Origin of the sequence: Mesobacillus thioparans, from assembly GCF_965138835.1 — a bacterium.
GTDB classification, from domain to species: Bacteria; Bacillota; Bacilli; order Bacillales; family Cytobacillaceae; genus Mesobacillus; species Mesobacillus thioparans.
In genome coordinates, this window is record NZ_CBCSFH010000010.1 from 56,357 (window position 1) to 166,473 (window position 110,117).

At 44.7% G+C, this 110,117-nt stretch carries 114 protein-coding genes, 1 tRNA gene, 2 pseudogenes and 1 riboswitch (1 of these 118 cut by a window edge); of the genes and pseudogenes, 23 read left to right on the top strand and 94 right to left on the bottom strand.

Annotated features, from left to right (window positions below; all coding sequences use genetic code 11):
- On the top strand, positions 1–525 hold the 3' portion of the coding sequence (namA, locus tag ACNAZ4_RS16180; RefSeq protein WP_415815952.1) for an NADPH dehydrogenase NamA. The gene continues 498 nt to the left of window position 1, outside the view; only the last 525 of its 1,023 coding nucleotides appear in the window; its start codon lies off the left edge, out of view; it ends in the stop codon at positions 523–525.
- Between the two features lie 321 nt (positions 526–846).
- Here the strand turns inward: namA and ACNAZ4_RS16185 are convergent, their stop codons facing one another.
- From ACNAZ4_RS16185 to rnz, 6 genes are all read right to left on the bottom strand, one after another.
- Positions 847–1,476 (bottom strand): class I SAM-dependent methyltransferase, encoded by a 630-nt coding sequence (locus tag ACNAZ4_RS16185; RefSeq protein WP_415815954.1) that lies wholly within the window; start codon positions 1,474–1,476, stop codon positions 847–849.
- A 25-nt stretch (positions 1,477–1,501) separates the two neighbouring features.
- Positions 1,502–3,637: a heavy metal translocating P-type ATPase gene (locus ACNAZ4_RS16190; protein WP_415815956.1), complete on the bottom strand. Its 2,136-nt coding sequence runs from the start codon at positions 3,635–3,637 to the stop codon at positions 1,502–1,504.
- Positions 3,630–3,998 (bottom strand): ArsR/SmtB family transcription factor, encoded by a 369-nt coding sequence (locus tag ACNAZ4_RS16195; protein ID WP_415815958.1) that lies wholly within the window; start codon positions 3,996–3,998, stop codon positions 3,630–3,632. Before ACNAZ4_RS16195 ends, ACNAZ4_RS16190 begins: the two co-directional genes overlap by 8 nt.
- A 102-nt stretch (positions 3,999–4,100) precedes the next feature.
- Entirely contained in the window at positions 4,101–4,385 is a 285-nt protein-coding gene (locus tag ACNAZ4_RS16200) for a hypothetical protein (protein WP_415815960.1), read from the bottom strand.
- 87 nt (positions 4,386–4,472) lie between these two features.
- Complete coding sequence (locus ACNAZ4_RS16205; RefSeq protein ID WP_415815962.1) at positions 4,473–5,021, bottom strand: histidine phosphatase family protein; 549 nt, start codon at positions 5,019–5,021, stop codon at positions 4,473–4,475.
- A gap of 17 nt (positions 5,022–5,038) precedes the next feature.
- Complete coding sequence (rnz, locus tag ACNAZ4_RS16210; RefSeq protein ID WP_415815964.1) at positions 5,039–5,968, bottom strand: ribonuclease Z; 930 nt, start codon at positions 5,966–5,968, stop codon at positions 5,039–5,041.
- A 363-nt stretch (positions 5,969–6,331) separates the two neighbouring features.
- On the opposite strand from rnz, the gene zwf reads away from it, so the two are divergent.
- On the top strand, positions 6,332–7,798 hold the full coding sequence (zwf, locus tag ACNAZ4_RS16215) for a glucose-6-phosphate dehydrogenase (protein WP_415816166.1): 1,467 nt from the start codon (positions 6,332–6,334) through the stop codon (positions 7,796–7,798).
- A 39-nt stretch (positions 7,799–7,837) separates the two neighbouring features.
- Here the strand turns inward: zwf and ACNAZ4_RS16220 are convergent, their stop codons facing one another.
- Positions 7,838–8,044 (bottom strand): zinc ribbon domain-containing protein, encoded by a 207-nt coding sequence (locus tag ACNAZ4_RS16220; protein ID WP_415815966.1) that lies wholly within the window; start codon positions 8,042–8,044, stop codon positions 7,838–7,840.
- A 175-nt stretch (positions 8,045–8,219) separates the two neighbouring features.
- Between ACNAZ4_RS16220 and ACNAZ4_RS16225 the strand changes: the two genes are divergently transcribed.
- A complete protein-coding gene (locus ACNAZ4_RS16225) occupies positions 8,220–8,912 on the top strand; it encodes a TMEM164-related integral membrane acyltransferase (RefSeq protein ID WP_415816168.1) in 693 nt (230 codons plus the stop codon).
- Between the two features lie 39 nt (positions 8,913–8,951).
- On the opposite strand, the gene ACNAZ4_RS16230 is transcribed toward ACNAZ4_RS16225, so the two are convergent.
- From ACNAZ4_RS16230 to ACNAZ4_RS16240, 3 genes are all read right to left on the bottom strand, one after another.
- Positions 8,952–9,695, bottom strand: a complete 744-nt coding sequence (locus ACNAZ4_RS16230; protein WP_415815968.1) for an alpha/beta hydrolase — start codon at positions 9,693–9,695, stop codon at positions 8,952–8,954.
- Positions 9,696–9,829: 134 nt separating this feature from the next.
- Positions 9,830–11,239, bottom strand: coding sequence for an NADP-dependent phosphogluconate dehydrogenase (gndA, locus tag ACNAZ4_RS16235; RefSeq protein WP_415816170.1), 1,410 nt, complete (start codon positions 11,237–11,239; stop codon positions 9,830–9,832).
- Between the two features lie 133 nt (positions 11,240–11,372).
- Positions 11,373–12,665 (bottom strand): DNA polymerase IV, encoded by a 1,293-nt coding sequence (locus tag ACNAZ4_RS16240; RefSeq protein ID WP_415815970.1) that lies wholly within the window; start codon positions 12,663–12,665, stop codon positions 11,373–11,375.
- A 181-nt stretch (positions 12,666–12,846) separates the two neighbouring features.
- Between ACNAZ4_RS16240 and ACNAZ4_RS16245 the strand changes: the two genes are divergently transcribed.
- On the top strand, positions 12,847–14,559 hold the full coding sequence (locus ACNAZ4_RS16245) for a methyl-accepting chemotaxis protein (RefSeq protein WP_415815972.1): 1,713 nt from the start codon (positions 12,847–12,849) through the stop codon (positions 14,557–14,559).
- Between the two features lie 47 nt (positions 14,560–14,606).
- Here ACNAZ4_RS16245 and ACNAZ4_RS16250 read toward each other — a convergent pair whose 3' ends face one another.
- The 4 genes from ACNAZ4_RS16250 to mce form a co-directional block, all read right to left on the bottom strand.
- A complete protein-coding gene (locus ACNAZ4_RS16250) occupies positions 14,607–15,089 on the bottom strand; it encodes a chemotaxis protein CheW (protein WP_415815974.1) in 483 nt (160 codons plus the stop codon).
- Between the two features lie 769 nt (positions 15,090–15,858).
- Positions 15,859–16,980 carry a tripeptidase T gene (locus ACNAZ4_RS16255; RefSeq protein WP_415815976.1) on the bottom strand — a complete coding sequence of 374 codons (1,122 nt, stop codon included), beginning with the start codon at positions 16,978–16,980 and terminating at the stop codon, positions 15,859–15,861.
- A gap of 74 nt (positions 16,981–17,054) precedes the next feature.
- On the bottom strand, positions 17,055–18,605 hold the full coding sequence (locus ACNAZ4_RS16260; RefSeq protein WP_415815978.1) for an acyl-CoA carboxylase subunit beta: 1,551 nt from the start codon (positions 18,603–18,605) through the stop codon (positions 17,055–17,057).
- A gap of 1 nt (position 18,606) precedes the next feature.
- Positions 18,607–19,020 (bottom strand): methylmalonyl-CoA epimerase, encoded by a 414-nt coding sequence (gene mce, locus ACNAZ4_RS16265; protein ID WP_415815980.1) that lies wholly within the window; start codon positions 19,018–19,020, stop codon positions 18,607–18,609.
- A gap of 252 nt (positions 19,021–19,272) precedes the next feature.
- On the opposite strand from mce, the gene prli42 reads away from it, so the two are divergent.
- Positions 19,273–19,368 carry a stressosome-associated protein Prli42 gene (gene prli42 / locus ACNAZ4_RS16270; protein WP_415815982.1) on the top strand — a complete coding sequence of 32 codons (96 nt, stop codon included), beginning with the start codon at positions 19,273–19,275 and terminating at the stop codon, positions 19,366–19,368.
- Positions 19,369–19,405: 37 nt separating this feature from the next.
- On the opposite strand, the gene ACNAZ4_RS16275 is transcribed toward prli42, so the two are convergent.
- The 17 genes from ACNAZ4_RS16275 to ACNAZ4_RS16355 all read right to left on the bottom strand — a co-directional run bounded on the left by ACNAZ4_RS16275 (position 19,406) and on the right by ACNAZ4_RS16355 (position 40,071).
- A complete protein-coding gene (locus ACNAZ4_RS16275) occupies positions 19,406–19,927 on the bottom strand; it encodes a L,D-transpeptidase (protein ID WP_415815984.1) in 522 nt (173 codons plus the stop codon).
- A gap of 24 nt (positions 19,928–19,951) precedes the next feature.
- Positions 19,952–20,941 (bottom strand): aromatic acid exporter family protein, encoded by a 990-nt coding sequence (locus ACNAZ4_RS16280; RefSeq protein WP_415815986.1) that lies wholly within the window; start codon positions 20,939–20,941, stop codon positions 19,952–19,954.
- A gap of 159 nt (positions 20,942–21,100) precedes the next feature.
- Positions 21,101–21,823: an amino acid ABC transporter ATP-binding protein gene (locus ACNAZ4_RS16285; RefSeq protein ID WP_415815988.1), complete on the bottom strand. Its 723-nt coding sequence runs from the start codon at positions 21,821–21,823 to the stop codon at positions 21,101–21,103.
- Positions 21,816–22,475, bottom strand: coding sequence for an amino acid ABC transporter permease (locus ACNAZ4_RS16290; protein ID WP_415815990.1), 660 nt, complete (start codon positions 22,473–22,475; stop codon positions 21,816–21,818). The genes ACNAZ4_RS16285 and ACNAZ4_RS16290 overlap by 8 nt, the downstream gene beginning before the upstream one ends.
- 83 nt (positions 22,476–22,558) lie before the next feature.
- The gene (locus ACNAZ4_RS16295) at positions 22,559–23,347 is read right to left on the bottom strand and encodes a transporter substrate-binding domain-containing protein (protein ID WP_415815992.1); all 789 of its coding nucleotides are present in this window, start codon (positions 23,345–23,347) and stop codon (positions 22,559–22,561) included.
- 216 nt (positions 23,348–23,563) lie between these two features.
- Positions 23,564–24,001 carry a BrxA/BrxB family bacilliredoxin gene (locus ACNAZ4_RS16300; protein WP_415815994.1) on the bottom strand — a complete coding sequence of 146 codons (438 nt, stop codon included), beginning with the start codon at positions 23,999–24,001 and terminating at the stop codon, positions 23,564–23,566.
- A 217-nt stretch (positions 24,002–24,218) separates the two neighbouring features.
- Positions 24,219–25,349: a methylmalonyl Co-A mutase-associated GTPase MeaB gene (meaB, locus tag ACNAZ4_RS16305; protein ID WP_415815996.1), complete on the bottom strand. Its 1,131-nt coding sequence runs from the start codon at positions 25,347–25,349 to the stop codon at positions 24,219–24,221.
- Entirely contained in the window at positions 25,349–27,529 is a 2,181-nt protein-coding gene (gene scpA, locus ACNAZ4_RS16310) for a methylmalonyl-CoA mutase (RefSeq protein WP_415815998.1), read from the bottom strand. The genes meaB and scpA overlap by 1 nt, the downstream gene beginning before the upstream one ends.
- A complete protein-coding gene (locus ACNAZ4_RS16315) occupies positions 27,516–29,471 on the bottom strand; it encodes a methylmalonyl-CoA mutase family protein (protein WP_415816000.1) in 1,956 nt (651 codons plus the stop codon). Before ACNAZ4_RS16315 ends, scpA begins: the two co-directional genes overlap by 14 nt.
- A 192-nt stretch (positions 29,472–29,663) precedes the next feature.
- A complete protein-coding gene (locus ACNAZ4_RS16320; RefSeq protein ID WP_415816002.1) occupies positions 29,664–30,974 on the bottom strand; it encodes a dihydrolipoamide acetyltransferase family protein in 1,311 nt (436 codons plus the stop codon).
- Positions 30,975–31,020: 46 nt separating this feature from the next.
- On the bottom strand, positions 31,021–32,004 hold the full coding sequence (locus ACNAZ4_RS16325; protein WP_415816004.1) for an alpha-ketoacid dehydrogenase subunit beta: 984 nt from the start codon (positions 32,002–32,004) through the stop codon (positions 31,021–31,023).
- Between the two features lie 12 nt (positions 32,005–32,016).
- Entirely contained in the window at positions 32,017–33,012 is a 996-nt protein-coding gene (locus ACNAZ4_RS16330; protein ID WP_415816006.1) for a thiamine pyrophosphate-dependent dehydrogenase E1 component subunit alpha, read from the bottom strand.
- 70 nt (positions 33,013–33,082) lie between these two features.
- Positions 33,083–34,504, bottom strand: coding sequence for a dihydrolipoyl dehydrogenase (lpdA, locus tag ACNAZ4_RS16335; RefSeq protein WP_415816008.1), 1,422 nt, complete (start codon positions 34,502–34,504; stop codon positions 33,083–33,085).
- A 44-nt stretch (positions 34,505–34,548) separates the two neighbouring features.
- Positions 34,549–35,637 (bottom strand): butyrate kinase, encoded by a 1,089-nt coding sequence (buk, locus tag ACNAZ4_RS16340; RefSeq protein ID WP_415816010.1) that lies wholly within the window; start codon positions 35,635–35,637, stop codon positions 34,549–34,551.
- A 204-nt stretch (positions 35,638–35,841) separates the two neighbouring features.
- Positions 35,842–36,936, bottom strand: coding sequence for a branched-chain amino acid dehydrogenase (gene bcd / locus ACNAZ4_RS16345; RefSeq protein ID WP_415816012.1), 1,095 nt, complete (start codon positions 36,934–36,936; stop codon positions 35,842–35,844).
- A 28-nt stretch (positions 36,937–36,964) separates the two neighbouring features.
- On the bottom strand, positions 36,965–37,870 hold the full coding sequence (gene yqiS, locus ACNAZ4_RS16350; RefSeq protein ID WP_415816014.1) for a phosphate butyryltransferase: 906 nt from the start codon (positions 37,868–37,870) through the stop codon (positions 36,965–36,967).
- Positions 37,871–38,004: 134 nt separating this feature from the next.
- Positions 38,005–40,071, bottom strand: coding sequence for a sigma 54-interacting transcriptional regulator (locus ACNAZ4_RS16355; RefSeq protein ID WP_415816016.1), 2,067 nt, complete (start codon positions 40,069–40,071; stop codon positions 38,005–38,007).
- Positions 40,072–40,284: 213 nt separating this feature from the next.
- Between ACNAZ4_RS16355 and ACNAZ4_RS16360 the strand changes: the two genes are divergently transcribed.
- Positions 40,285–40,548 (top strand): DUF2627 domain-containing protein, encoded by a 264-nt coding sequence (locus ACNAZ4_RS16360; RefSeq protein WP_415816018.1) that lies wholly within the window; start codon positions 40,285–40,287, stop codon positions 40,546–40,548.
- Between the two features lie 6 nt (positions 40,549–40,554).
- Here ACNAZ4_RS16360 and ACNAZ4_RS16365 read toward each other — a convergent pair whose 3' ends face one another.
- Positions 40,555–41,289, bottom strand: a complete 735-nt coding sequence (locus ACNAZ4_RS16365) for a glycerophosphodiester phosphodiesterase (RefSeq protein WP_415816020.1) — start codon at positions 41,287–41,289, stop codon at positions 40,555–40,557.
- Between the two features lie 39 nt (positions 41,290–41,328).
- On the opposite strand from ACNAZ4_RS16365, the gene ACNAZ4_RS16370 reads away from it, so the two are divergent.
- Positions 41,329–41,469 carry a YycC family protein gene (locus ACNAZ4_RS16370; protein WP_144476422.1) on the top strand — a complete coding sequence of 47 codons (141 nt, stop codon included), beginning with the start codon at positions 41,329–41,331 and terminating at the stop codon, positions 41,467–41,469.
- 201 nt (positions 41,470–41,670) lie between these two features.
- Here the strand turns inward: ACNAZ4_RS16370 and spo0A are convergent, their stop codons facing one another.
- The 14 genes from spo0A to accB all read right to left on the bottom strand — a co-directional run bounded on the left by spo0A (position 41,671) and on the right by accB (position 56,369).
- Complete coding sequence (gene spo0A / locus ACNAZ4_RS16375; protein WP_415816022.1) at positions 41,671–42,462, bottom strand: sporulation transcription factor Spo0A; 792 nt, start codon at positions 42,460–42,462, stop codon at positions 41,671–41,673.
- 263 nt (positions 42,463–42,725) lie between these two features.
- Positions 42,726–44,012: a SpoIVB peptidase gene (spoIVB, locus tag ACNAZ4_RS16380; RefSeq protein WP_415816024.1), complete on the bottom strand. Its 1,287-nt coding sequence runs from the start codon at positions 44,010–44,012 to the stop codon at positions 42,726–42,728.
- Positions 44,013–44,136: 124 nt separating this feature from the next.
- A complete protein-coding gene (gene recN / locus ACNAZ4_RS16385) occupies positions 44,137–45,828 on the bottom strand; it encodes a DNA repair protein RecN (RefSeq protein WP_415816026.1) in 1,692 nt (563 codons plus the stop codon).
- A 15-nt stretch (positions 45,829–45,843) separates the two neighbouring features.
- The gene (gene ahrC, locus ACNAZ4_RS16390; protein WP_415816028.1) at positions 45,844–46,293 is read right to left on the bottom strand and encodes a transcriptional regulator AhrC/ArgR; all 450 of its coding nucleotides are present in this window, start codon (positions 46,291–46,293) and stop codon (positions 45,844–45,846) included.
- A 163-nt stretch (positions 46,294–46,456) separates the two neighbouring features.
- Complete coding sequence (locus ACNAZ4_RS16395) at positions 46,457–47,305, bottom strand: TlyA family RNA methyltransferase (protein ID WP_415816030.1); 849 nt, start codon at positions 47,303–47,305, stop codon at positions 46,457–46,459.
- A 3-nt stretch (positions 47,306–47,308) separates the two neighbouring features.
- The gene (dxs, locus tag ACNAZ4_RS16400; protein WP_415816032.1) at positions 47,309–49,201 is read right to left on the bottom strand and encodes a 1-deoxy-D-xylulose-5-phosphate synthase; all 1,893 of its coding nucleotides are present in this window, start codon (positions 49,199–49,201) and stop codon (positions 47,309–47,311) included.
- Positions 49,202–49,528: 327 nt separating this feature from the next.
- The gene (locus tag ACNAZ4_RS16405; RefSeq protein ID WP_415816034.1) at positions 49,529–50,422 is read right to left on the bottom strand and encodes a polyprenyl synthetase family protein; all 894 of its coding nucleotides are present in this window, start codon (positions 50,420–50,422) and stop codon (positions 49,529–49,531) included.
- Between the two features lie 2 nt (positions 50,423–50,424).
- Positions 50,425–50,658: an exodeoxyribonuclease VII small subunit gene (locus ACNAZ4_RS16410; RefSeq protein WP_415816036.1), complete on the bottom strand. Its 234-nt coding sequence runs from the start codon at positions 50,656–50,658 to the stop codon at positions 50,425–50,427.
- Positions 50,651–52,006, bottom strand: coding sequence for an exodeoxyribonuclease VII large subunit (gene xseA / locus ACNAZ4_RS16415; RefSeq protein WP_415816038.1), 1,356 nt, complete (start codon positions 52,004–52,006; stop codon positions 50,651–50,653). The genes ACNAZ4_RS16410 and xseA overlap by 8 nt, the downstream gene beginning before the upstream one ends.
- Before the next feature lie 187 nt (positions 52,007–52,193).
- On the bottom strand, positions 52,194–53,066 hold the full coding sequence (gene folD / locus ACNAZ4_RS16420) for a bifunctional methylenetetrahydrofolate dehydrogenase/methenyltetrahydrofolate cyclohydrolase FolD (RefSeq protein ID WP_415816040.1): 873 nt from the start codon (positions 53,064–53,066) through the stop codon (positions 52,194–52,196).
- A 53-nt stretch (positions 53,067–53,119) separates the two neighbouring features.
- Complete coding sequence (nusB, locus tag ACNAZ4_RS16425; protein WP_415816042.1) at positions 53,120–53,512, bottom strand: transcription antitermination factor NusB; 393 nt, start codon at positions 53,510–53,512, stop codon at positions 53,120–53,122.
- Between the two features lie 556 nt (positions 53,513–54,068).
- Positions 54,069–54,479 carry an Asp23/Gls24 family envelope stress response protein gene (locus ACNAZ4_RS16430; protein WP_415816044.1) on the bottom strand — a complete coding sequence of 137 codons (411 nt, stop codon included), beginning with the start codon at positions 54,477–54,479 and terminating at the stop codon, positions 54,069–54,071.
- A gap of 15 nt (positions 54,480–54,494) precedes the next feature.
- The gene (gene accC, locus ACNAZ4_RS16435) at positions 54,495–55,850 is read right to left on the bottom strand and encodes an acetyl-CoA carboxylase biotin carboxylase subunit (protein ID WP_415816046.1); all 1,356 of its coding nucleotides are present in this window, start codon (positions 55,848–55,850) and stop codon (positions 54,495–54,497) included.
- A 12-nt stretch (positions 55,851–55,862) separates the two neighbouring features.
- Positions 55,863–56,369 (bottom strand): acetyl-CoA carboxylase biotin carboxyl carrier protein, encoded by a 507-nt coding sequence (gene accB / locus ACNAZ4_RS16440; RefSeq protein ID WP_415816048.1) that lies wholly within the window; start codon positions 56,367–56,369, stop codon positions 55,863–55,865.
- Positions 56,370–56,577: 208 nt separating this feature from the next.
- On the opposite strand from accB, the gene ACNAZ4_RS16445 reads away from it, so the two are divergent.
- Positions 56,578–58,059, top strand: a complete 1,482-nt coding sequence (locus tag ACNAZ4_RS16445; protein WP_415816050.1) for a methyl-accepting chemotaxis protein — start codon at positions 56,578–56,580, stop codon at positions 58,057–58,059.
- A gap of 37 nt (positions 58,060–58,096) precedes the next feature.
- On the opposite strand, the gene ACNAZ4_RS16450 is transcribed toward ACNAZ4_RS16445, so the two are convergent.
- From ACNAZ4_RS16450 to spoIIIAA, 8 genes are read right to left on the bottom strand one after another with little or no spacing between them, the layout of a single operon-like run.
- On the bottom strand, positions 58,097–58,642 hold the full coding sequence (locus tag ACNAZ4_RS16450; protein ID WP_415816052.1) for a SpoIIIAH-like family protein: 546 nt from the start codon (positions 58,640–58,642) through the stop codon (positions 58,097–58,099).
- A 3-nt stretch (positions 58,643–58,645) separates the two neighbouring features.
- Entirely contained in the window at positions 58,646–59,308 is a 663-nt protein-coding gene (gene spoIIIAG / locus ACNAZ4_RS16455; protein WP_415816054.1) for a stage III sporulation protein AG, read from the bottom strand.
- On the bottom strand, positions 59,298–59,927 hold the full coding sequence (gene spoIIIAF, locus ACNAZ4_RS16460) for a stage III sporulation protein AF (protein ID WP_415816056.1): 630 nt from the start codon (positions 59,925–59,927) through the stop codon (positions 59,298–59,300). The genes spoIIIAG and spoIIIAF overlap by 11 nt, the downstream gene beginning before the upstream one ends.
- Before the next feature lie 13 nt (positions 59,928–59,940).
- The gene (gene spoIIIAE / locus ACNAZ4_RS16465) at positions 59,941–61,140 is read right to left on the bottom strand and encodes a stage III sporulation protein AE (RefSeq protein ID WP_415816058.1); all 1,200 of its coding nucleotides are present in this window, start codon (positions 61,138–61,140) and stop codon (positions 59,941–59,943) included.
- A gap of 31 nt (positions 61,141–61,171) precedes the next feature.
- On the bottom strand, positions 61,172–61,561 hold the full coding sequence (spoIIIAD, locus tag ACNAZ4_RS16470; protein WP_186326758.1) for a stage III sporulation protein AD: 390 nt from the start codon (positions 61,559–61,561) through the stop codon (positions 61,172–61,174).
- A gap of 14 nt (positions 61,562–61,575) precedes the next feature.
- Positions 61,576–61,782, bottom strand: a complete 207-nt coding sequence (spoIIIAC, locus tag ACNAZ4_RS16475) for a stage III sporulation protein AC (protein WP_009794945.1) — start codon at positions 61,780–61,782, stop codon at positions 61,576–61,578.
- Between the two features lie 19 nt (positions 61,783–61,801).
- The gene (gene spoIIIAB, locus ACNAZ4_RS16480; RefSeq protein WP_415816060.1) at positions 61,802–62,317 is read right to left on the bottom strand and encodes a stage III sporulation protein SpoIIIAB; all 516 of its coding nucleotides are present in this window, start codon (positions 62,315–62,317) and stop codon (positions 61,802–61,804) included.
- Positions 62,318–63,241, bottom strand: coding sequence for a stage III sporulation protein AA (gene spoIIIAA, locus ACNAZ4_RS16485; RefSeq protein WP_415816172.1), 924 nt, complete (start codon positions 63,239–63,241; stop codon positions 62,318–62,320).
- Between the two features lie 157 nt (positions 63,242–63,398).
- Between spoIIIAA and ACNAZ4_RS16490 the strand changes: the two genes are divergently transcribed.
- From ACNAZ4_RS16490 to ACNAZ4_RS16500, 3 genes are all read left to right on the top strand, one after another.
- Positions 63,399–63,551: a hypothetical protein gene (locus ACNAZ4_RS16490; protein WP_415816062.1), complete on the top strand. Its 153-nt coding sequence runs from the start codon at positions 63,399–63,401 to the stop codon at positions 63,549–63,551.
- 90 nt (positions 63,552–63,641) lie between these two features.
- On the top strand, positions 63,642–64,307 hold the full coding sequence (locus ACNAZ4_RS16495) for an SIMPL domain-containing protein (protein WP_415816064.1): 666 nt from the start codon (positions 63,642–63,644) through the stop codon (positions 64,305–64,307).
- 155 nt (positions 64,308–64,462) lie between these two features.
- Complete coding sequence (locus ACNAZ4_RS16500) at positions 64,463–64,825, top strand: rhodanese-like domain-containing protein (protein WP_415816066.1); 363 nt, start codon at positions 64,463–64,465, stop codon at positions 64,823–64,825.
- 309 nt (positions 64,826–65,134) lie between these two features.
- On the opposite strand, the gene efp is transcribed toward ACNAZ4_RS16500, so the two are convergent.
- The 4 genes from efp to ACNAZ4_RS16520 form a co-directional block, all read right to left on the bottom strand.
- Positions 65,135–65,692 (bottom strand): elongation factor P, encoded by a 558-nt coding sequence (efp, locus tag ACNAZ4_RS16505; RefSeq protein ID WP_415816068.1) that lies wholly within the window; start codon positions 65,690–65,692, stop codon positions 65,135–65,137.
- Between the two features lie 21 nt (positions 65,693–65,713).
- Positions 65,714–66,775 carry a M24 family metallopeptidase gene (locus tag ACNAZ4_RS16510; RefSeq protein WP_415816070.1) on the bottom strand — a complete coding sequence of 354 codons (1,062 nt, stop codon included), beginning with the start codon at positions 66,773–66,775 and terminating at the stop codon, positions 65,714–65,716.
- A gap of 3 nt (positions 66,776–66,778) precedes the next feature.
- Positions 66,779–67,228, bottom strand: a complete 450-nt coding sequence (gene aroQ, locus ACNAZ4_RS16515) for a type II 3-dehydroquinate dehydratase (RefSeq protein ID WP_415816072.1) — start codon at positions 67,226–67,228, stop codon at positions 66,779–66,781.
- Between the two features lie 79 nt (positions 67,229–67,307).
- Positions 67,308–67,823 (bottom strand): YqhR family membrane protein, encoded by a 516-nt coding sequence (locus tag ACNAZ4_RS16520; RefSeq protein ID WP_415816074.1) that lies wholly within the window; start codon positions 67,821–67,823, stop codon positions 67,308–67,310.
- 310 nt (positions 67,824–68,133) lie between these two features.
- Between ACNAZ4_RS16520 and ACNAZ4_RS16525 the strand changes: the two genes are divergently transcribed.
- The gene (locus ACNAZ4_RS16525) at positions 68,134–68,499 is read left to right on the top strand and encodes an SA1362 family protein (RefSeq protein WP_415816076.1); all 366 of its coding nucleotides are present in this window, start codon (positions 68,134–68,136) and stop codon (positions 68,497–68,499) included.
- Positions 68,500–68,527: 28 nt separating this feature from the next.
- Here the strand turns inward: ACNAZ4_RS16525 and ACNAZ4_RS16530 are convergent, their stop codons facing one another.
- From ACNAZ4_RS16530 to ACNAZ4_RS16555, 6 genes and pseudogenes are all read right to left on the bottom strand, one after another.
- A complete protein-coding gene (locus ACNAZ4_RS16530; RefSeq protein WP_415816078.1) occupies positions 68,528–69,412 on the bottom strand; it encodes a patatin-like phospholipase family protein in 885 nt (294 codons plus the stop codon).
- 157 nt (positions 69,413–69,569) lie between these two features.
- Positions 69,570–70,595 (bottom strand): spore photoproduct lyase, encoded by a 1,026-nt coding sequence (gene splB / locus ACNAZ4_RS16535; protein ID WP_415816174.1) that lies wholly within the window; start codon positions 70,593–70,595, stop codon positions 69,570–69,572.
- Between the two features lie 120 nt (positions 70,596–70,715).
- Positions 70,716–71,726, bottom strand: coding sequence for a DUF1646 family protein (locus tag ACNAZ4_RS16540; protein ID WP_415816080.1), 1,011 nt, complete (start codon positions 71,724–71,726; stop codon positions 70,716–70,718).
- 154 nt (positions 71,727–71,880) lie between these two features.
- Positions 71,881–72,999, bottom strand: a pseudogene (locus tag ACNAZ4_RS16545) (vitamin B12-dependent ribonucleotide reductase); the annotation flags it as partial.
- Positions 73,000–73,250: 251 nt separating this feature from the next.
- Positions 73,251–74,690, bottom strand: a pseudogene (locus ACNAZ4_RS16550) (vitamin B12-dependent ribonucleotide reductase); the annotation flags it as partial.
- Between the two features lie 356 nt (positions 74,691–75,046).
- A complete protein-coding gene (locus ACNAZ4_RS16555) occupies positions 75,047–75,883 on the bottom strand; it encodes a lipoate--protein ligase family protein (protein ID WP_415816082.1) in 837 nt (278 codons plus the stop codon).
- A gap of 232 nt (positions 75,884–76,115) precedes the next feature.
- Between ACNAZ4_RS16555 and ACNAZ4_RS16560 the strand changes: the two genes are divergently transcribed.
- The gene (locus tag ACNAZ4_RS16560; protein WP_215038121.1) at positions 76,116–76,436 is read left to right on the top strand and encodes a rhodanese-like domain-containing protein; all 321 of its coding nucleotides are present in this window, start codon (positions 76,116–76,118) and stop codon (positions 76,434–76,436) included.
- Positions 76,437–77,063: 627 nt separating this feature from the next.
- Here the strand turns inward: ACNAZ4_RS16560 and gcvPB are convergent.
- From gcvPB to gcvT, 3 genes are read right to left on the bottom strand one after another with little or no spacing between them, the layout of a single operon-like run.
- Positions 77,064–78,527, bottom strand: coding sequence for an aminomethyl-transferring glycine dehydrogenase subunit GcvPB (gene gcvPB / locus ACNAZ4_RS16565; protein ID WP_415816084.1), 1,464 nt, complete (start codon positions 78,525–78,527; stop codon positions 77,064–77,066).
- Positions 78,520–79,866 (bottom strand): aminomethyl-transferring glycine dehydrogenase subunit GcvPA, encoded by a 1,347-nt coding sequence (gene gcvPA, locus ACNAZ4_RS16570; protein WP_415816086.1) that lies wholly within the window; start codon positions 79,864–79,866, stop codon positions 78,520–78,522. Before gcvPA ends, gcvPB begins: the two co-directional genes overlap by 8 nt.
- 22 nt (positions 79,867–79,888) lie before the next feature.
- A complete protein-coding gene (gcvT, locus tag ACNAZ4_RS16575) occupies positions 79,889–80,995 on the bottom strand; it encodes a glycine cleavage system aminomethyltransferase GcvT (RefSeq protein WP_415816088.1) in 1,107 nt (368 codons plus the stop codon).
- Positions 80,996–81,196: 201 nt separating this feature from the next.
- A riboswitch (glycine riboswitch) is annotated at positions 81,197–81,284 on the bottom strand.
- Between the two features lie 172 nt (positions 81,285–81,456).
- Here gcvT and ACNAZ4_RS16580 point away from each other — a divergent pair.
- Both ACNAZ4_RS16580 and ACNAZ4_RS16585 read left to right on the top strand, forming a co-directional pair.
- Positions 81,457–83,145 (top strand): DEAD/DEAH box helicase, encoded by a 1,689-nt coding sequence (locus ACNAZ4_RS16580; protein ID WP_415816090.1) that lies wholly within the window; start codon positions 81,457–81,459, stop codon positions 83,143–83,145.
- Positions 83,123–83,914, top strand: coding sequence for a YqhG family protein (locus tag ACNAZ4_RS16585; RefSeq protein WP_415816092.1), 792 nt, complete (start codon positions 83,123–83,125; stop codon positions 83,912–83,914). The genes ACNAZ4_RS16580 and ACNAZ4_RS16585 overlap by 23 nt, the downstream gene beginning before the upstream one ends.
- Positions 83,915–83,989: 75 nt before the next feature.
- Here ACNAZ4_RS16585 and ACNAZ4_RS16590 read toward each other — a convergent pair whose 3' ends face one another.
- Genes ACNAZ4_RS16590 through comGA form a run of 9 tightly spaced genes read right to left on the bottom strand, consistent with a single transcriptional unit; the run spans position 83,990 to position 88,702 of the window.
- Positions 83,990–84,175, bottom strand: coding sequence for a YqzE family protein (locus tag ACNAZ4_RS16590; protein ID WP_415816094.1), 186 nt, complete (start codon positions 84,173–84,175; stop codon positions 83,990–83,992).
- Between the two features lie 41 nt (positions 84,176–84,216).
- Entirely contained in the window at positions 84,217–84,717 is a 501-nt protein-coding gene (locus ACNAZ4_RS16595; RefSeq protein ID WP_415816096.1) for a shikimate kinase, read from the bottom strand.
- 16 nt (positions 84,718–84,733) lie between these two features.
- On the bottom strand, positions 84,734–85,057 hold the full coding sequence (comGG, locus tag ACNAZ4_RS16600; RefSeq protein WP_415816176.1) for a competence type IV pilus minor pilin ComGG: 324 nt from the start codon (positions 85,055–85,057) through the stop codon (positions 84,734–84,736).
- Positions 85,058–85,104: 47 nt separating this feature from the next.
- Positions 85,105–85,578 carry a competence type IV pilus minor pilin ComGF gene (gene comGF / locus ACNAZ4_RS16605; RefSeq protein WP_415816178.1) on the bottom strand — a complete coding sequence of 158 codons (474 nt, stop codon included), beginning with the start codon at positions 85,576–85,578 and terminating at the stop codon, positions 85,105–85,107.
- The gene (locus tag ACNAZ4_RS16610) at positions 85,532–85,801 is read right to left on the bottom strand and encodes a hypothetical protein (RefSeq protein WP_415816098.1); all 270 of its coding nucleotides are present in this window, start codon (positions 85,799–85,801) and stop codon (positions 85,532–85,534) included. Before ACNAZ4_RS16610 ends, comGF begins: the two co-directional genes overlap by 47 nt.
- Before the next feature lie 46 nt (positions 85,802–85,847).
- Positions 85,848–86,300, bottom strand: coding sequence for a competence type IV pilus minor pilin ComGD (gene comGD, locus ACNAZ4_RS16615; protein WP_415816100.1), 453 nt, complete (start codon positions 86,298–86,300; stop codon positions 85,848–85,850).
- Complete coding sequence (comGC, locus tag ACNAZ4_RS16620) at positions 86,297–86,602, bottom strand: competence type IV pilus major pilin ComGC (RefSeq protein WP_415816102.1); 306 nt, start codon at positions 86,600–86,602, stop codon at positions 86,297–86,299. Before comGC ends, comGD begins: the two co-directional genes overlap by 4 nt.
- Positions 86,603–86,634: 32 nt before the next feature.
- Positions 86,635–87,666, bottom strand: a complete 1,032-nt coding sequence (comGB, locus tag ACNAZ4_RS16625; protein WP_415816104.1) for a competence type IV pilus assembly protein ComGB — start codon at positions 87,664–87,666, stop codon at positions 86,635–86,637.
- Positions 87,653–88,702, bottom strand: coding sequence for a competence type IV pilus ATPase ComGA (gene comGA, locus ACNAZ4_RS16630; RefSeq protein ID WP_415816106.1), 1,050 nt, complete (start codon positions 88,700–88,702; stop codon positions 87,653–87,655). The genes comGB and comGA overlap by 14 nt, the downstream gene beginning before the upstream one ends.
- Positions 88,703–88,862: 160 nt before the next feature.
- Between comGA and ACNAZ4_RS16635 the strand changes: the two genes are divergently transcribed.
- Positions 88,863–88,934: transfer RNA gene (locus ACNAZ4_RS16635), tRNA-Gln, on the top strand.
- Positions 88,935–89,126: 192 nt separating this feature from the next.
- Here ACNAZ4_RS16635 and ACNAZ4_RS16640 read toward each other — a convergent pair.
- Positions 89,127–89,480, bottom strand: coding sequence for a Spx/MgsR family RNA polymerase-binding regulatory protein (locus ACNAZ4_RS16640; protein WP_415816108.1), 354 nt, complete (start codon positions 89,478–89,480; stop codon positions 89,127–89,129).
- 193 nt (positions 89,481–89,673) lie between these two features.
- Here ACNAZ4_RS16640 and ACNAZ4_RS16645 point away from each other — a divergent pair, with 193 nt between their 5' ends.
- Positions 89,674–90,375, top strand: a complete 702-nt coding sequence (locus tag ACNAZ4_RS16645; RefSeq protein ID WP_415816110.1) for a helix-turn-helix transcriptional regulator — start codon at positions 89,674–89,676, stop codon at positions 90,373–90,375.
- Between the two features lie 79 nt (positions 90,376–90,454).
- Positions 90,455–90,700: a DUF2626 domain-containing protein gene (locus ACNAZ4_RS16650; protein ID WP_079509735.1), complete on the top strand. Its 246-nt coding sequence runs from the start codon at positions 90,455–90,457 to the stop codon at positions 90,698–90,700.
- Positions 90,701–90,756: 56 nt separating this feature from the next.
- Here the strand turns inward: ACNAZ4_RS16650 and ACNAZ4_RS16655 are convergent, their stop codons facing one another.
- Complete coding sequence (locus ACNAZ4_RS16655; RefSeq protein WP_415816112.1) at positions 90,757–91,848, bottom strand: class I SAM-dependent methyltransferase; 1,092 nt, start codon at positions 91,846–91,848, stop codon at positions 90,757–90,759.
- Between the two features lie 167 nt (positions 91,849–92,015).
- A complete protein-coding gene (locus ACNAZ4_RS16660; RefSeq protein WP_415816114.1) occupies positions 92,016–92,651 on the bottom strand; it encodes an MBL fold metallo-hydrolase in 636 nt (211 codons plus the stop codon).
- 141 nt (positions 92,652–92,792) lie between these two features.
- Between ACNAZ4_RS16660 and ACNAZ4_RS16665 the strand changes: the two genes are divergently transcribed.
- Positions 92,793–93,272, top strand: a complete 480-nt coding sequence (locus ACNAZ4_RS16665) for a hypothetical protein (protein ID WP_415816116.1) — start codon at positions 92,793–92,795, stop codon at positions 93,270–93,272.
- 115 nt (positions 93,273–93,387) lie between these two features.
- Positions 93,388–93,561 carry a DUF2759 domain-containing protein gene (locus ACNAZ4_RS16670; protein WP_415816118.1) on the top strand — a complete coding sequence of 58 codons (174 nt, stop codon included), beginning with the start codon at positions 93,388–93,390 and terminating at the stop codon, positions 93,559–93,561.
- A 59-nt stretch (positions 93,562–93,620) separates the two neighbouring features.
- Here ACNAZ4_RS16670 and ACNAZ4_RS16675 read toward each other — a convergent pair whose 3' ends face one another.
- The 6 genes from ACNAZ4_RS16675 to ACNAZ4_RS16700 all read right to left on the bottom strand — a co-directional run bounded on the left by ACNAZ4_RS16675 (position 93,621) and on the right by ACNAZ4_RS16700 (position 100,392).
- A complete protein-coding gene (locus ACNAZ4_RS16675) occupies positions 93,621–93,935 on the bottom strand; it encodes an MTH1187 family thiamine-binding protein (protein ID WP_415816120.1) in 315 nt (104 codons plus the stop codon).
- 84 nt (positions 93,936–94,019) lie between these two features.
- Positions 94,020–95,180, bottom strand: a complete 1,161-nt coding sequence (locus ACNAZ4_RS16680; RefSeq protein WP_415816122.1) for a YqgU-like beta propeller domain-containing protein — start codon at positions 95,178–95,180, stop codon at positions 94,020–94,022.
- A 226-nt stretch (positions 95,181–95,406) separates the two neighbouring features.
- A complete protein-coding gene (locus ACNAZ4_RS16685) occupies positions 95,407–97,296 on the bottom strand; it encodes an LTA synthase family protein (protein WP_415816124.1) in 1,890 nt (629 codons plus the stop codon).
- 270 nt (positions 97,297–97,566) lie between these two features.
- Positions 97,567–98,544, bottom strand: a complete 978-nt coding sequence (locus ACNAZ4_RS16690; RefSeq protein WP_415816126.1) for an ROK family glucokinase — start codon at positions 98,542–98,544, stop codon at positions 97,567–97,569.
- Between the two features lie 6 nt (positions 98,545–98,550).
- Positions 98,551–98,766, bottom strand: a complete 216-nt coding sequence (locus ACNAZ4_RS16695) for a YqgQ family protein (protein ID WP_415816128.1) — start codon at positions 98,764–98,766, stop codon at positions 98,551–98,553.
- 165 nt (positions 98,767–98,931) lie between these two features.
- Positions 98,932–100,392, bottom strand: a complete 1,461-nt coding sequence (locus tag ACNAZ4_RS16700) for a spore germination protein (protein ID WP_415816130.1) — start codon at positions 100,390–100,392, stop codon at positions 98,932–98,934.
- A gap of 166 nt (positions 100,393–100,558) precedes the next feature.
- On the opposite strand from ACNAZ4_RS16700, the gene ACNAZ4_RS16705 reads away from it, so the two are divergent.
- A complete protein-coding gene (locus ACNAZ4_RS16705; RefSeq protein WP_415816132.1) occupies positions 100,559–101,440 on the top strand; it encodes a hypothetical protein in 882 nt (293 codons plus the stop codon).
- Here ACNAZ4_RS16705 and ACNAZ4_RS16710 read toward each other — a convergent pair.
- From ACNAZ4_RS16710 to ACNAZ4_RS16750, 9 genes are all read right to left on the bottom strand, one after another.
- On the bottom strand, positions 101,412–102,950 hold the full coding sequence (locus ACNAZ4_RS16710) for a rhomboid family intramembrane serine protease (RefSeq protein ID WP_415816134.1): 1,539 nt from the start codon (positions 102,948–102,950) through the stop codon (positions 101,412–101,414). The genes ACNAZ4_RS16705 and ACNAZ4_RS16710 overlap by 29 nt on opposite strands.
- A gap of 150 nt (positions 102,951–103,100) precedes the next feature.
- Entirely contained in the window at positions 103,101–103,298 is a 198-nt protein-coding gene (locus tag ACNAZ4_RS16715) for a hypothetical protein (RefSeq protein ID WP_415816136.1), read from the bottom strand.
- A gap of 149 nt (positions 103,299–103,447) precedes the next feature.
- The gene (locus ACNAZ4_RS16720; RefSeq protein ID WP_415816138.1) at positions 103,448–104,398 is read right to left on the bottom strand and encodes an L-lactate dehydrogenase; all 951 of its coding nucleotides are present in this window, start codon (positions 104,396–104,398) and stop codon (positions 103,448–103,450) included.
- A 160-nt stretch (positions 104,399–104,558) separates the two neighbouring features.
- Positions 104,559–105,347, bottom strand: coding sequence for a DUF92 domain-containing protein (locus ACNAZ4_RS16725; RefSeq protein WP_415816140.1), 789 nt, complete (start codon positions 105,345–105,347; stop codon positions 104,559–104,561).
- Positions 105,337–105,906, bottom strand: coding sequence for a 5-formyltetrahydrofolate cyclo-ligase (locus ACNAZ4_RS16730; RefSeq protein WP_415816142.1), 570 nt, complete (start codon positions 105,904–105,906; stop codon positions 105,337–105,339). Before ACNAZ4_RS16730 ends, ACNAZ4_RS16725 begins: the two co-directional genes overlap by 11 nt.
- A 249-nt stretch (positions 105,907–106,155) precedes the next feature.
- Complete coding sequence (rpmG, locus tag ACNAZ4_RS16735) at positions 106,156–106,305, bottom strand: 50S ribosomal protein L33 (protein ID WP_192470885.1); 150 nt, start codon at positions 106,303–106,305, stop codon at positions 106,156–106,158.
- 57 nt (positions 106,306–106,362) lie between these two features.
- Positions 106,363–106,995 carry a hypothetical protein gene (locus ACNAZ4_RS16740; RefSeq protein WP_415816144.1) on the bottom strand — a complete coding sequence of 211 codons (633 nt, stop codon included), beginning with the start codon at positions 106,993–106,995 and terminating at the stop codon, positions 106,363–106,365.
- Positions 106,967–108,202 (bottom strand): glycosyltransferase family 4 protein, encoded by a 1,236-nt coding sequence (locus tag ACNAZ4_RS16745; protein ID WP_415816146.1) that lies wholly within the window; start codon positions 108,200–108,202, stop codon positions 106,967–106,969. The genes ACNAZ4_RS16740 and ACNAZ4_RS16745 overlap by 29 nt, the downstream gene beginning before the upstream one ends.
- Entirely contained in the window at positions 108,199–108,642 is a 444-nt protein-coding gene (locus ACNAZ4_RS16750; protein ID WP_415816148.1) for a DUF4912 domain-containing protein, read from the bottom strand. Before ACNAZ4_RS16750 ends, ACNAZ4_RS16745 begins: the two co-directional genes overlap by 4 nt.
- Before the next feature lie 329 nt (positions 108,643–108,971).
- Here ACNAZ4_RS16750 and ACNAZ4_RS16755 point away from each other — a divergent pair, with 329 nt between their 5' ends.
- On the top strand, positions 108,972–109,346 hold the full coding sequence (locus tag ACNAZ4_RS16755; protein ID WP_415816150.1) for a hypothetical protein: 375 nt from the start codon (positions 108,972–108,974) through the stop codon (positions 109,344–109,346).
- Positions 109,343–109,840, top strand: a complete 498-nt coding sequence (locus ACNAZ4_RS16760; protein WP_415816152.1) for a hypothetical protein — start codon at positions 109,343–109,345, stop codon at positions 109,838–109,840. The genes ACNAZ4_RS16755 and ACNAZ4_RS16760 overlap by 4 nt, the downstream gene beginning before the upstream one ends.
- Positions 109,841–110,117: the final 277 nt, after the last annotated feature.

The window sequence follows — 110,117 nt, forward strand, 5'->3', positions numbered from 1 at the left end:
CATGGCTATTTGATCAACCAGTTCCTCTCCCCGCTTACAAACAAACGGGATGACGAATACGGCGGCACTGCCGAGAACCGCTTCCGCTTCCTCAAGGAAATCCTAGAAGAAGTAAAAACTGTTTGGGACGGCCCGCTGTTTGTCCGTGTTTCTGCATGTGACTATCATGAAGAAGGCCTGACTGCCGATGATTATGTATCAATCGGTGCATCACTCAAGAAACTGGGAGTAGACCTGATTGATGTCAGCTCAGGTGCGGTGGTACCTGCAAGGATCCACGCTTATCCAGGCTACCAGGTTAAGTTCGCTGAAAAAATCAAACATGGAGCAGGCGTGGCTATCGGAGCTGTCGGATTGATCACGACCGGGATCCAGGCTGAAGAAATCCTCCAGAATGACCGCGCTGATTTGATTTTCATCGCCCGTGAACTGCTGCGCGACCCATACTGGCCGAGAACTGCAGCCAAAGAGCTTGGCACAAGCATTGAATCGCCTAAGCAATATGAACGAGGGTGGATATTTTAGGCTAAAACTAAAATAATCATTGTTCCTAAAGAGGCATCCAGAGCGTTACTCTGGATGCCTCTTTTTGCTCTGTAATCTTGAAATGGTTTTAATATGAATGACGGACACTTTCTTGTGTTTCAAGGATTTCTGTCCATGATCGCCTTGATGACGGACATTTTCTTGCATGTTTCACGAATTTCTGTCCGTCATAGCCCTGATGACGGACACTTTCTTACGTATTTCACGAATTTCTGTCCGTCATAAACCCTTAATCACTAACACAATAACACCATGGAAAAAGAGACTGTCATTAGAAAAACAGCCTCTCTTTCTATGAAATCATTGACTTAACAGACTTTTTTTCAGCAATATCCTGCGGTACATTCCTCCGAACATGATTCCTTCATCTGAAATCAGCTGTACTCCGGCTTTTTCCGTTGAGCAGATTTCCTCGAAAGATACACCGATATCGGTTCCAAGCAGCTTGATTACATGCCTGAAGGCTTTTTTGACAAGTGAAAGTCCTTTCCCCGGCTGAGAAAATTTATCGAAGACCAGCACCAGTCCATCCTTTCGGCATACTCTCAACATCTCGCCAAATGCCTTTCTATTGTCAGGAACGACTGACAAGATTAAACTTCCAACCACATAATCAAAGGCATCATCAGCAAAATCCAGCTCTTGGGCATCCATTTTCAAAAAACTGATCTTGGATGCCCGGAATTTATCCTTTGCTTTCTGAAGCATATCCTCAGAATAATCGATCGCGGTAATTTCAAGATGTTCATAGGGCAGCCGCTCTATGTCTGCCCCTGTGCCTGCACCAACGAACAGCACCTTGTCTCCAGGCTGGAAGTGTATATCGTTAAAAAGTGTTTCCCGCGCCTTCAGAAATGGGCCAGCATTGAAGATTGCATCATAAATCGGCGCCCAGACTTTGTAAATGATTTTATTCCAGGAATTATTCATAGCATCCACTCCAACCTGAAGAGTTCTATTTATCTTTTACTCTTAAAAGCCTCAACCCGTTGAGTGTCACGATCAGGGTTGCGCCCATATCGGCGAAAATCGCAATCCATAGGGTCAGCCATCCTGGGATGACGAGCAGCAGGGCGAGCAATTTCACGCCAATCGAGAAAGCGATGTTCTGTTTGATGATCGCCAGTGTCTTCCGGCTTAATTTCATCGTGAATGGCAGCTTCTTCAGATCATCGGCCATCAATGCAATATCGGCCGTTTCGAGTGCTGTATCAGTTCCCGCTCCGCCCATCGCCACTCCTACATTCGCCGCGGCAAGTGCAGGAGCATCGTTGATACCATCGCCGACCATTGCGACTTTACCATGCTCCTTCTGTAAAGACTTAATGAAGGCCAGCTTATCCTCAGGCAGCAAATCGGATTCAATATCCGAAACCCCCGTCCCGATGCCAATTGCCTGTGCTGTTCCTTTATTATCCCCTGTCAGCATGATCGTCTTTTCAATCCCCAGCTCATGAAGACGGGCAACTACTTCCCTGCTCGATTCCCTTACTTCATCTGCGACCGCGATCAAAGCAAGCAAGCCGGATGACGTGCCTGCCACCATCACTGTTTTTCCTTCTGCCTGCATGGAGGCAATCTTTTCAAAAACTGAAGGAGGGATGCCGCCAGCCACTATTTCTTCAAGATAGTTTGGGCTGCCGATATGATAAGCCACTCCGTCGACTACTCCCTTTAACCCTTTCCCGGTTACCGATGTGAACTCTTCTACCTTCTTCTCCCTGAATGATGACCCTAGTGTTTCTGCGTTGCGGACAATCGCAGCAGCAAGCGGATGCTGTGATTTGTTTTCCAGTGCAGCAACGTGAGCGAGAAGTTCCGTTTCATCTGAAGAGGATAGCAGCACGAAATCGGTCAGTGCAGGGAGACCTTTAGTCAGTGTCCCAGTTTTATCAAAAGCCACTGCTTTGATTGTGCCCATCTCTTCTAAATGGACCCCACCCTTGACCAGTACACCATTTTTCGCCGCGTTGCCGATTGCGGTCACGATGGACACCGGTGTTGAAATCACGAGCGCGCATGGACATCCAACAACAAGGACAGCCAATCCCTGATAAATCCAATCACTCCAGTCACCGTTGAACAAGAGCGGAGGCATAACAGCGACAAGGAAGGCGACCAGGATGATCATCGGTGTGTAATACTTGGCAAAGCGGTCTACAAAAGCCTGTGATGGCGCCTTTTCTGCCTGAGCCTCCTCGACAAGGTGAATGATTTTTGCGATTGTACTATCATCGACCAGCCTGGTTACTTTGACCTCAATTAATCCCTCACCATTGATCGAACCGGCAAAGACCTCATCACCGGTATTTTTCTCAGCGGGTACGGACTCACCGGTGATCGCCGCCTGATTTACAGCCGAGCTGCCGGCAGCCACTTCTCCATCCATGGCAATTTTCTCACCAGGTTTGACAATCATGACATCCCCGACTACTATCTCATTTACATGAATATTGAATTCCCTGTCCTTGCGGCGCACCAATGCTTCTTTTGGAGCGATATCCATCAAAGAACGAATCGAGGCTCTTGCCTTATCCATCGAATATCTCTCCAGGACTTCACTGATCGCAAATAAAATGACAACGACAGCACCTTCGCTCCACTCGCCAATGATGGCAGCCCCGATGATGGCGACGGTCATCAAAGCCCTCATATCAAAATCTAATTTCAATAGGTTCTGTATCCCACTTTTAAATAGCGAAAAGCCGCCAACGGTAATTGCTCCTAAAAATAAAAGGATAGCAGGCAGTGATTCTTCGTCTGAAGTCCATTGAAAAAAATATGCTGCAATGATCATAGCTAAGCTGAGCAGCAAATTCATGTTTTCCTGCCAGAATGGTTTCTTTTTTCCCACAGGAGCCTCAGCTTTATCGGGATACAGCCTGAGGTTCTCGAACGCGCCCGCCCTCTCCAGGTCTTCTATGGTTGTATTCCCGTATACAGTCAGCTTCGAGGCGCCAAAATTAACCTTTGCATCAAAAACACCATCCAGGTGCTTTACGTTCTTTTCGAACTTACCGGCACAGCTTGCTCAGGTGAAGCCTTGTACACGGTAGATTGTTTTCTCCCCAGATTTGACTGCTTCAGCCATTCATCTCCATCTCCTTTTGATGTTCGAATGCTATTTGGATCATTTGCTTCACATGGTCATCCACAAGAGAATAATAAACCAGCTTTCCTTCCTTGCGATATTTGGCAAGACCGAGGTTCTTCAGCGTACGGAGATGGTGGGATGCCGTAGCAGTTGAAGCATTGGCAATCGCAGCGACATCACATACACAAAGTTCATCCCCCACAAAAAGCGAATAGGCGATCTTGATTCTCGTTTCATCTGATAAAGCTTTGAAAATTTTTGCAGCATCTGCTGGGTTTTGTTCCTTTAACTTACCAGCTACTTCTTCAACCTTATCGTCGTGGACACAGTTGACCTGACAGACGTCCTGCTCCTTCAATTTATCATCCACCTCATTCAAATCATCATTTGAATATATAATATTCAAACCATGATTTGAATGTCAATAAAAAAAACCAGAATTTTCTCCTGGTTTTAAAGATTAGGCTATTTTTTCCTCGTGGCTGTCGGCAACCTTTTTAAAATAAAATACTGACTTAATGAGTCCCACCGCGATCAGGGAACAGATCATATTATAGAAAGTTGCGAATATCGCAAGATCCACCACTTCAAAAATGACAGCATACAGTACCCCGGCAATTCCGAATATGGAAATAGTGATCAGAAAATGCATCCTCGGCAGAAGGAACGTGATGATTCCTCTGAATAACATGACCAGTGACCCCATGATGAAAAAATGAAGACCGAATAAAAGTAAGAACTCCAAGATTACTCCCCCAGTTTCGTGTAGACAGAATGGATGGAAATTGCCCCATCACTTTCCATTTCCCTCTGGGTCGATTTTTAAACGGTTTTAAATCCGGTCATCCCATATTCGATTCAGGAGTGTGCTTTCACTTGAAACAACAAGTTCAAAAACATCTGGATTCGTCATTTCCATGAGACAGTCATATCCGAAACTTTCATTGAAGTACCTCATGAGCAATGTTGTCATATTTCCATGGCTGACAAGGAGGATATGGTCATCATCAGAGCAGAGGAGATCTTCAATCAGGGATTTGGCTCTATCCATTGCAGTTGAATGAGATTCTCCGCCCTCAAACATAAGCTCAAAGTCTTCAAAGCTTTGTTTCAGCTTTTCCCGCCAATCTTCGAAATTCACAGTACTCAGCACTCTTTCACCTAGTCTTTCATCCTCCAGGACTTCTATTCCTTTGGAATTGGCTAGTGGCTTGATTGTATCGACCGCTCTTTTAAAAGGGCTTGAATAGATGATATCTATTTCCTTATGTTTAAAAAAGTCAACCAGCGCAAGCGCCTGCCTCCGGCCATGTTCGGTCAGAGGCGAGTCTGCTGGCTGTCCAGTCGCACTTGCATGTCGTACAAGATAAATTGTTTTCAATCGTCACACCCCTTTTTTCAGTCATGATCATACGGAATCGTGATTTCCATGAAGTCCTCAGATATGACAGTATTGGCAAAAATAGTTTTAGCTTCCGCTTCGAGCTGCTGCCAGTCATTGCGGTCATATCTTGAACTAATATGTGTAAGGCACAGCTTTTTCGCACCGGCATGTAAGGCTGTTTCAGCTGCCTGCAATGTTGTCGAATGGAAATACTCGTGAGCAAGCGCCTCTTCACCTGCTGAAAAAGTTGACTCATGGATGAGCAAATCCGCATTCCGAGCAAGCTTTTGAGCATTTTTGCATACTCTTGTGTCTCCTAAAATGGAGATGATTCTGCCTTTCTGCGGCGGACCGACAAATTCAGCAGGGTCAATCACCGTTCCGTCTTCCAATATGACTTCTTCACCATTCTTGATTTTTCTGTAATCAGGTCCCGGTTTTACTCCTGCTGCTTGAAGCTGATCAGCGAGAAGTGTACCCGGTCGATCTTTCTCATGGATTCTATACCCATATGACGGAATTCCATGCTCCAGCAGCCTTGCTTCCACAGTAAACTGTTCGTCCTCAAAGATGATTCCTTCTTCTAGCTCGACAAATTCAAGCGGATACTTCAAATACGATTTACTTATTTTTAGGGATACTTCAATATATTCTTTGATCCCCGGCGGTCCATATACTGTCACCAATGTATCACCGCCCTGGAACGAACGGCTGGACAGCAAGCCTGGCAAGCCATAGATATGATCCCCGTGCAAATGGGTGATGAATATTTTCTCGATTCTTCTTGGCTTTAAGCTTGTATGTAAAATCTGATGCTGGGTTGCTTCACCACAGTCAAACAGCCAGACAGATCCCCGCTCCTCGAGCAATTTCAGTGCAATTGAAGTCACATTCCTCAATTTTGCGGGAACTCCGGCTCCTGTCCCCAGAAAAAAAACATCCATAAACCTGATATCCTCCTGTCCATACGCCTGCAAACGTACCTGCTTTTCATTATTCCTTTCAATATATCATATGTAACAGCTTCCATCTAAACGCAACGCTGATTTAACGAGAATGGGATAGTTCCATACAATTTGCAGAAACTAATTATAGGTTAAAAAAGTTGCTAAATGTCGTCGAAACCGATAAAATTTTGTATTTGTAAAGTGTTTTTTATGCATGGCTGTTTTCGGATAGATTGTTGCTTCCCGATTTCCGGGTGGAAAGCGGAAAAGTTAACGGAAAGAGCCTTCTACATATTTTAAATTCTTATAAAAGAGAGGTTCTATATTGTGGCACACACCGAAAAACCTACAGCTTTAATCATGATCTTCGGGGCTACAGGAGACCTGGCAAACCGAAAACTGTTTCCTTCCCTCTATAATTTGTATGCAAAAGGGAAACTGGACAAGTTCGCGGTAGTTGGCGTTGCCCGTCGTTCACTGTCAAATGAGGAATTCCAGCTTAAGGTAAAAGAGTCTGTAACTGAACACGGCGAAGCTGAAGCGAATATTGATGATTTCGTCTCCAAGTTTTATTATCACTCCCATGATGTTACTGATTCTAGCTCTTATATCGCTCTTGGCAAGCTGGCAGAGGAGCTTGACGGACATTACGGGCTTGATGGCAATAGAATATTCTACCTGGCAATGGCACCGGAATTCTTCGGAACGATTGCCGAACACTTAAAGAAGGACAACCTGACGAATGTTTCAGGTTTCAAGAGGCTTGTCATCGAAAAGCCTTTCGGACATGACCTTGAATCGGCAAAAGTATTGAACAAGCAAATCAGGACTGCTTTTTCCGAGGATGAGATTTATAGGATCGACCATTACCTCGGAAAGGAAATGGTTCAAAATATCGAAGTCATCCGTTTTGCGAACGCAATGTTCGAGCCACTCTGGAATAACCGCTACATTTCCAACATCCAGGTCACATCCAGTGAAACTCTTGGTGTCGAAGAACGCGGCCGTTATTACGAAAAGAGCGGTGCACTCAGGGACATGGTCCAGAACCACATGCTGCAGATGGTCTCTTTGCTGGCGATGGAACCGCCTATCAAGCTGACTACGGATGAAATCCGTTCCGAAAAAGTAAGAGTGTTCCGTGCCCTGCGCCCGATTACGGGAGAGGAAGTAAACGACTATTTTGTCCGCGGCCAATATGGTAAAGGGATGATGAGTGAAAAAGATGTCCCTGCTTACCGCCAGGAGGAAATGGTTGACCCAGATTCCAATACAGAAACATTCGTAGCCGGCAAGCTGATGATCGATAACTTCCGCTGGGCTGGAGTGCCTTTCTATATTCGTACAGGCAAAAGAATGAAGGCAAAATCAACAAAAATCGTGATCCAATTCAAAGATATCCCAATGGACCTGTATTACAAGCCAGAAAAAACGGTCAATCCAAATCTGCTTGTGATCCATATCCAGCCTGAAGAAGGAATCACGCTTCATCTGAACGCCAAGAAATCCGGCCAGGGTACGGAAGCTACACCTGTGAAACTGAATTATGCCAATAAAGGAATCGATGGGCTGAATACACCGGAAGCATATGAGAAGCTGCTGTACGATTCATTGCGCGGTGATGCAACAAACTTCACTCATTGGGATGAAGTTGCTCTATCCTGGAGTTTCGTCGATAATATCTCAGAGGTTTGGGAAAACACAAAAGAACCATCCTTCCCGAACTATGAATCCGGCTCAATGGGTCCTGATGCAGCAGACAAACTGCTCGAAAAAGATGGATTCTTCTGGTGGCCAATCACCGAAATCGATGTAGAAAAATGTTAAGAACAAAAAAGCCCGCCTGGCAACCGGCGGGCCTTTTCTTTAACCACCAAAAAAGAAATCAAGAATATTGGAGCCAGCAGATGCTTCTTTGTTATAGAACTCCGAATATCCGCACCTCCTGCAATACACCACGGTAAACTGGTTATTCTGAATATCAAACATCTTGGATAATCCTGTCCCCGTCATTGCGACATCCTTCTGGCCTGCGTCCGTGCTGCCACATTTGATGCATCCTTTTTCGTTCAAATCTTCCAACTCCCTTTTTTTGTACTATACTTCTTTTACGAATCTGGCAAAGATTGGTTTCACCTTTTCACATAAAAAATTCTTCAAAAGGAAAACTTATATTTGTCTTATTAACTTATCAGAGGTGGAATGTATGGGATGGTTTGGACACAGCAACAAGACATTCAGCTTTAGCATGTTTTCTGATAGCCATCTTGCCATTTTAGCGATTTTCATTTTCGTAAATGCGGCGATTTTTATTCATCGGAGGAAGTTGAGTGATGAAAAGTGGCGGAAGGCAGAGCTTTTGACAGCATTTTCATTAATTTTGATCGAACTCTTGAACCATTATTGGATGTATAGTCATGGTGTTTGGATGTTGGGCAGGTCCATGCCTCTGGAATTGTGTAATTTAGGTCTCTTACTGGCTATTGGCTTACTTTTAACGAGAAAGAAAATCTTTTTTGAGCTTTTGTTTTTCATCGCCTTATTGGGTGCGACCCAGGCAATCCTAACACCCGCTTTAACGTATGACTTCCCTCATTTCCGCTTTTTTCACTTTTTTTATGCACATCTGATGATCGTTTGGGTGACTCTTTATTTTACTCTCGCTAAAGGTTATTACCCAACGCTGGCATCCGTTTTAAAAGTCATCCTGTTCATCAATCTGCTCTTGCCCGCAATACTGTTCATCAATAAAACGGCCGACGGAAACTATTGGTTCTTGCGTCACAAACCTGACAGCCCCAGTTTCATGGATTTGCTCGGTCCGTACCCATGGTATATCTTTTCGCTGGAAAGTTTGCTGATATGTTCAAGTCTCTTTACTTGGCTCTGCCTGCGCTTATGGCTCAGGGGGGAGAAGAAGAGTTCTTATTCTGAGACATGAACATCCCTCACTCAAAAAAAAGAAGGCAATTCATGCCTCCTAAAGAATCCCTTTGATAAATTGAAGTGTCTTTTCAATAATAATTTGCTGGTCATGGTCCAGAGTTGCAACATGGTAGCTATCTTTTAAGGCAAGGATTTCTTTTGATTCAGAGCTGATTTGTTCATAGATGGCTTGTGAATTATCCGTAGGCACCACATGGTCTTCGTCCGATACAAAGATCAGGGCTGGGCAAGATATTTTCGGCAGGTCCTCTTTCACTTCTTTCATGAAGGTTAAAATTTCTTTTACGGATTGGACCGGCGTTTTTTCATAAGCTAATTCCGTTACTCCCGCTTTTTTTATGTCGGATCCAATTGCATCCAAAAATCGGGTTCCTTCCAATTGGCGGACAGGCTCCATTGCCGGAATATCTATTGCGGCATTGATCGTGACAATCCCCCGGACTTCCGGATACTTTTCAGCCATATACAAAGTCAGCGTACCGCCCATTGACAGGCCTGTCACAAAAATCGTGTCACACCTTTCCTTTAACCACTGGAACCCCTCTTCCACTGAAGCAATCCAGTCATGATAGCTGGTTTGTTCCATGTCTTCATAATGGGTTCCATGGCCTTTCAAGCGGGGTCCACAAACAGTATAGCCTGCCACAGCATAAGCCTCACCAAGGGGTCTCATGCTTTGTGTGGAGCCGGTAAAACCATGCGATACAAGAATGCCAACGTTATTCCCTTCAAAATAGAAAGGCTCAGCTCCCTCAAGCACTGGGTAACGATCTGTCATAACAATATCCCTCCAATCAAAATTATCCACTTACAAAGACTTCGACTATACTTCCAGCAAACCCTTCCTTCCGTAAGAAAAACACCTTTTTTTCAGTAAAAAAACAGCGGATACAAGATCCGCTGTTACTGTGCTTATTCCATCCACTCGGTGTGGAAGATTCCTTCTTTGTCGATGCGCTGATAGGTGTGGGCGCCGAAATAATCGCGCTGTGCCTGGATCAGGTTGGCTGGCAGTGTTTCTGTCCGGTAGCTGTCGAAGTAGGAAAGTGCTGCTGAGAAGCTCGGGACAGGTATTCCGTTAAGGACCGCAGCCGAGATGATTTCACGCAGTGACTGCTGGTAGCTTTCTGCGATTTCCTTGAAATATGGGTCAAGCAGCAGGTTTTTCAGTTCCGGGTTGCGGTCGTACGCTTCCTTGATTTTCTGGAGGAACTGGGCCCTGATGATGCAGCCTCCGCGGAAAATCATCGCGATTTCTCCGTAGTTCAGGTTCCAATCGTATTCTTCTGATGCTGCTCTCATCTGAGCAAAGCCCTGCGCATAAGAACAAATCTTGCTTAAATACAGTGCCTTGCGGATGGACTCGATAAATTCCTTTTTGTCGCCATCAAATGGCTTCGTTTCTGGTCCGGAGAGAACCTTGCTTGCTTCGACTCGCTCTTGCTTCATGGCCGAAATAAAACGCGCGAAAACGGATTCCGTAATGATAGGCAGCGGAACTCCAAGGTCGAGCGCACTCTGGCTTGTCCATTTTCCTGTTCCTTTTTGGCCAGCGGTATCAAGGATCACATCGACAAGCGGTTTGCCTGTTTCATCGTCCTTCTTTGTAAAAATATCTGCAGTGATTTCAATTAAATAACTGTCAAGCTCACCTTTGTTCCATTCTGCAAACACTTCATGCAGTTCTTCGGCACTCAAGCCTAGAACATGCTTGAGCATGAAATAAGATTCTGAAATCAGCTGCATGTCGCCATACTCGATGCCATTGTGGACCATTTTCACATAGTGCCCTGCTCCATCAGGACCAATGTATGTAGTACACGCCTCTCCATTGACCTTAGCGGAAATATCCTGGAAAATCGGAGCAACCAGCTCATAAGCCTCTTTTTGCCCGCCAGGCATGATGGAAGGTCCGTGCAAGGCCCCTTCCTCACCGCCAGATACCCCGGTTCCGATGAAGTGAAGTCCAAGCTCGCTCAATTCCTTGTTCCGACGCTGGGTATCGGCAAAATATGTATTACCGCCGTCAATGATGATATCGCCTTTCTCAAGATGAGGCTTCAATTGCTCGATTGTCGCGTCTGTCGCTGCACCAGCCTTTACCATCAGCAAGATTTTCCGCGGCTTTTCAAGCGATTGAACAAATTCTTCGATTGAAAACGTTCCGTAGATGTTCTTGCCTTCCGTTTCGGCGAGCATTTCATCCGTCTTTTCTCTCGAACGATTATAGACAGAAACAGAATAACCCCTGCTTTCAATATTCATTGCGAGGTTTTTCCCCATTACAGCTAGGCCAATGACTCCGATTTGCTGTTTTGACATCATTTCAACTTCCTTCCTTTTTCATAACTGGTTATAAGAAACTTACAAACTAATGTAACAATGAATCCAGAGGGGTGCAAACAATAGGGTCCGTCTTTTTTATTTCGACTTAACCCCTGGAAGCTAAACAACGTTAAGAGTCTTTTTTCTCGATACCGCCATTTTTTTTACGTTCCTGAAGGAAGTCCTTATTAAAGCTTGTGCCAGCTCCTGGATTTTCCTTGGATGAAAGCTTCTTCACCTGTATACCTGCGCTTTCAATAATGCTTTTTCCATATTTCTCACGCAGCTGGCTCATCGTATTGATCAAAGGCTCTTTTTTTGCATCCTGCTCATAGGAAAACAAGTCCAGCTGCTTCACCGCTTTATCTGCCTCCAGCAGGTCTGTCCCGGTGATGCCAAGCAGACGAACAGGATCCCCGTTCCAATGCTTTAAAAATAAAGTTTTTGCCGCAGAAGCAATTTCTTCTTTCTTGGAAACAGGGTTCTGGAGCTTTTGACTTCTAGTGATCGTTTTTCTGTCCTTGAACCGGATCATGATGCTAATGGTGGTCGCGACAGCTTCCTTTCTCTTCATCCTTGCAGCTACCTGCTCTGATAAACGATCAAGTACTTTCAGGAGTTCGTGCTGATTCGAAAGATCCCTCGGGAGGGTTGTCGAGTTGCCGATGCTCTTGAAATCATAGACAGATTCGGGATCCACCACCCGATTATCCTGGCCGTTGGCTCTTTCCTTCAGCTTCAGTCCATTGATCCCCAACAGTGCTTTCAGTTGGATATCATTTGCTTTTGCCAGGTCGCCAATTGATAGAAGTCCGATGCTTTTTAGTTTGTCCGCGGTTTTCGTTCCTACTCCATGCATCTCTCCAGCTCCGAGCGGCCACAGGACCGTGGGGATGTCCCGCTTTCTTAAAACCGTGATTCCCAGAGGTTTTTTCATATCAGAAGCCGTTTTCGCCAGAAATTTATTAGGAGCAACTCCAATGCTGCATGGCAAATCAAGCTGCTCGAGGATCCGTTTCTGGATGCTCTCAGCTATCTCCAATGGTGCCCCGAGATCAGCACAATCCGTAATATCCATATACCCTTCATCAATGGAAACAGGTTCCACAAGTTCGGTATATTGGCGTAATATATCGAACATAGCTGCAGACGCAGCACGGTACCTGTCAAAATTCGGTGTTTTTATGATTAACTCAGGGCAAAGTTTTTTTGCTTCCCATAATGGCATCGTGGTCTTGACTCCGAATTTCCTTGCTTCATAGCTGCAAGTGACAATGATTCCCCTTCGCTCCTCTGGATTCCCCGCAATGGCGAGGGGCTTTCCTTTCAATTCGGAATCATAAGCCATTTCAACACTTGCATAGAAGCTGTTCATATCAACATGTAAAATGACTCTGCCCTTTTTTGGATACATCTCTTTCATGTCCGCCACTTCCCAAATATACGTTCCCTTCTAGTGTATCAAAAATAAAGTGGTTTTACTTAATCGAAGTCTGGAAGTTAAATTTGAATTTTATGTGAAGAAATCAAGGAAAAGGTTAAAGATCCACCTTAAATACCCGATAAAATGAATAAATAGATATACCATAGACGGAGGAATTTTTATGCAGCATTGGTCCATTGGCAGAAAGTATGCAAGCGTTTTCGCATTTATCATGGTCATTTTCCTGGGCAGCTTTATTTATTTATCAAGTGTATTGAATAATCTTCAGAATGCGATTGACCTGGCTGAGGAGAAAAGTGATTACGCCATCATGATAAGTGAAATGTCGTCATCTTTTCGCCAGAAATACATTATTATTACTGATTACATAACAGATCCCAAACCAGAGCTAATTGATTTGTACAAAAAAGAGTCTGAGCAGTTCGATTCTTCTTCAGAAAGCCTGGGTGCATTCGTAAAATCAGAGGAAGCCAAAACAGTCCTGAACGCAATCGTGAAGATTGATCAGCACATGAATACTGTTTGGGAAGACGACATTTTAAAAACGGTCGAAGAATTCCGCAGGAACTTTGAACAGGTTGATGTCTATACGCAAATCAGCCTGACGAACAAGGCTGAAACCATCCGGGATATGAATATCGAAAAGTTAAACGAACTCCGGACATCGATATTGGCTGACAGGACCAGGATCATGAAGGAAACCCATTCTTCAATTGCTTCAATGATCCGTAATACTTTCATCCTTATCATCATTGCCTTTATCGTCTCTTCAGTGGCGATGTACTTTGTCTCACGCAATATCAGCAAGAACCTCAAGGATGTGGTCGCTTACTGCAAGAAGCTCGCGGCCGGGGAACTGAATGTTAAAGCATTGCAGGCAAAAAGCAAGGACGAAGTTGGACAGATCATCCAGGCTATGAATCAATTATCCGGAAACCTTAAAGCTTCGATTTCCAGCATACTTGCGTCATCTGACCAGGTAAATGAAATGTCGAGGAACCTGAAGGTAAATGCTGAGGCAACCACAGAAGCAAACAATGAAATCACGACATCGATCATGCAGGTTGCCTCTGCTTCAGATGAGCAGGTGAAAATTTCGGAACGCACCAATGAAGCAGTCGAAAATGTTTCTGCTCAACTAATCGAGGTTACAGGATCGATGAACGAAACACTGCAAACGACTTCAGACACGAAGCAAAAAATCGAGCAGGGTAAATCGTATGCTTACAGTGTGACAGAGCAGATGGACGAAATAAATGGAAAGGTCACGGAGTTGGCCAAAGTGATTCATTCCCTGAAGAATAATTCTCAGGAAATCCATCGAATCATCGAAATCATCACCGATATTTCAAACCAGACAAATTTATTGGCTTTGAATGCAGCGATTGAAGCGGCAAGGGCCGGCGAGCACGGGAAAGGCTTTGGTGTCGTGGCCCAGGAAGTGCGCAAACTTGCCGAACAATCAGCCGGAGCGGCAGACAGCATCCGCACAATCCTCGAACAAACTGGAAAAGAAACGAACCAGGCTGTAAATGTCATGGATGAAAGCCAGGTGACCGTCCAAAAAGGCAATGAACTTGTCGAAAAAGTGGCGACCATCTTCACAGAAATAGCTCATTCCATCGAGGAAGTCAGCTCCAAAGGAAACACTGTCAGCAGCGCTGTCATGAGTGCAAATGAAAAGATAGAATTCATGGCCCAGTCAGCAAACGACGTCATTACCGCCTCTTCCAATTCTGCTCAGTTCCTCGAACAGGTAGCAGCTACAACAGAGGAACAAAATGCAACAATGCAGGAGCTGTTGGAATCATCCAGTAAATTGTCCAGCATGGCAGAAGACCTTAGGAAATCATTCTCCAGCTTCAAACTATAACAAAAACAAGCTGACCCGCGGGGGCCAGCTTGTTTTCATATTACGCACTAGTTATGTAATTCCTGTTTTTGGTTTTTCATATAGTCCTTAATCTCTTTGATTCCCTCCAGTGACTGGATCAGGGTTTCCGGATTAATGACCATGATCATCCGTTGTCCAAAATTTGCGATGCCAGTGATGAATTTAGTATTTTGGTATGCGATCAGACCAGGCTGTTTCAGGTTCTCCTGAGGTATCTCAAGGATTTCCTTCGCATCCCTGACCAGGACACCCAGCGAGATATCCGATGTCTCCAATACAATCAGCCTCGTCTTATCATCCACCTGAATATCCCGGTTATAGAGGACCTTTTCCAAATCAATGACCGGAATCAGCTCTCCCCTTACCTTCGTAATTCCCGTGACATAGTCTGGCATATGCGGGATCACCGTCATCCCTTCCATTTTTTCAATCGAAATAACGAAAAGAATCGGAAAAGCGTATTCTTCATTCCCTGCCTGGAACACAACCGTCTTGGTACTTTCAGCCATTGGAGTACACTCCCTTTGTTTATTGTTCTATCTTTAAATAGTAATAGCTTCAAATGATTGCCTGTTAAATGAAAAGGGTGAAACATTCCAAGTATTATATCGGAGTCTTTGGTGTCATCTTTAGAACTAATGCAAAATGAGCAGGGTTAATGGACATTTTGGCAGTCTCTTCTCTGTGAAATGTCTATTAATGATGGTTTCTTGGACATTTTGACCTTTGCCCCACTTCAAAATGTCTATTAAACCTCGTTTCTTGGATATTTTGACTGCAGCTTCTCTCTGAAATGTCTAAGAAAACTTAGTTCTTGGACATTTTCGCCCTCTCCCCACTTCGAAATATCCATTAAACCTCAGTTCTTGGACATTTTGACTGCCGCTTCCCTCTGAAATGTCTAAGAAAACTCATTTCTTGGGCATTTTGACTCTCGCCCCACTTCGAAATGTCCATTAAACCTCGGTTCTTAGANATTTTGACTGCCGCTTTCCTCTGAAATGTCTANGAAAACTCATTTCTTGGGCATTTTGACTCTCACCCCACTTCGAAATGTCCATTACACCTCGGTTCTTAGACATTTTGACTGCCGCTTTCCTCTGAAATGTCTATGAAAACTCATTTCTTGCACATTTTAGCCCTCTCCACACCACGAAATGTCCATAAAACCCCGCCTACTTGGACATTCAGACAATCACTCGTCTTCGAAATGTCTATGAAAACCTTTATGCCTATAAAAAATGGCTTCCCCCTGAAGGGAAGCCATTTGTTTCTTGATTATTGTGCTGCTACTTCTTGAATCAAAGCGATGACCATTTCGGCAAGCTTCTCCAGCTCTTCGATTGGCATTCTTTCGTTTGTTGTGTGGATTTCTTCGTATCCTACAGCAAGGTTGACTGTCGGTACTCCAAAGCCGGCAATGACGTTGGCGTCGCTTCCGCCGCCGCTGTGGAGCAATTCGGAGCTTCTGCCGATTTTTGCGGCAGCTTTTTTAGCCAGTTCGACAACCAGGTCGCCTTCGCCGAATTTGAAGCCTGGGTACATGACCTGGACATCAACTTCTGCTTTGCCGCCCATTTCCTGTGCAGCTGACTCGAATGCTTCCTTCATTTTTGCCACTTGCGCTTCCATCTTTTCAGGGATAAGGGAACGGGCTTCAGCAAGGATCTCAGCACGGTCGGCAACGATGTTTGTCTGTGTTCCGCCCTGGAAACGGCCGATGTTGGCAGTTGTTTCTTCATCAATGCGGCCAAGCGGCATTCTGGAAACTGCTTTGGCTGCGATCGTGATTGCAGATACACCTTTTTCAGGAGCAACACCAGCGTGTGCAGTTTTGCCATGGATGACAGCCGAAACTTTCGCCTGGGTAGGGGCTGCGACAATAATGTTTCCTACCTTGCCATCACTATCGAGTGCATATCCGTATTTCGCTTTTACCAAAGAAGAATCCAATGCCTTGGCACCAACAAGTCCTGATTCTTCCCCGACTGTAATGATGAACTGGATTGTTCCATGAGGAATAGATTGTTCTTTCAGGACACGGATTGTTTCAAGCATGACTGCAAGTCCCGTTTTGTCATCCGCACCTAGAATGGTTGTTCCATCTGTTACGACATAACCATCTTTGATGGATGGCTTTACTCCGTTTGCCGGTACGACTGTATCCATATGGGAAGTGAAATAGATGGTGTCTACACCTTCTTTTGTCCCTTCCAATGTACAGATCAGGTTCCCTGCACCATGGCCTGTTTGCGCCGTCGTATCATCCTCGAATACTTCCACTCCAAGGTCCTCGAATTTTTGCTTGAGAACGCGGGCGATTTCTGTTTCATGCTTTGTTTCAGAATCAATTTGGACAAGCTCTAAAAACTCATTCAATAAACGTTCGTTATTAATCATCAAAGCCTACCTCCAATTATGTATATACTACTTGAGTATAACGCTAATTGACTGTCAACACCAAACACTTAATCCTATAGTGGAATGTTGCCGTGTTTTTTGCCTGGCCTGTCTTCTTTCTTTGTCCGGAGCATCTCAAGAGCCTGGATCAGTTTGATCCGTGTATCACGGGGATCAATGACGTCATCGACCATCCCCTGGCTGGCAGCGACATATGGATTGGCAAACTTTTCACGATATTCATCGATTTTTTGCTGCCTTGTATGTTCTGGATTTTCGCTGTTCTGAATTTCCTTCGCAAAGATTATATTCGCGGCCCCCTGCGGCCCCATTACGGCGATTTCGGCATTTGGCCATGCAAAAACAAGGTCCGCTCCGATGGATTTACTGTTAAGGGCTACATATGCGCCGCCGTATGCTTTTCGCAAAATAACGGTCAGTTTAGGAACGGTCGCTTCTGAATAGGCATAAAGGATTTTTGCGCCGTGGCGGATGATGCCGCCATGCTCCTGCTTGATTCCAGGGAAAAACCCTGTCACATCTTCAAAAGTGATAATCGGGATATTGAAAGAATCGCAGAATCTGATGAAACGAGACGCTTTATCAGAAGAATCGATATCGAGTCCTCCTGCCATCACCTTTGGCTGGTTGCAGACTAGGCCGACGACTTCGCCTTTGATTCTCGCAAGTCCGATCACGATGTTTTTGGCAAAGTCCTTCTGGATTTCCATGAACGAATCCGCATCGACAACCTGTTCGATTACCTTGCGCACATCATATGGCCTGACAGCGTCGAATGGAATCACGTCAGTCAAGTCCGGCCGGTAATCTTCCTGATCATCCGCTTCAAGGCGCGGCGGCTTTTCTTCATAGTTTTGCGGAAGATAGCTCAGCAGCAATCTTACCTGCTCCAATGTTTCTTCTTCCGACTGGCCATGGAAATGAGCATTGCCACTGATCGTGTTATGTACAATTGCGCCGCCCAAATCCTCTGCAGAAATCTTCTCACCGGTAACCGTTTCAATTACTTTTGGGCCGGTAATGAACATCTGGCTTGTCTTTTCGACCATGAACACAAAATCAGTGATAGCCGGTGAATAAACGGCTCCTCCTGCGCATGGTCCCATGATGACAGAAATCTGCGGGATGACGCCTGAATAAATCGAATTCCGATAGAATATTTGGCCGTACCCATCAAGTGATACAACGCCCTCCTGGATTCTCGCTCCGCCAGAATCGTTCAGTCCGACAAATGGTGCGCCATTTTTGGCGGCAAGATCCATCACATTAGCGATTTTCTTAGCATGCATTTCCCCAAGAGCACCTCCGAACACGGTGAAATCCTGTGAAAATAAATAAATCGGCCTGCCATTGACCTTTCCGTAACCGGTGACAACTCCATCCCCAGGGCCCTTCTGATTCTCCAGGCCAAAATCAGTGCTGCGATGCTGGATGAATGGATTCAATTCAACAAAGCTGCCTGGATCGACAAGAAGTTCAATTCGTTCACGGGCTGTCAGCTTGCCTTTTTCATGCTGCTTTTCAATCCGCTCGTCACCGCCGCCCAATTCAATTTCCCTGCGTCTATCGTATAGTTCATTGATTTTTTCATAGATATCTGGCATTTCATTCAGCCTCCCTGTTTTTCTCGCAAAGTTCGTATAAAATGCTTCCTGTAGATTTCGGGTGCATGAATGCGACCAGCGCTCCCCCTGCACCTTTCTTCGGAACATCCTGGATCATCTTGATGCCGTTCTTCTTCATATCATCGATTCTTTCCTGGATTGAATCTACCCCAAGAGCAACATGATGAATCCCCTCGCCGCGCTTCTCAATAAAACGGGCAATCGCGCTATCATCCGATTGCGGCTCGAGAAGTTCCAGCTTCGTTTCCCCTGCTTTCAGGAAAGCCACTTTCACCTTTTCGCTGTCTACTTCCTCGATCCCCAATAATGGCAGTTTCAGCACGTCTGTATAAAATGGGAGGGCATGCTCAAGAGATTTGACAGCAATTCCGATATGGTCAACCTTTTTTATCATGAAATTCCCTCCAAATATTATTTAAATATATTTAATCGTTTTAATATTCGACAAAAACGTCACAAATCCTTCTTATTTAGATAGTTAACAGAGTAAATTCACACATGATCATTGACATAATATTCTTATACACTATCACAACTTCTTAAAAAGTTGCCATAAATGCATATCCTAAAGGGGTTGTTGAAAAGTTTCCGGCATTGTAAAATAATAGAGGTAGAATGCGATAGTTTTCGAAGGAGGATTCTTTAAATGCGGAAACCGAATATCAGAAAAGCAGTAGTTTACGTCATGCTTTTTACTATGCTGGCTTCGACCCTTCTAATGGGACTAGCTACGTTCCTATAATCATCTAAATAAGCAAAGGGCTGTCAGCTGACAGCCCTTAATTTTTTCCACTGATCGCCCCATGCTCCTGGCCTAACTGGATAAAGCTTTTGGATGAGGATGTGATGAGGATCTTTGTTCCTAATGGGATGAAATCATATAAAGATTCGACTGCCTCGTTCTGCATCCTTACACAACCTTCAGATACCTTCCTGCCAATGCTTGAAGGGTCCTTCGTCCCATGTATTCCATACGTTCGGCCGTCTGTGTTCTCAGCATCAAAGCCAATCCATCTGCTGCCAAGCGGATTTTTGGGGTCGCCACCCGGGATATTCTTCTTGCGATAATACGGGTCAGGCGCTTTGACTGTTACGGTGAAGAGCCCTTCAGGCGTCAGGTCATCTGTTTTGCCAGTTGCCGCGCTGACAACCGTCTGGACTCTGTTCTCATTGATCAATGCGACCTCGTTCGTTTTTTTATTCACAATGACGAATGGATCCCCGGGCAGCGGATTCGTTCCCAACGGCCAGACGGGCGAAAAGATGAAAACTGCTAGAAGCATGGAGATAAACACTTGCATGCTGATCCCTCCGTGTCTTTTCCGTTAGTTTGCCGCGGCAGGCTGACTTTTATCCTTGCCAGAGTTCATCCCTTTAAATGACCTTTTCAACAGGAGGAACTGTTCCATTTCATTCACAAAATGAAGCAGGGCAGCCCTCGCCTCGAATTCCTCCCTGGTTTTCGGAAGCTCCATGTTTTCAAATTCAGCTTTCATCCTTAACAATTTCTCCAGGTAAAATAATACCGTATTACCCGGGTGGATCCCTTTAGCCAGCTCTTCGATGAACCCCGCTACCATATTTGCCTGCTCCACGTGCTGAGGAATCGAGGTGATCGAAGGCAGCACCCGCTCGATGATTTCGAATTGCTTTTCTCTAATTTTAAAATACTGATAATACAAGTTCTCATCTCTCAAAATATTGTTTTCGACATCTTGGATCGCCAGGGACTTTGCTTTTTCAATCACCACGGCAGTCTCTGTCAATTCCCTGCCATCCCAGCTCGAATCATTCGTTCTGAGGTATTTGGCGATTTCGCTGAAAATCTTTTTGAATTGCGCTTCGATTTCCCTTTGGTACTGCTCAAGCTTGTAGTCGACACTCGGCATATAGAGATTCATGATCAGTGCTACACCTATGCCAATCGTGATAATTCCCAATTCATTAAATAAAAGACCGCCTGTTACTTTTCCAGCAGAGTAAATATGCATGATGATGACACTGCTGGATACGACTCCTTCTTTTGCCCTGAACATGACGACGGTCGGGATGAAAAACAGCAGCAGCAGTCCAATTACCACCGGATGGTAGGCAATGCCCTCAAAGAACACCGCAGAGAAGGCCATCGCAATGATGCAGGCCAGGAACCGATGCCAGGATGCCTGCAGTGACCTTTTTTTTGTCACCTGGATACAGAGGATCGTCAAGATGCCTGCCGAAACGTAATTTTCAAAGCCCAAAAGCTGGGCAATGACGATGGAAAGCGCCGTGCCAAGCGCAGTTTTAATAGTCCGATAACCAATTCTGAATTTCACCGTTTATTCTCCTATCAATCAAACTAAACCTTCACTGACTCACTGGAAGCGAACCCGTTCAGTCTCTTCACACAAATAAAAAGATGATCATACCATCAAGATATGATCATCAATAGTTTATCAGATACGACAACGTTTATAAAAGCAAGCCGCAGGGACTTACAGCATTTTTTCAAGAAATTCTTTCGCCCTGCTGCTCTTCGGATTGCTGAAGAATTCTGCTGGAGGAGCATCTTCCACCAGTACACCGCCGTCGAGGAATAGAACGCGGTCTGCCACCTCGCGGGCAAAGCCCATTTCATGCGTGACAATGGCCATGGTCATGCCGGTATGCGCAAGGGATTTCATGACCTCAAGCACCTCTTTGACCATTTCCGGATCGAGTGCGGAAGTAGGCTCATCGAACAGCATGACTCCAGGGTTCATTGCCAGCGCCCTGGCGATTGCTACCCGCTGTTTTTGGCCACCTGACAATCTGTTCGGATATTCATTGGCTTTTTCTGAAAGCCCTACTTTTTTAAGGAGCTCAAGACCATGCTTTTCTGCTTCTGCCTTGCCAAGTCCTTTAACCTTTATCGGTGCATAAGTGATGTTTTGCAATACTGTCATATGCGGGAAAAGGTGAAAGTGCTGGAACACCATTCCGACATTTTCACGGACTTTCATAATGTTCGTCTTCTTGTTGGTGATATCATCTGCTCCGATCAGGATCTGGCCGCTTGTCGGCTGCTCAAGTAAATTCAGGCAGCGAAGGAACGTCGATTTCCCTGAACCTGAAGGCCCTACGATGGCAACGACCTCTCCGTTTTCGATAGTCGTTGAGATCCCTTTCAGAACTTCCAGCTTGCCAAATGATTTATGAAGATTCTGTACTTTAATCACTTTGCCTCATTCTCCTTTCAACTAGCTTCCCGATGAATGTCAAGGAGATGACCATGAAATAATAGATCAGGCCGGCAAAAATCAGCGGCTCAAAAAATCTGTACTGATCGCCGCCTACAATGTATGCTCTTCGCATAATATCATTTGCGGCAATGACCGTAACAATCGCCGATTCCTTCGTCAGCGTGATGAATTCATTCATCAATGCTGGCAGGATATTCTTCAATGCCTGGGGCAGGATGATGTCGCGCATCATTCGATTGCCAGGAACACCGAGGGCCATCGCTGCTTCTTTCTGTCCTTTATCAACAGCTAAAATTCCAGCGCGGATGATCTCCGAAATATAGGCAGCCGAATTCAAAGAAAAAGAAACGACGGCAGCTGTATAGGATGATATCTCAAAACCTATGATCTGCGGAGCTCCGTAATAAATAATCATCAATTGCAAAATGAGCGGTGTCCCGCGGAAGATGGATGTATAAACATCCGCAAACCAATGGAGTGCTTTGTATTTGCTGATTTTAAAGATTGCTAGAATAATTCCAAATGCGAAGCCCAGAAGCCCTGCTACCAATACTATTTTCAGTGTGACGCCAATCCCCTTCAAAATATATGGCAATGAAGGGAGGATGGCGGTAAAATCAAGATCCATAATCTTAACAGCCCTCTCTGTCTATTTCATGAAGGAGAAAGGCGCCCAGAAGACATTAGCATTCTGAACGCCTGTTTTGCCTCTTACTTTTCTCCGCCAAACCATTTAACGATCAATTTGTCTACTTCACCGTTCTCCATTTTTTCTTTCAGAACCTTATTGAATTCCTCGGTCAGCTTGCTTCCTTTAGGGAATGCGATCGCTGAACCAGCTTCTTCTTCATTTCCATCCTCAATCGTGAATCCTTCCAAATCAGCATTGTTATCGAAATAGCCTTTTGCCACTGTATCTTCAATAATCGCTGCATCGATTCGTCCAGCTTTGATTTCCTGGACCAGCTCCGGGATTCTTGTACGTTTCTCAATCTTGATATCCACTGTTTCTGCAATTTTCTCAGCTTCTTCTTCCTGGATGGATGATAGCTGGACACCAACAGTCTTTTCTTTTAGATCATCGATTGACTTGATGTTGCTGTCTTTCGCAGAAACGATCATATGCTGCGCCGTATAGTAAACATCTGTGAAATCTACGTTCTTTTTACGTTCAGGAGTTGGAGTCATGCCTGCCATGACAAAGTCAACGCGGTCTGCCTGGATTGCACCGATCAGGCCGTTGAAATCCATATCTTTAATTTCCACTTCGTACCCTAATTCATTGGCAATCAGGTTGGCAAGGTCAACGTCAAAGCCGATGATGTCATCGCTTTTTGCCGTTTCCACGTATTCAAACGGAGGATAATCAGCTGACGTCCCCATTTTCAGTACTTTTTTCGCTTCACCATCGCCGCTGGTTTTTTCAGAGCTTGTCCCGCAAGCAGCAAGGGCTCCCATAATTAACATGCTGATGACTAAAATTGATAATGCCTTTTTCACTTTGTTTTCCCCCTATAATGTTCCTACTTTAATTTTTATACAATTTTATTAATATATTAGTTACTAATCTATTTACTTTAAGTGATTGAACTAATAATTATTAACTAAAATGAATTTTAACACATATTTATAAATATGCAATAATATTTTTAAATATAAATTAAGATGTTTTTTCAGACAAAAAAAGAACCCCGGGAAATCGGGGTTCTTTAACATTTACACTTCTTCGCAATATTCTTCGAATGCATCCTGAAGTTTGTTCACTACCTGCATTGGGTCATGGCCTTCGATTTCGTGGCGCTCGATCATCCTGCAGATCTTTCCATCCTTTAGAAGTGCAAAGGAAGGGGATGATGGCGGATAGCCTGTGAAATAGCTGCGTGCCTTTTCTGTCGCTTCCTTATCCTGTCCGGCAAATACAGTAACAAGCTGGTCAGGGCGCTTATCGTAGTGAAGAGAATGCGCTGCCGCTGGACGGGCGATGCCCCCGGCACACCCGCAAACGGAATTCACCATCACAAGTGTGGTACCTTCTTTAGCCAAAGCCTGTTCTACTTCTTCGCTGGTCGTCAGTTCTGTATATCCAGCTGCACCAATTTCCTGGCGCGCCTGGCGGACTACATCATTCATGAAAAAATTAAAATCCATGCTCATTGTTCTATCTCTCCTCTGCTGGGAATTAACTAGTACATACATAATGATACCAATTAAAATTAATTTTTCAAAGTATGTTTAACTGCCGGGAAATCCGGGAAAGGTAACAATACAGCTAGATCCATACCCCTAAACTCCCTAGATGAAGGACAACGGCATAAATTCCGTTGTCCGCTTTTTTTTTCTCAATGACGAAAAGCTGTCCACATTGGACAGCTTATTTTTTCGCTTCAAAAAAGGCTTTGAATAACTCATCGACTCCTGAGGCTACTGGCCTGTTTCCTGAAATCACTTCATTTTCTATCTTCGGCAGCAAACTTTTGATTGCTGGGTGATGAAAGAAATTAATCTGAAGCTGGTCGATGATCAAATCATTCAGCCATTCCTTTGTCTGCACCCTTCTTCTCTCCTCAAAAATCCCACTTTCCTTTGTAAGGCTCGAGAAGTTTGAAATCATTTCCCATATCTCGCTGATCCCTTTATCGTGCAGCGCCGAACTGGTCAAAGCGGTCGTTTGCCATCCACTGGTCGCCGGCTGCAGGAAATGAAGGATCCTGTTATATTCTTCTTTTGTTTTTTTGGCCGCCTGTTCATTGGCACCATCAGCTTTATTGACAATGACGGAATCCGCAAGCTCCATGATTCCTTTTTTCATGCCCTGGAGTTCGTCACCTGCACCCGTAAGGACAAGCAGCATGAAGAAATCGACCATATCCCTGACTATGACTTCGCTCTGTCCGACACCTACCGTTTCGACCAGGATGACATCAAAGCCGGCTGCTTCACAGACAAGCATCGTTTCCCTCGTTTTACGGTGTACACCCCCAAGTTTCCCTCCGGATGGAGAAGGACGGATGAAGGCCCGCGGATTCCTCGCAAGCTTTTCCATCCTTGTCTTATCTCCGAGGATACTTCCGCCCGTCAAACTTGAGGTAGGATCCACGGCAAGGACGGCAACCTTATGTCCCAGCTCGCAAAGATAGCTGCCGAAGCTTTCAATAAACGTGCTCTTCCCTGCTCCCGGGACTCCTGTGATGCCAATCCTGATGGAATTTCCAGATTCGGAAAGGAGAAGTTGCAAAAGAGCCTGGCCATGTTGAAAATCATGATCGGCATTGCTTTCAATCATGGTGATTCCTTTTGCCAGTGCGGTCCTGTTCCCGCCCCTGATTTCCGCTGCCAGAGCATCCAGGTCAATCTTACGGGCTGCTGTTTTTTTTACGAAACGTCCTGCTTTTGCAGTGTGTTCATTCCCAGGTCCATTCCCTGATACCCCCGGCTTCACGGTGCTTGAAAAGGAATCAGCCTTTCCCGGGTCATACCATTCAGGCTTCTTTTCGTCCTTCATTATCGGGACACTTCCTCATAACCCAAGCGCTCATAGATTGTCCGCAACACTTTTTGGGCTGCAACCGGAATGATCGTTCCCGGGCCAAAAATCGCGCTGGCTCCATTGTCATATAAAAACTGGTAGTCCTGGGCAGGAATGACTCCGCCGACGATGACGACAATGTCATCACGTCCCAGCTTTTTCAGCTCATTTACAAGCTGTGGCAGTAGCGTTTTATGACCTGCTGCCAGAGAGCTGATTCCAATGGCATGAACATCGTTTTCCACTGCCTGGATTGCTGTTTCTTCCGGTGTCTGGAAAAGCGGTCCGATATCGACATCAAAGCCCAGGTCTGCAAAAGCGGTTGAAATGACTTTAGCCCCTCGGTCATGGCCATCCTGGCCCATCTTGGCAATCATGATTCGCGGCCTGCGCCCTTCATTTTCGAGGAACTCTGCCGTCATTTGCTGTACTTCGGAAATTTCTTCTTCATTCGTGAAGGCTGCACTGTATACGCCGCTCACTGACCGGATCACTGCTTTATGTCTTCCTGCCGCTTTTTCGATGGCATCTGAAATCTCTCCCAGTGTCGCCCTTGCCCGCGCGGCCCGTACTGCATACTCCAGCAGATTGCCTTCACCAGTTTCAGCCACAGCCGCCAGATCATTCAAAGCAGATTCTACTTTTGCATCATCACGGTTTTCTTTCAGCTGCTTAAGCCTTTCAATTTGCTTCGCGCGAACAACGGAGTTATCAATATCGAGGATTTCAAGTGGATCCTCCTGGTCAAGTCTGTATTTATTCACTCCGATAATTGTTTCTTTTCCGGAATCAATTTGGGCCTGGCGTCTTGCAGCTGCTTCTTCAATTCGCATCTTCGGCAAACCCGTTTCGATCGCTTTGGCCATCCCGCCAAGATGTTCAATCTCTTCGATATGCTCCCAGGCTCTCTCAATCAGCGCGTCTGTCAGGCTTTCAACATAATAGCTGCCTGCCCATGGATCGATCACTTTTGTAATCCCGGTCTCTTCCTGCAAAAACAATTGTGTGTTGCGGGCAATGCGGGCCGAGAAATCCGTTGGCAGCGCGATCGCTTCATCAAGGGCATTGGTGTGCAACGATTGTGTATGGCCCATCGCCGCGGCATGTGCCTCCATCAATGTACGGATTACGTTATTATATGGGTCCTGCTCTGTCAGACTCCATCCCGATGTTTGCGAATGCGTCCTTAACGCCATTGACTTCTCGTTTTTAGGATTGAAGGTCTTGATCATTTTTGCCCAAATGAATCGTGCAGCCCTCATTTTGGCGACTTCCATAAAATAGTTCATGCCAATCGCCCAGAAGAAACTTAATCTCGGTGCGAATGAATCGATATCGATTCCGGCTTTCAGGCCTGTCCGTACATATTCGAGTCCGTCTGCCAGCGTGTAAGCCAATTCAATATCCGCAGGCGCTCCGGCTTCCTGCATATGATAGCCTGAAATACTGATTGAGTTGAATTTAGGCATGTATTTGGATGTGTACTCGAAAATATCGGCGATGATTTTCATCGACATTTCCGGCGGATAAATATAAGTGTTCCTTACCATATATTCTTTCAGGATATCGTTCTGGATCGTACCGGATAATTGATCCTGGGTCACGCCTTGTTCCTCTGCTGTCACAATAAAGAATGCCATGATCGGCAGGACCGCTCCATTCATTGTCATTGACACAGACATCTGGTCAAGCGGAATTCCATCAAACAGGATTTTCATATCAAGGATGGAGTCGATCGCGACACCAGCCTTGCCGACGTCACCCTCCACACGTGGATGGTCCGAATCATATCCCCTGTGTGTGGCAAGGTCGAAGGCAACCGACAAACCTTTTTGTCCCATCGCAAGGTTCCGTCTGTAAAATGCATTGCTTTCTTCCGCAGTTGAAAAGCCTGCATACTGCCTTACCGTCCATGGGCGGTTTACATACATCGCTGGATACGGTCCCCTCGTGTAAGGCGCCAGACCGGGCATGCCATCCAGATGCTTAGCAGACTCGGAATCTTCTTTTGTATACACAGCCTTCACTTTGATCTGTTCATTTGTCTCAAATAACAAGTCATCAAGCTGTTCTTTTATTTGAGTGTCAACCTGCTCCTTGCCTTCCTTTTTCTCATCGGCAAATAAAGTGACTTTTGTAAAATCAGGCTTTTGCATTGGTGCCTACCTCCATTTCTTGAAGGATAGATGATAGCGACTGGTATGCATTGCTTCTTACATGCAGGAAATCCTGGATTCCGGCAGTGTTCCATTCGCTTTCTTTTTCCTCCGGGATACCTGCCAGATAAAGCTTCACATCAGATTCCTTCTTGATTTCCAGCGCCAGCTCGGGACCGAATGAATTGTAGGAAGTCTGGTCACCGCAGATGACAAATTGTTCCGCATTCGATTCGTTGATGAAATCCAGCGCTTGCTGAACATTATGGATTTCGTCGCTCCTTAGCGTATGAATGCCGCCCGCTGATAAAAGACCAGAAATAAAATCAGCCCTTGGCTTGTGGTTTTTCAGCTGATCAAGGCAGATTAAGCCCACCACCGGGCGCTTCCCTATTTTCTCCAGTCCAATAGCCCTGAATCTCAGTTGTTCAAATGGTTGTGATAAACGTTTGGATTCTAATGGCGCAAAGCTTTGTTCTATGTCTTCAAACCTTTTTAATAGAGAATCCTCTGACTCAATCATTCTCACGCTCTCCACAAGCGTGCCGCCAAAATATTGACTTTTCCTATCCTGGACTTCAGGCTGGCTGACAGCTTCTGAAAGATTGGCATAAACATTTGTTCCGATGATACTCTTTTTCCGCTTAAAAATATCCTGTTCCCGGGCGTCAGCCGTTTTTGCAATCTGTTCCTGAAGCCATCCGGACTTCAGAGCCTCATAAATACCTCCCCTGTCATCCAGCTCAAGGAAAAGTTCCCACGCCTTTTCAGCGAGTTCATTAGTCAAGGATTCGATATACCACGATCCTCCTGCAGGGTCGGCTACTTTCTCGAGATGTGCCTCGGATTTAAGGACAAGCTGGGTATTGCGGGCAACTCTTTCAGAGAAGGCACTAACTGTTCCTGCTGCTTCCTCGAAGCTTCCTGTGTGCAGGTACTGTACGCCTCCCAGTACTGCAGCAAAGGCCTCGTTCCCAGTCCGGAGCATGTTTACGTACGGATCAAAGATCGTTTTCGTGTACCTCGAAGTCTCAGCTGATAGAACCATTTTCTGATCTCCTGATTCAGCACCGTATGCTTCCGCTATTTTACTCCATAGGATTCTGGCTGCCCTTAGCTTGGCTGTTTCCATGAAGAAGTTTGAGCCTATCGCAAAGTGGAACACGAATTTTGATAACGCTTTCTTCAATTCCCAGCCCTGGTCAAGCAGTTGCTGCAGCAGGTATACCCCGGTGGAAATGCCGGCAGCGAGTTCCTGAACCGCATTCGCACCACAGTCATGATAAGGGACGGTATTGGCCAGCACTGTTTTGAGTTGTGGCCATTGCTGGTCTGCTTCCTCCAGCACCTTTGCCCAATCTGCAAAAAATGCCTTTTCCTCTTTTGGAAGTCCCCCATTTAAGCTCGCTTCGGCAACAGGATCTGCCGCGACAAAACCTGCAACATTACTTGAATCCCCTGCTTGCTTGCAGGCCATTGATAATGCTGCAAGAAGCGGTGTTTGAAGCCATCCTGCATTCAAACTTAAAGGGTAATCGTTTCTATAAGAAGCGAACAATTCTGCCAACGCTTGCTGGTCACGGAACAAGTCAGATTTCACCACAAAGGAAATCGCTGTTTGTCCTTTTGATAAGGCAGAGTCCATTTTTGCTTTCAAATCTTGAAGGTCTTTATAAAAAAGCCGGTTCGCTATATTCCAGGATTCAGACTGATACCCGAGTGGATCAATTCCCCGCCTGTAGTCTGGTGTCCCAGGAAGAGCCTCGGCCGAGCCGTCCGGTAAATCATCTTTTGTGTAAAGCGGCTTAAGAGTGATATCTTCATATGTATGGGTATAAAGTGATTCAATCGGCCTTCCTTTTAATGAAGCAGCAGCTTTCTTTTGCCAGTCTTCGAATAATGCGTCATTGAACGAAGCAGCCTTCATACTTTCGATTGTCATATACTTCACTGTCCAAGATTCAGACAGTCTTCCCCCCTTTACCTGCAATTGTGATAAAATTCTAATTTTTATATTCCTCTTTTATTTTAGTATACGAATGCTTTTCTAGCAACGAAGGACCGTTTCAATTTTAATGATCTAGCCTGCATAGGAAAACGCCCAGAATTGTTCTGGGCGTTTCTAGAATATGAATTAATAGATTGATGTCGTCTCTTTTGATGTGTTTTCCAGGATTTCTTTTACCCTTGCAAGGAAACGACCGCAAACAAGGCCGTCCAGGACACGATGGTCAAGGGACAGGCACAGGTTCACCATATCGCGAACGGCAATCATGCCATTGTTCATGACGACAGGGCGCTTAACAATCGATTCTACCTGAAGAATCGCAGCCTGCGGATAATTGATGATTCCCATTGATTGGACGGAACCGAAAGAACCTGTGTTGTTGACAGTGAAGGTTCCTCCTTGCATATCCTCGGAACGCAGCTTGCCAGCACGCACCTTTTGGGCAAGTTCATTGATTTCGCGGCCAACGCCTTTGATGGTCTTTTCGTCTGCATTTTTGATGACGGGCACGAACAAGGCATCATCGGTCGCTACCGCAATTGAAATATTGATATCTTTTTTCTGGATGATCTTGTCGCCAGCCCACATAGAATTGATTTGCGGGAATTCCTTCAATGCCTGTGCGACAGCTTTCACGAAGAAAGCAAAGAAAGTAAGGTTGAAGCCTTCTTTTTTCTTGAAATCATCCTTAAGGCCATTTCTGTATTCTACAAGGTTTGTAACATCCACTTCCACCATTGTCCATGCATGAGGAGCTTCGTGCTTGCTGCGCAGCATATTCGCAGCAATCGCCTTGCGTACCCCGCTCACAGGAATCTCGATGTCACCGGCAGCAACTGGTACAGACGGAGCAGGTGCTGCTGCAGCTGCTGGCTGAGATGGTGCAGCAGGCTGGGCTGGTGCCTCTGTCCGGTCAGCAGCTTGAGCCTTAGGTGTTTCAGCAGATGCCTGAGGAATATTTCCAGATTGAATGATCTGCTGAATATCCTTACGCGTAATTCTTCCGCCTGCACCGGTTCCATTCACCAGAGTCAAGTCGATATTATTTTCCTGGGCAAGCTTCAGTACTGCCGGTGAATACCTTGCTTTATTTCCTTCATTGACGGATGCCGCAGGTGCAGCATTACCAGTTGCAGGTGCTGTTGCAGCTTCTGTTGCAGGTGCTTCTGCAGCTGGTGCCTCCCCGGTGTTCCCGCCTTCGATTTCAATTGTGCAAATGATTTCACCAACCGCAAGAGTATCTCCTTCACTCGCAATCAATTCCTTGATTGTGCCAGTAAATGAAGATGGTACTTCAGCATTTACCTTGTCAGTCATGACTTCGGCCAGCGGATCGTATTTATTAACTTTATCACCAACAGAAACCAGCCATTTGCTGATTGTTCCTTCTGTAACACTCTCGCCTAATTGAGGCATTTTGATTTGTTCGATCGCCACAGGTTGACCCTCCTTCTTCATTCACTCTATTTCCAATATGATTATGTTAAAATTCAGCAAGCTCTCTCATTGCTTTTTCTACTTTATCAGGGTTGATCATGAAGTATTTCTCCATTGTAGGAGCGTATGGCATAGCAGGAATATCCGGGCCAGCCAGCCTCTTGATCGGCGCATCAAGCTCGAATAAGCAGTGTTCAGCAATAATCGCAGAAACTTCGCTCATGATGCTGCCTTCTTTATTGTCTTCCGTTACCAGGAGGACTTTACCAGTCTTGGAGGCAGCTTCAATGATCGCTTCTTTGTCCAATGGATATACCGTACGAAGATCCAGAATATGAGCAGAAATTCCATCCTTCGCCAATCTTTCAGCTGCCTGAAGAGCAAAATGTACAGCAAGGCCATAAGTGATGACCGTGATGTCTTCTCCCTCGCGCTTGACATCAGCTTTGCCGATTGGAAGTACATAATCATCCTCCGGAACTTCGCCTTTGATCAATCGATAGGCACGCTTATGTTCAAAGAACAGAACTGGGTCTTCATCCCTGATCGCTGCTTTCAACAAACCTTTAACGTCATAAGGTGTTGAAGGCATCACGATTTTCAATCCAGGCTGGTTCGCAAATACTGCTTCAACAGACTGGGAGTGGTAAAGTGCACCATGAACGCCGCCGCCATAAGGAGCACGGATGACCATCGGGCAGCTCCAGTCATTGTTCGATCGATACCGGATCCTTGCAGCCTCTGAGATGATCTGGTTTACAGCAGGCATGATGAAATCCGCGAACTGCATCTCCGCGATCGGGCGCATTCCATACATCGCCGCACCGATCCCGACACCTGCAATCGCTGATTCCGCAAGCGGTGCATCGATGACCCTGTCTTCCCCGAACTTCTCGTATAACCCCTGCGTAGCCTTGAATACTCCGCCTTTTTTACCAACGTCTTCACCGAGGACAAAAACTCTCGGATCTCTTTCCATCTCTTCTTTGATTGCCAATGTCACTGCATCTATATAAGAAATTACCGCCATTTTCGTTCCCCCTTACTCTTCAGCATATACGTATTTCAAAGCATGTTCAGGCTCTGCATACGGTGCATTTTCAGCATAATCGGTTGCTTCGTTGACCAGCTTCATGATTCGATCGTTGATTTCCTTTTCACTCTCATCATTCATGAGGCCATTTTCTTTTAGATATGCGCCGAAGGTAATGATCGGGTCCTTCGTCTTTGCCTGTGCAACTTCGTCAGGCGCACGGTAGCTTCTGTCGTCATCATCTGATGAGTGTGGAGTCAGACGGTAGGATACTGCCTCGACAAGTGTTGGTCCTTCTCCGCGGCGTCCGCGGTCAGCAGCTTCTTTCACCACTTTATAAACTTCTAAAGGATCGTTTCCATCAACAGTGACACCTGGCATACCATAACCGATTGCACGGTCTGAAACCTTTTCGGCAGCGACTTGTCTCTCGTAAGGGATGGAAATCGCATATTTATTGTTCTCAACCATGAAAACGACAGGCAGCTTATGGACTCCCGCAAAGTTCGCACCTTCGTGGAAATCGCCCTGGTTGGAAGATCCTTCTCCAAAGGTAACGAAAGTAACCAGATCTTTCTTTTCCATTTTACCTGCAAGGGCGATCCCGACTGCATGAGGAACTTGAGTGGTAACCGGAGAAGATCCTGTTACGATTCTGTTTTTCTTTTGCCCAAAGTGTCCAGGCATCTGGCGGCCCCCAGAGTTTGGGTCTTCCGCTTTGGCAAAACCTGAAAGCATTAAGTCTTTTGCCGTCATGCCAAAAGTTAAGACCACACCCATGTCACGGTAATAAGGAAGCACATAGTCCTTCTCGCGATCAAGCGCAAAGGCAGCTCCTACCTGTGCTGCTTCCTGCCCCTGACAGGAAATCACAAAAGGAATTTTCCCGGCACGGTTCAATAGCCACATCCGCTCATCCAGCCGGCGGGCCAACAGCATTGTTTCATACATTTCCATAACCTTTTCATCACTTAAGCCAAGTGCAGCGTGACGATTTTCTGCCATTTTTATACCTCCCATTTGTTCGTACAAAGCTCTTCTCCTGCGGAAAAGAGTGTCTGTTCATTTAAAAGTTTTAAGAGTGGATTGCTTTTCCATCCACAGCAAGAGCCGCTTCACCGATTGCCTCTGACAATGTCGGGTGAGGATGGATTGTATGGGCAACTTCCCACGGCGTAGCATCCAGTACCTTTGCAAGGCCGGCTTCAGATATCATGTCAGTCACGTGAGGTCCGATCATATGGACTCCAAGGATATCATCCGTTTCCTTGTCAGCAATGATTTTCACAAAACCATCTGACTCTCCATAAACTAGCGCCTTGCCGATTGCTTTGAAGGAGAACTTTCCTGTCTTTACTTCAAAACCTTTTTCTTTTGCTTCATCTTCTGTCATGCCTACACTTGCAGCCTCTGGAGAGCTGTAGATGCATTTAGAGACAAGCGTATAATCGATCGGGTGCGGGTTTCCCCCGGCAATATGTTCGACAGCTACAATCCCTTCATGTGACGCAACGTGTGCAAGCTGAAGGCCGCCAATCACATCCCCTATCGCATAAATATGGGATTCCTTCGTCTGGAAAAACTCGTTTGTCTGGATGAATCCTCTTTCAAGCTGGATTTCTGTATTCTCAAGACCGATTCCTTCAACATTCGCCTGGCGTCCAACTGATACAAGCAGCTTTTCAGCGGCAAATTCTTTTGTTTCGCCCTTGACCTCAGCGCTGATGATCACACCATCGCCCTTTTGCAATGTATCTGAAAGGACTTTTGCACTCGTTACGATTTTCACACCTTTTTTCTTCATCGCACGCTGCATTTCCCTTGAAACTTCCTTGTCTTCAGTTGGGACAATTCGATCAGCATACTCAATGACGGTAACTTCTGTTCCGAAATCAGCAAGCATCGATGCCCACTCAATCCCAATGACGCCTCCACCAACGATGATGATCGACTTTGGAAGATCTTCCATGACAAGTGCTTCATCAGATGTCATGACGTATTGGCCGTCTGCTTCCAGTCCTGGCAGCGTCCTTGGACGTGACCCTGTCGCGACGATCACATTTTTAGGGAGAAGCATTTCATTTTCTTCGCCATTGTTCATCTCTACAGAAATCGTACCCGGCATAGGAGAGAAAATGGAAGGTCCGAGGATTCTTCCCAATCCTTCAAAGACATCGATTTTACCCTGTTTCATCAGGTGCTGTACTCCTTTATGGAGCTGCTCGACAATCTTCTCTTTCCTTTCCTGCACTTTGGTGAAATTCACCGCCACCTCGCCAACCGTAATCCCAAAGCTTTCACTTTTCTTTGCCGTTGCATACACTTCTGCACTTCTTAGCAAAGCCTTGCTCGGGATACAGCCCTTATGCAGGCAAGTTCCGCCCAGTTTTCCTTTTTCGACGATGGCCGTTTTCAAGCCAAGCTGAGAAGCCCTGATTGCTGCGACATATCCGCCTGTTCCGCCTCCGAGAATGACTAAATCATATTCTTGAGCCATTTGAATCCCTCCTCTATATAGATTATTTAGTATGTTAATCCAGTCTAGTTTTTCCCAGGGTATTCCTTCACATCTTCCTCGCCGCGTAAAATCCGCAGCGCTCCCTCTGCCAGGGCCTGCAGTTCATTTTCACCCGGGTGGATGATGACGTCTGCGATCCAGTTGATCCGTTCAGAAATCTCCTGTACAAACTCCTTGCCGTAAGCAAGTCCGCCCGTAAGGACAATCGCATCTATTTTTCCAGACAGGACTGCGCTTGCAGACCCGATTTCTTTCGCTACCTGGTATGCCATCGCTTCATACACAAGCTTTGCTTTCTCATTGCCTTGCTTGATCATCTTTTCGACCTTGACTGCATCATTCGTGCCCAGGTAGCCTACAAGACCTCCCTGGCCGACAAGCTTCTTCATGATCTCATCCCGGAAATAATCGCCTGAGAAGCATAGCTGAACAAGGTCTCCAGCCGGCACTGTGCCTGCTCGTTCAGGACTGAATGGACCATCCCCATGCAGACCATTGTTGACATCGACGACCCTGCCGCGCTTATGGGCTCCTACAGTGATACCGCCGCCAAGATGGGTAATGATAAGGTTAAGTTCTTCATATTTCCGGCCGAGCTCTCTGGCAACCCTGCGCGCAACAGCCTTTTGGTTCAGCGCATGGAAGATGCTCTTTCGTTCAACGAGCGAGAACCCTGATACTCGAGCGATCGGGTCAAGTTCATCGACGACGACCGGGTCTACGATAAAAGAAGGAATGTTTAAGCCTGATGCGATTTCATAAGCGAGGATACCGCCCAGGTTCGAAGCGTGCTGGCCAGAGTAGCCTGCGCGCAAGTCTTCAAGCATCTTATTGTTAACTGCATATGTACCGCCTTCAATCGGCCGTAAAAGACCGCCGCGCCCACAAACAGCACTCAGTTTTGAAATGTTGATGCCTTCGGTATCAAGCGTTTCAAGTATCGTATTCTTCCTGAATTCGTATTGGTCGATGATGGTTTCATAAGAGTTGATGACAGCTGAGTCATGCCGTATTGTTTTTTCGAAAATTGATACTTCGTTGTCAAAAACTCCTATTTTCGTTGATGTAGATCCTGGATTTATGACTAGAATCCGATGTTCTGTTTGTTGCACAGTTAAACCTCCAATTTGCTTACGGACTGCTTTTCCAGTCCGTAATGACAGTAGCATTTAGGAAACAGCAGAGGCGCCGAAGGGTCGATTCAGCGCACTCTGCAAATCATTTTTTAAAGGCTGTTTTTATCTTTTTTCACATCGAAGAATTCATTCAGTCTTTCACACTGATGGAGAAAAGCACAGTCCTTGAAAAGTCCCCGCTTAGCGGCGGCTTAAGATATGGTGGCCGTTTTGCAGGAACTGACTGCGTGAATTGCGCATTCTTTCAATGCGTTCTTCTGCCATACGGTCTGCAGCTTTATATGTTGGGATCCCGTCCCTGTTGGCAATTTGAATAACTTTTTCAATATTGTTATAAATCGTTTCAACCTTCTTCATCGCTCTCTCAGCATTATAGCCATACAGCTCATCCGCTACGTTGATTACTCCGCCTGCGTTGATGACATAATCAGGAGCGTAAACGATGCCCATTTCATGGATGATGTCACCATGCTTGGTATCCTTCAGCTGGTTGTTTGCTGCTCCAGCAATGACCTTTGCTTTAATTTGCGGAATCGTTTCATCATTGATGACAGCGCCTAACGCACATGGAGCATAAATATCACAGTCAACACCATAGATTTCATCTGGATCAACAGCTTTTGCCCCGAATTCCTCAACCGCTCTCTGGACTGCTTCTTTATTGATGTCGGTAACGATCAGCTGTGCACCTTCTTCATGAAGATGGCGGCAAAGATTATATGCGACATTCCCCACACCCTGGACGGCGATCATCTTACCTTCAAGAGAGTCAGTGCCGAACGCTTCCTTCGCAGCCGCCTTCATCCCTCTGTATACGCCGTAAGCAGTTACCGGCGAAGGATTTCCGGATGAACCGAATGCCGGTGAAATACCTGTTACAAAATCTGTTTCTTCATGGATTAAATCCATGTCAGCTACAGTTGTGCCAACATCTTCCGCAGTGATATATCTGCCATTCAAGCCCTGGATGTAACGGCCGAACGCACGGAACATTTCTTCGTTCTTGTCCTTGCGAGGGTCGCCGATGATGACCGTTTTTCCGCCGCCAAGGTTAAGTCCGGCTGCCGCATTCTTATAAGTCATACCTTTAGCCAGACGAAGAGCATCTTCGATCGCTGCTTCTTCTGAAGCGTAAGTCCACATACGGGTTCCGCCCAATGCTGGTCCTAAAGTTGTATCATGGATTGCGATGATTGCTTTCAAACCTGATTGCTTATCCTGGCAAAATACTACCTGCTCATAATCATACTGTTCAAGATACTTGAAGATTTCCATTTCTAGTTCCCCCTCTGGTTTATGTAGGTTATTTTTTAGCAGAGCATAACGCCAGTGCAAGAGAATAAAGCTTGCTTTCGGCTGTATCTGCCCTAGATGTTAACACGATTGGAGCTTTTGCCCCTGATATGACTGCCCCAACCTTTGCATTGGCAAAATAAACTAAAGATTTATAAAGCACGTTCCCAACTTCGATTGCAGGGACTAAAAGGATATCGGCTGACCCGGCAACCTCGCTTTTGATTCCCTTGTGCTCAGCAGCAAGCTGTGAAACTGCATTATCGAGCGCAAGCGGGCCATCCACGATACACCCGGAAATTTGCCCTCTTTGATTCATGACTGTCAGCGCCGCTGCATCCAATGTGGCCTGCATAGCAGGATTGACTACTTCCACTGCTGCAAGAGGCGCCACTTTAGGCATTTTTATACCAATCGAATGTGCAACCTGGACGGCATTTTTGATGATTTGTGCTTTTTGTTCCAGGTCCGGCGCAATATTCATCGCAGCATCGGTAACGATGGTGTAGCGATCATATCCCGGTACTTCAAATACAGCGACATGGGATAAAACTGTTCCCGTCCTGAGGCCATACTCCTTGTTAAGGACAGCTTTCAGGATTGTTGCAGTCGGGATATTCCCCTTCATCACTACCTGTGCTTCATTCGCCGTCACGGCTTTCACTGCCATCTCTGCTGCCGTATTATTATTCGGCGCAGAAAGGATTTTAATCCCTTTGTGATTGGCCAGTTCAGGATGCTGTGAAGCCATGATGCTTTTGATTTCTTCCGCATTTCCATATAGAAGGAAATCTGCGAGGTTTCTTTTAATAGCCTCGGCAACCGCTTCTATTACCTCTGTATCTTCTGCTGCTGCCACAGCAATGGTTTTCCTTCCATTTTGGGATGCCATGCTGATCAGTGAGTCAAGTTTCATGTCTGGAGTCAACCCTTTCCTTCTTTGCGCATCACCCGTTAATAATATATGCAAGAAGCGTGCCAACATAAGAACAGTGAAAACGCTTTACTTTTCCCGAAAAATATTATGCAAAAAACTGCACAGTGTGAAATTTATTGCATGCCATTTAATTCAATCCCATATTTTTCGAGCTTATAATAAAGATTCCTTACAGAGATGCCCAATAACTTAGAAGCAGCCGTTTTATTGCCATTCACGGCAACAAGGGTAGAATTGATCACTTTTGCTTCGTATCTTTCCAGTTGGACTGCGAGTGTCTCTGTATGGATTGCTTTGGCTTTGGCGTCGTCTTCTTCCTTTTCCTTCACCTGGTTATTTTGAAGTTCAGGAAGATGCTCGTCCTGGATGATTGTCTCATTATAATTCAGGAAGATGATTGCCCGGCCAAGCACATTCTCAAGTTCCCTTACATTCCCCGGCCAGTCATACTCGATTAACTTCCTGATGGCATCATCAGATACACCTTCAACATTCCGGCCATAGTCCTGGTTGATTTTCCGGATCAGCCTTTCGCAGAGCAGCGGAATATCATCTTTTCTTCTCCTCAGTGGAGGTATGTGGATCGGCATCCGGTTCAGACGATAATATAAGTCTTCTCTAAAACTGCCCCTGGCTATCGCTTTTTCAAGATTAAGATTGGTTGCCGCTATCACCCTGACATTGATTGGCACCGGTTTCGTACCCCCGACCCGGACAATTTCCTTTTCCTGGAGGACACGCAGTAATTTTGCCTGGGTATTTGCCGGCAATTCACCGATTTCATCAAGGAAGATGCTCCCGTTATTGGCCTCTTCAAAGAAACCGCGCTTTCCTCCTCTTTTCGCACCTGAGAAAGCACCTTCTTCATAACCAAATAATTCACTTTCCAGCAAAGACTCTGAAATAGCCGCACAATTGACCCGGATGAACTTGTTGAACTTGCGGTCGCTGGCATTGTGGATCGCATGGGCAAAGAGCTCTTTCCCGGTACCTGACTCGCCGCGGAGGAGGACAGTGGCCGGTGTTTTCGCTCCAAGTTTTGCCTGTTCAACCGGAATTGTCATTTCTTCTGATTGACCGATAATATCTTCAAATGAATATTTCGCCTCAAGAGTCCGGATGATTTGCCTTGCGCGATTGAGTTCCCTGTTCAGGTTCTTGATTTCTGACATGTCATGGATGACACCGACACTGCCCTTCAGCTTCCCGTCTACGATGATAGGGGCTACATTCACGACTACTTCCTTTTTATTCGGCCCCACCCTCATGGCAGTTCCGCGAACCGGCCTCCTTGTCTTTAGCACCTTCATATGCATGCTTTCGCCCTCGGATATGTCTGCGGTGGCCGGCTGTCCGATCACTTCTTCTTCTTCGAGTCCAGTTATTCTAGTATAGGCAGGGTTAATCATAATACCCCGGCCATCTTCATCAACAACAGAAATCGCTTCATCACTGGAATGAATGATTGCCTGGAGCATCGTTTGGATTTCTTTCAGGTTCGTTATTTCTTCCGCAAGGTTGACCACGTCGGTAATATCCTTGAAGACAGAGAATGCGCCAATCAGCTGGTCATTCTCATCAATGATCGGAATCCTGGTCGTGATGATTTTCGCTCCATTCGGAAGCAATAATTCCTGGTTGGATTCCACTTTCCTCGTATGGAGGATTCTTGGCAGTTTGCTTGTCGGGATGATTTCTGTCACATGCCGGCCCTCAGCAAGCTCTCTTTCGATCCCAATGATTTTTTCTGCACTCTTATTGAATAAAGTTACCGTTCCCTCTGTATTGATGACGACCATGCCATCCCCAGAGGAGTTGAAGATCAAATCATGTTCATATGTAATTTTTCTTAGAGTTTTGATCAACTCTTCCTTTTCTTCCAACAAGGTAGCAAGCAGAAACGCGACACTTCCCGGAATCAGCACCGTATTTTTACTGCGGGCATCTCTTAATTCCCGGAATACTTTATCCTCACCGGTCACTTCGATGATAATGTCCAATTCATCGGACATGTACGCTTGCCAGTCTGTTCCGGTCGGAATCCCAGCCTCCTGTGCAGCCAGTATGCCCGGGGCATTCAGATTGATGTCCACCACAGCGATTACTTCAGCCGTTTGTTTAAAAATGTTCAGGATCGCCGTACCACCCTTGCCTGCACCTACAATCATTATTTTTTGCATAATGTCCACCACATGTCTGGAAAAATATTTCACGGATTGCATTTATAGTCTGCAAAATCTTTCAATTCCATTGTAATTGTTTTTGTATGCGCTGACAAATTTCTTTGTTTTCTAACTTTTCTGGAGATATTTCCGCTGGAACAACATATATTGCGGAAAAACCAGGGGTTGAGTATACTTTTTAAAAGAGGACAAATTACGAGGGGATTCCAAATGATCAGGATCATAGCGTTAATCATCATGGTGATACCAGGCATCATTGCAGCCTTAGGTGTAAAACTGATGCGCGACATGGTATTCGGGATTTTGCAGGCACCTTTTCCATATTTATGGCTTCAGTTCCTTGCCGGACTCATCTTTTTCCTGGCTGGATTGGGATTCATCGCAGGATTCATTCTGCATCGTGACCGAAAAAGAAATAAAGTCCAGGCTATTTTCCGCATACCTGATAGCAATAAAAAGCAAAACAGGCCTTAATTTTTCTCAGGCCTGTTTTTTATTTCGCCTTATTTTGTATGCCTTTGCCGGATCGTCGGTAATGACCCCACTGCAATTAACCCTGAACAGCCTTTCCAGCTCAGCATCCTTATTAACCGTATACGGCCTTACTTCAATCCCGCTTTCAAGCGACGCTTTGATGATTTGGTCCGGCGCCGCTCTCCAGTGAGGATGGAAACCACTGGCCCTGATAGACTGTGCATACACCCACGGCATATACAAACCTTCCGAAAGCAAAGGAGCGATTTCTATCTCAGGTGCCAACATATAGCTACGGACGATGCTGTAATGATTGAAGGATGAAATAATGACTCTGTCAGATAATTGATAATCCCTTACCATTTTTATCACTTTTTCTTCCATGCCTTCATATGGAACAATGGTGTTCTTCAATTCGATATTGCAACTCAGACCTGTTTTCGACAGCCACTCCAGGACTTCGCTGAGCGCAGGAATTTGTTGTTTTTCAGGCAAAGCCTTGAATTTAAAACGCGCATCCAATTTCCTTAAATCCTTATAATTATAATCCATGACCAATCCAGTTCCATCGGTAGTCCGATCGACCTTTTCATCATGAATCACTACCAGCTCACCGTCTTTGGTCATTTGGACATCAAGCTCAAGTCCGTCAGCCCCTGCCTTTTCAGCTTCCTTGAAGGCTATCATGGTATTTTCCGGATATTCAGCCGCAAAGCCGCGATGTGCTAAAATAAGAGTCATAAACCATCACACCCATTCTTTTATTTGGAGGTATTAACAATGAGACCATTACATATTTCTGCCGAGACAGCCATCAAGCTCTCGGAAAAATTAGGAGTGCCAGTTGAACAGATCATGCATATGCCACAGCATATCCTTCTGCAAAAGCTTGCCGAACTTGACAAAGATAAGGAGAACTGACTTTTATAAAAGCGCCTTTAGGGCGTTTTTATTTTAAGCCATCTCCGGTCACAATATATATATCATAATATGCAGACAAGCCATTGACCAACTTTCCCCCTCGAAAAAATAAAAACATCTTACTTAATCCCGAGTTTTATCGAGGTCAAGTAAGATGTCGTTATGATGTATGAAAAAATGGCTAAAACTTTTCTAACTCTTTCAAGAAGCTTTATGCTCCAGGCGCAGTTTATCTGCCACCATCGCAATGAATTCGGAATTTGTAGGCTTCGCCTTTGACATGCTCACGGTATAGCCGAATAAAGAGGAAATGGAATCGATGTTCCCTCTGCTCCAGGCAACCTCGATTGCGTGGCGGATTGCACGTTCCACACGGCTGGCCGTTGTATTGAATTTCTTCGCGATATCCGGATAGAGGACCTTTGTGATTGAGCCAAGGAGTTCAATATCATTGTATACCATCGAAATAGCCTCCCGCAGGTACATATAACCTTTGATATGTGCAGGAACGCCGATTTCATGAATGATGCTTGTAATGCTGGCATCCAGATTTTTAGGCTTTTGTTCGGCATTTCTACCATAATTGATGGAAGATGGCTTTCTTGCCACCGATTTTGCCTTGCCGCTTACCTGGCGGATATGGCCTCCAAGATGCTCCATGTCAAATGGCTTCAGGATGAAGTATGATGCTCCAAGCTCTACTGCTTTCTTCGTCACATCTTCCTGACCGAATGCCGTCAGCATAATGACATTGGGGATGATTCCTTTTTTCATGTCACGAAGCCTTTCAAGCACTGCCAAACCGTCAAGATGTGGCATAATAATATCTAAAAGCAAGACATCAGGATCCGTGTCTTCCAACATCTCTAAACATTCCTGTCCATTATGGGCAACCCCAACGATCTCCATATCATCCTGGGAAGAAATATATTCTTCCAAAAGACCTACTAATTCTCTGTTGTCATCAACAACGCATACTTTTATTTTGTTCACTGCTTGGTTCCTCCTCAGTCCAATTATGATCACAAATATTCTCTTCTCTAAATTCTATTCTAAATGACTAATTCGACAATGCAACAGAAATTCCTTTTATTTTTAATTTTTTCTTAAAAAAGTAATATTTTCTTATATTTGCTTCATTTTCCTTTGTTTTTCGACTAATTTCGATAGTTGACAAAAAAGCAAGAGAGAATTTGTCGAATAATCTTTATTTTTACAAAAGAAAAGGCGGCAATTTGCCGCCGCCGAATTCCTGCTTAACTTGCCTGCTCTCTTGGTTTTTCGTAAATGTCGATTCCGGCTTCATTCAGCATCCATTCGATATGAACGCCGTATCCGCTTGTCGGGTCATTTACGAAAACATGTGTCACCGCACCTACAAGCTTATTGTCCTGGATAATTGGGCTGCCGCTCATTCCCTGGACAATCCCGCCTGTTTTCTCAAGCAACTCAGGATCAGTAACCTTGATCACCATACCTTTCGTCGCAGGAAACTTCTGCGGGATGGTGCTGACAATCTCTATATTAAAAAGATTAACTTCGTCATTGTTCACGACCGTCAGGATTTTCGCCGGCCCTTCTTTTACCTGATGCGACAGGGCAATAGGCAAAGGCTTGTCAAAAACTCCATTCGTGATATCCTTGTTCAATTCACCGAAGATCCCAAAAGGGCTGTTCCTTCGAATATTTCCAATTATTTCACGGTCTGATGAAAAACGCGCCAGTTTTTCACCTGGATTGCCTTTTCCGCCTTTTTCAATGGATGTAACTGTCGACCTGACAATTTGTCCATCTTCAACCACGATGGGCTTTTTTGTGTCCATGTCTGAAATGACATGACCAAGTGCTCCATACTTTTTTGACTGAGGGTGATAAAAGGTCATTGTTCCAATTCCCGCTGCAGAATCGCGTATATACAAGCCAAGTTTATACGTATTCTCATTTATATCCTTTTTAGGCTGCAGTTTGGTTTTGATTTTTTCATTTTCCCGCTTTATAACAACGTCCAATGGCTTTCCATCTGCTCCAGCTTGTTTTACAAACGGACCTACGTCTGCCATCTTTTCAATTTGCTGTCCATTGATTTCTGTAATGATGTCGCCTTTTTTGATCCCAGCCAGTTCTCCTGGTGATACCCTTCCTTCATCTGCCTGAACCTGGTGATGTCCGACCACAAGGACACCTACCGTATTGAGTTTTACCCCTATAGATTGACCGCCTGGCCTAACCTTGAAGTCCTTAAGGACATTCACATCGACCTTTTTTACCGGAAACCCGGCTAACTCAAGGACCATCTCATCCTTGCCATGCCTCCTGGCTTCAATGGAAACCGTTTCTTCTTTCTGGTCAACCGTGATGTTCGAATCATTTAAGGGAGCTGAAACTTGAACTGCATTCGCCTGGAAATCAAGCTTTTGCCCCTCGAATAAGGTTATATCGCCTGGAATAGATAAATATTCATGTACTGGTTTTGCGAATCCTAAAGCAATTAATGAAACAAGGAGAATTCCACCAATAAATTTTCTGAGAAAATCTTTTTTCAATCCATTCACTCTCCTCGCTTCTAGTCCACACACATCAAAAATGGCTACACCTTTAATTTTGCCTCGACTCGCTGCATTTATAACCGGTATAAAAATAAAAAAGCTACCCTTTATGGATAGCTTTTCAAGTAACAGCCTTCATATTCTGTGCCAGCTGCAGCAATTCTTCTGCATGCTGTTTTGTAAGCTCCGTGATTTCCACACCGGAAATCATCCTTCCGATCTCCTTTACCTTTTCCGAAGAGGACAGTGGTGTAACTGATGTTTTGGTCCGTCCACTTTTTATGACCTTCGCGATGTATAAGTGGGTATCCGCCATTGCCGCCACCTGTGGCAAGTGAGAAATACAGAGCACCTGGGAACCAGTCGACACATTGTAGATCTTTTCGGCAATCGACTGTGCGACCCGTCCGCTAACACCTGTATCCACTTCATCAAAAATAATGGAGGTGACACCCTGATGTTTGGAGAAGATGCTTTTAAGTGCCAGCATGATTCTTGACAACTCTCCTCCGGAAGCAACCTTGGACAATGGCTTCAGCGGCTCCCCTGGATTAGTGGAAATGTAAAATTCCACTTTGTCAGCACCATTCTTATGGAAAATGTCCAAATCCGAATCGATCTTTAGTTCAAAGACAGCTTTTTCCATATAAAGCTCTTTTAATTCTTTATGGATCAGCTTCGTCAGTTTCTTGGCCCATTTTTTACGTGTTTCAGTCAGATTATGCGCTTCGATCCGCAAATCCTTTTTAAGCGATGCCAATTCCTTTTCCATCTGCCCGATATGGACTTCCTTGTTTTGCAGCGTCTCGATCTCTTCTTCGATCTTTGAGGCATATTCAAGGATTTCTTCAATCGTTTTACCGTATTTTCGCTTCAGCTGGTTGATTTCATTCAATCTGTCTTCTATTTCCAGCAAACGCTGAGGATCATACTCAAGTGAATCCAGGTCATTCCTGATTGTTCTGGCAGCATCCTCAAGCATATAGAAACTGTTTGCGACAGACTCTGCGACCGCTTTGTATTCTGGATCCAATTCCGCAGCGTTCTGCAGATTATCCATGACCAACCCGATCCAATCAAGCCCTTTCTGATCGCCGTTAAGCGCGTTATAGCTTGTCTGGATGCTTTCGAAAATCCGTTCGAAGTTGGCAAGCTTGCGCCTTTCTTCCAGCAGTTCCTCATCTTCGTTCATCATCAGGTTCGCCGACAGGATTTCATCATGCTGGAACTGAATCAAGTCGAGCCTATGTGCCATTTGCTGCTCATTTTCACTGAGGCTTTTTAGCTTTTTAAGGGTTTGTTCAAAGGATCTGTATACTTGTTGATATTCATGGAGAGCAGGCAGAATTTCCTCTGAGCCAAACTGGTCCAGAAGATTGATATGCCTTGTTTCATCCATCAGTTCCTGATGTTCGTGCTGTCCATGGATATCAATCAATGTTGATCCCACTTCCCGCAGCACAGCAATCGTGACAAGCTTTCCGTTGATTCTGCAAACACTTTTGCCACTGGCTGCAATATCTCTTCTTAAGACAATCATCCCATCCTCGATTTCAATGCCAAATTCGGCAGCTTTCGCCTTACAGGGATGATTATCGCCTTCAATAAAAAACAGTCCTTCAATCTCCGCCTTGTCCTCTCCATGACGGACAAATTCAGCTGAACCTCTCCCGCCCACAAGCAAGTGGATGGCGTCAATAATGATTGATTTACCGGCACCGGTTTCTCCAGTCAGTACAGTCAGGCCTTTATTGAACGATACAGATAAAGCTTCGATAATGGCGAAATTACGTATTGATAATTCATTTAACAAGCAACGTCACCCCATTTACAGCATTTCAAGAAAACGATTTGTGACCTGCTCAGTATCCTCTGGAGTACGGCAAATAATCAAGATCGTATCGTCTCCACAAATCGTGCCTAATATATCATCCCAATCAAGATTGTCGATTAAAGCCCCAATCGCATTTGCGTTGCCAGGCAACGTTTTCATGACTAACAGATGACCTGCCTGATCGATCCGGATAAATGCATCCATCAGTGATCTTTTCAATTTTTGCAATGGGTTGAAGCGCTGGTCCGCTGGCAGGCTGTATTTATATCTCCCATCAATCAAAGGGACCTTAACAAGATGAAGCTCTTTAATATCACGGGAAACTGTGGCCTGAGTTACATTAAAACCCGCAGCCTTCAAGCGGTCGACCAGTTCATCCTGGGTCTCGATATCCTTGCTCGCGATCAACTCACGAATTTTAATATGTCTTTGTCCTTTATTCATTCATATCACCTCTGGATAAATCCGAAACATTTATATACTCATATGTTAGCCGATTTCTGCAGAATGTACAATCTTTCGTGGTTTTTCGGCAAAAGATCGCGGCGTAATTGACAAAGTGGTGAACACTATTCAAGCGAACAAAAAAAGAACAGACTGATAAAGTCTATTCTTCTTCATTGTTTTGTTTCGATTTCAGTTCGTCATGTGCCTTCGTCACAACGGCTTCAGGCAGGATTTTCAACATTAATTTGCCTTTTTCATCTTCTGGATTATTCCACTTAAGATGGAGGAGGAATTCAATATTGCCGTCTCCGCCGGTGATTGGAGAGAAGCTTAAGTCCATGACATCATATCCTTCTTCGATCGAAAAAGAAATAATCCTGTCCAAAACCTGTTCGTGGACTTTCCTGTCACGGACGATTCCTTTTTTGCCTACTTGTTCCCTTCCTGCCTCAAACTGCGGTTTTACGAGGGCCACAACATCGCCCCCTGGCACCAGCAATGTTTTGAGAACTGGAAGGATGAGCCGGAGTGAAATGAACGAAACATCAATGCTTGCGAAACCCGGCATTCCTTTTACAAGGTCTTCTGGTTTCACATAACGGAAATTCGTTCGCTCCATCACGACGACTCTTTCGTCCTGGCGAAGCTTCCAGGCTAGCTGGTTGTAGCCAACATCAAGCGCATATGACATTTCAGCGCCATTCTGAAGAGCGCAATCAGTAAACCCGCCAGTGGAAGCCCCGATATCAAGAAGTTTTTTCCCTTTGACATCAAGGTCAAAAACCTTTAGAGCCTTTTCAAGCTTCAATCCGCCGCGACTTACGTAAGGAAGCAGATTTCCCTTTACCGTCAACGGGATATCCATGTTCACTTTTTCACCCGGCTTATCAAGCCTGTTTTCGTTTGAATAGACAAGTCCTGCCATGATGGTCCGCTTAGCTTTCTCCCGTGTTTCGGCAAGACCGCGTTCGACCAGCAGAACATCTACACGTTCTTTTTTTATTTTCATTGATTACGCCCTTTTTTGTTTCTGTCTTGCAAGCTTTTGCATTCTGAGCACAACATCTTCTGTTGTCATGCCAATTTCCTGGAGCAGCTTGTCGACACTGCCATGCTCGATGAACTTGTCCGGAATCCCCAGCCTGTCGATTTCAACATGCTGATAGCCAAGATCATGTGCCGTTTCAAGCACAAAGCTTCCGAAACCGCCCTGCAGGACAGCTTCCTCGATCGTCAGGATCGGCATATTTTCTTTCAAGATCCCTGTAAGCATCTTTTCATCAAGAGGCTTGATAAAACGGGCATTGACAACTTTGACAGATACACCTTGCTTTTCCAGGATTTCCGCAGCTTCCATAGCCATCGGGATTGTCGTCCCGAATGTGAGGATCGCCGCATCTTCTCCCTCTCGCAGCACTTCCCAGCTGCCGATCGGGATTTGCTTCAGTTCTTCATCCATTGGGACACCGAGGCCATTGCCTCGAGGGTATCGCATTGCAATCGGTCCATCATCATACTTGATTGCTGTATTAACCATATGCTGTCCTTCATTTTCATCTTTCGGCATCATCAAGACCATATTCGGCAGATGACGCAGGAATGCAATATCGAATACACCCTGATGCGTTTCACCATCTGCTCCAACGAGACCGGCACGGTCAATGCCGATGAACACATTCAGGTTCTGGCGGCATATATCATGGACTACCTGGTCATAGGCTCGCTGCAGGAAGGTTGAATAGATCGCAAGGAATGGCTTCATATTTTGAGTCGCCAGGCCAGCAGCAAAAGTCGTTGCATGCTGTTCGGCAATTCCGACGTCAATCATCCTGTCAGGGAATTCGCTTGCGAAGCCTTCAAGTTTTGAACCAACAGGCATGGCTGGTGTTACAGCCACGATCCGCTCATCTGTCCGTGCAATTTTCCTCACAGTCTCACTGACAAGCTTACTCCAAGCAGGCGGTGCGGATTCAGGTTTTACGAAAGCACCAGTTTCCATTTTATAAGGACCGGTTCCATGCCAGGTACCGATTTTATCATTTTCAGCCGGATTGTATCCTTTGCCTTTTTTCGTTATGACATGAAGCAGTACTGGTCCTTCTTGCTTTTTAGCGTACGCAAGATTTTCGAAAAGAGCGTCATAATCATGGCCATCGACTGGGCCAAGATAAGTGAAACCCAGCTCTTCGAAAAAGATGCCTGAAACGAACAGATATTTCAAACTGTCCTTGATCCGCTCGGCAGTGGCCGCCAGCTGGCCGCCAATGGCAGGGACCTTCTTCAGCAGGTATTCAAGCTCATCTTTTACCCAGTGGTATTTACCAGCTGTCCTTAAGCGTCCCAGGACATTATGCAATGCTCCCACATTCGGCGCAATGGACATTTCATTATCATTCAGGATCACGATCAGCTTCTTTTTTTCATGTCCTATATGGTTCAACGCTTCTAACGCCATCCCCCCTGTAAGGGCACCATCACCGATGATCGGAACGATATGGGAATTCTCCCCCTTCAAATCACGGGCAATTGCCATCCCCATAGCCGCTGATAATGATGTTGAGCTATGGCCAGTTTCCCAGACATCATGCTCGCTTTCCACCATTTTCGGGAAACCGCAGAGTCCTTTATACTGACGCAAAGTATCGAATTGACAGGCTCTCCCCGTCAGGATTTTATGGACATATGACTGATGTCCAACATCCCAGAGGAATTTATCCTTTGGGCTGTCAAAGCATTTATGAAGCGCAATCGTTAATTCGACCACTCCCAGGTTTGGTCCAATATGACCGCCGGTGACCGATAACTTTTCTATCAAAAACTGCCGAATCTCCCTGCTTAACTCTTCCAATTCCTTTTTCGAAAGATTTTTCAAGAAGGAAGGGTCTTTTATCGATAAAAGATCCATTCGGACCACTCACTTTCATTTCTGACTTATAACTCCGCCATTTTTATTCCAGGCTGTTTTCGTATGATTGATAATCGCATTTCCGAGGATTGAATTTTCAGATCCAAGGAGAAACGCAACAATAATTTACAAAAATAGCCTTATTCTAAAAAAGTTGTTAGTAATAACATATATTAAATAAAGAACGGTTTTCAAGCTATACATTGAAATTATGGCATCTATTTTCATAAGATGTGTTATTTATGTATAAAAAAAGCTGCCAACACCATGGTGCTAACAGCTTATTATAGCACACGAACGAAGTGCACTTCAATGAAACACAGGTTTCTAATGGTTCCTCAATCCAATCAAATCAGTGATTTTTGTAAGGATATCCACTTGAAGTCCGGTTGATGCCAGGGCATTCTTAGCACTGCTCAGGTGATCCTGAAGGGCTTGCTTGGCTCCATCCAGTCCAAGCAAGGCTGGGTAGGTGCTTTTTTCATTGGCTGTATCGCTTCCGACTGGCTTGCCGATCATTTCCTCTGTGCCTTCAAGGTCCAGGATATCGTCACGAATCTGGAAAGCAAGTCCAAGATGATAAGCAAACCTTACGAGTATTTCTTTTTGAACAGCAGTTGCCCCGGCAATCTCCGCTCCAGCGATGATACTGTATTCAAGCAATTTTCCTGTTTTATGGATATGGATATATTCCAACTGTTCGAGCGTCAGTTCCCTATGCTCACCTTCCATATCCGCCACTTGGCCTCCAACCATACCTGCAGCTCCTGCGGCAGTTGACAACCGACTTACCAGTGACATCTTGACCTTGTCGGACGCTGACTCCTCTGGCATTTCCGCGATCATATTGAAGCTCAGTGTCAATAATGCATCTCCCGCAAGAATTGCCGTGGCTTCCCCGAATACCTTATGGTTCGTCGGCTTTCCCCTTCTTAAATCATCATCATCCATGCTTGGCAGGTCATCATGGATCAAAGAGTATGTATGGACCATTTCAATCGCGGCAGCTGCTTCAAGTCCATGGATCGGATCTTTTCCGAAGGCGTCAATCACCGCAAACACCAGGAGCGGACGGATTCTCTTCCCTCCTGCTTCCAATGAATAGAGCATGGCCTTAGCAAGGTTTTCCGGAGTCTCCAGGGAACCAACTGCATCCCTGAGACGCTCCTCGAGAAGAGCCTTATATTTCTTTGTAAAAGATTCCAGTGAAACAGGATGCAATACTATTCCTCCTCATTTATGGAGAAGCTTTCAGTCCGTCCATCTTCAGTTATGATCTGGGCTAATTGTTCTTCCACATTCTTTAGCTTATCATGGCAAAGCTTGGATAATTCCATTCCTTCTTTATAAAACGAGATGGCTTCCTCCAATGGCACATCGCCCTCTTCCAATTTTTCAACGATGCTTTCCAATTGATTCATCGCCTGTTCAAAGTTCAGCTTTTTTTCTTCAGCCATTGTTTTCACTCTCCTCAATATGTGTGACGACGCATTTAATGCTTCCGTCAGAAAGCTTTACGTATATTTTCCGCTCAGGCTTTACCTGGTTGATTGTCTTGATTAAATTGCCATCATCTGTGTAGGCCAGACTATAACCGCGGTCCATGATTTTCAGCGGGCTCAATGCTTCAAGAGTCGAGAGGATCCCGTTGAACTCTTTTCTCTTTTCTGACACAACAGCTGTCATGGCGCGGTTTAATGCCCGGGTTGTTCTAATATGTCTCTCGGCAGAGATTTTCCTTAGTTCCTCTGGATGGCTCCGTTCCAGTCTTCGCTTCAGCTGGACAAGCGCATCGTGTTTAGTGGAATACAGCTTCCCAGCTCCGCGGGTCAACGATTCAGTCAGCTTGTCCACTTGTTCAAGCTTTTGCTCATACAATTTCCTTGGATAGCGGAACGCGTAAGACCTAATCAGCCGCTGATAGCGCTCCTGCTGGAAAAACACCTTTTCCCTCATTGCCCTCATCAATCTGGTTTCCCTATTCATGACTCTCTCGATCAATTCCTGGATATGAGGGACAGCCAGTTCAGCCGCACCGGTTGGCGTTGGTGCTCTCATGTCTGCTACGAAATCAGCAATAGTGAAATCTGTCTCGTGGCCGACTGCCGAAATGATTGGTATTTTCGATGCAAAAATCGCCCTTGCGACGGTTTCTTCATTGAAGTTCCATAATTCTTCGATCGATCCGCCTCCGCGTCCGATGATCAGAACATCAAGCTCTTCCCGCTCGTTCGCCTTCTCGATCGCCTTCACGATGGAAGGGGCACCCTGCTCTCCCTGAACGAGGGCAGGAAAAATCAGCACCTTTGTGATTGGATATCTCCTTTTGATCGTCGTCAATATATCACGGATGGCTGCTCCTGTAGGGGATGTGACAATCCCGACCGCTTTGGGGTATTTGGGAATTGGCTGCTTGTATTCAGGTGAAAAGAGACCTTCCTGCTCAAGCTTTTTTTTCAGCTGCTCATAGGCCACAAATAAATCGCCGACTCCATCGGTCTTCATTTCTTTTATGTAAACCTGATACTGGCCACTGCCTTCATAAACGGAAATATCTCCTCTGACCAGCACCTTCATTCCATTCTCAGGCCTGAACTTCATGTTCCGGGCCGATCCGGCAAACATGACTGCAAGGATTCGAGCTTTCTCATCCTTGAGTGTAAAATACATATGACCGCTGGAATGCCTTTTGAAGTTGGAAATTTCACCTTTGATATATACACCCTGCAAATGGGGATCAGCATCGAATTTTCGTTTTATGTATTTGGTTAACGCATGGACGGTAAGATAACGCTGTTGCTCCATTGGAAAACTCCTTTGGCGGAACATCTGAATATTCCCTTAGAGATTCGTACAGTCTTTCATACAGGCGGATAATAGAGCCTTCATAAAAAACTGCCCATATCCATTATAAGTTTAGAATCCCGATTCGTCACTTAACACAAGTGGATTTTCAGTTTCTAACCATAACGGATATGGACAGGATCACACCTTATCGATTTGAGTTTTGAAGCCTGTTCATATGATTTTTTGCCGACTTCAAAGTATTGTACATCAGCATAGCAATCGTCATTGGTCCGACTCCGCCCGGCACCGGGGTGATATAGCCGGCCTTTTCTTTTACTTCAGCAAAAGCGACATCCCCACAAAGCTTGCCTTCGTCGTCCCGGTTCATGCCAACATCGATGACAACGGCTCCAGGCTTGATATGGTCCGCTGTAATCAATCCGGCTTTACCCACTGCAGCTACAATGACATCTCCCTGCTTTGTGTGTTCTTTCAAATCTTTCGTCCTGGAATGACAATATGTAACGGTAGCATTCTCATTTAAAAACAGTTGTCCTGCTGGCTTTCCGACAATATTGCTTCTGCCTACCACGACTACATGCTTGCCGGATAGGTCGATTCCGATTTCCTCCATCATCACCATCACACCATAAGGAGTACATGGCAAAAAAGAATCCTGTCCGGTCATCATTCGCCCGATATTGATTGGATGGAAGCCATCGACATCTTTATCCGGGGAAATGGCTTCGATCAGTTTCTTTTCACTGATATGATCTGGAAGAGGCAGCTGTACCAGAATGCCGTGGATGGCTTCATCATTATTCAATTCCCCGATTTTGGCCAATAGCTCCTGTTCGGATATCGTAACGGGATATTCAATCAGGACATTATGCATTCCCAGTTCCTTTGCCGTTTTTTGCTTGCTGGTGACATAGGTTCTCGATGCCTGGTTATCTCCGACAAGAATGACAGCCAGCCCAGGAGTGACACCCTGTTTTTTCAATTCCTGGACGTGATCTGCGATTTCGAGTCTTTTCTTTTTTGCAATTTCTTTTCCATCAATAATTTTAGCAGCCATACTATCTCCCCCTATGTAATCAGGGAAAGGCCAACCTGCATGCTTCAATGGTGTCAGGAAATGCTTTGCTTCACTTTTGACAGAACACCATTAATGAACCGGCTTGATTGGTCATCCCCATATAATTTAGCAATTTCAATCGCTTCATCAAGAACGACATTCATAGGTACCTCTTCATTGCAGTATTTCAATTCATACACGGCCAGACGCAGCAGATTACGGTCAACAGCTGCCAGGCGGTCAAGGGACCACTTTTCCAGGTATACCTTAATCTCCTCATCAATCTCCTGCTGATGCTCGACAGTACCGTAAACAAGCTTGTTCAGATAGTCATCCCCAGCTTCTTCTTCAAGCACATGCTCAATCGCATCCGCTGCTTCCACCTTGCTTATATCAATCTGGAATAAGGCTTGCAATGCCTTTTCTCTCGCTGTTCTTCTTTTCATGGAATTCTTTAGCTCCTTTTATCGCTTGTCTGATTCTAACAAAATAATAGCATATCACATCTGATAAAGCATGGTTTCCTATTATTTTTCACTTTTTAGAAAAAAGTTAATCAAAACAAACGGAAATATCTGGTTGAAGCAAAGAATTAGTGGATATTATTAACCATTCCAGTGCCTGGGTTGGTTACAGGGTTTACATCGGGCTGCTTTGGACAGCTTTTAATGCTGAACCCAGAATCCTGTCCGAACTCGGGCCTACTTCGGACAGCTTTTACAGGAAAACCCGCAATCCTGTCCGAACACGTGGCTNCTTCGGANAGNTTTTNCTAAAAATNACGNAANCCTGTCTGAACNNAGGNCTACTTCGGACAGCTTTTACTAAAAATCACGCAAACCTGTCTGAACCCAGGCCTACTTCGGACAGCTTTTACCGGAAAACTCGTCATCCTGTCCGAACTCAGGCCTGCTTCGGACAGCTTTAACTCAGAATGGCTCGGCTGTCCTCAAACTATAAAAAAAACCAAAGGCATGTATATTTATGCCTTTGGTTCGGTGATTAAACTTCTTGTTCGATTTCAGGTTCTACTTTTTGGTTTTCGAACTGAATGCCGACTACATGGATATTGACTTCTGTTGCATCAAGTGCGGTCATGTTCAATAATGCCTGGCGGATGTTGTCCTGGATTTTCTGTGCAACCACAGGAATCGATACGCCAAACTTCATGACACAATATACGTCAACCTTGATTCCGTCTTCTACAAGCTCGACCTTTACGCCTTTGCCGTGGTTTTTCTTTCCAAGTCTTTCGACTACACCAGCTGCGAAGCTGCCGCGCATCTGCATGACACCTTCTACTTCTGATGCAGCGATGCTCGCAATGACTTCGATTACTTCAGGTGCAATTTCCACTTTTCCCAAGCCGTTTTCGTCATGACTCATTTCAAGCAAATGTTGCTGTTCACTCATGGCTAGACCCTCCTATTATTCTTCTGACATCACATCATACATTTCCAGGAATTTCGTATTGAACTGCCCTTCCACGAATTTTTCATGGTTCAGCAGCTTAAGGTGGAACGGGATCGTTGTGTGGATTCCTTCTACCACAAACTCACCTAGCGCTCTCTTCATGCGGTCAATCGCTTCTTCCCTGCTGCTTCCATAAGTAATGACCTTCGCAATCATTGAATCATAGTAAGGCGGGATTGTATATCCAGGATATGCCGCTGAATCTATTCTAACACCAAAACCGCCTGGAGGGAGATACATTTTGATTTTGCCTGCTGATGGCATGAAATTTTTCGCTGGATTTTCCGCGTTGATGCGGCATTCGATCGCCCATCCATTGAATTCAACATCTTCCTGTTTAAGCTGCAGCCTTTCACCGGAAGCAATTTTGATTTGTTCCTTGATCAAATCGACGCCTGTCACCATTTCAGTAACAGGATGTTCAACCTGGATACGGGTATTCATTTCCATGAAATAAAATTTACGATTGCGGTAGTCATATATAAATTCTACCGTGCCCGCTCCGGTATAATCAACTGCTTTTGCAGCCTTGACCGCTGCTTCGCCCATTTCTGCCCTGATTTCTCCGTCAAGCGCCGGGGAAGGTGTTTCCTCAAGCAGTTTTTGCAGGCGCCTCTGGATCGAGCAATCACGCTCTCCCAGGTGGATGGTATGGCCGTAGCTGTCAGCAAGCACCTGGATCTCGACATGGCGGAAGTCCTCTATATATTTTTCAATATAAACTCCAGGATTGCCGAACGCTGTCATCGCTTCCTGCTGGGTGATGTTGATCCCTTTAATCAGCTCCTGCTCGGTCCGGGCAACACGGATCCCTTTACCGCCTCCGCCAGCCGTCGCCTTGATGATGACCGGGTAACCGATGTCATTCGCCAGTCTGACTGCATCCTCCGTGCTTTCGACGATCCCCTGTGAACCCGGCACGATCGGCACATTCGCCTCCTTCATCGTTTCCCTGGCAACATCCTTAGTCCCCATCTTCTGGATCGATTCAGGAGAAGGACCGATGAAAGTGATATTGCACTCCCTGCATAGCTCAGCAAAATCGGCATTCTCTGAAAGGAAACCGTATCCCGGATGAATGCCATCGCATCCAGTTAACTTGGCAACGCTGATAATATTCGTGAAATTCAAATAGCTGTCCTTTGAAGCCTTCGGTCCGATGCAATATGCCTCATCAGCAAGCTGGACATGAAGTGATTCCTTGTCTGCCTCTGAATAAACAGCTACGGATTCAACTCCCAATTCCCTGCAGGCACGGATGACCCGGACTGCTATTTCTCCTCTGTTGGCTATCAGTACTTTTTTTATCATCAATATCGCTCCTTATTCGGGCTTAACCAGGAATAAAGGCTGGCCGTATTCTACAAGCTGTCCATCTTTAACTAGAATTTCGACGATTTCCCCATTCACTTCGGCTTCGATTTCGTTGAAAAGTTTCATGGCTTCGACAATACACACGACTGAATCCTTGCTTACTTTGGATCCCGCTTTCACATATGCATCTGCTTCTGGTGAAGAAGATGCATAAAAAGTCCCCACCATTGGTGAAACAATTTTATGTAAATCCGAAGTATCCTGGGCTTCTTCCTGCTTCACTTCCTGGACTGCTGCCGCTTCGACTTTAGGCTCAAGACGCGGTGCTTCCTGGACTGCCGGCACTGGCTGTGGCGCAGGCGCCGGTGCAGCTTGCTGGACATGTTCAACCACGGATTTCACTTCTCCGTGCTTCTTCATTTTGATTTTTGATCCTTCATATTCGTATGAAAACTCATCAATGCTTGATTGATCCACTAATTTAATTAACTCTCTGATTTCCTGTACTTTTAACATTTTTAGGCACCCCTTGTCCATTTCATAATTAAGACTAGATACTAACACTATACGATAATACCATGTAAAAATTCAATATGTAACACTGTTTCTTGTCCTTACTTCTCTATTTTAATATTTTCTGAAAAAAAAGTGAATTTATACGACAGGAATCCCGAAATTTCTAGCGAATATAACATTAGTTTGTTTTGCGAGGAGACTATATTATATGAAAACAATCGAAGAGATTAAACATGAGGATTTACAAAGGAAAAATTCTTTAACCGTCAAAGCCACTTTTGTATCCGTTATTTTGGCCGCGGCAGTGGATATCGCCATGCAGAAAGAGCTTGCCGTCATCCTGTCGATTATTGTGGGCGGAGGATTGGGTGTGGGGCTGGTCGCCTTGCTCCACTATTCTAAAAAGCTGGCTTACTTCATTCCATATTTATCTGTGTTCATTGTCTCAGGTGTCTTGTACATGATCATGGAAACCAGTGTTTCCCCTGCAGCCTTCTCACTGCTCTACTTTATCCTTGCGGCAGCGGCAATCTACATGGACAGGAAATTGCTGTTTCTTGCGTCCGGGCTGGGCTTCATGCTCATTACGATATTCACGCTGCTACACGGGAACGAACTGCCATTGGAACCGAAGAATTATGTGACCATCTATCTTCTGTACATGTTAGTGACAGTCATGCTTGCTTTTCAATTTTCGATTTCAAAAAAGCTTGCAGAGACTATCGCTTCAGCCCAGCAGGAAACAGAAAGACTGTTGGTGAAAGATTCAGAAACGAAAGAAGTAATCAACTCGAGCACCAGGAGCATCGCAAACCTGATCGATGAAGTAAAATTCAAAAGCCGGGAAAATTACGAGTCTTCCATCGAAATGACCCAATCGGTGACAGAAATATCAGCTGGAATCAACATTCAGTCAGATTCGGTTATGGACATCACCCAATCCCTTGAAAGGACGAACCAGGTGATTGCCAGAACATCGGACCTCGTCGAAAAACTGAATCACGATGCAGTGGCTGCAGCCTCTGTTACCGAGAGAGGCGATGAGTTGATGTCCAACCTGATAGAAGAGCTTACGGATTCTTATGATAATATGAAAAGTGTCAACGTTCATATCCTGTCTCTTTCTTCACTGATCAAAGAAACAGCCAGCTTCGCATCCGACATCCAGGGTATTGCCTCACAAACTAATTTGCTCGCACTGAATGCATCAATTGAAGCTGCCAGGGCGGGAGACAGCGGCAAGGGTTTTGCCGTTGTTGCCGAAGAGGTGCGGAAGTTGGCTGACATAACAAGCAACACAGCAACACAGATCACTGAAAACCTCAAAAGTGTCATGAATGACACCTCGAAGACAAAAACAGGCGTCAACATGACTGCAGAAAAGCTAACGGGTAACCTCGAACTGGCAGCAGAAACGATGGAAGCGTTCAAGAGCATCCATCAGACTTTCAGGGGGTTGAAAAAGGATATTTCCGAGCAGGATGAATTGACAAGATCAATCCTGGATTCCTCGGTGGCAATCGAAAGTTCGATTGCGGGCTTCAGTTCCGTCATCCAGCAGGCGAGTGCAGCATTGGAGGAGATATCCTCTTCAGCAATCTCGCAAACCGAGCATCACGAGCAGCTATTTAAATCCATCGAAGCTGCTCACCAATCATTGGATCAATTAATGAAACTGCAGCAAAATTAAAAGGGAAGGCATGCGCCTTCCCTTTTAATTTACAATTTTATTTTGCTGGATCAAACTGGACCGCTACCGGCTGGAAAGAACCTAACTCTGTACGGACCATCTGGATGATTTCGTTGGCAGCTGATGCTGAGTGTTCTTTGGCTTTTACTGTGATCCTGACATTATCTCCATCCGCACGGACTAATGCATCCTCGTATCCCATGGAAGAAATCAATGTTTCAAGAATTTGTTCTTTTTGTGAGATTGCATCAATTTTATTCATTTTATCGATTGCTTCGCTTCTTTGTTCTGCAGGCAGGTCTGTTGATGCTGCTACTGTCTGCAGCTCTTCTTTTTGCTTAGTGCGCTGTTCTTCTAGCTTCATGCGAAGCGCTTCAAATTTCTCATCGCTGGCGATTCCTGAGATCACTGTCTTGCCATCCTTCGATTCCGTCGCTGCTGTTTCCTTATCATCTGCCTTCTTCTCTTCAACCCCTGCAAGATTGGACTTCTGCTGCTCTGGCGAAGTGATATAATACACCGAAAGTACAACCACAAGACTCAACATCGTCAATAACCAAACTGTTTGCTTTTTCAATAACATCTATTATTCCCCCTTAGATTTTTTAGGCATGACAGCCACACGATGGTTCGGAACATCCAAGGCCCTTGTGACCGCCTCGATAATCCATTTTTTCACTTGTATATTTTCGGCACCCTTTGCTACCACGAGAACACCCCTGATTTCAGGCTTCTTTGTCTCGAGAACGATGGGCACCTCTTTATCACCATTCCTGATAATGACTAGTTGCTCGTCTTGTGATGCATCCTGGACTTTGCGAGTGCCGCCTTCACGATCGGTTTCATCCGTCGTTTGTGATTGGATGACTGAGTTTTTCTCAAGAACCTTCTTTTCAGTAGCATCCACATTCACAAAAACAGTGACATCACCGACACCGTTGATGCCTTCAAGGATTTCGGTCAACTGGGCTTCATATGCTTCTTCATATTCGGAAATGACATCGTTTCCGGCTGATTTTTTCTGTCCGAATACTGCAGCATCCTCTTCAGTCTCCGCCTGCTGATTAGCAGTAACTGCTGCTGTGTCAGGATTCTTGTCGCCGATGATATTGCCGATCAGCATGATGGCTGCGCCGAATAGGACGACAATTATTAAGTATTGGTATTTGCCGGATTTCTTTTCCGGCGGCCCGTCCTTGCTGCCCAGTTGTTTCCTGAGCCAGCTCAGGGGCCCTTTCTCATTGTCCATGCTCGTCACTCCCCCCTTCTATCATGATTTGAATTGATTTTTCAGGAACATTCCATTTTTCTGACAGAAGAGAAGATATTTGATCTGTATTCTGAGAGGTTTGTTTTGATGGAAGGGGCGCATTCGTATCAATTACTACTTCTCTTACTACTGCCACAGTCTCTCCCTCATCCTCTGCTTTTTTCAGATGGACGATGACATACTCCAGGTTCTCCGGGAAAGACCGCCGATCCTGATCATTTACTTCAAGCTCGATATTAGCAATCTCCATTCCTTGCTGTTCCATCAACTCCTCCTCTGCGGCTGTTTTCAATTGGACAGCCATTGTTTCTAAAATATATGCATGCTGGGAGGCTTGTATTTCTTTTTTCTTAAATTCTATTGAATTTTTTATCTTTTCATCCTCCTGTCCGCTGAGCTGGCCCATTGAAGCAATCGCAGTTTCAAAGTCAGATGTGAATAGTTTCATTACCGGAGACAGGATGATGGCAATCAAAATCAATCCCGTCACAATTTTGGTGTATTTCTGGAAACTCGAATTAGGCAGCAGCATATCCAGTACGGTCGCCAGGAGAATGAAGATGATGATATTCGTGACCCACTCTTTTATAAAATCCATTTTCTCCTCCTCCTTACCTCACCATCATCGTTAAATTCCCTGCGGCAATTATGACTGTGATCGTCAGGAAGAACATCAAGGAAACGATGCCGAGTGCCGCAAATACATAGATGATGCTTTTACTGATAATATCGAGACAGGTTATTACAGGGCCGCCACCAAGCGGCTGGAGAATCGCTGCCGCAAATTTATAGATAAAGGCAACCATGAGGATCTTGACTGCCGGGAAGGCTGCGATGATAAGCAGTATGGCAACACCTGCTATCCCGACTGTATTTTTCAGAAGCATGGAAGCACTGATGACCGTATCGGTCGCATCTGTGAAAACGCGGCCTATAACGGGGACAAAATTCCCTGTAATGAATTTTGCTGTTTTGACAGTGACTCCATCCGTAATCGCAGAAGAGGCTCCTTGAACGGAAATGACGCCAAGGAATACTGTCAGCAGGATGCCAAGCAGTCCGACGCTCCAGTTGCGGAGCATGCTGGCCAGCTGTGTGACCTTGTATTGATCAGACAGGATGCTGACGATGCTCAAAAGCGTTGATAGGAATAACAATGGCAGAACCACGTATTGGATGAACATCCCGCTCGTGTTCATCATGAACAGAATGACAGGATGGAAAAAAGCTGCAGAGATCAATCCTCCCGATGTGGCCATCAATGCCAGCAGAAGCGGGATCAGCGCAAGGATGAATTGGATCATTGTCCCGATCGCGTCATTCGTGTAATCGACGACTACATGGAAACTGTTGAGCGCGATGATGATCAGCACCATGAACACAATGGAATAGGCAACCTTGCTGATGGTGCTTTTTTCAAAGGAATTTTGCAGGGCTTGAAGAAACATGCTGAAAACAGTCAGCAGAATCAAGGATCCCAGCAATTTTCCATTTACAATGAATTCATGAAATGCGAAATTCAAAATCCCCTTGAACCATTCTTTCAAAGAGAATTTCTTCTCACCGCTGATAAAATCATATAAACTGCCTTTCTGGCTTTCTGGAAGGTAGCCATCATATTTATTGATGATATCTTCCCAGAATCCCTTAAGCTCATCGATATTCAAATCTTCAAGCTGGGCACTGGCGATTTTATCCGGATTGATCAAGGAGTTTGTTTCCGGTTCATCACCCGCAGCTTGTACACCTGGGATGAAAAAAAATAGCTGGATCAATAGAATGCCAAGTATGAACTGCAGACGCTGCTTCAACTTCTTTCACCTCTTTAGGGCGGGCCTTGAGTCAGCCCGGAATCAAGCGAATGATTGTTTCAATCATTACCGTTAGAATCGGAATGGCCATGGCCAGAATTAGGATTTTGCCGCCCAGTTCGATTTTTGAGGCGATTGCACCCTGACCAGCATCCTTAGTGATTTGGGCCGCGAATTCGGCAATATAGGCGATGCCGATGATTTTCAGGATTGTTTCCACATAAACAACATTCACCCGCGCATTGGCCGCCAGCTTCTGGATCATCGAAATGATCTGATAGATTTGATCGACGAGGAAAAGGAAAATGGCTGAACCCGTAAACACAATCAGTAAAAAGGCAAAATTAGGTTTCTGCTCTTTGACAATCAGTGCCAGAAATGTTGCGATCAGTGCTACACCTGTTATTTGAAGGATTTCAATCGCAAAGCCCTCCCTTACCCTTGAAATAGGAAAACCGATTTGATTTTTTGAAATAGATCATCAACAATCGATGCAACCATGAAAAGAATATAGATGAAACCAAACAGCGTTACCCACTGCGCGTATTCCTTCTTCCCCACCTGATCGAGAATCGTGTGCAAAAACGCGACAACAATGCCTACACCTGCTATTTTAAAAATGATATCCACTTCAAGACCCATCTTGTCCTCCTCCTAAACGCTACATCAGTAAGATGATTAATAGTAAACCGGATAAAAAGCCGATGCTCTTCACCATTTTTTCGTATTTCATCTGTTTCTCGCAGGCATCTGCTTCTTCTCTTTCAAGATGGGAGATCGTCAGGAGAATTTGTTTTTGCTGAGAATGCCTGTCATGCCTGCCAAGCGTTTCTCCAAATTGCTTCATGATTTCAAACTCCCCCTGTTTGAAGGCTGTCAGTTTCCAGACTTCTTTCAGGCTCTCTTCCCATGCGGATTTCACCGTTGTTTCTGATTCAGTCAGTTTTTTAGAAAATGTCTCGAAAAACCATGATAGTGGCCTCGCCATTTGCTCCGACAGCTTCCTCGAGGCTTCATGGAGAGGTGTATGCCCGTACATGATTTCCGCTTCCAGTGACTGCAATGCCGACTTCAAAAGCCGAAGCTGCCTGGGCCGTTCACTAAGATGCCTTGATGCCTCAAAACCTGTCCATGTCGTCGCCAGGATAATCAATATTGCTCCGATTATTTTTATCATTTATGTCACTCTCACTTTTTGGCGAATCTCTTTTCCGCTTCCTTCTCGAATCGAAGTGATTGTCCCCGGTCCTGAAATTCTTCCAAGTTCCACAAATCGATCAAAAATACCCATTTCTAAGATTGGTTTCAAGGTTGGCCTTTTTTGGATATCCTCCAGGGAATCCCCATGCGTAGTCATGATCAGCTTGATTCCTGCATTGACAGCTTCAAGGATTGCCTCGGCGTCCTCTTTCCGGCCTATTTCATCAACGACGAGGATGTCGGGACTCATGGAACGGATCATCATCATCATGCCTTCAGCTTTCGGACACGAGTCCAGTATGTCGACTCTTGGTCCAAAAGTTAGCTGCGGCACACCCTTTACACATCCAGCAATTTCCGATCGTTCATCGACAATTCCCGCTTTCAGAGGCGGGACTCCTTTCGCAGGGACACCACTTGAAATCATCCTGGCTATATCCCTTAGCAATGTTGTTTTCCCCGTCTGCGGCGGCCCGATGATCATCGTGTGCTTCCAGCCGTTTTGGTATAAATATGGCATCAGCGGCTCGGCAATGCCGATTTTCTCCCTTGCAATCCTGAAATTGAAAGAAGAGATATCCCTGATTGCTTTGACAGAACCATTTTCAAGGATGACCTTCCCGGCAAGCCCGACACGATGGCCGCCGGCAATTGTAATATAACCGCGCTTCAATTCCTCCTCCAGTGTATACATAGAAAAATGCCCTAGCTTATTCAACAGCTGGACAGCATCCTCTGGTGGAATGATATACGGCAGGAAAGTCGGTTTTCCTCTCACCGTTATTTCAAGCGGCCGGTTAATCCGGATCCGCACCTCTTCCATTCCATCTTTGTCATTAGGAGGCACTGCATCCAGCAATTCAGCAATCCGTTTCGGCAAAAAAGATAAGATATCATCCATCATTGATCCTCCTGACATTCGCTTACTTAATATGTATGCCTGCTTGGCCACTTTATGACCTGCAGATTCATCAGGAAAATCAACCTTCCTAAATGGAAAAAGAAAAAATAAATTCAGTTTTCAATGAAAAGACTAGTACTGAAAGGAGTTGATAATCATGAATGAAGATCACCAGAAGTTCCAGAAAGCCCAGAAAGCGGACCGCGCTGTATACCTTGGCGGAGGAAGGAGTCCAAAGGAATCGCCCAAGACAGATCCCAAATATAACAATAAGGACGATAGGGACAAAGCACCTGGGGCCGGCGAATAATTGCATTCACAGCAAGGTCCTTACCCGTTATTTGTTTTTCTTTTCTTACATAGATATGGATAAGAGAAAACAAATATGGAGGGATGATGGATGGTTAATGGAAAATATGGCACCACCCCTGTCCACAATGCTGGCAACAATAAAAAAATCACCGTAAGCGGTGAAGGTATAGTCTATGCAGCACCAAACAGGGCAACAGCTTCATTGGGGGTTCGGACGGAAAATCCAAACCTCCAGGCCGCCCAGGCAGAGAATGCCCAAAAATCCAATTTGATGTTAAGGTCGATACAAAACCTGGGCATTGCAAAGGATGATATAAAAACAGCGGATTTCCGGATCGACCCCATCTATACCTATGAGGAGGGCAAGCAGATATTTCAGGGATACCGTGTCACACATCTGTATACCGTCACCATCAGGAACCTTGCCCAGGCTGGAACGGTCATTGATACAGCCGTTGCCAATGGTGCGAATGAGGTAATGAACATCCAATTCTCAGTCGCAGAGCCACAGGCTTTATATAGCCAGGCACTTTCAATGGCAGTGATCGATTCCTACAACAAAGCACAAACAGTCGCTCGGACATTGGGAATCCAGACTTCCATCTCCCCTCTCTCCATTACCGAGGAAACCCAGAAAGGCCCGCCAGGCCCATTCCTGGTTGCTTCAATGGATACGGCAAGCGCAAAAGGAACGCCGATAGAACCAGGCAAACTAGAAATCAAAGCAACCGTGACGGGAACGTATATTACTTGATAAAAAGCGAAGCCAGGCTGTCTGCCTGGCTTCTGCATTGCTTAACACTTGACTGGGGATCACTAAAATCAGGAAAAGTCTGTCACAATTTGTCTATTTCCAATTTTTGATTTTTAAGTTAAAATACCTCTATAAGTATATCTAGGAGGTTCATCATGAAGAAATTAATCGCAGCATTCCTGTTCGTCTTGTTCATCACCGGCTGTTCAGGAGATTCTTATACGGATGTTTCAGTCGATAAAGCGAAAGAATTGATTGATAGCGGAGAGGTTCAGGTCCTGGATGTCCGTACACCTGATGAGTTCGCTGCTGGCCATATCCCAGGCGCAAAGTTAATTCCGCTGCAAGTCATCGAAAGCATGCTGTCAGAGCTTGACAAAGATGAAAAGTATCTGGTCGTATGCCGCAGCGGCAACCGCTCAACTGAGGCTAGCGGCATTTTGGCGGATAAAGGATTTAAGAATATCTACAATATGACCGGCGGATTGAATGAGTGGAAGTTTGATCTTGAACAATAATCCAAAAAGCATCTCGTTAAATTAACGAGATGCTTTTATTATTCTCCGGAAAGAACAAAAAGCGCAAGCGCCTTGTTCAGCCCCGACAAGCGTTGGAGGGCCTGCCAGTGAAGTCGTTCTTGACTTCATTGGCAGGACCGAAACGTCTCGAGGAGTTAGGAGCCGCAGCTAGCCAAGCGTCTCGAGGGGCTAGGCGCTGGAGCTGGATTGAGACTCCCGTATGTAGTTATCCAGACAAAAATACTTTTATAATTTCCTAAAAAACGAAAAAAGGAACCTGCTGGCAAAATGCAGCAGATTCCTGAAAAATTATGCACGAGATACATAAGATGAATCTGTTGTGTTGATGATGAGTCTGTCACCCTGGTTGATGAAGAATGGAACCTGTACTGTAAGGCCGGTTTCCAATGTCGCAGACTTGGTACCGCCAGAAGAAGTGTCACCTTTGATACCAGGTTCTGTTTCTGTCACTTCGAGTTCAACAGAGTTCGGAAGCTCGACACCAAGAGTTTCGTGCCCGAATTGCATGATATGGACTTCCATGTTTTCCTTAAGGAATTTCAACTCATATTCAATAGAAGCGCCTGGCAATTCTATTTGCTCGTAAGACTCATTGTCCATGAATACGTGCTGGTCGCCGCTTGCATACAGGTACTGCATTTTGCGGTTCTCGATTTGTGCTTTCGCTACTTTCTCACCTGCGCGGAAAGTCTTTTCCTGGATTGCTCCAGTACGAAGGTTACGAAGTTTTGAGCGAACAAACGCTGCGCCTTTCCCTGGCTTTACGTGTTGGAAATCAAGTACACGCCAGATGCCATTGTCCACTTCGATTGTCAAACCTGTGCGGAAATCGTTAACTGAAATCATTATTTGTCCTCCTAATGTGTCCTATAGTATGATGAGTTCTTTCGTAGAATGTGTCAGTGACTCATTATGGTCAAGGGTAATCACCGTATCATCTTCAATCCTTACTCCACCAAGGCCAGCAATGTAAATTCCCGGCTCGACCGTCACCACCATACCTGTTTCAAGGACGGTGTCTGAGCGGAATGAAAGTCCAGGACCCTCATGTACCTCGAGGCCAATTCCATGACCTGTAGAATGGCCAAAATACTCGCCATATCCTTTTTCCGTGATCAAGTTCCTTGTCAAAGCATCCGCTTCCTTGCCTGTCATGCCAGGTTTGATGCCTGCCATACCGCGAAGCTGAGCTTCAAGCACGATATCATAGATTTCCTTCAGCTTATCAGAAGGATTCCCTATTGCTACTGTACGGGTGATATCCGATACATACCCATTATAATATGCCCCATAATCCAGGGTAACAAAGTCACCTGTTTCAATCACCTTGTCACTTGCTACTCCGTGCGGAAGAGCCGAACGATAGCCAGAAGCTACAATGATATCGAATGATGATGAAGTCGCCCCTTGCTTTCTCATAAAGAATTCAAGTTCATTCGATACTTCAAGCTCTGTCTTTCCAGGACGGATAAACTCAAGTATATGTGTAAACGCAGCATCTGCGATGGCTGCTGCTTCCTTTAATATCTTAATCTCTGAATCAGTCTTAATCAAGCGTAACTTTTCAATTTCACCTGATACCGGCACTAATTCTGCTTCCACGCCTTTATCAAAGGTTTTGTATGCTGAGTATGTAACATGATTTTCTTCAAATCCAAGCTTCTTGATCCCCAGCTTTTTAGCCTGCTCGGCCACCTCATCCTGGATCAATCCTTTGTGCAGGACGACTTCATATCCTTCACATTGCTTCGCCGCCTGCTCTGTATATCTGAAATCGGTGATGAATAAAGCTTTATCGGCACTGATCAGCACCATTCCGGCCGAACCAGTGAAACCCGTCATATACCTGCGATTGTAATCACTAGTAACGAGCATTCCATCAATTCCGAGCCTTTGAAAGCTATCGCGTAATTTTTGAATTTTTTCCATAACCTATTCCTCCTCTTTTCCTTCTTCTCTTTTGAATGCATCAAGCGCCAGTTCATAGCCAAGAAGCCCCAGGCCTGCAATCTGCCCCTTTGATACAGGAGCAACCACCGATTTGTGCCTGAATTCTTCCCTCTTGTATACGTTTGAAATATGTACTTCGATAACCGGACAGGCAATTCCTGCTATCGCATCCCTGATGGCATAGCTATAGTGAGTAAATGCACCAGGATTAAAAATGATACCGTCTATACCAGTGTCCTCTGCCTCATGAAGTTTGTCAATCAGTTCCCCTTCATGGTTGGACTGAAAACAGACAACCTCCATCTGCATCTCAGTACCCAGCTGGATCATCCGTTCTTCCAAATCCTTCAAAGTCCTGACACCGTATATTCCGGGTTCTCTTTTCCCAAGGCGATTCAAGTTCGGTCCATTGAGCATAAGTATTTTTTTCATATTCAGGCTCCCGTAAAAAAAGAATGTTCAATAAGAACATTCTATCATAACTATTTTTGCTAAAACTACTTTCAGCCGCTCAGGAGGTAATCTCCTGCCGATTTTTTTCCTTGTTGCGATTCTCATTTTCCTCATAAGATATGGAATAACCGACAAACACACCATATAGAACATAGAAGCAGAGCGAAGTGACCAAGGTATTCTTAGACAAGTCCCAGAATGGTTTGATGCCGGGGAAAATCGGATTGAGGACATAAAATACAAGAAAAAACAGCGCAATCCCAAATGCTGCACCGGCCCAGATGGTATTCAGTTTCCTCATTGCGGCATAATAGACCATCGCTGCTCCTGCTGAAAAAATGCCGATCGCTATGATTGATATGACGGTCCCAAGCCACTGCTGTTTCCATTCCCCCAACGCCCAGGGTTCCAGGATCACATTTGGACGGATTTCGGTGAAATTGAAGATATAGGCCAGATAAGCAAGCGCGCTCCAAAAAATCCCGCCGAACAACCCGGTAATTATGCTCATCGTAATGAAGGACATCGGTTTTTCCCTTTGATTCTGTTCTAGGTCGCCATGATTTTCTGCCATTTGTTGCACCTCCGGTTATAGTATGTCCCTGTTGTGCAAATGAATTGCATTTCTGGAAAAAATGTTGCGGAGGCTTGTTCTCCATATAGAGGTTTTTGCGTGTTTTTAGTAAAATGGAATTAACAGAAATCTTTCTCGTCTGTAAGTCCGTATGCCATGAAATTGGAAATCTTTCGTTTAAGTCGCTTTTAAAAAGGAAAAAGTAGCAGGAGAAGAGTATATTATCGAAGAATTTGTATAAAGTAATCCATGGTAAGTTTAAAAGCTTGTGAAATTGCTCATGATGCTAGTAGGGAGGTGGCTTTCTTCGATGAATCGAACTTTTAAGTATATTTTTTCAGGGCTGATTGTCCTTGCAATCTTTGGGTTCGCCTTTAAGTTGTTTACCGATCCTGTAAGTATTCTTGTTATGTTGGCAACAATCGCATTGGTTGGTGCCGCAATATATTTCATCGTTACCCGCCTGTCGGGAACAAGTGCGGGCAGGGAGCAAAAACGTGCTTTCCAGAAGGCAGCAAAGCGGTCCAAGAAACGCTTTCAGGCAAAAGAAGCAAATGCTTCCTCTAAGCGTTCAAAAATAAAATCCCTCGCTTCGGCTCGGAAAAAGAAGGACGCTTCGCACTTAACAGTCATAGAGGGTAAAAAAGGCAGGAAAAAAAATCGGGCTTCCTTCTAAAGCTCGATTTTTTTGTTTTTTTCAGAAATCAGTAACCCCAAGATTTGAAGAATTTCTCCGCATTGCTCTTTCCCAATTCGATCAATTCTTGTTTTTTCTCATATGACAGCTGGAATTCAGTTGTCAAATTGCCCTCGGTAGGAATGAATATGATATTTTTTTCATGCTTTCGCGAAATGTACCTGGCGTCATGGGCATCCTTCATCGTCTCAAATAATGCTTCAAACATCTGCAAGGCATTTTTTATGTGATTCGTTGGCTGCTGGATCATGTTTTGACTTAACTTGACGCCAAGTACAGGACGAACTTTCTTCACATTCTCCTGGTCAAACAGCCACATCGGAAAATTGCTCAGCACTCCGCCATCCACAACAATATTGGCACCGACCCGATCCCTTAGTTTTACCGGTTCAAAAAAGAATGGAAGACTGCAGCTCATCCTGATGGCCCTTGCAACTGGGAATGTCCTTGGATCAACACCATACCTCGGAAGATCATCCGGCAGGATCAGCAATCTGCCATTTGTCAGATCCGAGGCGATGATCCTTAATGCATCAGGGGCCAGGTCCCCGAAGGTGCGAAGCCCCCTGGCAGCCAGTACATCAGCTATCCAGCATTCTAATTCGTCTCCTTTATAGAGCCCGAGCCGCCAGTATACAAAAAGCCACCTTGTCAATGCTGATGGGAAGAACGTTTTCCTTGAGTCGAGAAATTTTTTCAGATCAAGATTATCCAGGATGCCAGCCATCTCTGTACTGGTGTAGCCAGCGGCTAGCAGGCCGGCAATCAGCGACCCTGCACTGGTCCCTGCTACCCTTTTGAAGCGGAACCCCCGTTCCTCAATCGCAGCACAGGCACCCACCAACGCCAATCCTTTGATGCCTCCGCCGGAAAAAACGCCGTCAATATACATATGAGCCACTCCCGTCGATGTAATCCCATCTTTACATCTTTAAGCGCTTCATTTGTAAAATAGTACGGCGTACAAGTAGAAAATTTCGGTTCAAGAGCACAATGGAATTAAACAATTTTCCCTAAGCTAGGATGTGTACAGGAAAAGGCAATGCTTCTTAAGTGAAATATTGTATTTCTGCTTCCGGAAAAAATGAATGGATATATCCACGGATCGTTTCTTCAAGGTCCTTTGCTTCATCCTTCTGGTAGACGTACTTACCAATGCCGTAACGCCCCCATTTGTATTTCCGCTTCTCTTCATCCATTTCAAGCTTCGATTTAGGATAACGCTTCTGGATGACATTTTTCGCCGGCTTTGTGAAACGGTGCTGAATCAGCTCAAAGCTTAGCCCTGTCAGGTCGATTCCTTCGAGTGAATGGCTCAGCCTTTCAAACAATTCCTGGTAACCTTCCCTCCAGCCTTCATGGATATAGATTGGCGCAACGATAAAGCCAAGCGGGTATCCTGCCTGTGCGACTTTCCTTGCCGCCTCGAGCCTCTCATCAAAGGAAGATGTTCCTGGTTCAAAATTCTTGATCACATAACGGGCATTGACGCTGAACCGGAATCTTGTTTTTCCGTTATGCTTTGCATTTAGCAAATGGTCAACATGGTGGTATTTCGTGACAAAGCGCAATTGCCCATATTCCGACTCCCCGAAAAATTCGATTGTTTTCTTCAAAGCATGGGTTAAATGGTCAATTCCAACGATATCCGATGTACACGCAGCTTCAAACCTGGTGATTTCCGGCTTTCTCTCGTCCATGTATTTTTGTGCCTGGTCGAAAATTTCATCGAGGTTCACATAGGTACGGATATAAGGCTTGCTGCCAAGTGTCGTCTGCAGATAACAATAATGGCAATGCCCCATGCACCCTGTAGCAAGCGGGATAGCGTATTCAGCGGACGGTTTTGAGGTATCGAATTTCAGCGTTTTCCTCACGCCTACAACCAATGTCGATTTGGCATTCCTGTACTGCTGCAGTTCATTGTCGCCAGGGATATTTCGCACCTGATTGTGCGAAGTCGTCTCCCTGATCTCCATTCCCATTTTCTCGAACTTCTCTTTTAATTCCCGCCCAAGCGGATATTCCAATGCCCTCGGTTCGATATAAACAAGCTGTGGTACAAAAGCTTTCATCATCAATTCCTCATTTCATTCCATATGTCAGTAATGTTAGTATGGGCAGAAATGAAAAAAGAGGATGAAAAAAATATTTCCATCCTCTTGGATCATATTGATTACTGTACGGTCAACCAGTTAGTAAATAAACAGGATAATATAATAAAGGAACATTGTCACCATACCGACTGGAATCCCGAATGCTGCCCATTCCTTGCTGGTTATATTTAGTTTTCCTGCAGCGATAATATTCGGGATATTCCCCGGAATCAGCATGCCCCCGCTAATTACTAGGCCAAGCAAAACCGCCCGGATTGTTCCTGAATCCATTGCAGGACTAATTTCTGCAGCAGCGAGGGTAGCATTATCCAGGATCGCAGATATCATATTAATCCAATATAACAGCGCTGGAGAAAGACCTATAACATATGTTTTGATAAGTGGCTCAAATCCATGTCCAAGAAATGTAAGGCCCATTACGAATAGATAGATTTTAACAGACCGAACAGCTATTTCCTCGTACGTCTCTGGACGGGAGGCAGACTCCAAAGCGTTTTTTCCCCGCATGGGTCTTACAAGGATGGTGGACATCACGCCAAAAATAATCAATGCTGGAAAAACTTCTTTCCCTATCAACTCCAGTAAATAAAAGAAATCCTTGTCCAATCTGCTGATTGTGATTGTGGCTAATGGCTCACCAATCGGTGTCAAGGCAGCACCAAGTCCGATCGAGAAGCAAGCCAGTACGGTAAAACGAACTTCAGATTTCCGATCGAGCGGAAGAACCTTTATAATCATAACCAGTATAATAGCAGCAATGATGGCAGTAATAATACTAGATGCCAGTCCAAGAAAAACAACCGTCAAACCGAAAAACAATCTAGGAGACAGTAATCTGCTTCCCCATAGGATCGATTTTTCCAATTCCGCCTTAAACCATTTGGCAAGCAAACCAGCTGCTAATACCGAAACCGTGATATTGACAGGGTCAGTCACCGCTTTTTCAATGAGCTGCCGATCCATGACGCCACTGATAGTTGCTGCAGCAAGGCCCATGGTAAATAAAAACAACTCCAAATTATGTTCAATGGTTTTTATGGAAAAAGGCAAAAATAAAACCAACAGCAAAATAATAATTAACCCAATCATCGCTTCCCCTGTCCTTTTTTCTGCTTCTTTTACTATATAATAGGAGCAATCCTAATATTTAGAACATGTTGTTTTTTGGCTCATGGTAAGGGGATGGGATTTCAATCATAGAAATAGCCACGGCCTGGGCCGTGGCTATACTATTGATTCTATATTATAAACCACACTTTAATTGCGCATTACAGTTTGTGCAAGTATTGCAGCCGCCGATTTCCTTCACTTCGCCTTTGCGGCATACCGGACATGTGTTGCCGACTTCTGAGCCGATTGTTACGTTAGTAGAACGCAATTCACTGATCGTGTCGACAAGGACAACATGCTGCTTTTGTTTTTCTTTCTTTTCGACTTCATCGTCCATTGAGTTTTCTTCTGCTTTAAGCGTCAATACCTGAGAATCACGGGAGCCGTCAACATAAACGGTTCCGCCCTTCGCTCCGCCTTTATAAAGACGCTCATATACCTTTTCCACCTGCTCAACGCTGTAACCTTTCGGTGCGTTGACCGTCTTGCTGATCGAGCTGTCGATCCAGCGCTGGATGACACACTGCACATCAGCATGAGCTTCAGGCGCCAATTCCATCGCAGATACGAACCAGTTCGGGAGATTCTCAGGATCTGCCTCTGGATTACGGTCAAGGTATTCCTGGACGATATCCGCCTTCACCTCGATGAACTTACCCAGGCGGCCGCTTCTGAAGTATGAGAAGCTGAAGTATGGCTCAAGGCCGGTACTAACCCCAACCATTGTCCCAGTTGATCCCGTCGGAGCCACAGTCAGCAAGTGCGAGTTACGAATCCCATTTTCAAAGATGGACTCGCGAATATCTTCAGGCATTTTCTTCATGAAACCAGTGTTTGTGAATGCCTTACGAAGTCTGTTTGTTTCTTCTTCTGTTCCGCCCTGAAGGAATGGGAAGCTTCCTTTTTCCTTCCCAAGTTCAACAGATGCACGGTAAGCTGATGTCGCAATTGTCTCAAAAACCTTATCGACAAGCTGGTTTCCTTCTTCAGAGCCGTATTCTGTTTCACAGTAGATCAGAAGATCGTGCAGTCCCATTACTCCAAGACCAACACGGCGTTCACCCAATGCTTGTCTCTTATTATCTTCAAGGAAATATGGAGTCGCATCGATGACATTGTCCTGCATGCGCACACCCACTTCAACAGTACGCTTCAATTTTTCAAAGTTAACTGTTTTTGTTTCCTTGTCCGCCATTTCTGCAAGGTTAACAGCAGCGAGGTTGCAGACAGAGTTTGGTGCGAGAGGCTGTTCCATTTGTTATCCTAAAGGCTTTTTATCCCTTAGTTCTAACGGTTCGGTTTTCCCGTTAGTTCAGCATATCTTTTCAATGCATTCTCAGCATTGTTGCGGCCTCGTGGATGGATTATATTCTGCTCGTGCAGGTTCACCATCTATGCGTTGCCCCTGACCTTGTTTTTACCCAAGGCCTTCGGTTCGGATTCCCATCACAGGGTTCCCGCTTTATTCCGCAATTTTTAACGTGAGGCAAACTAAGCTGCTCTACCACACGGGTTCGTCGCTACAACCTTCTGTCCATATGCCTGTGCGTTCGTCATGTCGTTGGCATTGTCGATGAAGAAAATGCCAGGCTCCGCAGAGTACGTCGCACAGATATTGACCAGGTTCCATAGTTCTTTGGCTTTGATTTTTCTATAGGTACGGACTTTATAGCCAAGCTTTTCCCACTCGCGCACGTCCCCTACTTTATGCCACTCTTCATTATAAATTTTCATCGTCTCAGCATCGTAGCTTTCTACATCCGGGAAGCGAAGTTCATAGTCTGCATCGTTGTCGACAGCATCCATGAAATCTTTTGTCAATGTAACTGAGATATTAGCACCAGTTAAGAACTCTGAGTTATGGACTGTATATGTTCCGCCTGTTTCAAGCTTTTCTTCAGCGGATTTGATGATTTCCGCGCTGAATCCACCATAACCCGGGATCGTTTTATAGTTCACGATTCCCTGGTACATTGCTTCTTCCTGAAGTGTCAGCGGCGTGAATTTTAGTTTTTCCTTTGCCATTTTCTTGATTGACTCATCGTTTGTGTTTTCAATCAAGAAGCGAAGAATCCTCGGATTTTGCATTTTTGAAATGATGAATTCCACAATGTCAGGATGCCAGTCAGAAAGCATAATCATTTGTGCGCCCCTTCTGGACCCGCCCTGCTCGACTAGATGTGTAAGCTTTGCGATGTCATCAAGCCACGAAACCGATCCGGATGATTTTCCGTTTACGCCTCTGGCCAGTGTGTTGCGCGGTCTTAAAGTTGATCCGTTCGTTCCCACTCCGCCGCCGCGGCTCATGATTTCCATGACCTGCTTACGATGTTCGGAGATGCCTTCGCGGGAATCCTTTACGAAAGGCATTACATAACAGTTGAAGTAGGTAACGTCTGTGTCTGCGCCTGCTCCGTAAAGGACACGCCCAGCAGGAATGAAGTTCATTGATACTAGTTCCTGATAGAACTTTTCAAACCATTCCTGGCGCTTCTCTTCTGTTTTTTCAACAGCTGCCAGCCCTGTCGCATTCCGCTTGGCGATTTGCTCGTAGAATACTTCCAGCGGCTTTTCGATCACATCCAGGGATCGTTTGATAACGCCAGTGGCTGATTCTTCAGGATCATCGAGCACTCCGCGAAACTCCTCTTCTACAAGAACCTTCGCTGTCTTGTTCTCCCAATCAATATCTTGTATGAATCCAAGTCCGCGTGCCGGGAATTTTGGATCTTCCTTAATGGTGAGGACAACAAAATCTCCATTTGAGAGCGTGATTTTTTCTGTGTCTTTAAAAGTATAGCGGTCCAGCATGACAAGCCGGGAGACGCCTTTGTGGGTAAGTTTCATATCAGGTGTGATCGGGTGAACCTGCGGGAACAACTTGATATCCTTGTTCAGACCTTCTACATTCAGGCTCATTTTTTGTCCAGTAGTAACAGACATTTCTACAACTCCTTCAAAGGTTTTAAATCTATTTCGTCAAAGGTAATACTAGAAGTATGTAATTCTAGCTGCTTTTTTGAATTACCCTTACGTTATCACATCGAAACATCAAAAATCAATATATAGTGTATTTTTTATTTTCGACAATACTATATATGGTGTTAAGGTCAAAAGAACTTGATTTTGTCAAACACGAAAACTACTAAAAAAGAGAGATAAAAAGAGAGAAAGACAGATTTTTTCACTTAAACGATAAAAAACAACAAATTTCGAGGGTTGCACTTTTTTCATTCTCCGAAACCATTAGAAAATACTGGATAAAAGCAAAAAAAGCGGATAAGCCGCTTTTTAAAACTTTACCTTTTAAAATTCCAATCATCGGATTCATACTTATTTTTGGCCAGTGTGTTTACATATTCCAGCTCTTCTTCACTTAAGGTGTATGGCTCCAAAATAATTCCCAGTCCGTCCTCGAAACCTTCCTTGAATGCATTTTTTGCTTCTTCAAGTTCAATCTTCCGGCTGCTGATCTCATTGATTGCTACTGCCTTGGTCTTGAAGGCTCGCTGCATTCTTTCTTTGACTCTGTCATTCGGATACTTGAACAAGCTGAAAAGTTTATCCTCATCCAAATCCAGCAGTATCGAACCATGCTGTAGGATAACACCTTTCTGCCGGGTCTGGGCACTTCCGGCAACCTTCCGCCCCTCGACAACCAGCTCATACCAGCTTGGTGCATCAAAACAGACCGCCGAGCGCGGGTTCTTAAGGGCATCCTTTTCGGCTGATGTTTTTGGCACGGCAAAATAAGCTTCCAGTCCAAGCTTCTGGAACCCCTGTAAAATCCCTTCTGAAATGACGCGATACGCCTCAGTGACTGTTTTTGGCATTTCAGGATGGTCTTCTGTAACGATGACGCTATACGTGAGTTCATGTTCATGCAGGACTCCCCTGCCCCCAGTAGGCCTTCTCACAAAACCCAGACCATGCTTCTCTACAGCTTCCATATCGATCTCGCGCTCAATCCTCTGGAAATAGCCAACTGAAAGGGTCGCCGGGTTCCAACCATAGAAGCGTACGACAGGCGGAATTTTTCCGGCCCCATGCCAATCGAGCAACGCTTCATCAAGTGCCATATTGAATGACGGTGAATTGTCTCCTGAATCAATAAATCTCCATACCTCTTTTTCCATTGCATTACCCCATTTAAAATTGTTCAAAGCTACGATTTTTTTAGTCTAACAAAATAATTTTCAAAAGCAAAGCAGCTTGTTTGAAAGAATTTTGTTAAATTCCTTTGCTCTTAGGCAGGAAGGCTTATATAATTAAAAGTGGCTCAGCTAAGCTTGAAAGGAGAAATATGTTTTGGATACACTTATTTTTTTAATCGTCCTGACAGTTGCGGTGATTCTTTACTCTGTGTTTATGTATTTCCGCCAGAAGAAAATCCTAAAGACTTTGACAGAGGAAGAATTCAAAGCAGGGTATCGTAAAGCGCAGCTCATTGATGTCCGCGAACCAAATGAATTTGCCAACGGACATATTCTTGGCGCAAGAAACATCCCGCTTACCCAGCTAAAAGCACGTCTGAAGGAAGTCAGACCGGACAAGCCAGTCTATCTTTATTGCCAGAGCGGATCCCGCAGCGGCCGTGCTGCACAGCTGCTTCATAAAAAAGGCTATAAAGATCTATCCCATCTTGAAGGCGGCTTCAAAAAATGGGGCGGCAAAATCAAAGCTAAATAATCTATACTACGATAAAATTACCCCTCAGCAGGAATGCTGGGGGGTTAGCTTTTATGTTCGTAACACTCTTTTCGTTCTAGTGTGGAAAAATGTCTATAGCACCTAAGGTTGGACAGCTTTTCGATGATTTCCTTCAAACCTGTCTGAAGTTGCTCCTACTTCGGACAGCTTTTCACTTATTTCCTCCAAACCTGTCTGAAGTTGCTCCTAGTTCGGACAGCTTTTCCCTTATCCCCCCCTAACCTGTCCGAAGTTACACCTAGTTCGGACAGCTTTCCTCTGATTTCACTCAAAGCTGTCTGAAGTTATACCTACTTCAGACAGCTTTTCACTTATCCCCCCCTAACCTGTCTGAAGTTGCATCCTGTTCGGACAGCTTTTCACTTATTCCTCCCAAAGCTGTCCGAAGGTGAACTTACTTCGGACAGCTTTTCGTTGATTTCCTCCAAACCTGTCTGAAATTGCTCCTAGTTCGGACAGCTTCCCTCTGATTTCCTCCAAACCTGTCTGAAATTGCTCCTAGTTCGGACAGCTTCCCTCTGATTTCATCCAAACCTGTCCGAAGTTGCAACACGTTCATCCAAAACAAAGTCCTGCCAATATCAAACTGGCAGGACTTCTTTTGTTCTATTCAGCTTTTTGATAACGCAGAATCGGTTTCCTTGCAGCAGTTGTTTCATCCAGGCGGCCTATAACAGTAGAGTGTGGTGCTTCCTGGACAATTTCCGGGTTTTCTTCTGCTTCTTTGGCAATCTGGATCATTGCGTCGATGAAGGCATCGAGAGTTTCCTTGGATTCTGTTTCTGTCGGTTCGATCATGATCGCTTCCTCTACATTCAATGGGAAGTAGATGGTTGGCGGATGGTAGCCAAAGTCAAGCAGGCGTTTTGCAATATCCAATGTGCGGACGCCAAGCTTTTTCTGACGCTTGCCGCTAAGGACGAATTCGTGCTTGCAGTGTCTGTTGAACGGCAGATCATAATATTCAGCAAGCCTTCTCATCATATAGTTCGCATTCAGTACCGCATACTCTGTTACAGCCTTCAAGCCGTCTGGTCCCATTGTGCGGATATACGTGTATGCACGGACATTGATGCCGAAGTTTCCGTAGAAAGGTTTGACCCTTCCGATTGACTGCGGACGATCGTAATCGAATTTGTATACGCCGTCCTGCTTTGTCACGATTGGCTTTGGCAGGAATGGAATCAGGTCTGCTTTAACGCCGACTGGGCCTGATCCCGGTCCGCCCCCGCCGTGTGGGCCTGTGAATGTCTTGTGAAGGTTCAAGTGAACGACATCAAAGCCCATGTCGCCAGGACGTGCCTTGGACATTACTGCATTCAGGTTGGCTCCATCGTAATAAAGCTTTCCGCCTGCACTGTGGACAATCTCAGCCATCTCAAGGATATTTTCTTCAAATAATCCCAGAGTGTTCGGGTTTGTCAGCATCAATGCTGCAGTGTCTTCCCCAACAACCTTCTTAAGGTCTTCAAGGTCAACAAGGCCGTTTTCATCAGATTTTACGGTAATCGTTTCGAAACCTGCAACAGTAGCTGACGCAGGATTCGTTCCGTGAGCGGAGTCAGGAACGATGACCTTGGTACGGTTTTGGTCACCATTGGCTTCATGGAATGCGCGGATCATCATCAATCCTGTCCATTCACCATGAGCACCAGCTGCTGGCTGCAGGGTAACTTCATCCATCCCAGTGATTTCAATCAAGTGTTCCTGCAGGTCGTACATCAATTCAAGCGCACCCTGCACAGAACTCTCATCCTGTAATGGATGCAAATGTGCGAAGCCGTTGAAGCGAGCGACATTTTCATTCATCTTAGGATTGTACTTCATTGTACATGATCCAAGCGGATAGAATCCGGAATCAACACCGTGGTTGCGCTTGGACAAAGCAGTATAATGGCGCATGATATCAAGCTCGGAAGCCTCAGGAAGTTCTGGTTCCTCTTCACGGAGGAATCCTTCAGGCAAAAGCTCTGTTAAATCCGCTTCCGGCACATCCATTTCCGGAAGGCTGTAGCCGACACGGCCTGGTGTGCTTAATTCAAAAATGAGTGGCTGATCTTCCTTATGCATTGATATCCCCCATTTCTTTTACAAAAGTATCGATTTCTTCTTTTGTCCTTAATTCAGTCACTGCAACAAGCATATGATTCTCAAGTCCGGAATAATCACGGCCAAGATCATAGCCGCCAATGATGTCCTTTCCGAGGAGCTTCTGGTTCACTTCTTTGACCGGCTTATTCAGCTTGACGACGAATTCATTGAAGGAAGGTCCTTCGAATGCAATCTCAAAGCCATTTTCCTTGAAAGTCTTTTTAGCATAGTGAGCTTTCTGGATATTGGCTACAGCCATTTCACGAACACCTTTTTTTCCGAGTGCAGTCATTGCCACAGAGGCGGCAAGTGCATTCAATGCCTGGTTCGAGCAGATATTGGATGTCGCTTTATCGCGGCGGATATGCTGTTCCCTCGCCTGAAGCGTCAAAACGAATCCCCGGCGTCCCTGATCGTCCTTCGTCTGGCCGACAAGTCTTCCAGGAACCTTTCTCATCAGCTTTCCTCTTACTGCAAAGTATCCGCAGTGAGGGCCGCCGAATGCTGTCGGGATCCCGAATGGCTGCGCGTCTCCGGTAACGATATCAGCACCAAACTTACCAGGAGGCGTCAATGCACCTAATGCAAGCGGATTGCTGGATACGATGTACAATGATTTATTTTCATGTGTGATTTCTTCTATCTCTTTCATTGACTCGATGCCGCCAAAGAAGTTTGGATACTGGACGATAACAGCCGCTACTTCTTCACTTGCCATATCCTTCAGTGCTTCAAGGTCAGTGACGCCATCCTTGTGCGGTACTTCTACAACATCGATGTACTGGCCCTTTGCATAACTCCTGACTACGTCCTTGTATTCCGGATGGACAGCGCTTGAGATCAATACCTTCTTCCTTCTGGTATGTCCTGCGCTAAGCATGGCAGCTTCTGCCAGTGCGGTTCCGCCATCATACATGGAGGAGTTAGCTACATCCATGCCAGTCAGTTCGGAGATCATCGTCTGGAATTCAAAGATTGCCTGAAGTTCACCCTGAGAGATTTCCGGCTGATACGGAGTGTATGCAGTGTAAAATTCCGAACGTGACAGGACATGGTCAACAATCACCGGAATGTAGTGATCATATACACCCGCACCAATGAATGAAGTGTTCATTTTCAAATCTGCGTTTTTACCTGCCATTTGGGCAAGCTCTTTCATTAGTGCTGTTTCAGGCTTTGCAGGCTTGATATTGTATTCTCCTGCAAAGCGGACTTTTTCAGGAATATCGCTGAACAGTTCATCGATTGACGATACACCGATGCTTTCCAACATTGCGTTTTTGTCACTTTCCGTCAGCGGTAAATAGCGATGCTTCATAACTTTTTCCCCTCTCCGGCTTTTACTTTTTGTCTCTTTTATAAAAAGGTGTTGCTGAAACAGCAGCTTTCAAGCGTTTGCCGCGGATTTCAACTTCCACTTCGTTTCCTAACTCAGTTTCATTCGTATCAATAAGTGCAAGCCCGATGTTTTTCTTGAGTGTTGGGGATTGCGTTCCTGTGGTAACCTCACCAATTTTCACTTCCCCTTTGTAAACAGGGTAGCCATGGCGCGGAATGCCACGGTCGATCATTTCAATGCCGACAAGCTTTCTAGGCAGGCCGTTTTCTTTTTGCTGCTTGAGTGCCTCTTTCCCAATGAAATCAGCTTCTTTGTTTAGCTTGACCGCAAAGCCAATCCCTGCTTCAAGCGGGCTGATTTCCGGCGACAGTTCCTGGCCGTACAATGCTAGGTTCGCTTCGAATCGCAGTGTATCCCTGGCACCAAGTCCGCACGCGAGCATTCCATCATCTTTGCCGGCTTCAAGAATTTCTTTCCAGAGGCTGACCGCGTCATTGGCGTCGCAGTAAACCTCAAAGCCATCCTCACCTGTGTAACCTGTGCGCGATACAAGAGCCTTTTTGCCGTTCAGATCGACTTCTTCACTGAACTTGAAAAAGCCAATTGTACTGAGATCATGTTCACTGGACAGCTTTTGAAGGATTTCCTCTGCCTTCGGTCCCTGTATGGCAAGCTGTGCCATGCCTTCAGATAAGTTTTCAATCTTTACATCGCCTGCAAGATGCTTCTGCATCCAATCGAAATCCTTTTCGATATTGGAAGCATTCACAACAAGGAGGTAATGGTCATCTTCGATTTTGTAAACCAGCAAATCATCCACAGTGCCGCCGTTCTCATAACACATGGCTGTATACTGGGCACCGCCGTTCTTGAGCTTTGAAACATCGTTTGTCATCAATTTTTGTAAATAATCCAGACTATCGGGGCCCTTCACTTCGACTTCTCCCATATGGGAAACATCGAATAAACCAGCTTTTGTCCTTACTGATTCATGTTCTTCCTTAATGCTTGAAAACTGGACAGGCAGCTCCCAGCCTCCGAAATCAACTGTCTTCCCACCATATTCCTTATACACTTCAAAAAGCGGTGTTCGTTTTAATTCCGTCATTATGTATCCCCCTTCGTCTCAGCCAAAAGATCAGTTTACATTCATGCCGCATACCATTCCAGGTGCACCGTCAAGAAAGCAGAAAAGGACAGAGCACCCCCTCTTAATCTGAGAAGGTCTCTGTCCTTTCACCTGAAAGTTTACCTGTAAAGGCTTTCCCCTTTGGTGGCTCACCACGAATGGAAGCGCTCTCCAGAGATGCGTCAAACAAGAGTTCTTTTGCCTGAGAGATTCACAATTTTGCTTGCTCCTTCGGCGCTACCTGGGTAGTCTCTCCCCTTGTTGTCATCCGCATTTATATTATTTTCACATTTGGGCATGCTAGACGTTATTACGTATGTCTGCAAACTGATGTTTTCGGCCATAAAGTGACAAATTTCAAAACATTCAAAAGCTAACTTCATCCTACCATTAGAAAGCCAATTTGGGCAATATTTTTTATATTAAAAGAGGTGGATAAAATGACCGTGCAAATTAACTATGATTCTTCCTGGCAGGACGAAATGGCTGAAAGAATTGAGAAGGACGGACCATGGGGAAATTGGGAGCTGTACAAACTTGCCGTGGAAATAGAAAAACATACCATAATCCCTGAATTCGAAGGTCTCCAGGCACCGGTTCACCTGCCGGAACTGACCCCATTGCCGCATCAGCTTGAGGTGGCAAAGCAGGTTGTCGAAAATATGAACGGAAAGGCAATTCTTGCCGATGAAGTGGGACTGGGGAAAACCATTGAAGCTGGATTGGTATTGAAGGAATATATGATCAGGGGGCTGGTGAAAAAGGTACTGATCCTCGTTCCTGCTTCACTCGTCTCGCAATGGACAATGGAATTGAATACGAAGTTCCATATCCCCGCAATCGCCCAGAAGAAAAGCTATGTTTGGGAGCAGTGCGATGTGGTGGTTTCTTCAATCGATACGGCCAAACGTGCCCCTCACAGGGATATCATCAACAACTTAAATTATGACCTTATCATAATCGATGAAGCTCATAAATTGAAAAATAACAAAACAAAAAACTATGAATTTGTCCAAAACCTTAAAAAACGGTTCTGTCTGCTCCTGACAGCCACGCCAATCCAAAACCGGATCGAAGAAATCTTCAACCTTGTATCGCTGTTGAAGCCAGGGCATCTAGGCAGTGAAACAGCGTTTTTTGACAAATACAAAAAGGATGCCAGGTCTGTCAATGATGATGAGCACCTGCGAAAACTTGTAAATAAAGTAATGATCCGCAACAGGCGGGCTGATACTGGAATTGAGTGGACAAAGCGGCATGTTGAAACGATCCCAATCCAATTCTCCAATGAGGAGCGGGCCTTATATGACTCGATCCAGGAGTTAAGAGGGTCTACCGGCGGTCTGACATCAAGCCAGTTCTCGCTGATGACCCTCCAGCGTGAAGCATGCAGCAGCAGGGAGGCCGTTTTTTATACGCTGAGAAATATGCTGCAAAGGCAGGAAAATCCATCTGTCGGATTCCAAAATACCATTGCCGAGCTTATAAAACGCGTAGAGTCCGTAACTAAAAACTCCAAGGCTGAAAAAGCGCTTGAGTTAATCAAACAAATCGATGACAAAGTCATCATCTTCACCGAATATCGCGCCACTCAGCTGTATCTTCAGTGGTTCCTTAAGCAGAATGGCATCACCTCTGTTCCATTCCGGGGTGGGTTCAAACGGGGGAAAAAGGACTGGATGAGAGAGCTCTTCCAGAAGAATGTCCAGGTGCTGATCGCGACCGAGGCCGGGGGTGAAGGGATCAACCTGCAATTCTGCAGCCATATCATCAACTTTGACCTTCCATGGAACCCGATGAGACTGGAACAAAGAATCGGAAGGATCCATCGCCTTGGCCAGGAAAAAGATGTGAAAATATATAACTTCGCAACTATGAATACGGTTGAAGAGCATATTCTGAAGCTGCTTTACGAAAAAATCAACCTGTTCGAAAAAGTCATCGGTGAACTCGATGATATCCTGACAAAATTGGAGTTTGGCAATATCGAAGACCACTTGGTTGATATCTTCGGGAAGTCTTCTTCTGAGGGTGAAATTCGGATCAAGATGGAAAACTTGACATCGATGATCCAATTCGCGGAGGAAATGAAGGGAGAAAATCAGCATGCAGCAACAGGAAATCCATAATTTTCTCGAAAGGTATTTCAGAGCAAATAATTGTGAACTGATTGAAAATGACAAAGGCCATTTGACTGTCCAGCTCACCGTTGAGCTTGATAAGGAATTGATGAACCGCCCGTTTTACTGGCATTATCTAGAGAAAACTGGGGGAGTGCCGAATCCGATGAAGCTTACCTTTATCACGGATAAACAGCAGGCTCCGGAGGATTTGAAAGGGGAAATTGTCCATTTTGGTTCCCCTCGTCTGCATCAAATATTTGAATCGACCAAGAACCTTGCCGGCTTCATCAGGTTATATGAAAATAACCAGTATCACGCACAAACACCTTTGATTCCCTGGATCGGGATCAATATCAAAGTATCTTATCAATGTGACCGAAAACGGGATGTTTTCCATTCAATTGGTTTGCAGTTGATCAATGGCAGGATGATGGAGAATTTTCATGAACGATTATTGAAATTGCCGCTCACTACAAAAATCCCGGACTACGCCTATACGCTTTCTCCACTAATCAGGCCAAAAAGCGGAGTGAACAGGATCCAGTCCTATTTGACTACGAATATTGAGCAGGAAGACCATTCGTGGGCAGAGGATGCGAGGAATCGCTGGAAGAAGGATCTCGATTTACTTCATCACTTCTATGAAGATGAAGAAGAGAAATCCGAAAGCTTCGAAACGGAAAAAAAGGCCTTAAAAGAACAATATGAGCCGAAAGTCCAACTCTCCATTATCAATGGCGGGCTGTTTTATTTAACTGAAAATGCAATAAAGTAAAGTTCACGGAAGCCGTTTGCAATCCTGAAAAATCCGGAAAAAAAAGCCTGGCCTAAGATACAGCCGGGCTTACAGTCATCTGTTCTTTTTCTTTTTCATACCGGACATCAGCATGAAGGGAAGTATGCCGAACCATCTGAATAAAAAGGTCGCCTCTGCTTCCTTTTTAGCCTGTTTGATTTTTCGGCGCTCCTCTTTAGGCTGATCAATGTATTTTACAACGGTCTGGGTAAGGTACTTTACGTAATCATTTGTTTTCATGGGTACACCTTCCTTCGTACGTTATCAAGTATAACCATGTCTCACTTTTTCATACGCTGGATGATGTCATCGACAATCCTCGTAATTGGTTTCCCAGAGGTACCAATTTCAATGCCCGCTGCTCCACGATATAATGGCAGCCGTTTTGAATACAGAACTTCCGCACTTTGCAGTTTATCCTTTCTCAAAAGCGGTCTGGAATCGTCATCCTTTAGCCTTTCCAGGATGTTTTCAAGCTCTGCATGCAGGTAGACCACATTCACCTTGTTCTTGAGGTACAACCTGTTCTCTTCCAAGCCGACGATCCCTCCCCCGGTTGCGATCACGGCATCATTTGAAGGTATGGAACGTAAAACATCGGACTCCAGAAGGCGGAATTTTGCTTCTCCGTCAGCTGCGAATATCTCATTGATTGACTTCCCTTTCATTTTGATGATTTCCTCATCTGTATCATATACTGCCACATTCAGTCTCCGGGCTAATTCACGAGATACTGTCGTCTTGCCTGAACCCATGAACCCGATTAAATAGATCGCTTCCATTTTAAGTTATCACCTGTCAGTTCTTTTCCTTCCATTTTATCATCTTGCCCTTTTCCTTGTCATATTGGCTAAATCCAATCGCTTTTTCTCCGCTGTCGAGCTCGAGACTGAACGTCACTTCCTCTACATTTGCAGATAGTGGGCGGGTTTGGAAGCCAACTTTTCCATATTTGTAAGCCATTATACCGCTCGCGGGCAAATTCCCTTCTCTTGACAGGAACTCAGCTTTTTTCACGGAGCAAAGCATGTAATATTCCTGAAGACGAATGGTTTCGGTTTCTTTGGCAACCTTCTTCTCTGCAATATAGTGTTGTGTCAAAACCAGTAAAAAGAAGGACATCAAGACTAAAAAAATCATCGTTAATGGATAAATAAACCCTTTTTCGTTTATGGCTGAACACCCCCAGTTTGAATATACTGATGGATTCTCACTGAATAGCGGGTTCCGTCCAGCCCCACTGCTTTTATCTGCACGCCATCTGCAATTGTTTCAAAGGAAAAGCTCGAAAGGTTCTGGACCAGGATTTCGTGTCCTTGATAATCCACTCTCCTTCTCATGCTTGCAGCGTATTTTTCGTAAAGAATAAACTGCCCATTGATTTTCAATAACAGCTTATCAGGCTGGACCGTCAACTGGTCAGCTGATCGAATTTCCTTTTTTACCTGGCTGCTGAACACATCCCACTCCATTCTTCTGATTCCCTTTTCAATGACACTGTCATCAAGGATGGTTCTATACCCTAAAGGGAGCAGTGAAGCGACCAGTAAAAACACCAGCAATGATAAAAGCATCTCCAGCATGGTGAAGCCCTGTTCATTCAGACGTGGAACATTTCTTATAGGATTGGCGGCCAGTTTCATAATGAACACATACCTCCCATGCAGAATCAATTTCATCATTTGTTACCGTCAATTCGTAACGATTTCCGTTTTGAGCAATCCAGCCTCTCCCTGAAGCTTGCCCAGTGATTTTCAAATACATCAGTTCATCAAATAAAATAGCGCTCGCTTCTCCCTGAGTCCTTACATCTGCCGTCTTTTCAATCACCATGGTCGCCAATGGCAGCAGTACTGCACTGGCCATAACAAAAGCCGCTAGAGACAATAACATATCTGTCAGGAAAAAACCCTCAGACTTCCGCCACATAAAATCGGCCCTTCCCAATCAAAATCATCAGCTGAAATTTCTTTGCCCCAACAGAAACATAAATAGTGCCGAAGTTGTCAATATTTCCATCCGGCGTATAATGAAACAGCAATTTCATGGTTCCCTGTTTAATTTTAATCTCTGGAGAGTAATTTCTTAAGACCAGATCCGGAGACCGAAAGTCGGTTCCACGAATATAGTAGAGATTGTTTTCAGGCATAAAATGGACTGTGACTTTTTCCTGATGTGAGATGGCGTACTGCTGGCTGTACAGAAGATCTGATTCAAGCTGGGAGATGAAAAGTTCCTTTGCGAGGAAATCATTATGCGGTGAGAACAGAAAGGCAGATGTAATGGAGAGCGCTAGGAAAGCAGAGAGGACGATGAGCATTTCGACCATAGTGAATCCGCCAGAGTGCTTCAGCTTCCGAATCATGAGGCGGTCTTCTGGACAGTGCCGTCGGTTAAAATCTCAATCTTTGTTCCGTCAGGACATGCGGCTTCCGAGCTCTTTAAGTAGTGATCGTCGTAAAGCTGCTTAAAATCGGGTACTATTTTCTTGTCCATCTTATACGCTTGAACCTGGGCCTCGACAAGTTTTATATAACCTTCGCAGCCTTTCTTGTTGATATTATTATTGTGTGAAGCGATATTTGGCACTGTTATGATCAAAAGTACAGAAATTACGAGCAACACGATCATCATTTCGATCAGGGTAAAACCCTTTTGATTTTTCATTTTATCATTTCTCCTTTTGTTATTTTCCTGATTTAAATGCCTTTCATCATCTGGAACATTGGGAGCAGGATGGCCAGATACAATGAAATGACCAGCAGCCCGATGAAGCTGTATAAGACAGGCTGCACTGTTTTCATTGATCTCTCCATTTTTCCCTCGAGCTCTTTAAGGCAATGCCGGCTGTAAAAATAAAGCTCCTGATCTAGCTTTCCATTCTTTTGTCCGTGCCTGATTATTTTTGGCAATTCAGCTTCAAAGAACGGGTAGTCGCCTACTGCCCTGTCAAAATCCTCACCGGCGGCTAATTTCAAGATAATGTCCTTTCCTAATTCACTTGAAAATGGTTCATGGCGATTTTGCTCAAAAACCTTCAGGGCATCGTGTACCGGCAGTCCTCCGGAAAATAGATAACTTAATTGGACAGAGAAGGAATGAGAGTAAAGAAGCCTGATCAATCCGCCTGCAAATGGCAGTTTCACCAGTTTCATTTTTTGTTGAAGGACCGTGAGTTTACTGAACTTTATTTTGTAATAGAGAGCAATCAACACAGCGAGGGTGAGGAGAAAATAGAATAGATATGGAACCACTTCGTCAGCAGCAGCAATGACTGTCATGAAAATATTCGGGGCCATATTCATATCTGAAAAGAGAGATGTGAATTTTGGCAGTAAAAGCCGGTTGACGAAGAAAAACAGGATAAATGTGAGAGCTGCCAGGAACAGTGGGTATGCGGCCAGCTTTTTTAACTTCTGATAATCGGCTTCGCGTTTCAACACCATATCGGAGCCTTCAGTTACTGCATGCGCCAAACCACCGTGCTGCTCGGCAAAGTAAACATAGCTGATCAAATCTCTTTTGAAATTCAATTCCGCCAGGATCAGATAGAGTGGAAAGCCTTCACGCAGCTTATTGAGGCTTGTTTTGATATCTGCTTTCCTTTTTGCCTCAAGATGGAAAGACATCGATTCAATCGCTTCCGCTAAAGAATACCCTTGTGACAGCAGCTCCCCTGTCCTTTTCAGGAATCTGGCCTGTTCAGCGACAGGCCACTTATTCTCCATCATTCAGCACCCACCTTTGATATTCCGATTCCTTGATAAATCCCAGAGCGATGCCTTTCTTGATGGCATCTTTAAGCGTTTTGTAATGGTAGTTCTGATGTTCTCCTTTCGCTTCCTTCAATACAGCAGACAAATCCCTTCCCGTAAGGATTTCAAAAACATTTCCCCTTTTGCCGCTTCCCGATGAATAGCAAAATGGCGAGCAGGCATCTTCACAATAAGGACATGTCAGTTCAACAAGCCTCTGTGCTGTAACGGCAATCAAGGTCTGTTCGATTTCTAGCCAATTGATCCCGAACTCGATCAGCCTGTAGATTGCTCCCCTGGCATCGCGTGTATGCATCGTGGTCAGCACCAAATGACCTGTCAGCGCGGCTCTGATCGCTGTTTCTGCAGTTTCTTTATCCCTGATTTCCCCCACCATAATGATATCCGGATCATGCCGAAGAATTGCCTTTAAGCCAGCAGAATAGGAGATTCCGGCCCGTTCATTCACCTGGACCTGAAGCACTGCCTCACTCGGTTTCTCAATGGGATCTTCAAGTGTGATGACATTGCGATTGACCATTTCCGAAGTTTCGGAAAGCATCGAATACAATGTGGTGGTTTTGCCGCTGCCTGTAGGGCCGGTAAAAATAATCAGGCCATGGGCATGTTTCAAAAGGGAAATCAATTTTTTCGATGTGGACGGGAATAGTGATATTTGGTATGAAGGAATATTGTTTTGTTCGGGAAGGAGACGAATGACCATGCTTTCGCTCTGGTAGGCTGGTAATGTGGAGATCCTCAAGCCAATTTTCCGGTTGTGGTCCTCGTAGGTGAAAGCGCCGCTCTGCGGTCTTCTCTTTTCGCCTATATCCATCGAGGCAGTGAATTTAAAGTGGGAAATGAGCCTGTCGCAATCTCCCTTTTCAAGGGTGTACCGGGGAAGCAGCTGATTGCCGAGCCTGAATTTTATCAGGGTGTCTCTTACGCGGGGGATGAGATGAATGTCCGACGCGCCACTTTTCAAGGCATCTTTTAAAATATTTTCTGCCATTTGTTCAATTGATTTTACAATAGGGATGCACCACCTTTTTCGTTATACAAAAGGATTCTACAAGGCACCTTTTGTTCCTGCGAAAAAAATGGAGTAAATGTGTATAATTAGTGACAGTTCGATTCATAATAACTACCGTAGCATCGACATCCTCCATCATTGGGCTATAGCCAAGCGGTAAGGCAACGGACTTTGACTCCGTCATGCGTTGGTTCGAATCCAGCTAGCCCAGTTAATAGAAAAGCGTAAGTGCCTTGGTCAGCCCCGACAAGCGCTGGAGGGCCTGGCAGTGAAGTCGCTCTTTGACTTCATTGACAGGACCGAAGCGACTCGAGGGGCTAGGCACTGAAGCTGGACAATTCTCGAATTAGAAAACATCTTAATTAATCCATAGAAAAAAAACGGAAGCATCAACTTCCGTTTTTTATTTTGCGATTTTTTTCAAGGCATCTGGATTGAATCCAACGATCAGCTTTTTCCCATCCGTCAAAATCGGCCGCCTTAGAAGCTTAGGTTCTTTGATCACAAGATTGATCACTTCCGAAAGTGATAAGTCTTCTACGTCAAGTTTGAGGTTTTTAAACGTTTCACCCCTGGTTGCAAGCAGTTCATCGACGCCCTCGGTCGTCAATGTCAATATTTCCAACAGTTCCTTTTGGCTTGGGGTATCTTTGAACAAATGACGCTCATTGAATTTCACGCTGTTTGAAACCAGCCACTTTTTCGTTTTACGACATGATGTACAGCTAGGATAAGAAAAAAACGTCAGCTCTTCCATTAAGTTTACCTCCTGGGGAACAAAATTATCTTCTGTATACATTGTATAACTTTTGTATAAGTTTTGTATAGTATTTTGTCATTATTTCGCCATTTAGTTGTGAACATTTTCTAAACATATAGTGTAAACAGTGTAAACCTTATTTTCCCTTGTATTATAATGAAGGCAAATTAGTGGGCTGAGGTGAAGTAAGGTGGAGCAAACATTAAAAATTACAAGTGTATTGTCCGATCCAACGCGGTATTATATTTATCAATACATTACAAAAAGGCATAAAGATGTAACTGTCCAGGAAATCGCCGACAATTTCGAAATACACCCGAATGTGGCAAGATTGCATTTATCCAAGCTCGAAGATGTGAACATGCTGATATCGGAGACAAAAAAGACTGGCAAGGGCGGCCGTCCTAGCCGGTTATACCGCCTGTCGGATGAAGTGATCCAGCTGCATTTCCCATTCCGTGATTATCAGCTGTTATCAAAAATCGCTATGACGACGATGATGTCGCTTGGCGAAGCCGGGAAAAAAGCATTGTACCTGACCGGAAAAAGGTTTGGCGCAGAGCTCATGGACCAGGAAATGTCCCGCCATCCGCAAATGTCAGAAGAAATGACTTTTGAACATAAACTGAACTCGATCAAAAATGCTGCGTCGCTTGCTGGTTTCTATCCAGAATTTGAAACCAATAGTGAGAAGACCAAAATATATTTCCAGATTTTCAACTGCCCTTTCAAGGAAGTTGCCATGGAGCATACTGAAACTGTGTGCAATATGCATTACGAGTTTTTGCGCGGCATGTTCGAATCTTTGTTTGGTGAAATTGAACTGATTGAAAAGGAAAACATGTTCACTGGCTGTGATTCATGTTCTTACCAGGCTGTTATCGCACAATAATCAATCCTTGTTTACTTTTCACTGCACTTTACTTTATAATATGATAGTGATGGACATGTAGGGTAAAGGAGGGATATCTTTGGATCGTATGTACAGAGTTTTAGGATTCTGGACGGGAATCTTTGCTGTCATGTTTTTCTTGGGTGACATGTATACAACGTCCTTGATTTTCTTTGGTCAAACTGGATTTTTCTTGCTTTTAAGTTACTTGAAACTGTCTGAGCGTATGTACATCTACGTCTTCGGCGCATACTTAACGGTTTTCTTTGCAGGTTTTACTTACTGGTCAACATTTATGATGCCACTAGGTGGAGCTGGACATTGATCCTTTGTGCACGCTCAATAAAAAAAGCGATGGTCTGCCATCGCTTTTTTTATTTCTTAAAATAATTTTCGCACCGATTCCCCCAGGTCCTTCCCCTGGATGACAACATCAAATGACTGGCTGATCCCGCCCGGCAGGATCAGACTGCGGATCGCGCGATTTCTCTTGCTTGCTTCGGAAAACGGATTGGGATCATGATGTTGAGCGAGCTCCTCGAGGATTCCCGCAGCAATCAGGAATTCATCCTGCCGCATTTTCTGCAGGAATTCGAGTCCATATGCTTCACCAATGGTTTTAAGAGCATCAAAATGCACATGGCTTGTGAGATCCATCTCACCCGGATGCTGCAGGATGTCATGGTGCATCTGATGATTATAATAGCCTCTCAAGCTGCCCTGTCTCCTTGATGGTTGCATCCATTCCTCTTTTGTATAGCCGTAATCAACAGTCATCATCAAACCTTTAGCCAGATTATCTGTAATTGATTTAATGAATGGTTCCATGGCAAGCGGAATTTCGATCCTTTGTCCTTCAGCGAGCGTGAATTGCTGCTCGTCAAGAAATTGCATTATCCGTTCGTCCGAGACAGGAACTTTCTTTTCGATCAGATGGTCATCCTCCCATCCCACAAAAACCTCGTGCACGACGCCATCATTCTTTTCAACAACATGGACTGGAAAGGCATCGAATAGCTCGTTGGAAAAAACCATTCCCTGATGCATTTTTGTTTCTGCATATGAATCATGGTGAACAATTTCGGCATGTTCAAGCCCTGCCAGTTCAGCGTTCTGCAGCCTTCGATGATAAGGACTTTTTTCGACGATATAGTATGTCAATGTTTCTGCGTTCAGTTCACTCCAGCCGTCAATGAATGCCTTTGCAAAACGGCCGTTTCCAGCTCCGATTTCGCAAACAGATGGCGGCAGGCCAAGATCAGCGCATTTCTTCGCATACCATTTTCCAATTAATTTGCCAAAAACATCAGACACATTGCTTGATGTATAAAAGTCGCCTTCCTTCCCAATTTTTTGGCGTTCCTTAATATAATAGCCTTCCTCTGGATGATAAAGTGCAAGCTCCATGTACTCTCCATATGTAATCATTTTTTGGGGCGAGGATTCTATAAACTCTTTGATTAATTCCTTCATAATTGACTCCTTGAAAAGGGTTTTCACTATTGACATAGTGTATTCTTTATTATAAAGTTTTACTAGTAGCTTAACTATATCCCCTCCCATGATATGAATAGAACATCCCCCAGAAAAGCCCTTCTCAGCTGAGAAGGGTTTTTCTAGTTTTATAAGCTCCTTTTTTATTAAAACCCATTCAAAAATGGATTGGAGTCCATTTCCTCACCGATTGTTGTTGCTGGTCCATGGCCTGGCAGTACCTCGGTTTCTTCTGGCAATACCAGCAGCTTATCATGTATGCTCTTGATTAACTGGTTATGGTTTCCTCCCGGCAAGTCTGTCCTTCCGATGCTTCCCTGAAACAGGGCGTCACCGGCCAGTACAAAGTTCGCCTTCGGGAAGTAAAAGGATACACTACCAGGGGAATGACCTGGTGTCTCGAAAACTTCAAAATTGAAATTCCCGATGGACAGATTACCTTCATCATGGAATAAATGGTCTGCTGCCCTGGCTTTGATTGGCTCGTTCAGCATAAAATGCTTCGATCCATTAAGAGCGGGATCGGTGAGCCAGTCTTTTTCCTTTTCATGGATATAGACCTTGATGCCATACTTATCCCTGATTCTATCCACTGCGCCGATATGGTCGAAATGAGCATGTGTCAATATAATCGCTTCAGGCTTGAGTTCAAGCTGTTCGATCACCGCAGTCAATTTCCTTGGGTTCTCACCCGGATCCACAATCAGGCATGATTGACTTTCATCATAAACGACATAACAATTCGTCTGCAAAGGACCCAGGGGAATCTGTTTCCATTTCATTGTTAGCAGCCTCCGTTTCTATTGATATTATGTATGTTTTTATTCTACACTAATGTAAGGCAAGTTTTAAGAATTTGATCAGAAAAGCCGGGAAGTGCCGGTTATGATGAACTATTAGGTCAAGGGATAAGGAGAATCCAAATGATTTTTGTCATTGCAGCGGAGGCAAACCCGTTTATATCGGATCTGCCCGATTTTCAGGAGGTCCTGTTGGCTGTGGCTCCGCCGCTCCTGGTAATTGAAAATTATTATATATATAACGAGCAGAAGGATGCGGATGAAGCGATTGGGTTATTGAAGGAAGCTGACTTGCTGGAATCAACACATCTCCTGGTCAAAACGGAAGGCAGCGAAGGCGAAGATTTTTTCGATTATGGAATTCAATCGGAAGACGCAACGTTTCTATTCGCTGAAGAACTGTCTGCATTCAGGTTTTCAGAAGCCAGCAGCATCCAGATGGAAATGGCTTTGCTTCAATTGGAGGAACACCTGGTATTCAAAGGGACAAAAGGAATTTATTTTACAGCAAGTCATTATACTGAACTAATATTGGGTATAGTAAAGGCATATGGAGTGAAAGTTGAATTTTTAGACCTCGACAAATGGTGTAAAAAAATATAAAATAAAAAACGAGTGTATGCTTGTCATTACATACAGGCTGCCGCCTAAATTACAACCAAACATTTTTCTAAAAAACAGGCTTATTGTCTGCCTAATTTATGAAGGGGGCTTTATCATGGGATTGGCAATTGTTTTCGCATTAGTTACTTTGCTGGCTGGTTTCGCGACTTTCTCGGCACTTAAAAACAAAAACATTCTTGGAATCGTATTCGGCGGAGGAACATTCCTCGTTCTTGGCTGGTTCACAGTCATGACAGTCCTTAACCACGGATTCCCGACAGCTCACTAATTGAATCATAATAAAAGACCACCTTTACCAGGTGGTCTTTTATTATGGCTATACACGATCTATTGCTCGAGCAATTCGTTCACCCTGTTTACTTTATCTTCCATCTTCCTTTTTACATCCCGCCTGTCATCAATGCGGATATTGGTGGCGACCCGCTGTATCCCCTTATTGAACGGAGCTTCATGGATTGCCTGGACCACTTCGAATAGCACGGGCAGTTCCCCCTCAATCAAGGTGTTCATCGGGGTGAGCTGATATCGTATTTTGCCCTGCTCTTCATAATTTTTCAGGATTCGCTGGATATCAGCCACATAGGTACTGACACTTGGAGTCTGTGTTCCGATTGGAATTACTGTTACATCTACGATTGCCATTATTATCTCTCCTTGCTGAAATAATCATTGAAGACTCTTTTTTCTGATAGAGCTTCGACACCTCTTTTTAATGCCAAAACAGCCTCATTGAACGAGTTCAATGATTTCCTTCGTATCGATATTCAATACTTTTTCTAACTGGAAACCATACAGGCACATTTCACCAGCAGGCGAACAGGATAGTGGTTCATTAGCCAGTTCCGAGAAAATCTTTTCCTCTTTATTATTACCTAACCGATACTTCATCAAGTCAAACCCGCCATCATACAGATCCGCCTCACCCTGTTCTTTAGCGCGCAGGTACATAAATGCCTTTCCATCATCCATTAAATCATAAAAGGGAACGACCCATCCAGAAAAAGATGTCAGCAAAGGAGCAGTAAAACTGGCAGCCGAATCCATTTCACCATCTGATAAGGTGTATACACCCAGCCCAGGGTTTTCATCTTCATCTACCCTGATCGTCAATAAATACTTTCCTGCCGAATCAAATTGATACACCTCTTCGAGCACTGTCTCTGGTTGATTCCCGCCAACTGAAAAGGACTTTAATGGCGCCTGTAGCGATATTTCATCCTCATCCCACTGCTGATATACAAGCACTTCCTCCGATACCCATCTGACGAATGGCTCAGGCAGCTGGATTTCCTTTAGGCTTAGCTCCTTCAGATCCAGTAAATACGTAGTGAAATCCCATTCTTCTGTAAAAGCAGAAACAATAAGCAAATCGTCATTGAATGAATTCCATTCAAAGTTCATTTCATATGATTCAATTTTCCCGGAATACAATTCCTTGCCTGATAAATCGATTATAGTCAGAACACCTTCATTCGATGCCGAGCTATGAATCAATACCTTATCTCTTTTTGGACTGATTTCAGCCGTGATGATGGGCTGGCCGCTTCTGTACAGCATCGCAGTCTGACCTGTAGCAAGGTTGTAAGAATGCAGGCTTGAACTGGTTTCGTTATCATTTGAAATATAAAGGATTTCTGTATTATTAAGCCAGCCGGAAGCCTTATAGAATCCCCCTTGCCCGTCTGCCTTGATGGGAATGACATTAGAACCTAAAAAGGAGATCCCTGGCGTTTCTTTCATACGATCAAGGCTGTGCCTGGCATCTTTGTGGAGTGATACATCCAGCTCCTGGGAGCACCCGGAAAGGATGAATGCAGAAGTGAGGATGATGAGCACGACCCATCTGAAACAAGGTGTTTGATATGTATTTTCTTTCAATTGTTCCACTCCCGCACCACCTTTTTGACAATGTATCTATCTGTACGTTAAAAACAGCCAAATGTTTCAACGATTTTTGAAAAATCCAATAAAATTTACATTTTAAGCAATCATTGATGTTAACATACACCTCTTCAGATAAAAACTCAATTTTAAGGTACAAGGATAATCAATGCGAAGACAGCCTTTGCATAACAAAAACCTGCGCCACCAGGGCGCAGGTTTTTGACTGTTATTACTCTTTTGGATCCTGATCAGAAAGATCCTTGCCTTCATTTTGCTCACCGTAGAACCTTAGCAAATCTCCATAAATAATCTGGTCAGAGTACTCAAGTTCATTCTTTGCAGATTCAAAATATGGTTCACATGCTTCTTTATCTGTTGGTTCACCTGTCGCTTTATCATAGCAAGTATCACGAGTGAACACTTGATCCTTGGTGATGAAGCTGCCATCGCGAAGAACGGCGAAATCGCGGCGCTCCTTCGAGAACAGGTCTGATCCGAAATCGATATCCTTCTTAGTATCGATTCCCAGTAAGTGAAGGATCGTCGGCTTAAGGTCTATCTGTCCTCCAACCGTTGTCATTGTCTTGCCCTCTTGTCCCGGGATGTGGATGATCAACGGTACTTTCTGAAGCTGCGTGCTTTCAAATGGAGTGATCTCCTTGCCCAGATATTCTCTCATCGCCTTATTGTGGTTCTCAGAGATTCCATAATGGTCTCCGTAGAGGATAATGACTGAATCTTCATAAAGACCTTCATCTTTTAATTTTTGGACAAACAGCTTAAGTGCTTCGTCCTCATACCTGACAGTCGGGAAATAATTGTTGACTGTCTTGTCGTTGGAAGTATAGGGCTGGATAAAAGAATCTTCTTCATTCAATTCGAACGGAAAATGATTCGTCAGTGTGATGAACTTAGAATAGAATGGCTTTGGCATAGCCTTCAAGTGTTCAACGGACTGCTGCAGGAAATCAATATCCTTCAAGCCCCAGCCAATTGAATTCTCTTCATTCACATCATAATCCGGCAGTGAATAGAAACGCTGATATCCTAATGATTGGTACATGATATCCCGATTCCAGAAGCTCTTATTATTCGCATGCAGGGAAGCGGTGAAATAACCATTATCATTCAGGATCTCCGGTGTAGCAGTATATTCATTTCCCGAGTGTGTAAAGAATACTGCACCTCGGCTTAATGGATACAATGAGTTTTCCACCAGGAATTCAGAATCTGAAGTCTTTCCCTGGCCAGTCTGGTGATAGAAATTGTTAAAATAATAACTTTCCTTGATGAAATCATTCAGGAAAGGCGTAATTTCCTCGCCATTCACGGTACGGTTAATGACAAAGTCTTGTGTCGATTCCATTGAAATCAGGATGACGTTCTTTCCCTTCGCGATTCCAAACATCTTATCATCCGGCGGCAGATAATTCGCCCGCACATAGTTGTCAATGTCAGCCAGCTCACTGCCATCAGCCATTGCACGCTGCGCAGAGGATTTAGATTGGAGGAAGGCATCATACAGGTGGTAATTGTATGTTCCGATATTCTTGACAAGCATTTCTCTGTCAAAAGTCCTTGTCAATAACTGAGGGCGTTCTGTTTCTGCCATTCCCATGTTGAATAAGGCGATGGCGACAGCGACAAGGAAAAATGCCCTGCGGTCCACCTTGCTATATTCCCGCCATCCCAAAAGAGTCGGTTTGAATTTCATGATGATGGCTAAAACGATGAAATCCGCAAAGTATAATAAATCACTGAAGTTGATCAGTTCCGTCACACTGCTTCCCAGGTCGCTCATGTTGCTCGTCTGGAAAAGTACAGGAATGGTCAGGAAGTCATTGAAGAAACGGTAAAACACGACATTCGCGAACAACACTGCGGATACTATGAAACTAGTAACCATGATATAGCGTCTCTGAGCTTTTTCCTTCATGAACATGCTTAATCCGAACAGGATCATCAGGAAACTCAATGGATTAATGAACAGGATCAGTTCCTGTCTCCAATTTTCGATTTTAATCTCGAAGCTCGTCTTATAGGCTATATAAGTCTTCAGCCAAAGCAGGATTGTTGCGATGGCGACTAAAGAAACTTTAGGCCATTTTTTGTTTTTCATCCGATTGTACCTCCCTGTTAAATATAAACAGATACGGGATTTTTAGGTTTATTTTTCCATTTGTTAAAGAATCAAAGATAATCTTAATACTTTTCATCCTAAAAAGCAAACAAAATCAGAAGCTAAAAAAGTACAGACTATTCCATTTGATTTTCCCCTATTATAGACGACTTAAACCTCGAAAAGTTTCAGGAATGTCCAATTTCAGAAAATTTAAACTTCATTCGCATAAAAAAGAAGGAGTTTTCACTCAGAAAACTCCTCCTTCTATTAGATATGTCCGATTTTATTTTTGACAAGCCAGGCAGCACCAATCACCCCGGCATCATTTCCTAATGTCGCAATGCTGATCTCAGTCGATTGCGCCACACGCGGAAACGAATTGCGCAGGAATTGCTCTTTCACTGGATCCAGCAAGACATCGCCAGCTTTTGAAACCCCGCCTCCAAGAACGATTTTCTCCGGATTTAGCGTATTGGCGATATTCGCCAGGGCGATTCCCAAGTGCAGGGCAACTGTATCGATAACTTTCAAAGCCAGTCCATCATTCCGTTTCGCTGAATCAAATACATCTTTGGCTGTTACAATGCCAGCTTCCTTGAACACTGCCGCAAGATCTCCCTCTGAGGATTGGGCATTCAATAATTCAACCGCAATTCTAACAATGCCTGTAGCTGATGCAATGGTTTCGAGGCAGCCAGTTTTACCACAATTACATGGAGCCCCGCCTTCTGCGAGCGAAGTAATATGGCCAATTTCTCCGGCAGCGCCACTCACTCCATGGACAATATCTCCATTAGTGATGACTCCTCCGCCAACTCCTGTTCCCAGGGTTACACACACGAGATCCTTCGCGCCATTCCCGGCCCCTTTCCACATTTCACCAAGAGCCGCACAGTTTGCATCATTATCGACCACTGCCGGCAGCGAGGTTTCCACTTCAAGCAAATCCTTTAGTGAATAAGGCTCGCGCCAGCCCAGATTCACCGCTTCAAAGATTACGCCGGTAGCAAGGTCAACAGGTCCTGGGGCTCCCATGCCGATGCCAAGGATTTCACTTTTGGAATGGCCAAGCTCCTCAAGCTTCGTGTCAATTGCTTTTGCGATATTGACAGTAATGTTTTTCCCTTCGTTAGAAACATCTGTGGGAATTTCCCATTTGTGCAGGATTTCTCCGTACAAACTGATGAAAGCGAGTTTTGTTGTCGTTCCACCTAAATCTACACCAACAAGCCATTTTTCAGCCATCCTACGTCACCTTTTCTCTTTTGCTTTTTTTTCTTGTTCCATCCGGATTTCCTGCCTTAAGAGCAAGATTGCAGATTGGTATTCTTTTGTCTCGATCAATTGGGAATTATACAGTTCCTTGAGCTCTGCCTGCATGAGCTCTAAATCCGCCACCCTGTCGCCTATGTAAATGAATGTCCCGAAATTTTTAAGGAACTGCTGGATATCATAGATTGTCTTCAACTTAATCCCCTCTATTTGTGAAAATAAGAGCATGCGTTACCATACTAAGTATAAAGGATACCTTTTGCGCCCTCAAGTAGGCTGGCCAAGAATTTCTGACAAAAGCTGCACAAGTTTTCAATAGCAAAAAGCAGCAATCGGAATTGCTGCTTTAAACAGAACATTCTAACGGTCTGGGTCCTGCGGTTTCAAGATCCTTGGTCTCCTGTTTTTCAGCGGGATTGGTGACCGGATGAGCACATCCCTGAAGGCCCTGGGATTGAAAGGAATGAATGGCCAGAGATACGGCACACCAAACGATTTCATCCTGGCCAGGAAGATGATGAAGAGCACAATGCCAATCAGGAAGCCATATAGCTGGAATGCCGCCGTCATAATCAATAAGAAAATCCTCACGAGCCGGTTTGCCAGGCTCATTTCGTAACTTGGCGTCGCAAAAGTACCAATCGCTGCGATGGCAAGATACAGGATGACTTCATTTGTCAGGAGACCTACTTCCACGGCCACCTGCCCGATCATCAGCGCAGCCACCAGCCCCAGGGCTGTTGCCAGGGAGGTGGGCGTATGGATGGCTGCCATCCTGAGAACATCTATCCCGATTTCAATCAGGAAAAATTGTAAGAACAACGAAATTTCTCCGGGATCATTAGGTCCGATAAAGGACATACTCTTAGGCAGCAGTTCCGGTTTGACCGCGAATAAATACCATAATGGCAGCAGGAACAAAGAAGACCATACTGCCAGGAAGCGCACCATCCTTAAATAAGCTCCGACAAGCGGCTTATTTCGATACTCCTCCGCATGCTGCAGATGATGCCAGAATGTTGTTGGTGTAATCAGGACACTTGGAGAACCATCGACAATGATGCACACATGCCCTTCATATAAATGAGTAGCTGCCGTATCCGGGCGTTCCGTATATCTTACCGTCGGAAAAGGGTTCCAGTGTTGTCCCGAGATGAATTCCTCGATTGTTTTCTCCGCCATCGGAAGTCCGTCTGTATCAATTTTGCTGATCGATTTTTTTACTTTCTCAACCATTTCAGGATCGGCGATGTCTTCAATATAACAAATGACAACATCCGTTTGCGATCTTCTCCCGACCTGCAGATATTCCATTCGTAATGTACGGTCGCGGATTCTTCTTCTTGTAAGCGACGTATTGAAGACCAGGGTCTCCACGAAGCCGTCCCTGGCACCTCGCACTACCCTCTCTGTATCCGGCTCCTGTGGACCGCGCACAGGGTATGTCCTCGCATCAATCAGGATGACTTCTGTTAGTCCGTCCACCGCAAGGGCTGTCGGCCCAGCCAGCACCATATCGACAACTTTATCGAGATCGTTTGTTGTCTCCACTTCTACATATGGAATATAGGTCTTTACCAGTTTTTTTAATGTATCAACTTCAAGGGCACCTGGTTCAAGCTTGGCCAGTAACTGCATGATATAGAGCATGATGTCGTCCTTGACAAAGCCATCCACGAGGAACAATGCCATATCTCTGCCGGCATATTCGACATCAAGCTGGATCACGTCGAAACTTTTATCGACTCCTAATTCTTCTCTTATGTAAGCGATATTTTCCTTTAAATTCTCATGGACCGGATGTTTCGTTTTCTCTGCCATATAATTAACTAACACCTCTCTTTAAAGCCGACCATAATTTTCCTATCGATTCCTTTTTCCATCTTAGCCAAAACAATCTAAAAACATACTTAAAGGCATGGTATCCGGACAAGTATCATATAGTGTTTATACCGGCATACCCTATAATCGGAAAAGGATGAGCAGGATGAAAAAGTTATGGTTTTTAAGTATAAGTGCATTAGCCATTGCGGTCTCTGCATTACTGATCCAACTGCAGGTCAGCAATACTTCCGTTGAGACTATCACCTTTTTTCCATTGAATGATGCAGTAAAGTATAAAAGTGCCAGCACATCATTAAGCCTTTTGAAGGATAAAAAAAACAACCAGCACCAGGTTGATTGGAAGGTTCATTCGAGTTTGGACCAGGAGGCTTACCTCCGGCAGGATATGGGACTCTTGTTCGTCAATGGACTTTTAAAAGGGAAATTTGCCAAATGGGAGCAGGACACGTCAGATTTGTCCCAGGAAGAAATTATTTCATATGGAGAAAGCGCCAGGTATGACGCCATTTCCTTTCACTATGCCGAGCTGCATGGTGGTGGGGACCGGATCACAAGTGCCCAAACAATGTCAGATGATATGATCTATGTGATCGACTCACCGTTCAGCCCGCTTCAATCCTTCACTATTGCCAAAAGCAATCAGGAACAGGAATGGAAAAAGGTGCTTGACCAGAGTGTGAAGAACAGGCTTGAACAAAGTTTGAAAAACGCTGAAAAGACATTCAGGTTCAATGCCTCGAATTATATATCGATTCCATTGGACAAAATCAGGATATATGAAGACCAGCCAATACCAGGGTTTACAAAAAAGGAGACCGCCAACATTCTGGGAAGGTTATGGGAAGGGTTGTATAAGAATTATTACCTGGGCATAAAAAAAAGCGATGGCACTGCCGTTGACCCGATTGGCAGTACCATGCCTTTGATTTTGGTCGCCAGGGATAAAAGCCACCTCCTGGTTGTCACCCAGACAAGGTCAGGAGAGAGCATCATCCTTAAGCAGCTTCTTCAAGATAGTAATTGATCTGCTCTAGTGTCTTTTTGTAGCTTTCTTTCCCGGGATTCAGCTCTACTGCTTTTTTAGCGTATATACGTGCCAGATCAAGATTTTTTTCATCAAAAAAGATCAAGGCAAGATTATAGTATGCTTCATGGAAATCCGGTTTCATCTCGATTACCTTAAGGAGATTGGATTTTGCTTCTTCCAGTCTTCCCAGCTTGATTTCGGTAAAAGAAAGCATGAATAAGGATTCTGATGAAAGCTGCTCTGTCTTGCCATACTGCGACAGGAGGTCATATGCCTGCTGATATTCTTCTGCCTGAACATGATTCTGTGCGAGTACCAGAATGGACCTTTCATCGACTAGGTCTGCTTTTCCGCTAAAGCCATACTGTAATGAAAAAAAGATTGCTGCAACTGCCACTGCCAGGAAGGCGGTTTGCAGCAAGGGACGTCTTTTCTTAGGAAGATGGAAGATCCCCGCAGATATAAATCCTCCAAACAGACCTCCTATATGACCCGCATTATCAATACCTGGGATTGTAAACCCGAATGCGAGGTTGATGCCAAGCACGACCAGGATATTCAGACCGAGCGTCCGCCAAAACAGCCTTGGTTTTGCTACACCAAAATACAGCAATGCCCCGAAGCAGCCAAAAATCGCGCCACTTGCACCAGCCGAGAGATTCGGGCTGTATAAAAAACTGGCGAGCACACCACTGAATCCTGCTACGATATAGATAAATAAAAAACGAAAATTACCATACAGCCGTTCAACCATTGTTCCTAAATAATATAAAGCAAGAGTATTCATGAACAGGTGGAGCAGGCCGATATGGATGATGATTGGCGTAAAAAAGCGCCACCATTCTCCCTCAAGGATCAGAGGGTTGAACTTTGCGCCAAACTTAATCAGGGTGGAAGTATCTGTGCTTCCTCCCGCTGCCTCAAGTACGAGAAACATCAAAACCTGGATGGCAATGAATATATAAGTGAAAAAGGGTTTCCCATATTGAAATACCGATTGCTCTTCTTTTGCTCTTTCTACCGCACTGAAAAGCGCATTTTTTTGGATGGACTCAATTGCTTCCCCGGAGTGCTGCTCAGCAAATTCAATGCTTAGCTGATCATCGAACCTGTTTTCCAGCTTACCTAAAGCTTCCTCGGCATTGGACCTTTCCACCAAAATGGATTCAACTGTCACCTTTCCATTTTCAGAAAGGTATGGCTCTGCAAGGCGAAATTCATAGTCATCCACAGGCGGATATGCGCTGAAGTAGAGATTCAGGACCTTCAACTCTCCTTTAGCAAACTTCTTGCGGATTCTTTCTCCATTGTCGGCGATCAACATGATGTCACGCTGAAGCCAGTTGCTCCAGTCCAGATTATATTGAAGCAGGCGCACAACCTGCGTATGCTTGTTTTCTGTCTTTTCCAGCCACATTTCTCCCTGATTCTGCGATACCTGAAGAATACGGTACTCCTTCTTAACAATCAGGAATTCCGCAACTTTCCAAAACAAATACTCTTCCAAAAAAGCCAACTTCTCCCCTACTTTCCCGCCCAAGTCCGGCCACTATTGTATAATCTATATTTTTTCCTCTCCAAAAATATTATAAACCAAATAACGTGATTCGAGATATAAAGAGGTCTTTAACGCAGAAAAAGACCTGGCAAGGTCTTTTTACTGGAACTCTGAAGGTCCTGAGAATAAAGAATTCATCATCCTGCTTCTGATGCCAGGCATTCCCATGATCGAACCCACCGCCACCCGGCGCAGGAACCGATTTCCCAGAAGCATATTCATGACCCGGTACCTGTTCTCAAATACAAAGTATCCAGCCAGGCCAAGCATGAAAATCGAAACCACTTTTCTTACCATATATATCCCTCCCTTTTTATTTTAGGAATTAAAGCAGATTTTTATCCTTTTAAACTAAAAAAAATCGGATTAAAAAATGTATATATAATAGAAGAAAGCGGTAACAAATTGATCCGGGAAAAGGGCCGCCTATAGGGCAGCCCTTTTTACTATGATTTCATCACGGGATCCATGACCTTTCTCAATACCTCTACAGAATGATCGAATTTTTGCTGTTCTTCTTTTTCCAGAGGAAGTTCAACAATCTCCCTTATTCCATTTCGGTTAACGATCGCTGGTACACCAATGTAAATATCGTCGTGTCCGTACTCGCCATCTAGATGTGCGGATACCGTCAGGATGGAGTTCTCATCCTGAAGGATGGCCTTCGTCAATCGCACCAGCCCCATGGCAATCCCATAATAAGTGGCACCTTTGCGCTGGATGATGTGATAGGCGGCATCCCGGACATTCGTGAAGATGTCCTCCAGGTCATCATGCTTGTAATGTTCCTGATCTTTTATCATTTTGGCAATCGGCTTCCCGCCGATATCGGCATGACTCCATACAGGCAGTTCTGTATCCCCATGTTCTCCTATGATATAAGCATGGACGTTACGTGTGTCTACCTTGAAGTAGTCTCCAAGCAGGAATCGGAATCTCGCTGTATCAAGGATGGTCCCTGAGCCGATGACCCGTTCCTTTGGAAGACCTGAGAATTTCCAAACAGCATATGTCAGGATGTCCACTGGATTCGTCGCAACAAGAAAAATACCATCAAAACCGCTGGCCATGATTTCATCTACGATGCTTTTAAAAATCTTCGTGTTTTTCTCTACCAGATCCAGTCTTGTCTCTCCAGGCTTTTGGTTTGCACCTGCACAGAGAACCACCAGGTCTGCATCCTTGCAGTCAGCATATGAACCGAACCATATTTTTGTCTGTGAAGGAGCAAATGCCATACCATGATTCAAGTCCATAGCGTCGCCTTCAGATTTTTCTTTATTCAAATCAACCAGGACCAATTCCTCGGTTACTCCCTGGTTAACCATTGCAAACGCATAACTTGAACCAACGAATCCCGTTCCAACCAGGACAACACGGTTTACATGATTTTTCATATCCCATTTCCCCCTTAGATTATTATTGATGACATAATTGTACAATTTTCCGCTATAAATATGTATTCCCCGTATTCAGAGTAAACGTTATCATTATAAACAATTTGTTACAATTCAATCTGAATTTTAAAGAAGGCCAAAGCAGACATCTTTGCTGAGACTAAATAATGACATATAATATCATTCCCCCAACCGCCGCTGTAAAACATGAAAGAAAATTCACTGCATCATTATTCATCAGGAACAGCCCGGAAACATGATCGGTTGGCTCAGAGCAATGCACAGGTTTCTCTGTCAACAAATTGCAGCTCGTGCATTTAAACTTCGCCTGCAGATAGGCACCGAGCAAGGTATCCAGCATCGTTCCTGTCAATCCCAATAGAAATACAGCCAATGTCCACCCTGCTCCCAGCGAAAACAGGTACTCAGCCGCCAGGGCGATCAACAAGGAACCCGCCGCGGCTGCAGCAGTTCCAACTCCTGAAATCGCACCTGAAGTTCCTCTTGGGACTCTTTTAAAAGATTTGATCGATAGTGGCTGCCTTTTGCTCAACACACCTAATTCTGATGCCCATGTATCTCCATTCGCACTGGCAAGGGAAATCGCCAACACATAGAACCAGACAGGATCGGGTGATAAAAAATTTACCAGACCAGCGATTGCTGCAGTTCCGCCATTTGCCGCTACCTGTGCCCAATCCCTTGCCGAGCCCTTTTCATGTAACTCACCCAGTTGTTCCTTATGATTGGATTTATACCTGGACAGCAAGCTTGAAGTGAGGAAGAATAATCCCAATAACACAAGCCCCTTGAAACCAAAGCCCGCCCAAAGGGATATTCCCGTAAAAAAAGCCGCAACAGCTCCTGATGGCTTGAGAAGGCGAAAATAGGCGGAAGTGCCGGCAAATACCGCTATGAACCCTATGATCAGGAACTGGTCAATCTCCAATCTTGATTACCCCTTCGCTATGAATTATCTTCTGTACAGGTATGTCATGGCTTTCTACGGGGATTTCGTTCACCAGCTGATCTTTGAAGGCCAAAGAAACGGTGTTTCCATGATAGTCTGCCAGAAAGCGGTCATAGTATCCCCCTCCAAAACCAAGTCTGAAGCCACTATCCGAAAAAGCCAGACCAGGAACAACCACCAAATCGATTTCATCTCCTCCAACTGAAGCGGTCTCGTTTACAATTGGCTCCAGCAAGCCATAATAAACAGTTTCAAGTTGCGAGAATCGCTTCAGTTCCCTGAAATCGAGACGTTTCGATTTAGGTTCGCATTTTGGGATGACCATTCTTTTGCCTTGCTCCCAGCCCATCCTGATAATCTGCAAAGTATCAACTTCAGGAGCCTTCGACACAGTGACAGCCACTGTTTCCGCTGAAATCCACTCATCAGATCGATAAAGCTGCTGTGCAATTTGATATGACTGATCTTCATATTCGGGCAGTTTAAGCTCTGAGAGTTTTTCCATAATATACTTTCTAAGAGTTTTTTTGGCATCCATGCTTATTTCCCCCAAACGTTCACTTTTTTATATGAACAATATCTATGTATTAACAATACCATTCACTTCATGCAGCGAGAAAGGGTTTTGGCAGGTTCTTATTAATTATGTTAATTTATTGAATATTAAGACAACTCAACTCAAACAATATCCTCACAAACACAACCTCAACATCGATAGAGACACGCCCTGCCATGCCATGACCCCGTTTTAGGCAAACAAAAAAGCAGCTGGGAAAAATCCCGCTGCTTATTTTGTTTCGCGATGAGTAGTCGCGCGCTTATCTCTTGAGCAATATTTCTTTAGTTCAAGACGATCTGGGTTGTTACGCTTATTTTTTTTAGAAATATAGTTGCGCTCTCCGCACTCTGTGCAAGCTAATGTAATGTTTACACGCATGTTATTTCCCTCCAAACTAATTCAAGCTAGGTTCGTGCATACGACTTTTCTATAATATCACTTTTTGTCGGGAATTGCTAGTGTGTTTTTTAAAAGGAGTGCATTCAATTGAACAACTGCACTTTTTTCTGTTCCTTCAATGAACCAACAGCAGCTTTTCTGTGTTTCCCGCGGGTTCATTTTCAGATCAAGCGAGAATAGGCTGGCGGCCGCGCCTTTTGCCATCGGCTGATAATTCAGCTTCCCTGATTTCCGGCAATTCCAAAGGCGCTCAGTGCTTACATTCCAAATCGGCTGCACGGTACACTGCTTCATCCTGCCGCTGCTATTCAATCCGTTGACAAGGTATATTCTTTTATCCGCAAAGTGGAAAATGACATTCTCGTTTGGTGAAACAAAGCTGAACTGTTCATTCGCACTTTCAGCATGGCGCTGCATCAAAATCAACTTAGCTTCTTTTTCAGTTTTGGAATGGTTAGTTACATAAAGATCAAAAAATTCCACCCTTGAATGAATATTTGACTGCTTGATTTTTACTGATAATTCTTCATGTGGCAAAAGTTTTTCAGTCATATTCCCGAGCCAGTACACTTTTCCATTGATCCATATACCAGGACTGAAAATCAATGGTTTCCTGATTGGTTCATATGTCTCTTCATTGTCAATTTGGAGATAAGCATTCATCTTCATTCGTTACCCTCCTTCTGGCATTGTTTGATAACACCTTTTCATATAATCTGTCTGTTGACTTAGCGTTCTGGGCCCAACTGAAGCTATCAAGGACTTTGATTCTGCCAGACCTGGCTATTGCTCTGGCGGCAGACTGATTTCCCAGGATCCATTCAAGTGTAAGAGCAAGGCCTTTTTCATTTCCAGGCTGCATATAAAAGCCGGTTTTATAATCTTCGATCAATGCCTGCATGCCTCCGTTTTTTGCCAGGACAGTCGGGACGCCGGCGGTGAGCGCCTCTGCTGCTGCAAGTCCGAATGGTTCATAATCACTCGGAAAAACAGCGATATCTGCTTCTCTAAGTAATGCATCACGGATCGATTCATTGACGAAGCCGATAAATTGCACAGAATCCTCGAGTCCCTGCTGGACTGCTTTATTCCGGTATGTGTCCAATAATGGTCCATTCCCGGCAATCACAAAACAGACATCATCGTGTTCCCTCATCAGTTCAGCTGCCGAAAGCAATGTCTCGAAACCTTTTTCCTTGACGATCCTCCCCATTGAGAAGATCAGCTTCTTTCCGGATAAGAATGGGTAGAGCTCGCACACCTTCAAATCAAGCTTATGAGTTTCTTCTAGTCTTGCCCCATTGGGAATGACTGTGATTCTTTCTTTTGAAACATTGAATAATGAAATGACCTCTTCTTCCATAAAATCGCTGCACACGATCAATTCGTCTGCATGATTGCAGAGTTCATTTTCCTTGTTGAATATAAAATGCTGAAGATCAGAATAAATGCCATTATTTCGACCATATTCAGTGCCATGTATTGTCGCAATCAATGGGATGTCCAGTTCCTCGCTGATAAACTCTGCTGCCGGTCCTGTCATCCAGTCATGAGCATGGACAAGGTCGAATTGAATATGTTTAGCCAGCTGCAACGCTTCTTCGATGACAGCCAAATTAAAACCGCCGATCCAGGAAAGGAAATCCGGGTCCTGTGCATTGAGCGGAGTTTTCCGGTGGATATGGACTTCCCCGAATCTCATGTAATCTGGATGGCCGGACGGGTTGCTGGTCAAAACATGGATTTGCTGATGGATGTTTGCCAATTCGCTTGCAAGAGCATGGACATGCCTGCCAAGTCCGCCGATAATTTGCGGCGGATATTCCCATGTGAGCATCAGGATCTTTTTCTTTTCATGACCTTCCCAGTCCTTCACTTGTTGAGACCTCCTTCAAGGTTCTCATAATAAGTATAGGTACTTACCTTTCCAGACCATCCAGGCAAAAGCGGTTTGTCTTCTTCTAGCTGTGTGCTGGAATCCTGAAAGATGACCTTTGACCTTTTCATTGGAAAGAACGTTTCTCCACCACGTTTGAGCCCTAGCTCAACTTGATAATTGCTGGTTGCGTTGACTCCCTTGAACAGCCAGCTCGACACTCTATGACGAAGGATTGCTTCTGAGACGACACTTCCCAAGTTTCGGTCATACAGGCGCAGTGCCAAAATATGCTGTTCATCCGGGATCAAAAAGTACTTGCCTATGAAACGGACTTTTTCCTCCTGAAGGTGCCAGTAAACAAATAGCTTGCCTGGTGAAAGGATTCTAGCCTCTAAATGGTCCTCGATCTTTTTGGGTTGTTGATTGCGATTCGTCACGACTGACCTCCAAAACAATCATTATATGATTGAAAATTGAAATTGATTCGTTAAATTTATGTTAGCACGTTCTCATGACTGTCACAATGAACGCAAATTGTCGTAATTTGCAGCTTGCTGAATACACTTCGCAGAAACGTCCATTAATTTTTCCGTAGTCTATTGGGATTACAAATATGGAGAGAATTCGACAGTGTTTACAACGAATGGAAATCATAATAAGACAAATCTATCATTTTTTTTCAGGAAAAAAATATCCATCGAATTTTCGAATTTTGAATGGTAAACTTATTCTATGTGTTCTAATAACAGCTCGGGAGGAATAACAGATGGGCTATATAATCATCAGCCTGATTGTCCTGGCCGCCCTCCTTTTCGCACTTTCTTTCTTTTTGAAAGATCCATACAAGGAATTGCGTGAGGAAATCGACCAGCTGACAATCCAGCAAATTCAAGACCTGTACCAGATCAAGAAAAAACTAAAAGTACTGGAGGAAGAATTGCTCGTAGGTGATACGAACCTGGACAGGCAATCTTCATTTAATACAGGAAAAAAGCAGATTCATGAAATCATAAAAAACCAGGTATGGTCGCTCGCCCAGCAAGGAATGGACTTAAACCAGATCGCAAAGCAATCATCGCTTTCAACTCAGGAAGTCCAGGAAATCATTAATGAATTCGTTGATAAAGGACAGATCGTATGAATAAACGAACAGCTCAAGCATTTGCATTAGGACTGCTTTTCGCAGCCGTGTTCCTATGGGCCAGCAGCAGCGTGATTGCCGGAAAAGAAAAAGATCCGGAAAAGAAAGTTGCTGTTTCGGACGCTAAGAAGATGCTCGAAGACAAAGGATACAAGGTGCTGGATAGCAGCGAATTTGCAAAACTTAACGAAAAGAAAACCGAAGTTGTAAAAGAAGATCAGCCAAAAGAAGACACACCTAAAGAAGAAGCACCTGCCGAGAAGGCGGAAGAAGTAAAAGAGGAAAAACCGTTCACACTCGTCATCGCAAGCGGCATGTCGCCTGGTGATGTTGCCACAATGCTTGAAAGCCAGGGAATCATCGACGATGAGACTAAATTCGAGCGTTTCCTGATTGATAAGGGCTACCATACTAAGGTACAAATCGGCAAGTACGAATTAAAGAGCGGCCTTGACTACCAGCAGATTGCCAAGATCATCACAAAAAACAGGTAACCCCATTTTTAAGACCCTTTTAATTAAGGGTCTTTTTTTTGTTCTGACAAGGCAGAACAAAAAGCGCAAGCGCCTTGTTCAGCCCCGACAAGCGCTGCCCGCCTAAATCGCCACGTCCTGTGGCTGGCGGGTCTAGCACATCGTGTGCCTCGGAGGGCCTGACAGTGAAGTCGTTCTTTGACTTCATTGGCAGGACCGAAATCGAAAAGTATAGCCGACTGCCCAGAAACGCAGAAACTGGAGACTCCGACAAAGAAGCGCTTTTTGCTTCTGCGGG

Coding starts and splice junctions, on each gene's coding strand:
- ACNAZ4_RS16755 (WP_415816150.1), top strand. CDS start 108,972: ATGGGCTATATAATCATCAGCCTGATTGTCCTGGCCGCCCTCCTTTTC.
- ACNAZ4_RS16290 (WP_415815990.1), bottom strand. CDS start 22,475: ATGGATCTTGATTTTACCGCCATCCTCCCTTCATTGCCATATATTTTG.
- comGD (WP_415816100.1), bottom strand. CDS start 86,300: ATGATTCGGAAGCTGAAGCACTCTGGCGGATTCACTATGGTCGAAATG.
- ACNAZ4_RS16230 (WP_415815968.1), bottom strand. CDS start 9,695: ATGACAGATCGTTACCCAGTGCTTGAGGGAGCTGAGCCTTTCTATTTT.
- scpA (WP_415815998.1), bottom strand. CDS start 27,529: ATGCAAAAGCCTGATTTTACAAAAGTCACTTTATTTGCCGATGAGAAA.
- comGF (WP_415816178.1), bottom strand. CDS start 85,578: ATGAAACTGGCCGCCAATCCTATAAGAAATGTTCCACGTCTGAATGAA.
- ACNAZ4_RS16370 (WP_144476422.1), top strand. CDS start 41,329: ATGAGACCATTACATATTTCTGCCGAGACAGCCATCAAGCTCTCGGAA.
- ACNAZ4_RS16655 (WP_415816112.1), bottom strand. CDS start 91,848: ATGAAGGAATTAATCAAAGAGTTTATAGAATCCTCGCCCCAAAAAATG.
- ACNAZ4_RS16665 (WP_415816116.1), top strand. CDS start 92,793: ATGATTTTTGTCATTGCAGCGGAGGCAAACCCGTTTATATCGGATCTG.
- ACNAZ4_RS16365 (WP_415816020.1), bottom strand. CDS start 41,289: ATGACTCTTATTTTAGCACATCGCGGCTTTGCGGCTGAATATCCGGAA.
- bcd (WP_415816012.1), bottom strand. CDS start 36,936: ATGGAAATCTTCAAGTATCTTGAACAGTATGATTATGAGCAGGTAGTA.
- ACNAZ4_RS16225 (WP_415816168.1), top strand. CDS start 8,220: ATGTTTTCTGATAGCCATCTTGCCATTTTAGCGATTTTCATTTTCGTA.
- ACNAZ4_RS16430 (WP_415816044.1), bottom strand. CDS start 54,479: ATGAGTGAACAGCAACATTTGCTTGAAATGAGTCATGACGAAAACGGC.
- rpmG (WP_192470885.1), bottom strand. CDS start 106,305: ATGCGTGTAAACATTACATTAGCTTGCACAGAGTGCGGAGAGCGCAAC.
- lpdA (WP_415816008.1), bottom strand. CDS start 34,504: ATGGCTCAAGAATATGATTTAGTCATTCTCGGAGGCGGAACAGGCGGA.
- ACNAZ4_RS16660 (WP_415816114.1), bottom strand. CDS start 92,651: ATGAAATGGAAACAGATTCCCCTGGGTCCTTTGCAGACGAATTGTTAT.
- ACNAZ4_RS16540 (WP_415816080.1), bottom strand. CDS start 71,726: ATGATTGGGTTAATTATTATTTTGCTGTTGGTTTTATTTTTGCCTTTT.
- ACNAZ4_RS16325 (WP_415816004.1), bottom strand. CDS start 32,004: ATGGCGGTAATTTCTTATATAGATGCAGTGACATTGGCAATCAAAGAA.
- gcvPB (WP_415816084.1), bottom strand. CDS start 78,527: ATGCATAAGGAAGATCAGCCACTCATTTTTGAATTAAGCACACCAGGC.
- ACNAZ4_RS16670 (WP_415816118.1), top strand. CDS start 93,388: ATGGGATTGGCAATTGTTTTCGCATTAGTTACTTTGCTGGCTGGTTTC.
- comGC (WP_415816102.1), bottom strand. CDS start 86,602: ATGAAAAATCAAAAGGGTTTTACCCTGATCGAAATGATGATCGTGTTG.
- aroQ (WP_415816072.1), bottom strand. CDS start 67,228: ATGAAAAAAATACTTATGCTCAATGGACCGAACTTGAATCGCCTTGGG.
- gndA (WP_415816170.1), bottom strand. CDS start 11,239: ATGTCAAAACAGCAAATCGGAGTCATTGGCCTAGCTGTAATGGGGAAA.
- ACNAZ4_RS16690 (WP_415816126.1), bottom strand. CDS start 98,544: ATGGCTGAAAAATGGCTTGTTGGTGTAGATTTAGGTGGAACGACAACA.
- zwf (WP_415816166.1), top strand. CDS start 6,332: ATGATCTTCGGGGCTACAGGAGACCTGGCAAACCGAAAACTGTTTCCT.
- ACNAZ4_RS16490 (WP_415816062.1), top strand. CDS start 63,399: ATGAATGAAGATCACCAGAAGTTCCAGAAAGCCCAGAAAGCGGACCGC.
- ACNAZ4_RS16355 (WP_415816016.1), bottom strand. CDS start 40,071: ATGCAAAAAATAATGATTGTAGGTGCAGGCAAGGGTGGTACGGCGATC.
- ACNAZ4_RS16760 (WP_415816152.1), top strand. CDS start 109,343: ATGAATAAACGAACAGCTCAAGCATTTGCATTAGGACTGCTTTTCGCA.
- ACNAZ4_RS16250 (WP_415815974.1), bottom strand. CDS start 15,089: ATGGCTGAAAGTACCAAGACGGTTGTGTTCCAGGCAGGGAATGAAGAA.
- nusB (WP_415816042.1), bottom strand. CDS start 53,512: ATGAAAAGAAGAACAGCGAGAGAAAAGGCATTGCAAGCCTTATTCCAG.
- ACNAZ4_RS16300 (WP_415815994.1), bottom strand. CDS start 24,001: ATGAGCATGGATTTTAATTTTTTCATGAATGATGTAGTCCGCCAGGCG.
- ACNAZ4_RS16640 (WP_415816108.1), bottom strand. CDS start 89,480: ATGGAAGAGCTGACGTTTTTTTCTTATCCTAGCTGTACATCATGTCGT.
- efp (WP_415816068.1), bottom strand. CDS start 65,692: ATGATTTCAGTTAACGATTTCCGCACAGGTTTGACAATCGAAGTGGAC.
- meaB (WP_415815996.1), bottom strand. CDS start 25,349: ATGAAGGACGAAAAGAAGCCTGAATGGTATGACCCGGGAAAGGCTGAT.
- ACNAZ4_RS16445 (WP_415816050.1), top strand. CDS start 56,578: ATGAAAACAATCGAAGAGATTAAACATGAGGATTTACAAAGGAAAAAT.
- ACNAZ4_RS16590 (WP_415816094.1), bottom strand. CDS start 84,175: ATGAAAACAAATGATTACGTAAAGTACCTTACCCAGACCGTTGTAAAA.
- splB (WP_415816174.1), bottom strand. CDS start 70,595: ATGAAAGCTTTTGTACCACAGCTTGTTTATATCGAACCGAGGGCATTG.
- prli42 (WP_415815982.1), top strand. CDS start 19,273: ATGCGGAAACCGAATATCAGAAAAGCAGTAGTTTACGTCATGCTTTTT.
- ACNAZ4_RS16500 (WP_415816066.1), top strand. CDS start 64,463: ATGAAGAAATTAATCGCAGCATTCCTGTTCGTCTTGTTCATCACCGGC.
- ACNAZ4_RS16510 (WP_415816070.1), bottom strand. CDS start 66,775: ATGGAAAAAATTCAAAAATTACGCGATAGCTTTCAAAGGCTCGGAATT.
- mce (WP_415815980.1), bottom strand. CDS start 19,020: ATGATAAAAAAGGTTGACCATATCGGAATTGCTGTCAAATCTCTTGAG.
- ACNAZ4_RS16260 (WP_415815978.1), bottom strand. CDS start 18,605: ATGCCAGATATCTATGAAAAAATCAATGAACTATACGATAGACGCAGG.
- ACNAZ4_RS16610 (WP_415816098.1), bottom strand. CDS start 85,801: ATGGCCAGTGCAGTACTGCTGCCATTGGCGACCATGGTGATTGAAAAG.
- ACNAZ4_RS16560 (WP_215038121.1), top strand. CDS start 76,116: ATGTATTTCCGCCAGAAGAAAATCCTAAAGACTTTGACAGAGGAAGAA.
- spoIIIAC (WP_009794945.1), bottom strand. CDS start 61,782: ATGGGTCTTGAAGTGGATATCATTTTTAAAATAGCAGGTGTAGGCATT.
- yqiS (WP_415816014.1), bottom strand. CDS start 37,870: ATGAAACTTGACTCACTGATCAGCATGGCATCCCAAAATGGAAGGAAA.
- ACNAZ4_RS16245 (WP_415815972.1), top strand. CDS start 12,847: ATGCAGCATTGGTCCATTGGCAGAAAGTATGCAAGCGTTTTCGCATTT.
- ACNAZ4_RS16525 (WP_415816076.1), top strand. CDS start 68,134: ATGAATCGAACTTTTAAGTATATTTTTTCAGGGCTGATTGTCCTTGCA.
- ACNAZ4_RS16275 (WP_415815984.1), bottom strand. CDS start 19,927: ATGCAAGTGTTTATCTCCATGCTTCTAGCAGTTTTCATCTTTTCGCCC.
- ACNAZ4_RS16495 (WP_415816064.1), top strand. CDS start 63,642: ATGGTTAATGGAAAATATGGCACCACCCCTGTCCACAATGCTGGCAAC.
- ACNAZ4_RS16520 (WP_415816074.1), bottom strand. CDS start 67,823: ATGGCAGAAAATCATGGCGACCTAGAACAGAATCAAAGGGAAAAACCG.
- accC (WP_415816046.1), bottom strand. CDS start 55,850: ATGATAAAAAAAGTACTGATAGCCAACAGAGGAGAAATAGCAGTCCGG.
- ACNAZ4_RS16585 (WP_415816092.1), top strand. CDS start 83,123: ATGCAGCAACAGGAAATCCATAATTTTCTCGAAAGGTATTTCAGAGCA.
- spoIIIAG (WP_415816054.1), bottom strand. CDS start 59,308: ATGGACAATGAGAAAGGGCCCCTGAGCTGGCTCAGGAAACAACTGGGC.
- ACNAZ4_RS16740 (WP_415816144.1), bottom strand. CDS start 106,995: ATGAAGATGAATGCTTATCTCCAAATTGACAATGAAGAGACATATGAA.
- ACNAZ4_RS16360 (WP_415816018.1), top strand. CDS start 40,285: ATGATCAGGATCATAGCGTTAATCATCATGGTGATACCAGGCATCATT.
- ACNAZ4_RS16410 (WP_415816036.1), bottom strand. CDS start 50,658: ATGGCTGAAGAAAAAAAGCTGAACTTTGAACAGGCGATGAATCAATTG.
- spoIIIAB (WP_415816060.1), bottom strand. CDS start 62,317: ATGATAAAAATAATCGGAGCAATATTGATTATCCTGGCGACGACATGG.
- folD (WP_415816040.1), bottom strand. CDS start 53,066: ATGGCTGCTAAAATTATTGATGGAAAAGAAATTGCAAAAAAGAAAAGA.
- ACNAZ4_RS16395 (WP_415816030.1), bottom strand. CDS start 47,305: ATGAAAATAAAAAAAGAACGTGTAGATGTTCTGCTGGTCGAACGCGGT.
- ACNAZ4_RS16700 (WP_415816130.1), bottom strand. CDS start 100,392: ATGGCAGAGAAAACGAAACATCCGGTCCATGAGAATTTAAAGGAAAAT.
- ACNAZ4_RS16705 (WP_415816132.1), top strand. CDS start 100,559: ATGAAAAAGTTATGGTTTTTAAGTATAAGTGCATTAGCCATTGCGGTC.
- spoIIIAA (WP_415816172.1), bottom strand. CDS start 63,241: ATGGATGATATCTTATCTTTTTTGCCGAAACGGATTGCTGAATTGCTG.
- dxs (WP_415816032.1), bottom strand. CDS start 49,201: ATGGATCTTTTATCGATAAAAGACCCTTCCTTCTTGAAAAATCTTTCG.
- ACNAZ4_RS16730 (WP_415816142.1), bottom strand. CDS start 105,906: ATGGATGCCAAAAAAACTCTTAGAAAGTATATTATGGAAAAACTCTCA.
- xseA (WP_415816038.1), bottom strand. CDS start 52,006: ATGGAGCAACAGCGTTATCTTACCGTCCATGCGTTAACCAAATACATA.
- ACNAZ4_RS16720 (WP_415816138.1), bottom strand. CDS start 104,398: ATGAAAAATCATGTAAACCGTGTTGTCCTGGTTGGAACGGGATTCGTT.
- accB (WP_415816048.1), bottom strand. CDS start 56,369: ATGTTAAAAGTACAGGAAATCAGAGAGTTAATTAAATTAGTGGATCAA.
- ACNAZ4_RS16185 (WP_415815954.1), bottom strand. CDS start 1,476: ATGAATAATTCCTGGAATAAAATCATTTACAAAGTCTGGGCGCCGATT.
- ACNAZ4_RS16450 (WP_415816052.1), bottom strand. CDS start 58,642: ATGTTATTGAAAAAGCAAACAGTTTGGTTATTGACGATGTTGAGTCTT.
- comGA (WP_415816106.1), bottom strand. CDS start 88,702: ATGGCAGAAAATATTTTAAAAGATGCCTTGAAAAGTGGCGCGTCGGAC.
- ACNAZ4_RS16595 (WP_415816096.1), bottom strand. CDS start 84,717: ATGGAAGCGATCTATTTAATCGGGTTCATGGGTTCAGGCAAGACGACA.
- ACNAZ4_RS16330 (WP_415816006.1), bottom strand. CDS start 33,012: ATGGCAGAAAATCGTCACGCTGCACTTGGCTTAAGTGATGAAAAGGTT.
- comGG (WP_415816176.1), bottom strand. CDS start 85,057: ATGTCCTTCTTTTTACTGGTTTTGACACAACACTATATTGCAGAGAAG.
- ACNAZ4_RS16315 (WP_415816000.1), bottom strand. CDS start 29,471: ATGACAATCGAAAGTATGAAGGCTGCTTCGTTCAATGACGCATTATTC.
- ACNAZ4_RS16555 (WP_415816082.1), bottom strand. CDS start 75,883: ATGGAAAAAGAGGTATGGAGATTTATTGATTCAGGAGACAATTCACCG.
- comGB (WP_415816104.1), bottom strand. CDS start 87,666: ATGATGGAGAATAAGTGGCCTGTCGCTGAACAGGCCAGATTCCTGAAA.
- ahrC (WP_415816028.1), bottom strand. CDS start 46,293: ATGAATAAAGGACAAAGACATATTAAAATTCGTGAGTTGATCGCGAGC.
- ACNAZ4_RS16715 (WP_415816136.1), bottom strand. CDS start 103,298: ATGGTAAGAAAAGTGGTTTCGATTTTCATGCTTGGCCTGGCTGGATAC.
- rnz (WP_415815964.1), bottom strand. CDS start 5,968: ATGGATGTTTTTTTTCTGGGGACAGGAGCCGGAGTTCCCGCAAAATTG.
- ACNAZ4_RS16685 (WP_415816124.1), bottom strand. CDS start 97,296: ATGAAAAACAAAAAATGGCCTAAAGTTTCTTTAGTCGCCATCGCAACA.
- ACNAZ4_RS16240 (WP_415815970.1), bottom strand. CDS start 12,665: ATGAAAGAGATGTATCCAAAAAAGGGCAGAGTCATTTTACATGTTGAT.
- gcvPA (WP_415816086.1), bottom strand. CDS start 79,866: ATGAAGCATCGCTATTTACCGCTGACGGAAAGTGACAAAAACGCAATG.
- spoIIIAF (WP_415816056.1), bottom strand. CDS start 59,927: ATGGATTTTATAAAAGAGTGGGTCACGAATATCATCATCTTCATTCTC.
- gcvT (WP_415816088.1), bottom strand. CDS start 80,995: ATGACGGAATTAAAACGAACACCGCTTTTTGAAGTGTATAAGGAATAT.
- ACNAZ4_RS16530 (WP_415816078.1), bottom strand. CDS start 69,412: ATGTATATTGACGGCGTTTTTTCCGGCGGAGGCATCAAAGGATTGGCG.
- ACNAZ4_RS16580 (WP_415816090.1), top strand. CDS start 81,457: ATGACCGTGCAAATTAACTATGATTCTTCCTGGCAGGACGAAATGGCT.
- ACNAZ4_RS16255 (WP_415815976.1), bottom strand. CDS start 16,980: ATGATTAATAACGAACGTTTATTGAATGAGTTTTTAGAGCTTGTCCAA.
- ACNAZ4_RS16675 (WP_415816120.1), bottom strand. CDS start 93,935: ATGGCAATCGTAGATGTAACAGTAATTCCAATCGGAACACAGACTCCA.